The sequence below is a fragment of the Streptomyces sp. R35 genome, from assembly GCF_041053035.1.
GTDB classification, from domain to species: domain Bacteria; phylum Actinomycetota; class Actinomycetes; order Streptomycetales; family Streptomycetaceae; genus Streptomyces; species Streptomyces lutosisoli.
Genome location: NZ_CP163440.1, coordinates 7,071,138 through 7,186,480, shown reverse-complemented (window position 1 = coordinate 7,186,480; position 115,343 = coordinate 7,071,138). Strand labels below are relative to the sequence as shown.

At 70.2% G+C, this 115,343-nt stretch carries 96 protein-coding genes and 2 pseudogenes (1 of these 98 only partly in view); 47 read left to right on the top strand and 51 right to left on the bottom strand.

Going from position 1 to position 115,343, the window contains the following annotated elements:
* On the top strand, positions 1-640 hold the final stretch of the coding sequence (locus tag AB5J50_RS32675; protein WP_369261833.1) for a prolyl oligopeptidase family serine peptidase. It extends 1,490 nt beyond the left edge of the window; only the last 640 of its 2,130 coding nucleotides appear in the window; the start codon falls outside the window, past its left edge; its stop codon occupies positions 638-640.
* 153 nt (positions 641-793) lie between these two features.
* On the opposite strand, the gene AB5J50_RS32670 is transcribed toward AB5J50_RS32675, so the two are convergent.
* The 5 genes from AB5J50_RS32670 to AB5J50_RS32650 form a co-directional block, all read right to left on the bottom strand.
* Positions 794-1,855, bottom strand: coding sequence for a dipeptide ABC transporter ATP-binding protein (locus tag AB5J50_RS32670; RefSeq protein WP_327431505.1), 1,062 nt, complete (start codon positions 1,853-1,855; stop codon positions 794-796).
* A complete protein-coding gene (locus AB5J50_RS32665; RefSeq protein WP_369261831.1) occupies positions 1,848-2,888 on the bottom strand; it encodes an ABC transporter ATP-binding protein in 1,041 nt (346 codons plus the stop codon). The genes AB5J50_RS32670 and AB5J50_RS32665 overlap by 8 nt, the downstream gene beginning before the upstream one ends.
* Before the next feature lie 5 nt (positions 2,889-2,893).
* Positions 2,894-3,814, bottom strand: coding sequence for an ABC transporter permease (locus tag AB5J50_RS32660; RefSeq protein ID WP_369265578.1), 921 nt, complete (start codon positions 3,812-3,814; stop codon positions 2,894-2,896).
* Between the two features lie 136 nt (positions 3,815-3,950).
* A complete protein-coding gene (locus tag AB5J50_RS32655; protein WP_327431503.1) occupies positions 3,951-4,874 on the bottom strand; it encodes an ABC transporter permease in 924 nt (307 codons plus the stop codon).
* A gap of 75 nt (positions 4,875-4,949) precedes the next feature.
* Complete coding sequence (locus AB5J50_RS32650; protein WP_369261829.1) at positions 4,950-6,587, bottom strand: ABC transporter substrate-binding protein; 1,638 nt, start codon at positions 6,585-6,587, stop codon at positions 4,950-4,952.
* A 448-nt stretch (positions 6,588-7,035) separates the two neighbouring features.
* Between AB5J50_RS32650 and AB5J50_RS32645 the strand changes: the two genes are divergently transcribed.
* From AB5J50_RS32645 to AB5J50_RS32625, 5 genes are all read left to right on the top strand, one after another.
* Positions 7,036-8,064, top strand: coding sequence for an ABC transporter permease (locus AB5J50_RS32645; RefSeq protein ID WP_327431501.1), 1,029 nt, complete (start codon positions 7,036-7,038; stop codon positions 8,062-8,064).
* Positions 8,065-8,145: 81 nt separating this feature from the next.
* The gene (locus tag AB5J50_RS32640; protein ID WP_369261827.1) at positions 8,146-9,903 is read left to right on the top strand and encodes an ABC transporter substrate-binding protein; all 1,758 of its coding nucleotides are present in this window, start codon (positions 8,146-8,148) and stop codon (positions 9,901-9,903) included.
* 103 nt (positions 9,904-10,006) lie between these two features.
* Complete coding sequence (locus tag AB5J50_RS32635; RefSeq protein WP_327431499.1) at positions 10,007-10,987, top strand: ABC transporter permease; 981 nt, start codon at positions 10,007-10,009, stop codon at positions 10,985-10,987.
* A 59-nt stretch (positions 10,988-11,046) separates the two neighbouring features.
* The gene (locus tag AB5J50_RS32630; protein WP_369261825.1) at positions 11,047-12,084 is read left to right on the top strand and encodes an ABC transporter ATP-binding protein; all 1,038 of its coding nucleotides are present in this window, start codon (positions 11,047-11,049) and stop codon (positions 12,082-12,084) included.
* A gap of 26 nt (positions 12,085-12,110) precedes the next feature.
* A complete protein-coding gene (locus AB5J50_RS32625) occupies positions 12,111-13,145 on the top strand; it encodes an ABC transporter ATP-binding protein (RefSeq protein WP_369261823.1) in 1,035 nt (344 codons plus the stop codon).
* A 165-nt stretch (positions 13,146-13,310) separates the two neighbouring features.
* Here the strand turns inward: AB5J50_RS32625 and AB5J50_RS32620 are convergent, their stop codons facing one another.
* The 5 genes from AB5J50_RS32620 to AB5J50_RS32600 all read right to left on the bottom strand — a co-directional run bounded on the left by AB5J50_RS32620 (position 13,311) and on the right by AB5J50_RS32600 (position 16,400).
* Positions 13,311-14,015 (bottom strand): hypothetical protein, encoded by a 705-nt coding sequence (locus AB5J50_RS32620; RefSeq protein ID WP_369261821.1) that lies wholly within the window; start codon positions 14,013-14,015, stop codon positions 13,311-13,313.
* A complete protein-coding gene (locus AB5J50_RS32615; protein ID WP_369261819.1) occupies positions 14,008-14,526 on the bottom strand; it encodes a SigE family RNA polymerase sigma factor in 519 nt (172 codons plus the stop codon). Before AB5J50_RS32615 ends, AB5J50_RS32620 begins: the two co-directional genes overlap by 8 nt.
* 495 nt (positions 14,527-15,021) lie before the next feature.
* Entirely contained in the window at positions 15,022-15,501 is a 480-nt protein-coding gene (locus tag AB5J50_RS32610; RefSeq protein ID WP_369261817.1) for a GNAT family N-acetyltransferase, read from the bottom strand.
* A complete protein-coding gene (locus AB5J50_RS32605; RefSeq protein WP_369261815.1) occupies positions 15,501-15,875 on the bottom strand; it encodes a VOC family protein in 375 nt (124 codons plus the stop codon). Before AB5J50_RS32605 ends, AB5J50_RS32610 begins: the two co-directional genes overlap by 1 nt.
* Before the next feature lie 21 nt (positions 15,876-15,896).
* Positions 15,897-16,400 carry a DinB family protein gene (locus AB5J50_RS32600; protein WP_369261813.1) on the bottom strand — a complete coding sequence of 168 codons (504 nt, stop codon included), beginning with the start codon at positions 16,398-16,400 and terminating at the stop codon, positions 15,897-15,899.
* 104 nt (positions 16,401-16,504) lie between these two features.
* On the opposite strand from AB5J50_RS32600, the gene AB5J50_RS32595 reads away from it, so the two are divergent.
* Positions 16,505-17,542, top strand: coding sequence for an amidohydrolase family protein (locus AB5J50_RS32595; protein ID WP_369261811.1), 1,038 nt, complete (start codon positions 16,505-16,507; stop codon positions 17,540-17,542).
* A gap of 7 nt (positions 17,543-17,549) precedes the next feature.
* On the opposite strand, the gene AB5J50_RS32590 is transcribed toward AB5J50_RS32595, so the two are convergent.
* A complete protein-coding gene (locus AB5J50_RS32590; protein ID WP_369261809.1) occupies positions 17,550-17,936 on the bottom strand; it encodes a VOC family protein in 387 nt (128 codons plus the stop codon).
* A 212-nt stretch (positions 17,937-18,148) separates the two neighbouring features.
* Positions 18,149-18,811 carry an HAD family hydrolase gene (locus AB5J50_RS32585; RefSeq protein ID WP_369261807.1) on the bottom strand — a complete coding sequence of 221 codons (663 nt, stop codon included), beginning with the start codon at positions 18,809-18,811 and terminating at the stop codon, positions 18,149-18,151.
* Positions 18,812-18,900: 89 nt separating this feature from the next.
* Here AB5J50_RS32585 and AB5J50_RS32580 point away from each other — a divergent pair, with 89 nt between their 5' ends.
* Positions 18,901-19,647: a class I SAM-dependent methyltransferase gene (locus AB5J50_RS32580; RefSeq protein WP_369261805.1), complete on the top strand. Its 747-nt coding sequence runs from the start codon at positions 18,901-18,903 to the stop codon at positions 19,645-19,647.
* Here the strand turns inward: AB5J50_RS32580 and AB5J50_RS32575 are convergent.
* The 10 genes from AB5J50_RS32575 to AB5J50_RS32530 all read right to left on the bottom strand — a co-directional run bounded on the left by AB5J50_RS32575 (position 19,637) and on the right by AB5J50_RS32530 (position 35,205).
* Positions 19,637-20,878 (bottom strand): VWA-like domain-containing protein, encoded by a 1,242-nt coding sequence (locus AB5J50_RS32575; RefSeq protein WP_369261803.1) that lies wholly within the window; start codon positions 20,876-20,878, stop codon positions 19,637-19,639. The genes AB5J50_RS32580 and AB5J50_RS32575 overlap by 11 nt on opposite strands.
* A gap of 104 nt (positions 20,879-20,982) precedes the next feature.
* Positions 20,983-22,260, bottom strand: coding sequence for an AAA family ATPase (locus tag AB5J50_RS32570; protein ID WP_369261801.1), 1,278 nt, complete (start codon positions 22,258-22,260; stop codon positions 20,983-20,985).
* Positions 22,261-22,382: 122 nt separating this feature from the next.
* Positions 22,383-23,849 carry a hypothetical protein gene (locus AB5J50_RS32565; protein ID WP_369261799.1) on the bottom strand — a complete coding sequence of 489 codons (1,467 nt, stop codon included), beginning with the start codon at positions 23,847-23,849 and terminating at the stop codon, positions 22,383-22,385.
* Positions 23,850-24,050: 201 nt separating this feature from the next.
* Positions 24,051-25,136 (bottom strand): ABC transporter ATP-binding protein, encoded by a 1,086-nt coding sequence (locus AB5J50_RS32560; RefSeq protein ID WP_369265577.1) that lies wholly within the window; start codon positions 25,134-25,136, stop codon positions 24,051-24,053.
* A gap of 56 nt (positions 25,137-25,192) precedes the next feature.
* Complete coding sequence (locus AB5J50_RS32555; protein WP_327431483.1) at positions 25,193-26,257, bottom strand: ABC transporter ATP-binding protein; 1,065 nt, start codon at positions 26,255-26,257, stop codon at positions 25,193-25,195.
* Between the two features lie 19 nt (positions 26,258-26,276).
* Positions 26,277-27,254: an ABC transporter permease gene (locus tag AB5J50_RS32550; RefSeq protein ID WP_327431482.1), complete on the bottom strand. Its 978-nt coding sequence runs from the start codon at positions 27,252-27,254 to the stop codon at positions 26,277-26,279.
* An 81-nt stretch (positions 27,255-27,335) separates the two neighbouring features.
* The gene (locus AB5J50_RS32545) at positions 27,336-29,132 is read right to left on the bottom strand and encodes an ABC transporter substrate-binding protein (protein ID WP_369261797.1); all 1,797 of its coding nucleotides are present in this window, start codon (positions 29,130-29,132) and stop codon (positions 27,336-27,338) included.
* Between the two features lie 115 nt (positions 29,133-29,247).
* The gene (locus tag AB5J50_RS32540; RefSeq protein WP_369261795.1) at positions 29,248-30,276 is read right to left on the bottom strand and encodes an ABC transporter permease; all 1,029 of its coding nucleotides are present in this window, start codon (positions 30,274-30,276) and stop codon (positions 29,248-29,250) included.
* A 572-nt stretch (positions 30,277-30,848) separates the two neighbouring features.
* Positions 30,849-32,756 (bottom strand): translational GTPase TypA, encoded by a 1,908-nt coding sequence (gene typA, locus AB5J50_RS32535; RefSeq protein ID WP_369261794.1) that lies wholly within the window; start codon positions 32,754-32,756, stop codon positions 30,849-30,851.
* Between the two features lie 205 nt (positions 32,757-32,961).
* Positions 32,962-35,205, bottom strand: coding sequence for an ABC transporter family substrate-binding protein (locus AB5J50_RS32530; RefSeq protein ID WP_369261793.1), 2,244 nt, complete (start codon positions 35,203-35,205; stop codon positions 32,962-32,964).
* A gap of 395 nt (positions 35,206-35,600) precedes the next feature.
* Here AB5J50_RS32530 and AB5J50_RS32525 point away from each other — a divergent pair, with 395 nt between their 5' ends.
* The 4 genes from AB5J50_RS32525 to AB5J50_RS32510 are packed head-to-tail and all read left to right on the top strand — an operon-like array spanning position 35,601 to position 39,470.
* On the top strand, positions 35,601-35,891 hold the full coding sequence (locus AB5J50_RS32525; protein WP_369261792.1) for a hypothetical protein: 291 nt from the start codon (positions 35,601-35,603) through the stop codon (positions 35,889-35,891).
* A gap of 23 nt (positions 35,892-35,914) precedes the next feature.
* Positions 35,915-36,736 (top strand): hypothetical protein, encoded by an 822-nt coding sequence (locus AB5J50_RS32520; RefSeq protein WP_369261790.1) that lies wholly within the window; start codon positions 35,915-35,917, stop codon positions 36,734-36,736.
* A gap of 17 nt (positions 36,737-36,753) precedes the next feature.
* Positions 36,754-38,697, top strand: a complete 1,944-nt coding sequence (locus AB5J50_RS32515; RefSeq protein ID WP_327431475.1) for a fumarate reductase/succinate dehydrogenase flavoprotein subunit — start codon at positions 36,754-36,756, stop codon at positions 38,695-38,697.
* A complete protein-coding gene (locus AB5J50_RS32510; RefSeq protein WP_369261788.1) occupies positions 38,694-39,470 on the top strand; it encodes a succinate dehydrogenase/fumarate reductase iron-sulfur subunit in 777 nt (258 codons plus the stop codon). Before AB5J50_RS32515 ends, AB5J50_RS32510 begins: the two co-directional genes overlap by 4 nt.
* On the opposite strand, the gene AB5J50_RS32505 is transcribed toward AB5J50_RS32510, so the two are convergent.
* The 3 genes from AB5J50_RS32505 to AB5J50_RS32495 all read right to left on the bottom strand — a co-directional run bounded on the left by AB5J50_RS32505 (position 39,445) and on the right by AB5J50_RS32495 (position 41,255).
* Entirely contained in the window at positions 39,445-39,783 is a 339-nt protein-coding gene (locus tag AB5J50_RS32505) for a hypothetical protein (RefSeq protein WP_369261786.1), read from the bottom strand. The genes AB5J50_RS32510 and AB5J50_RS32505 overlap by 26 nt on opposite strands.
* Entirely contained in the window at positions 39,780-40,091 is a 312-nt protein-coding gene (locus tag AB5J50_RS32500; RefSeq protein WP_369261784.1) for a hypothetical protein, read from the bottom strand. The genes AB5J50_RS32505 and AB5J50_RS32500 overlap by 4 nt, the downstream gene beginning before the upstream one ends.
* Positions 40,092-40,220: 129 nt before the next feature.
* On the bottom strand, positions 40,221-41,255 hold the full coding sequence (locus AB5J50_RS32495; RefSeq protein ID WP_369265576.1) for a hypothetical protein: 1,035 nt from the start codon (positions 41,253-41,255) through the stop codon (positions 40,221-40,223).
* Positions 41,256-41,832: 577 nt separating this feature from the next.
* On the opposite strand from AB5J50_RS32495, the gene AB5J50_RS32490 reads away from it, so the two are divergent.
* A complete protein-coding gene (locus AB5J50_RS32490) occupies positions 41,833-43,755 on the top strand; it encodes a hypothetical protein (protein ID WP_369261782.1) in 1,923 nt (640 codons plus the stop codon).
* Here the strand turns inward: AB5J50_RS32490 and AB5J50_RS32485 are convergent.
* The 6 genes from AB5J50_RS32485 to AB5J50_RS32460 all read right to left on the bottom strand — a co-directional run bounded on the left by AB5J50_RS32485 (position 43,651) and on the right by AB5J50_RS32460 (position 50,381).
* Positions 43,651-46,269 (bottom strand): SpoIIE family protein phosphatase, encoded by a 2,619-nt coding sequence (locus AB5J50_RS32485; protein WP_369261780.1) that lies wholly within the window; start codon positions 46,267-46,269, stop codon positions 43,651-43,653. The two genes, AB5J50_RS32490 and AB5J50_RS32485, sit on opposite strands and share 105 nt — an antisense overlap.
* 243 nt (positions 46,270-46,512) lie before the next feature.
* Positions 46,513-46,920, bottom strand: coding sequence for an ATP-binding protein (locus tag AB5J50_RS32480; protein ID WP_369261778.1), 408 nt, complete (start codon positions 46,918-46,920; stop codon positions 46,513-46,515).
* Positions 46,921-47,262: 342 nt separating this feature from the next.
* A complete protein-coding gene (locus AB5J50_RS32475; protein WP_369261777.1) occupies positions 47,263-47,670 on the bottom strand; it encodes a (deoxy)nucleoside triphosphate pyrophosphohydrolase in 408 nt (135 codons plus the stop codon).
* A 36-nt stretch (positions 47,671-47,706) separates the two neighbouring features.
* Complete coding sequence (locus AB5J50_RS32470; protein ID WP_369261776.1) at positions 47,707-47,907, bottom strand: SPOR domain-containing protein; 201 nt, start codon at positions 47,905-47,907, stop codon at positions 47,707-47,709.
* 307 nt (positions 47,908-48,214) lie between these two features.
* Entirely contained in the window at positions 48,215-48,967 is a 753-nt protein-coding gene (locus AB5J50_RS32465; RefSeq protein WP_327431465.1) for a GntR family transcriptional regulator, read from the bottom strand.
* 148 nt (positions 48,968-49,115) lie between these two features.
* Positions 49,116-50,381, bottom strand: a complete 1,266-nt coding sequence (locus tag AB5J50_RS32460; RefSeq protein WP_369261775.1) for a DUF4190 domain-containing protein — start codon at positions 50,379-50,381, stop codon at positions 49,116-49,118.
* Between the two features lie 425 nt (positions 50,382-50,806).
* Between AB5J50_RS32460 and AB5J50_RS32455 the strand changes: the two genes are divergently transcribed.
* Entirely contained in the window at positions 50,807-51,913 is a 1,107-nt protein-coding gene (locus tag AB5J50_RS32455; RefSeq protein WP_369261773.1) for a threonine synthase, read from the top strand.
* Between the two features lie 18 nt (positions 51,914-51,931).
* On the opposite strand, the gene AB5J50_RS32450 is transcribed toward AB5J50_RS32455, so the two are convergent.
* Positions 51,932-52,372 (bottom strand): MarR family winged helix-turn-helix transcriptional regulator, encoded by a 441-nt coding sequence (locus tag AB5J50_RS32450; protein ID WP_369261771.1) that lies wholly within the window; start codon positions 52,370-52,372, stop codon positions 51,932-51,934.
* A 153-nt stretch (positions 52,373-52,525) separates the two neighbouring features.
* Between AB5J50_RS32450 and AB5J50_RS32445 the strand changes: the two genes are divergently transcribed.
* Positions 52,526-53,521 (top strand): SMP-30/gluconolactonase/LRE family protein, encoded by a 996-nt coding sequence (locus AB5J50_RS32445; protein ID WP_369261769.1) that lies wholly within the window; start codon positions 52,526-52,528, stop codon positions 53,519-53,521.
* Between the two features lie 7 nt (positions 53,522-53,528).
* Here the strand turns inward: AB5J50_RS32445 and AB5J50_RS32440 are convergent, their stop codons facing one another.
* A complete protein-coding gene (locus AB5J50_RS32440; protein ID WP_369261768.1) occupies positions 53,529-55,817 on the bottom strand; it encodes a DEAD/DEAH box helicase in 2,289 nt (762 codons plus the stop codon).
* A gap of 115 nt (positions 55,818-55,932) precedes the next feature.
* Between AB5J50_RS32440 and AB5J50_RS32435 the strand changes: the two genes are divergently transcribed.
* The 15 genes from AB5J50_RS32435 to AB5J50_RS32365 all read left to right on the top strand — a co-directional run bounded on the left by AB5J50_RS32435 (position 55,933) and on the right by AB5J50_RS32365 (position 75,090).
* On the top strand, positions 55,933-56,382 hold the full coding sequence (locus AB5J50_RS32435; RefSeq protein ID WP_369261766.1) for an SRPBCC family protein: 450 nt from the start codon (positions 55,933-55,935) through the stop codon (positions 56,380-56,382).
* Positions 56,383-56,507: 125 nt separating this feature from the next.
* Entirely contained in the window at positions 56,508-57,155 is a 648-nt protein-coding gene (locus AB5J50_RS32430; RefSeq protein ID WP_369261764.1) for a sensor histidine kinase, read from the top strand.
* Entirely contained in the window at positions 57,152-57,844 is a 693-nt protein-coding gene (locus tag AB5J50_RS32425) for a response regulator (protein WP_369261762.1), read from the top strand. The genes AB5J50_RS32430 and AB5J50_RS32425 overlap by 4 nt, the downstream gene beginning before the upstream one ends.
* 267 nt (positions 57,845-58,111) lie before the next feature.
* Positions 58,112-59,326 (top strand): MFS transporter, encoded by a 1,215-nt coding sequence (locus AB5J50_RS32420; RefSeq protein ID WP_369261760.1) that lies wholly within the window; start codon positions 58,112-58,114, stop codon positions 59,324-59,326.
* 70 nt (positions 59,327-59,396) lie between these two features.
* Positions 59,397-61,052, top strand: coding sequence for an amino acid adenylation domain-containing protein (locus tag AB5J50_RS32415; RefSeq protein WP_369261758.1), 1,656 nt, complete (start codon positions 59,397-59,399; stop codon positions 61,050-61,052).
* 65 nt (positions 61,053-61,117) lie between these two features.
* Entirely contained in the window at positions 61,118-62,548 is a 1,431-nt protein-coding gene (locus AB5J50_RS32410; RefSeq protein ID WP_369261756.1) for a citrate/2-methylcitrate synthase, read from the top strand.
* Entirely contained in the window at positions 62,545-63,735 is a 1,191-nt protein-coding gene (locus AB5J50_RS32405) for an ATP-grasp domain-containing protein (RefSeq protein WP_369261754.1), read from the top strand. The genes AB5J50_RS32410 and AB5J50_RS32405 overlap by 4 nt, the downstream gene beginning before the upstream one ends.
* A 30-nt stretch (positions 63,736-63,765) precedes the next feature.
* Complete coding sequence (gene acnA, locus AB5J50_RS32400) at positions 63,766-66,468, top strand: aconitate hydratase AcnA (RefSeq protein ID WP_369261752.1); 2,703 nt, start codon at positions 63,766-63,768, stop codon at positions 66,466-66,468.
* A complete protein-coding gene (locus tag AB5J50_RS32395; RefSeq protein WP_369261751.1) occupies positions 66,465-67,886 on the top strand; it encodes a DUF6025 family protein in 1,422 nt (473 codons plus the stop codon). The genes acnA and AB5J50_RS32395 overlap by 4 nt, the downstream gene beginning before the upstream one ends.
* Entirely contained in the window at positions 67,883-68,923 is a 1,041-nt protein-coding gene (locus tag AB5J50_RS32390) for a mandelate racemase/muconate lactonizing enzyme family protein (RefSeq protein WP_369261749.1), read from the top strand. The genes AB5J50_RS32395 and AB5J50_RS32390 overlap by 4 nt, the downstream gene beginning before the upstream one ends.
* Before the next feature lie 11 nt (positions 68,924-68,934).
* Positions 68,935-69,894, top strand: coding sequence for a D-2-hydroxyacid dehydrogenase family protein (locus tag AB5J50_RS32385; RefSeq protein WP_369261747.1), 960 nt, complete (start codon positions 68,935-68,937; stop codon positions 69,892-69,894).
* A gap of 79 nt (positions 69,895-69,973) precedes the next feature.
* Positions 69,974-71,335 (top strand): LLM class flavin-dependent oxidoreductase, encoded by a 1,362-nt coding sequence (locus tag AB5J50_RS32380; protein ID WP_369261746.1) that lies wholly within the window; start codon positions 69,974-69,976, stop codon positions 71,333-71,335.
* Positions 71,332-71,832, top strand: coding sequence for a flavin reductase family protein (locus AB5J50_RS32375; protein WP_369261744.1), 501 nt, complete (start codon positions 71,332-71,334; stop codon positions 71,830-71,832). Before AB5J50_RS32380 ends, AB5J50_RS32375 begins: the two co-directional genes overlap by 4 nt.
* Before the next feature lie 59 nt (positions 71,833-71,891).
* Positions 71,892-73,124 (top strand): acetyl-CoA carboxylase biotin carboxylase subunit family protein, encoded by a 1,233-nt coding sequence (locus tag AB5J50_RS32370; RefSeq protein ID WP_369261743.1) that lies wholly within the window; start codon positions 71,892-71,894, stop codon positions 73,122-73,124.
* Positions 73,125-73,401: 277 nt separating this feature from the next.
* Positions 73,402-75,090, top strand: coding sequence for a cellulase family glycosylhydrolase (locus AB5J50_RS32365; protein WP_369261742.1), 1,689 nt, complete (start codon positions 73,402-73,404; stop codon positions 75,088-75,090).
* 101 nt (positions 75,091-75,191) lie between these two features.
* On the opposite strand, the gene AB5J50_RS32360 is transcribed toward AB5J50_RS32365, so the two are convergent.
* The 4 genes and pseudogenes from AB5J50_RS32360 to ychF form a co-directional block, all read right to left on the bottom strand.
* Positions 75,192-76,898 (bottom strand): nitrate/nitrite transporter, encoded by a 1,707-nt coding sequence (locus tag AB5J50_RS32360; protein ID WP_369261741.1) that lies wholly within the window; start codon positions 76,896-76,898, stop codon positions 75,192-75,194.
* A gap of 166 nt (positions 76,899-77,064) precedes the next feature.
* Positions 77,065-77,175: pseudogene (locus AB5J50_RS32355) on the bottom strand (Txe/YoeB family addiction module toxin); the annotation flags it as partial.
* 5 nt (positions 77,176-77,180) lie between these two features.
* A pseudogene (locus tag AB5J50_RS32350) lies at positions 77,181-77,276 on the bottom strand (type II toxin-antitoxin system prevent-host-death family antitoxin); the annotation flags it as partial.
* Between the two features lie 124 nt (positions 77,277-77,400).
* A complete protein-coding gene (gene ychF / locus AB5J50_RS32345; protein WP_330307056.1) occupies positions 77,401-78,489 on the bottom strand; it encodes a redox-regulated ATPase YchF in 1,089 nt (362 codons plus the stop codon).
* 241 nt (positions 78,490-78,730) lie between these two features.
* Between ychF and AB5J50_RS32340 the strand changes: the two genes are divergently transcribed.
* Positions 78,731-79,330, top strand: a complete 600-nt coding sequence (locus AB5J50_RS32340; protein ID WP_369261740.1) for a DUF6542 domain-containing protein — start codon at positions 78,731-78,733, stop codon at positions 79,328-79,330.
* A 117-nt stretch (positions 79,331-79,447) separates the two neighbouring features.
* Here AB5J50_RS32340 and ppgK read toward each other — a convergent pair whose 3' ends face one another.
* Complete coding sequence (gene ppgK, locus AB5J50_RS32335; protein WP_369261739.1) at positions 79,448-80,197, bottom strand: polyphosphate--glucose phosphotransferase; 750 nt, start codon at positions 80,195-80,197, stop codon at positions 79,448-79,450.
* Between the two features lie 68 nt (positions 80,198-80,265).
* Entirely contained in the window at positions 80,266-81,270 is a 1,005-nt protein-coding gene (locus AB5J50_RS32330) for a 4-hydroxy-3-methylbut-2-enyl diphosphate reductase (RefSeq protein WP_369261737.1), read from the bottom strand.
* Positions 81,271-81,377: 107 nt separating this feature from the next.
* Here AB5J50_RS32330 and AB5J50_RS32325 point away from each other — a divergent pair, with 107 nt between their 5' ends.
* The 4 genes from AB5J50_RS32325 to AB5J50_RS32310 all read left to right on the top strand — a co-directional run bounded on the left by AB5J50_RS32325 (position 81,378) and on the right by AB5J50_RS32310 (position 85,414).
* Positions 81,378-82,760, top strand: coding sequence for an APC family permease (locus AB5J50_RS32325; protein ID WP_369261736.1), 1,383 nt, complete (start codon positions 81,378-81,380; stop codon positions 82,758-82,760).
* Positions 82,761-83,207: 447 nt separating this feature from the next.
* Positions 83,208-84,416 (top strand): exodeoxyribonuclease VII large subunit, encoded by a 1,209-nt coding sequence (gene xseA, locus AB5J50_RS32320; protein WP_369261735.1) that lies wholly within the window; start codon positions 83,208-83,210, stop codon positions 84,414-84,416.
* Positions 84,417-84,425: 9 nt separating this feature from the next.
* Positions 84,426-84,674, top strand: a complete 249-nt coding sequence (locus tag AB5J50_RS32315; protein WP_369261733.1) for an exodeoxyribonuclease VII small subunit — start codon at positions 84,426-84,428, stop codon at positions 84,672-84,674.
* A gap of 149 nt (positions 84,675-84,823) precedes the next feature.
* Complete coding sequence (locus AB5J50_RS32310) at positions 84,824-85,414, top strand: malonic semialdehyde reductase (protein ID WP_369261731.1); 591 nt, start codon at positions 84,824-84,826, stop codon at positions 85,412-85,414.
* Between the two features lie 109 nt (positions 85,415-85,523).
* Here the strand turns inward: AB5J50_RS32310 and AB5J50_RS32305 are convergent, their stop codons facing one another.
* Positions 85,524-86,042 carry a DUF4245 domain-containing protein gene (locus AB5J50_RS32305; protein WP_369261730.1) on the bottom strand — a complete coding sequence of 173 codons (519 nt, stop codon included), beginning with the start codon at positions 86,040-86,042 and terminating at the stop codon, positions 85,524-85,526.
* Positions 86,043-86,169: 127 nt separating this feature from the next.
* Between AB5J50_RS32305 and glpX the strand changes: the two genes are divergently transcribed.
* Positions 86,170-87,204, top strand: coding sequence for a class II fructose-bisphosphatase (gene glpX / locus AB5J50_RS32300; protein ID WP_369261728.1), 1,035 nt, complete (start codon positions 86,170-86,172; stop codon positions 87,202-87,204).
* Positions 87,205-87,396: 192 nt separating this feature from the next.
* Here glpX and AB5J50_RS32295 read toward each other — a convergent pair whose 3' ends face one another.
* The 4 genes from AB5J50_RS32295 to AB5J50_RS32280 all read right to left on the bottom strand — a co-directional run bounded on the left by AB5J50_RS32295 (position 87,397) and on the right by AB5J50_RS32280 (position 92,132).
* Entirely contained in the window at positions 87,397-87,768 is a 372-nt protein-coding gene (locus AB5J50_RS32295; RefSeq protein WP_327431372.1) for a WhiB family transcriptional regulator, read from the bottom strand.
* A gap of 200 nt (positions 87,769-87,968) precedes the next feature.
* Positions 87,969-88,697, bottom strand: coding sequence for a DUF1707 domain-containing protein (locus AB5J50_RS32290; RefSeq protein WP_369261726.1), 729 nt, complete (start codon positions 88,695-88,697; stop codon positions 87,969-87,971).
* A gap of 52 nt (positions 88,698-88,749) precedes the next feature.
* Positions 88,750-90,402: a hypothetical protein gene (locus tag AB5J50_RS32285; RefSeq protein WP_369261725.1), complete on the bottom strand. Its 1,653-nt coding sequence runs from the start codon at positions 90,400-90,402 to the stop codon at positions 88,750-88,752.
* Between the two features lie 62 nt (positions 90,403-90,464).
* The gene (locus AB5J50_RS32280; RefSeq protein WP_369261724.1) at positions 90,465-92,132 is read right to left on the bottom strand and encodes a hypothetical protein; all 1,668 of its coding nucleotides are present in this window, start codon (positions 92,130-92,132) and stop codon (positions 90,465-90,467) included.
* A gap of 281 nt (positions 92,133-92,413) precedes the next feature.
* Between AB5J50_RS32280 and AB5J50_RS32275 the strand changes: the two genes are divergently transcribed.
* The 6 genes from AB5J50_RS32275 (at position 92,414) to AB5J50_RS32250 (ending at position 100,991) form a co-directional block, all read left to right on the top strand.
* Complete coding sequence (locus tag AB5J50_RS32275; protein ID WP_369261723.1) at positions 92,414-94,081, top strand: fumarate hydratase; 1,668 nt, start codon at positions 92,414-92,416, stop codon at positions 94,079-94,081.
* 464 nt (positions 94,082-94,545) lie between these two features.
* Positions 94,546-95,097 carry an SH3 domain-containing protein gene (locus AB5J50_RS32270; RefSeq protein ID WP_369261721.1) on the top strand — a complete coding sequence of 184 codons (552 nt, stop codon included), beginning with the start codon at positions 94,546-94,548 and terminating at the stop codon, positions 95,095-95,097.
* A 248-nt stretch (positions 95,098-95,345) separates the two neighbouring features.
* Complete coding sequence (locus tag AB5J50_RS32265; protein ID WP_369261720.1) at positions 95,346-96,176, top strand: DUF2690 domain-containing protein; 831 nt, start codon at positions 95,346-95,348, stop codon at positions 96,174-96,176.
* Positions 96,177-96,279: 103 nt separating this feature from the next.
* Positions 96,280-97,683, top strand: a complete 1,404-nt coding sequence (locus tag AB5J50_RS32260; RefSeq protein ID WP_327431367.1) for a class II fumarate hydratase — start codon at positions 96,280-96,282, stop codon at positions 97,681-97,683.
* Positions 97,684-97,798: 115 nt separating this feature from the next.
* Positions 97,799-98,491, top strand: a complete 693-nt coding sequence (locus tag AB5J50_RS32255; protein WP_327431366.1) for a DUF402 domain-containing protein — start codon at positions 97,799-97,801, stop codon at positions 98,489-98,491.
* Between the two features lie 343 nt (positions 98,492-98,834).
* Positions 98,835-100,991 (top strand): SpoIIE family protein phosphatase, encoded by a 2,157-nt coding sequence (locus AB5J50_RS32250; RefSeq protein WP_369261718.1) that lies wholly within the window; start codon positions 98,835-98,837, stop codon positions 100,989-100,991.
* A gap of 112 nt (positions 100,992-101,103) precedes the next feature.
* Here AB5J50_RS32250 and AB5J50_RS32245 read toward each other — a convergent pair whose 3' ends face one another.
* Complete coding sequence (locus tag AB5J50_RS32245) at positions 101,104-103,434, bottom strand: transglycosylase domain-containing protein (protein ID WP_369261717.1); 2,331 nt, start codon at positions 103,432-103,434, stop codon at positions 101,104-101,106.
* 693 nt (positions 103,435-104,127) lie between these two features.
* Here AB5J50_RS32245 and AB5J50_RS32240 point away from each other — a divergent pair.
* The 3 genes from AB5J50_RS32240 to AB5J50_RS32230 are packed head-to-tail and all read left to right on the top strand — an operon-like array spanning position 104,128 to position 107,683.
* Complete coding sequence (locus tag AB5J50_RS32240) at positions 104,128-104,655, top strand: PadR family transcriptional regulator (RefSeq protein WP_327431362.1); 528 nt, start codon at positions 104,128-104,130, stop codon at positions 104,653-104,655.
* A 5-nt stretch (positions 104,656-104,660) separates the two neighbouring features.
* On the top strand, positions 104,661-105,350 hold the full coding sequence (locus tag AB5J50_RS32235) for an ABC transporter ATP-binding protein (protein ID WP_327431361.1): 690 nt from the start codon (positions 104,661-104,663) through the stop codon (positions 105,348-105,350).
* The gene (locus AB5J50_RS32230) at positions 105,347-107,683 is read left to right on the top strand and encodes an ABC transporter permease (RefSeq protein WP_369261715.1); all 2,337 of its coding nucleotides are present in this window, start codon (positions 105,347-105,349) and stop codon (positions 107,681-107,683) included. The genes AB5J50_RS32235 and AB5J50_RS32230 overlap by 4 nt, the downstream gene beginning before the upstream one ends.
* 92 nt (positions 107,684-107,775) lie before the next feature.
* Here the strand turns inward: AB5J50_RS32230 and AB5J50_RS32225 are convergent, their stop codons facing one another.
* The 4 genes from AB5J50_RS32225 to AB5J50_RS32210 form a co-directional block, all read right to left on the bottom strand.
* Positions 107,776-108,204 (bottom strand): hypothetical protein, encoded by a 429-nt coding sequence (locus AB5J50_RS32225; protein WP_369261713.1) that lies wholly within the window; start codon positions 108,202-108,204, stop codon positions 107,776-107,778.
* A gap of 4 nt (positions 108,205-108,208) precedes the next feature.
* Positions 108,209-108,589, bottom strand: a complete 381-nt coding sequence (locus AB5J50_RS32220) for a roadblock/LC7 domain-containing protein (RefSeq protein WP_369261711.1) — start codon at positions 108,587-108,589, stop codon at positions 108,209-108,211.
* An 83-nt stretch (positions 108,590-108,672) separates the two neighbouring features.
* Positions 108,673-109,977, bottom strand: coding sequence for a hypothetical protein (locus tag AB5J50_RS32215; RefSeq protein WP_369261709.1), 1,305 nt, complete (start codon positions 109,975-109,977; stop codon positions 108,673-108,675).
* A gap of 186 nt (positions 109,978-110,163) precedes the next feature.
* Positions 110,164-111,138: a LysR substrate-binding domain-containing protein gene (locus AB5J50_RS32210; RefSeq protein ID WP_369261707.1), complete on the bottom strand. Its 975-nt coding sequence runs from the start codon at positions 111,136-111,138 to the stop codon at positions 110,164-110,166.
* 158 nt (positions 111,139-111,296) lie between these two features.
* Between AB5J50_RS32210 and AB5J50_RS32205 the strand changes: the two genes are divergently transcribed.
* Positions 111,297-111,851, top strand: coding sequence for a peroxiredoxin (locus AB5J50_RS32205; RefSeq protein WP_327431356.1), 555 nt, complete (start codon positions 111,297-111,299; stop codon positions 111,849-111,851).
* Positions 111,852-111,857: 6 nt separating this feature from the next.
* Complete coding sequence (locus AB5J50_RS32200; protein WP_369261705.1) at positions 111,858-112,391, top strand: alkyl hydroperoxide reductase; 534 nt, start codon at positions 111,858-111,860, stop codon at positions 112,389-112,391.
* Positions 112,392-112,715: 324 nt separating this feature from the next.
* On the opposite strand, the gene AB5J50_RS32195 is transcribed toward AB5J50_RS32200, so the two are convergent.
* Together AB5J50_RS32195 and AB5J50_RS32190 are read right to left on the bottom strand one after the other, a co-directional pair.
* On the bottom strand, positions 112,716-114,197 hold the full coding sequence (locus tag AB5J50_RS32195) for an AI-2E family transporter (protein ID WP_369261703.1): 1,482 nt from the start codon (positions 114,195-114,197) through the stop codon (positions 112,716-112,718).
* 136 nt (positions 114,198-114,333) lie between these two features.
* A complete protein-coding gene (locus AB5J50_RS32190; protein ID WP_369261702.1) occupies positions 114,334-115,029 on the bottom strand; it encodes a transglycosylase SLT domain-containing protein in 696 nt (231 codons plus the stop codon).
* Between the last annotated feature and the right edge of the window lie 314 nt (positions 115,030-115,343).

Here is a 115,343-nt window from a genome sequence, read left to right as displayed (position 1 = left end):
GCTGGCCGCGCACAACGCGCACCTCACCTCGCAGTGGTTCGCCGACCAGGGCTTCGCGGTGATCGTCGCCGACGGACGGGGCACCCCCGGCCGCTCCCCCGCCTGGGAGAAGGCGGTCCGCGACGACTTCACGCTCTCCCTCGACGACCAGGTCGACGCGCTGCACGGCCTCGCCGGGACCTTCCCGCTGGACCTCTCCCGGGTGGCGATCCGCGGCTGGTCCTACGGCGGCTGGCTCGCGGGGCTCGCCGTGCTGCGCCGCCCCGACGTCTTCCACGCGGGCATCGCGGGCGCCCCGGTCGCGGACTGGCGGCTGTACGACACCCACTACACGGAGCGGTACCTCGGTGACCCGGCGGCGGCCCCGGCGACGTACGCCAGGAGTTCACTGATCACCGACGACGGGCTCTCCGCGCCCGCCGAGCCGCACCGGCCGCTGATGATCGTGCACGGCCTCGCCGACGACAACGTGGTGGTGGCGCACGCCCTGCGGCTCTCCTCGGCGCTGCTGGCCGCGGGCCGCCCGCACGAGGTGCTGCCGCTGTCCGGTGTCACGCACATGACCCCGCAGGAGCAGGTCGCCGAGAACCTGCTGCTGCTCCAGGTGGACTTCCTGAAGCGGTCGCTGGGCCTGGCGTAGCCGGAACGGCAACGGACCGGGGCGACATGGCGCGCCCCGGTCCGTTTACGGCACCCGCACGGCCGTACGTTGTTCAGATTGACGCGTCCGTATATCGAGATCGGGTCGGCTAAGTTGCCTGCGTGTTAACGCAGTTGGTGCACATATGTACGGCTATTTCACCCCGTCAACATGATCGTCTGGTGGCTCCTCCGGCGGCACCACCTGCTTCTCCTCCGCGAAGTGACAGGCCGAGTCGTGCGCGGCCGGGCCCTCGCTGAGCCGGAATTCCGCGGGCACCGCGAGCAGCGGCACCTCCAGCGTGCACCGCTCCTGCGCCTTCCAGCAGCGGGTGCGGAAGCGGCATCCGGAGGGGATGTTCGCCGGAGAGGGCACATCGCCGGTGAGGATGATCCGCTCCCGGTGCTCCCTGGCCTCCGGGTCGGGCACGGGCACGGCGGAGAGCAGCGCCTGGGTGTAGGGGTGCGTCGGGTGGTCGTAGATCTCGGCGTCCTTGCCGGTCTCCACGATCCGCCCGAGGTACATCACGCCGACCCGGTCGGAGATGTGCCGCACGATCGACAGGTCGTGCGCGATGAAGACGAAACTCAGGTCGAACTCGTCCTGGAGCCGGTCCAGCAGGTTGATCACCTGGGCCTGCACGGAGACGTCGAGCGCGGAGACCGGTTCGTCGGCGACGATGATCTCGGGGCGCAGCGCCAGCCCGCGCGCGATGCCGATGCGCTGGCGCTGGCCGCCGGAGAACTGGTGCGGGTAGCGGTTGATGTACTCCGGGTTGAGCCCGACCACGTCGAGCAGGTCCTGGACCTTCCGCCGGCGGTCGCCCTTGGGCGCGACCTCGGAATGGATCTCGTACGGCTCCCCGATGATGTCGCCGACGGTCATGCGCGGGTTGAGCGAGGTGTACGGGTCCTGGAAGACCATCTGGATGTTGCGGCGTACCGCCTTGAGGGCCTTGGCGGACAGCCGGGTGATGTCCTCGCCCTTGTACTTGATCGTCCCGGCGGTCGGCTTCTCCAGGTTGACCAGCATCTTGGCGACCGTGGACTTGCCGCAGCCGGACTCGCCGACGATGCCGAGGGTCTCACCGCGGTCGAGGTGGAAGTCGACGCCGTCGACGGCCTTGACCGCGCCGATCTGCTTCTTGAAGAGGATGCCCTGGGTGAGGGGGTAGTACTTGAACAGGCCACTGACCTCGAGAATCGTCTCAGGCATCGGACTCTCCCCCCGCGTTCGCGCCCCCGTCACCGGCGCCCCGGTCGCTCGCGGCATCGAGCGTCTCCCTCCAGAAGAAGCAGGCGCTCCTGCGGACCCCTTCCGGACCGTCCACCTCCGCGAGCGGCGGCACCTCGCTCCGGCAGATGTCCTGGGCCATCGGGCAGCGCGGGTTGAAGGCGCAGCCCGGCGGGATGTGCATCAGGTTCGGTGGCAGGCCCTTGATCGCGTAGAGCTCCTTGCCCTTCTGATCGAGCCGCGGGATCGACTCCAGGAGCCCCTTGGTATAGGGGTGCGCCGGGGCCTTGTAGATGTCGTGGACCGGCGCCGACTCGATGATCCTGCCCGCGTACATCACCGCGATGTGGTCGGCGACGTCCGCGACCACGCCGAGGTCGTGGGTGATGAGGATGAGCCCCATGTGGAGCTCGCGCTGCAACTCGGCGAGGAGGTCCATGACCTGGGCCTGGACGGTGACGTCGAGCGCGGTGGTCGGTTCGTCGGCGATGATCAGCGCGGGTTCGAGCGCCAGCGCCATGGCGATCATGATGCGCTGGCGCATCCCGCCGGAGAACTGGTGCGGATAGTCGCGCACCCGGTCGGCGGCGGCCGGGATCCGTACCCGGTCCATCAGCTCGATCGCCTTGGCCCGGGCGTCCTTCCTCGACATCCCGCGGTGCGCGGTGAACATCTCGCCGAGCTGGTCGCCGACGCTGAGCACGGGGTTCAGGGAGGACAGCGCGTCCTGGAAGATCATCGCCATCTCGGCGCCGCGCACCTTGCGCCGCTCGTCCTCCTTGAGCTTCAGCAGGTCCTTGCCCTGGAAGAGGATCTCGCCGCCGGTGATCCTGCCGGGCGGCATGTCGAGGATGCCCATCACGGCCTGCGCGGTCACCGACTTGCCGGAACCGGACTCGCCGAGCACGGCGAGCGTCTCGCCCTCGTCCACGCTGTAGTTGACGCCGTTGACGGCCTTGGCGACCCCGTCCCGGGTCCGGAACTCCACGTGCAGATCGCGCACTTCGAGCAGCACCGCGGTCACCTCAGCTTCGGGTCGAGGGCGTCGCGCACCGCGTCGCCGAGCATGATGAACGCCAGGACGGTGATCGCGAGGGCGCCGGCGGGCCACAGCAGCATGTGCGGGGCGTTGCGGATGTAGGCGGAGGCCGAGGAGATGTCGATGCCCCAGCTGACCGTCGGGGGCTTCAGGCCGACGCCGAGGTAGGAGAGCGTCGCCTCCAGCGAGATGTACGTGCCGAGCGCGATGGTGGCGACGACGATGACCGGCGCGACGGCGTTGGGCGTGATGTGCCGCAGCATCAGCCGGGAGTTGGAGGCGCCGAGGGCGCGGGCGGCCTGGACGTAGTCGTTCTGCTTGGTGGTGATGACGGAGCCGCGCGCGATGCGGGAGATCTGCGGCCAGCCGAGCAGCACCATGAACCCGATGACCGGCCAGATCGTATTGCTGGTCACCACGGAGAGGAGGACCAGACCGCCGAGGACCACGGGGATCGCGAAGAAGATGTCGGTGATGCGGGACAGGAACGAGTCCCCCAGCCCGCCGAAGAACCCGGCGAGCATGCCGAGCACCGAGCCGAGGATCGCGACACCGAGGGTGGCGCAGACGCCGACGCTGATCGAGACGCGGGTTCCGTACACCGTCCGCGTGTAGACGTCGCAGCCCTGGCCGTCGAAGCCGAAGGGGTGTCCGGGCTGCGAGCCCTCCTGGGCCTTGGCGAGGTCGCACTGGAGCGGGTTCCCGGAGGCGATCAGGGAGGGCCAGAGGGAGATGACGACCAGGAAGAGAATGACGAGCCCGGAGAGGATGAAGACGGGGTTGCGGCGCAGGTCGCGCCAGGCGTCGGACCAGAGCGATCGCGGCTTCTCCTGCGGACCCGTGCCTTCCGGTCCGCCGGGGGTCTTCTCCAGGGTCTCGGCCTCGCTGGTGCCGAGGTCCATGGTGCCCCCAAAGCCGGTCGGCGCGATGGCGAGGTCGTCCGGGGGAGGCCCCACCGGCCTCTCAGGCACCCCAGGACCACGGGATCCCCCAGGCCCCCCAGGCCCCCCAGGCCCGTCCGGCTCGTACGGCGGCTGCTCAGGCATAGCGGATCCTCGGGTCGAGTACGGCGTAGAGGAGGTCGACGAGCAGGTTGGCGACCAGGAAGACGAGGACGAGGATGGTCACGAAGCCGACCACGGTCTGGGTGTTCTGCCGGAGGATCCCCTGGTAGAGCTGGAAGCCGACGCCGTGGATGTTGAAGATCCGCTCGGTGACGATCGCGCCGCCCATCAGCGCGCCGATGTCGGTGCCGATGAAGGTGACCACGGGGATCAGCGAGTTGCGCAGCAGATGCTTGGTGATCACCCGGCGCCGGGGCAGGCCCTTGGCGATGGCGGTACGGACGTAGTCGGACCGCTTGTTCTCCGCGATGGAGGTCCGGGTCAGCCGGGTCACGTAGGCGAGGGAGACCGAGGCCAGCACCAGGCCCGGCACGATCAGTTCGCCGAACGTGGCATCCCCGGAGACCGAGGGGTCGATCCAGTGCCATTTGACGCCGAGCACCAGCTGGAGCAGCAGACCGGTGACGAAGATCGGCACCGAGATGACGACCAGGGTGAGCAGCAGCACGCCCGTGTCGACCGGCCGGCCGCGGCGCAGGCCGGTGATGACGCCGAGCGTGATGCCGATGACGATCTCGAAGAGGATCGCGACGATCGTCAGCCGGATGGTGACCGGGAAGGCGGAGGCCATCAGCTCGGTGACCGGCTGCCCGTTGAAGGCGGTGCCGAAGTCGCCGGTGAAGATGTGGCCCAGGTAGGTGAGGTACTGCTGCCACACGGGCTTGTCGAGGCCGAACTCCTTGCGCAGCTGGGCGGCCGTCGCGGGGTCGCACTGCTTGTCGCCGCACAGGCCCGCGATGGGGTCGCCCATCACGTTCACCATCAGGAAGATCAGCAGTGTGGCGCCGATGAAGACCGGGATCATCTGCAGCAGACGCCGGATTACGTACCGTCCCATGAGGGGGCTCCGGAGGTAGTACGGGGCGAGCGCCGGGGTTCGTCTCGAAAGAAGCGCGCTCGCCCCGTGGACGGTTCAGCTGACCTTGATCTCGTTGTAGACGGGGACGCTGAACTGGTTGAGCGCCACGTTGGAGATGTTCTCCGAGTAGCCGGCGCTGCCGTTCTGGTACCAGAGCGGGATGGCGGCCATGTTGTCCCGGACGACCCCTTCGGCCTGCTGGAAGAGCTTGATGGCCTTGGCCGTGTCGGTCTCCGCGTTCGCCTGGTCGACGAGGTTGTCGAAGTCCTTGTTGGACCACTTGCCGTCGTTGGAGGAGGCGTTCGTGTAGTAGAGCGGCTGCAGGAAGTTCTGGATCAGCGGGTAGTCCATCTGCCAGCCGGCCCGGAACGGGCCGGGCATCTTGTGCTGGCCGATCTGGTTGCGGAAGTCGGCGAAGGTGCCGATCGGGTTGCCGACGCAGGCCTTGTCGTTGCCGAGCGCGTTGTTGATGGAGTTGCAGACGGCGTCGATCCACTCCTTGTGGGAGCCGGTGTCCGCGTTGTACGAGATCTTGATCTGTCCGCCGGGCAGACCGCCGCCCTCCTCGATCAGCTTCTTGGCCTGGGTCGGGTTGTACTCGCAGGAGTCGCCGCACAGCCCGTCCTGGAAGCCGCCGTCCGTACCGAGCACCGGTGAGGTCCAGTCGGTGGCCGGGGTGCGGGTCTTCTGGAAGATCGTGTCGGTGATCTGCGCGCGGTTGATCGCCATGGACAGGCCCTGGCGGACCTTCACCGCCCCGCTGGTGTCCCACTTCTCGTCATAGAACGGGAAAGCCAGCGTCTGGATGATCCCGGCCGGTGTATTGATGTAGCGACCGCCGAGGTCGCTCTTCACGTTCTTCAGCTGAGAGGCGGGCACGTCGTCGACGAGGTCGAGGTTGCCGGCCAGCAGGTCGGTGTAGGCGGTGTTGTTGTCGGTGTAGACCTTGAGGGTCACGCCGCCGTTCTGGGCCTTGTCGTCGCCGGGGTAGCCGTCCCACTTCTTGAGGGACATCCCCGAGCCCTTGGTGTAGGTGTCGATGGTGTACGGGCCGTTGCCGACGGGCTTCTTGACCCAGGCCGCGTGGTCGTCGAAGAACGCGGCGGGCAGCGGCGCGTAGGCCACGTAGCCGAGGGTGTCGGGGAACGTCGAGAACTTCTGGTTGAGCTTGACGGTGAAGGTGTTCGTGCCGGTCACCGCGAGCCCGGAGAGGGTGTCGGCGGTCTGCTGGCTGCCGTCCTCCGGGTGGACCTTGTCGTAGCCCTCGATGTACCCGAAGAAGTACGCGTTCTTCTGGTTGTTCTTGAGGCTGGCCCCGTAGTTCCACGCGTCGACGAAGGACTTCGCGGTGACGGCCTCGCCGTTGCTGAACTTCCAGCCGTCCTTGACGGTGATGGTGAAGTTCTGCGAGTCCGAGGTGTCGATCTTGTCGGCCAGCATGTTCTCGGCCGCGCCGGTCTTGGCGTCGTACCGCTTCAGACCGCGGAAGATCATGTCGAGGACCTTGCCGCCCTGCACCTCATTGGTGTTGGCCGGCTCCAGCGGGTTCTGCGGGTCGCCCCAGGAGGAAGTGAGCACCCCGGAGCCGTTGCCACCACCACCGCCGCCGCCCCCTCCGCCCCCGCAGGCGGTTGCCGCGAGGGCTACTGCCGCCGCGCATGCGGCCCATCTGGCGTGCGTGGCTCCACGCATGGAGTGCCTCCTCAAGATTGCGCTGTGCCTTTAGCGCCCAATATCGGCGCATACAGGGCGCATCGCACATTCACCCCACCCTTCCGGGTGACGGCACCACTCGGATGCATCCGGACGCGGCCACTCCGGATGATCAGCGCAATGGATCTTCGTCGTTCGATGCGGAACCGTTGGATTTCGTGCACCAGATGTACGCATTCCGAGACTCCGGCGTCCGCTTATCGAACTCCTTGCCCGTTTAGCGCAGTTGGCCCGATTCTGGACACGGAACGGCCACAGTGCGCTACACGCGTAGTTACGCTAAGGTCAAGTCCAGGCAAAGAAGGTAAAGAGAAACCCAAGGGGGTCGAGAATTTATTGACCTTGAATGAATTGCGTTGAAAAAGTCCGGCGTAGCCCGTAGGGAGCGCCCTGCGGAGCCCTTGACGTCCTTCGGGCCTGGAGCACCATGACCCCCCCTACTCCTTCCGCGGCCGCCCCGCTTGAGGTGACCGACGAGACCGAGAAAACCTCGGCTCCGTCTTCCACCCCCAAGGGCTCGGAGAGTCGCTCCCCTGGACGACTCGCCTGGAAGCGGTTCAAACGCGACCGCACGGGCGTCATATCGGCCTATATCGTGATCTTCTTCTTCGCGATCGCGATCTGCGCCCCGCTGATATCGAAGCTGTACGGCAAGGACCCGTACACCACGTACGCGAGCCAGCGGCCGGAACTCCTCGACGCCTTCTCCTACCCCTCGGGTCCGAACGGCGGGATGAGCTCGGAGTTCTGGTTCGGCATCGAGCCGCAGCTGGGCCGGGACGTCTTCACGTACCTGCTGTACGGCATCCGGACCTCACTGGGCCTCGCCGTGGCCGCCACCCTGCTGACCACCGTCGTCGGCGTGATCATCGGCATCACCGCGGGCTACCTGGGCGGCAAGACCGACTATTTCGTCGGCCGGATCATCGACATCGTCCTGTCGTTCCCGTCCACGCTGTTCTTCATCGCCTTCATGCCGGTGGTGTACGGGCTGTTCGTCGCCCCTGACGACAACATCCCCACTTCTCTGCGGGCCGTCTCCCTGATCCTCGTCCTCTCCGCCTTCGGCTGGGCCTCCATCGCCCGACTGCTGCGCGGCCAGGTACTCGGTCTGCGTGAGCGGGAGTACATCGAGGCGGCCAAGGTCACCGGCGCCTCCCCGCGGCGCATCGTGTTCAAGGAACTGCTGCCCAACCTGTGGACACCGATCATCATCCAGTCCACTCTCATGCTGCCGGCCTACGTGACCGCGGAAGCGGGTCTGTCCTTCCTCGGCGTCGGCATCATCGACCCGACCCCGGACTGGGGCGTCATGATCCAGCGCGGCGCGCAGTTCTACACCGAGGACCTCACCTTCATGCTCTTCCCGGGCCTCTCGATGGTGATCTTCGTCCTCGCCTTCAACCTGCTCGGCGACTCGGTGCGCGACGCGCTCGACCCGAAGTCCAAGCGGTAGCCACCCCGTTCCACCCGGCCAGTTCAATGTCGTCCGGCCGGCTTCATCCGTCCCGATCGTCCATATAAGGCAGGCTTATCCATGTCTTTCTCCCGTAGAAACTTCCTGATCGCGACCGGCGTGGTCGCGGCCTCGTCGTCCCTCCTGACCGCCTGTGGCGGCGGCAGCGACAACAAGTCGACCCGCAAGGTCCCCAAGGTCAGCGGCTCCAAGACCCAGGAGATCCCGGTCGGCACCAAGGCCGACTCGACCGGCCCGGCGCCGGAGGTCACGGGAGCGGTCAAGGGCGGGACGATCTACTCGCTCGACCAGTTCGACATGGACCACCTGGACCCGGCGCAGATCTACGTCTCCACCGAGGGCGCCATCACCGTCCCGATCCTGCGTGGCCTCACCGGCTACAAGATCGACGACAAGGGCGGCGCCACCCTGGTCGGCGACGCGGCCACGGACGCGGGCACGATGAAGGACGGCGGCAAGACCTGGACCTTCACCCTGAAGGACGGTCTGAAGTGGGAGGACGGCACGGACATCTCCGAGGCCGACCTGCGCCACACCTTCGAGCGCCTCTTCGCCACCTTCGTCACCGAGGGTCCCCGCTACGTCCAGCAGTGGCTGGTCGGCGGCGACAAGTACAAGGGCCCTTACGACGGCAAGTCCCTGGACTCCATCGCGGTCGACGGCAAGACCATCACGTTCAGCCTCACCGAGGCGCGCACCGACTTCAACTTCACGCTGGCCATGCGTGCTTACTCCCTGGTGAACAAGAAGCACGACACCAAGGAGAAGTACGACAAGAAGCCCTTCTCCTGCGGCCCGTACAAGATCGGCGCCCGCAGCATCGGCAAGTCGCTCACCTACGTGCGCAACGAGCACTGGGACCCGAAGACCGACTCGATCCGCAACAACTACCCGGACAAGTACGTCTTCCAGTTCGGCTTCGAGCCGCTGGCCTCGACCGACCGCTACGTCGCGGACTCGGGCAACGACCAGTACGCGATGTCGATCTTCAACGAGGTCGCCCCGGAGCGCATCGCCTCGGTCCTGACCAACGCCAAGCTCAAGAAGCGCGTGCTCACCGAGGTCGACACGGTCACCTACTACTGGCCGATCAACACGACCCGCATCACGGACGTCAAGGTCCGTCAGGCCATCAACTGGGCCTGGCCGCACCAGCAGCTGCAGACGATCCGCGGCGGCGCCTCCACCAGCGAGCTGGCCTCCACCATCCTCTCGCCGGTGACCCCGGGCTACCAGAAGTTCGACCTGTACGGCGTGACCACGAAGCCCGGCGGCGACGCGGCCAAGGCCAAGGCCCTGCTGAAGGAAGCCGGCAAGGAGGGCCAGAAGCTGGTCATCGCCTACCAGGCCTCGGACAACGCGCAGAAGCAGGCCGTCGCGATCAAGAACGCTCTGGAGGCGGCCGGCTTCACGGTCGTCAACAAGCAGGTCGACAAGTCGACCTTCTACACCCAGATCGGCAAGATCGACAACGACTACGACCTGTTCGCCGCCGGCTGGAGCCCGGACTGGCCGAACGGTTACTCGGTCTTCTTCCCGTGCTGGAGCGGCAAGAACATCGGCGACGGCCGCAGCAACTACGCCCAGCTGAACGACCCGACGATCAACAAGGCGATCGACGCGGCCGCCAAGATCACGGACGTCGCCGCGGCCAACAAGGCCTGGGGCAACATCGACCGCCAGATCATGGAGACCGCCGCCGTGGTCCCGGACTACCACTCCATCCGCAACTGGATGTACGGATCCAAGGTCGGAAACGTCATCTACGACAGCGGCAACACCTGCGTCGCGCTCTGCAAGCTCTACGCGATGAGCTAAGCCGTACGACCCTGGGGGCGGCCGTTCGCCCGGCCGCCCCCTCCGGCTCCTCCTCCTTTCACGCCCCCGGCGACGGCGCCCCGTCCGGAAAGTCACGCCCCCCATGTCCCGCTTCCTCATTCGCCGAGTCCTCGGCGCACTGGTCATCCTGCTGATCATCAGCGCCATCACCTTCTGGCTCTTCTACGCCATCCCGCGTGACCCGGCGATGATGTCCTGCGGCAAGAACTGCACGCCCGACATGCTCGCGCAGATCCGGCACAACCTGGGCATCGACCACCCGATCCCGGTGCAGTACTGGGACTGGCTCAAGGGTGTCTTCGTCGGACGCGACTACGGGAGCTTCGGGAACTGCAACGCCCCCTGCCTCGGCTACTCCTTCGCCAACCGCGAGCCCGTTCTCGGCACGATCCTGGACCGCCTGCCGACGACCCTCTCGCTCGCCCTCGGCGCGGCCGTCGTCTTCCTGATCTTCGGCGTCGGCGCGGGCATGCTGGCCGCCCTCAAGCAGGGCAAGTTCCTGGACAAGTTCGCCAGCTCGGCCTCGCTGTTCGGCTCCTCGCTGCAGATCTACTTCGTCGGCTACATCGCGATGTTCTTCTTCGTCTCGAAGCTGGGCCTGTTCGCGCAGCCGTCGTACACGCCGCTCACCGAGGACCCGGTCGCCTGGTTCTCCGGGCTGCTGCTGCCCTGGCTGACCCTGGCGATCATCTTCACCGCCAACTACACCCGTATGACGCGCTCCCAGCTGGTCGAGCAGCTCAGCGAGGACTACGTCCGCACCGCCCGCGCCAAGGGCCTGTCCCGTGCGAACGTCTTCTTCCGGTTCGCCTGGCGCGGTGCGATGGGCCCGATCGTCACGGTCTTCGGCATCGACCTGGGCACCCTGGTCGGCGGCGCGATCATCACCGAGTCGACCTTCAGCATGCAGGGCGTCGGCCGCCTCGCGGTGGACTCCGTGGTCAAGAGCGACCTGCCCATGCTGCTCGGCGTCACCGTCCTGTCGGCCGGCGCGATCGTGCTCGCCAACATCGCCGTCGACGCCGTCTACGCCCTCATCGACCCGCGGATCCGGCTCGCCTGACCCCGGGCACCCCGCCCCCGACAGCTACCCCCGGCATCACCCCCCTCAGGAGCGTCCCCGTGACGAGCACCGATCAGCAGCCCTTCCTGTCCGTCAGGGATCTGAAGGTCCACTTCTCCACCGAAGACGGCGTCGTCAAGGCCGTCGACGGTCTCACCTTCGACCTGGCCAAGGGCAAGACGCTCGGCATCGTGGGCGAGTCGGGCTCGGGCAAGTCCGTCACGAACCTGACGATCCTCGGCCTGCACGACCGCGACCGCACCGCCATCGACGGCGAGATCCTGCTCGACGGCAAGGAGCTGCTGACCGCCTCCGAGCGGGAGCTGGAGCAGCTGCGCGGCAACAAGATGTCGATGATCTTCCAGGACGCGCTGGCCTCGCTGTCGCCGTACCACACCATCGGCAAGCAGATCGGTGAGACGTACCGCAAGCACACCGGCGCCTCCAAGAAGGAGGCCCGGGAGCGGGCGATCGAGATGCTCAAGCGCGTCGGCATCCCGCAGCCGGACGTCCGTGTGGACGACTACCCGCACCAGTTCTCCGGCGGTATGCGCCAGCGCGCGATGATCGCGATGGCGCTGGTCTGCGACCCGGAGCTGCTGATCGCGGACGAGCCGACGACGGCGCTCGACGTGACGGTGCAGGCCCAGATCATGGACCTGCTGAAGGACCTCCAGCAGGAGTTCGGCACGGCGATCATCTTCATCACCCACGACCTGGGTGTCATCGCCGACATCGCGGACGACGTGCTGGTGATGTACGGCGGCCGGTGCGTGGAGCGCGGCACCAAGAAGGAGGTGCTGCGCGAGCCGCAGCACCCGTACACCTGGGGTCTGCTGGGCTCGATGCCGAGCCTGGACGGTCCGGTGGACGTACCGCTGAACCCGATCCCCGGTTCTCCTCCGTCGCTGCTGAACCCGCCGACCGGCTGCCGCTTCCACCCGCGGTGCACCTTCACGGAGAAGATCGAGGGCGGTCTCTGCTCCACCGAGCAGCCGCTGCTGACGATCACGGACGGGCGCGGTGCCGCCTGTCACCTCACGGCGGACCAGCGCCACGAGTTCTTCGCCGACTACGCCGCGACCCGGTCGCACTGACGTAACTGAGACGGGATTTCACGATCATGAGCAACACGAACCCCCTCCTGGACGTCACCGGACTGACCAAGCACTTCCCGGTGATGGGAGGCTTCCCCTTCAAGCGGAAGATCGGTGCGGTCCAGGCCGTGGACGGCCTCGACTTCCAGGTCGCCGAGGGCGAGAGCCTGGGTCTGGTCGGCGAGTCCGGCTGCGGCAAGTCGACGACGGGCCGGCTGATCACGCGCCTCCTGGAGCCCACCGGCGGCAAGATCAGCTACCGCGGCCAGGACATCACGCACGCGGGCCGCAAGCAGCTGGCGCCGATCCGCTCCGAGATCCAGATGATCTTCCAGGACCCGTACGCGTCGCTGAACCCGCGTCAGACGGTCGGCAAGATCATCTCGGGCCCGATGGAGATCAACGGGATCAACCCGCCCGGCGGCCAGGAGAACCGCGTACGCGAACTCCTGGAGACGGTCGGCCTCAACCCCGAGCACTACAACCGCTTCCCGCACGAGTTCTCCGGCGGTCAGCGCCAGCGCATCGGCGTGGCAAGGGCGTTGGCGCTCTCGCCGAAGCTGATCGTGGCGGACGAGCCGGTCTCGGCGCTGGACGTCTCGATCCAGGCCCAGGTCGTGAACCTCCTCCAGGACCTCCAGCGGGACCTGGGCATCGCGTTCGTCTTCATCGCCCACGACCTCGCCATCGTCCGCCACTTCTCGCAGCGCGTGGCGGTCATGTACCTCGGCAAGATCGTGGAGATCGCCGACCGCGAGGACCTGTACGAGAACCCGCGCCACCCCTACACGCGCGCGCTGCTGTCCGCCGTCCCCGAGGCCACGGCGGACGACGTTCCGGCCCGCGAGCGCATCCTCCTCACCGGCGACGTGCCCTCCCCGCTCAACCCGCCGTCGGGCTGCCGCTTCCGCACCCGCTGCTGGAAGGCGACGGAGAAGTGCGCGACGGAGGCTCCGCCGCTGGTCCAGGTCGAGGGCAACAAGGACGGCCATCTGACGGCCTGCCACTACCCGGAGACCACGGCGGACCTGGCGGTACCTGCGGCCCGCAAGTCTCTGTAGGACCCCCGGCGACGCCCTGACACACCCCAATTCGTCGGGGCGCCGCCGCACGGGACCGGAAACGTCGGCCCATTGACCCGAGCCATATGACGATCCCGGCTCCCGGGGAAGGAAGGCCCGTGCACCCTTCGGGACGCACGGGCCTTCGTCTGTCCACGGCCGGCATCAGGCGCGCGGCGCGCCGCCGTACTCCTCGACCACCGAGAGCCAGCGGGGGCCGTGTTCGACGACGATCCGCAGTTGGCGGTTGTTCTCGCCGGTGCCCGTGTAGGTGTCGACGGTCCGGCCCCCGGCGCCCGTGGTCGTCACGTGCGAGGTCGCGCCGCAACCGGAGGCGGCCTCGCGCAGGCTGGAGAGGGCGGTGGCGAGTGCGGCGGTGCCGTCCTGCCCGGCGTCGTACTCGGTGTAGTCGTGGCCCGCCCTGGCCCCGCGGTCCCCGTGGTAGGCGGTGCTGTAGCGCCAGGGTCCGCTCGACGTCTTGAGGACCTGCTCCACCGCCGCGCAGTCGCCCAGCGAGCCCATGGACAGGGCATCGTCCGACTCGTCGTCCCGCTGCCAGTGCCATTGCCCGTACAGCGGCAGCTTCTTGGCGGCCAGCAGGTCCACCACGCCGTTCTTCTTGTACGGCGTGTCGCCCAGCTCGGACGACGGTGAGGCGGTCGCTGTGGGCGCCTTCGCCGGCCGGGTCTCCTCCGCCGGACCGTTGCCCGGCAGCACCGCCCAGGTCACCGCGCCCGCCACCGCGACGACCGCCGCGGCCACGGCGGTCGCCCGCCGCCGGGCGAGCCGCCGGTCGCCCCTGGCACGCAGCTGGGCCCCGGAGGGCATCCGTACCGTGATCTCATCCAGCAGTTCCTCGACCTCAGCCATGGCTGGCCACCCCCTCGCCGGTGAATGTGGGATCGACCTCGGCGAGCCGTTCGCCGAGGATCCTGCGGGCCCGGCTGAGCCGGGTGCGGACGGCGCCGTTGGAGGCGCCGGTCTCCCGGGCGACCTGCTCCACCGGCAGATCGAGGAGATGGTGGAGCACGACCGCCTGCCGCTGGTCGGGGGTCAGCTCCCGCAGGGCGGCCACCAACGCCACCCGGTCGCCGGAGAGTTCCGGCACGTCCGTCTGCGGGCCGTGCCGGAAGTGCGCGCGCAGCCGTCCCCGGGTGCGCCGCCAGGTGCTGATCGCGAGCCGCATCGCCACCGTGCGGACCCACGGCAGCGGGTCCCCCTCACGCGTGAGGCGGTCCCAGCGCTGCCATGCGCGTACATACGCCTCCTGCACCGCGTCCTCCGCCTCGCCCAGGTCTCCGGTCATCGCGTAGACCAGGGCGACCAGGCGTTTGGCGGTGGCGGCGTAGAACACGTCGAATTCCTCCGGCTGCGCCGGCATCCCCGTTCCCCCGTCCGTCAGGCACGTTCCCGTGCTGCCCACTTGCTGCTGCCTAGGACACGCTCGGGCCGGCCGCGATGTTACGAGAGATCCCCAACCTGTTTCCCGCCCTGCCGCAGCGGCCCGGATCAGCGATGGGCGGATCCGTGCCGGATCCGAGGGGCTGTGAGCGGGCATGATCGGGGCCGCTGGTGGCACATGTCTGCCGATCGCTCATGGCAAGGCCTCCGCCTTGGCAACAGAGAGCGGGCGCTCGTCTCGCTACCCTCAAGGTATGGACGGCAACGCCGTGCTGTTCGGCCCGTGGACGGTGGAGACCGGCGACTTCCGTCGTTACGGAAAGGCAGGGAACGAACGGCGCGTCTGAAGGCCCGACGCCCCCGCCAATCAACTGCCTTACGGCGCCCCACCCTTCGCGACGGTCGACCTCGACTACGCGGCGGCCGATCGAAGCCGCCTCACGGGTGGGCGAGGACTACGAGGCCCCTTTCATCTTCAGGCCCGGTCCAAGTCCAGCTCCCCCACCACCTGATCCCCGCTCATCTCCCCCGTACGCCGGAACCCGAGCCGCAGATAGAACTCCTCGGGTCCGCCCTCGCCCTCGCCCCAGGTCACGGTGACCCGGGACTGGCTGCCGCGCCTGCGGATCTCCTCGCAGACGGCCTCGACGGCGAACCGGCCGTAGCCGCACCCCTGCCGGCCGTCGGCGATGTTGAGTCGCCAGAGGCCGGAGCGGGGGCGGTCGTCGGGGTTGTCGGGGTCGAAGCGGATGTCGAAGAAGGCCATCACGAACCCGACGAGTTCCTCGCCGTCGAAGATCAGGCGGGGCCAGGCGGTCTCGGGGTGCACATAGGCCTCGGCCAGTGACTTCACCACCGGGGACACGAACCGTTCCTGCTCCGGCCGCACCTTCAGCGCGATGGCCGCGTCGACGTTGTCCGGCGTCACCCTCTCCAGGCGCAGACCGGCCGCCACTAACCCAACTCCCCGCGCTCCACGCAGAATTCATTGCCTTCCGGGTCCGCCAGGACGACCCACCCGCCACCGTCCGGACGCGTGTGGTCCGCGATCTGCCGGGCCCCGAGCCCGAGCGCCCGCTCGACCTCGGCCGCGCGGGTGCGTCCGTGCGGCTGGAGGTCGAGGTGGACGCGGTTCTTGGCCGCCTTCTCCTCCGGGACGTGCACGAAGAGGAGGGTCGGCCCGCCGGACGGGTCCACGATCACCGCTTCCGGGTCACCGGGCTTGTCGTCGTCGGCGAGCGGCCGGCCGAGCAACTCGCTCCAGAACAGCCCGAGATCGTACGGGTCGCCGGTGCAGTCGAAGGTGAGGGTGCGGATGGTGGGGTTCAACGGCCCTTGTTCTCCCATGTTCTAGGCCCCGGTCCGGCCGTCGGCCAGTTCGCGCAGGATGTCGAGGTGGCCGTTGTGGCGGGCCGTCTCCTCGATGAGGTGGAGCAGGATCCAGCGCAGGTCGACATGGCGGCCGTCGCGGATGGGGCGCTCGGCCTTGTCGTCCAGGGAGTGCTCAGCGACCAACTCGCGGTAGCGGGCGGCCTGTTCCTCGTACTCGGACAGGAGGTCGGCCAGCGGGATGTCGACGGCGATACGCATCTCGCGGTCGGGGTCCTCGTCCGTCCAGGGCCCCTCGTCCTTCTCACCGAGGAACACCACCTGGAACCACGAGTATTCGACCCAGCGGAGGTGGCTGATCAGTCCGCAGAGGGTCATCAGCGGGGAGCCCGGCAGCGGGGCCTTGCGGGCATCCTCCGGGGAGACGCCCTCGCACTTGGCGCGCGCCGTGGCGCGGGCGTAGTCGAGGAAGGTGGTCAGCTGGGTGCGTTCGTCCCAGGCGGAAGGCGTGTCGGTTCGAGTCATCGGGGTGAAGCATCCCCGGCCGTCCGTTCGATGTCGAGCGATTAAGAACCCGCCTTCCGTACGGGGTTGTCGACGCCCGCGCGGGAGAGTCAGACTCTCCCTCCATGGCCCTCCACCTGCGCGGCACCGTCCTGCCCGACGGCGTCGTACGCGACCTCTGGACACTCGGCGACCGGATCACCTTCCAGCGCCCCGCCGCCCCCGCCGCCACCGTCGCCGACGGCGGTTTCCTACTCCCGGGCCTGGTCGACGTACACACGCACCCGGGGGCCGCCGGCGACTCCCTCGTCTTCGACCCGGACGTCTTCGCCGAGCAGATCGCCGCCCACCGCGACGCGGGGACCACGGCCCTGCGCTTCCCCGGGCTGCTGGGCGAGGTACCCGCAGCGCTGCGGGACGCGCCGGACTCTCCGCGCATGATCACGGCGGGGCGCTGGCTGGCCTGGGCGGGGCTCTCGAAGAGCGCCGGGTTCCACACGGTGACCGATGACCTCGTCGCCCTGGCGGTGGCGGAGGCGAAGGCCCACGACGGGTGGTGCAAGCTCCTGGGCGACTGGGACTTCGAGGCGGCGCCGGTGCCCTGCGAGCTGCTGCGCGCGGTCGTCGACGGCGTGCACGCGGCGGGTGGGCGGGTCGCCGCGCACTGCCAGTCGGCGGAGGGTGTGCTGGGCGCGGCGCGCGCCGGCGTCGACTCGATCGAGCACGGGATGGGCATGCCGGAGGAGAGCGTGGGGCTGATGGCCGCGCACGGGACGTCGTACGTTCCCACCCTCACCGCCTTCGCCCGCAGCGCACCCCGCATCAAAGACAACGCCCGGGGCCGGCTCTGGCACGAGGGCCACCGCACGATGATCCGCCGCGTCCGCGAGGCGTACGACGCCGGTGTCACCGTCCTCGCCGGCACGGACTCCGCGCCGTTCGGCAATGTCGCCACCGAGGTCGAACACCTCATCGCGGCCGGGCTCCCGCCCGAGACCGCGGTCGGCGCCGCCAGCTGGACCGCCCGCACCTTCCTGGGCCTGCCCACCCTGACGGAGGGCGCCCTCGCCGACATCACGGTCTACGACGCCGACCCCCGCCTGGAGCCCGGCACCCTGCGCCACCCCCGGCGCATCGTGCTGCGCGGCCGGATCGTCCGCTGACCTCGCGTCACTCGTCCCTCGCCACCAGCTCCACCTCGAACCCGTCCGCGTTCTCCAGATACGCGGCGCAGTGCTCGGTCCCGCCCGCGTACGGATGCCGGTCCGGGAACAGCAGCGTCCAGCCGTACGCCGGCGCCTCCTCGACCAGCGCGTCGAGTTCCGTGCGGCTCGCGATGTGGAAGGCGAGATGATTGAGCCCGGGCCGCAGCCGGTCATGACGCTCTCCCACCAGCGCAGGCGACTGCTCGACCACCAGGTACGTCTCCCCCAGACGCCAGCTCCGGCCGTCCGGCCAGTCCTGGTACGGGGCGTACCCGAGCTCCTCCAGCAACCAGCCCCACGCCTCCACCGCCCGTCCCAAGTCGGGTACCCACAGCTCGATGTGGTGCAGCATTTCCTCGCGGCCTCCGTGAGTTCCCGTTCCTGGGGGCTGCGCCCCCAGACCCCCTGAAGACGGGGGTGGTTCATTTGCCAGCGGACCGGTGGGGGCTGGTCGCGCAGTTCCCCGCGCCCCTGAAAGGCAGGCGGCACCGATGCTTTCAGGGGCGCGGGGAACTGCGCGAGCAACCCCCACCCACCCGCACCCGACACAGAACCGAACGGGGTCTAGGTCGGAGCCCAAGACCGGTGCGCGGGGGTCAGTTCACGGGCCGCCTCGCTCAGCGAGGGGAAACAGACGTGGGCGCGGGCGAGTTCGGCGGGGCTGTGCGTGGAGGCCACGGCGTACACGGTGCAGCCGGCCGCGAGGCCCGCCTCGATGCCCGCGGGCGAGTCCTCGACCACCACGCACCGGGCCGGGTCGACGGCGAGCCGCGCGGCAGCCGTGAGATACCCCTCCGGCGAGGGCTTGCCCTCGGAGACGTCCTCGGCGCACACCCTCACCTCAGGCACGGGCAGTCCCGTACGGGCGAGGCGGGCCGCCGTGGGGGTCGCGCGGCTGGAGGTGACGACGGCCCACAAGTGCGGTGGCAGGGCGTGCAGCAGGGAGGCCGCGCCGTCGAAGGCGCGGAAGCCGGGCTCCTCGGCGGCCATCAACCGGTCCAGCACCCGGTGTTCCTCGACGGGGTCGAGATCCGGGGCGACCCGGCGCAGTGTGTCCGTCCGGCGCCTGCCCTGTGTGGCCCGCCAGACGGCATCGGGGTCCAGGCCGTGCAGCCGCGCCCAGGCCCGCCAGACCCGGCCGTGCGCGTCCGCGGTGTCGATCAGTACGCCGTCCACGTCGAAGAGCACCGGCGTCACCGTCCCGACATCGAGGTTGTCGCTCCTCAACTCCCCATCCCTTCACCTTGGTTGTTTCCTTCCCGAATTCCTTCCCGATCATGGGTTCGAGCGGGCCCCCGGACTGAGAGACTGCTGCGATGGCTGACCGTTCGTTCAGTGATGTCCCGCTCGCCGCCCTGTACGACGCCCTCAATCCATGGGGACCGAGCGACGACTTCTACCTGGACCTGGTGATGTCCGCGCGTTCCGTGCTCGATGTCGGGTGCGGTACGGGGCGGCTGTTGGGGCGGGCCCGGGAGGCCGGGCACCAGGGGCGGCTGTGCGGGCTGGATCCCGCCGCGGCCATGCTGGTGCGGGCGCGGCGCCGGGAAGCCGGCGTCGAGTGGGTGCTCGGGGATCTCGGCTGTGCCCGCTGGCAGCGGGAGTTCGACCTCGTCGTGATGACCGGGCACGCTTTTCAAGTGCTCGTCGGGAACGAGGAGTTGCGCATGGCTCTCGCCTCCGTGCGGGACGCCCTCAGCGACGAAGGGCGGTTCGTCTTCGAGACGCGGAACCCCGCCGCCCGCGCCTGGGAGTCCTGGACCCCGGAGCGCGTGCGCGAAGTGACCGACGCGCACGGCGATGTCGTACGCGTCTGGCACGAGGTCGAGTCGCCCGTGCTCGGAGACCGCGTGACGTTCACCGAGACCTTCGACCACCCGGCGTGGCAGCGACCGCGGGTCAGTCGCAGCACGCTGCGATTCCTGGGCGCGGATGCCCTGTCCGGGTTCCTCGGCGAGGCCGGGCTCGTCGTGCGGGAGCAGTTCGGGGACTGGGGGCGGGGGCCGCTCACCCCCTCCGCCCCCGAAATCGTCACCGTCGCCCAGCGGCAGCTCACCCGATGACCACCACGCGTGCCCACGGGGGCGGCGTGTCCGGTTCGTAGTCGGGGTCGTCCTCGCCGTCCGACGGGTCTTCCCGCCGCCGGGGGAACAGACCCACCACCGTCCGGCACGGTGGCCGCGTCTCCGGCCAGGGTGTCTGGCCGTCGGTCAGGACCACGATGACGTCGGGGCGGGGCCGCGCCCGAAGGGCTTTGGCGAAGCCCGTGCGGAGATCCGTACCCCCGCCGCCCAGCAGGGGGATGCCCTCGGCACGGCACAGCGGGTGCGCGATGCGGGCCGCCGCGTCGCACGGCACCACGGTGATCAGGTCGCGACGGCCGCCCACGGCACGGGAGATCGCGGAGACCTCCAGGAGCGCGCTGCCCAGTTCCGTGTCACTTACCGACCCGGAGGTGTCGATGACGACAGAGACCCGGGGCGGCCTGCGGCGGAGGCTCGGCAGGACGACACCGGGTACGCCGGCCGAGCGCCGCGACGGGCGGCCGTAGATGTAGTCCTCGCCAGCGCCGGGGCCTGAGGCCGCCGAGCGGACCGCCGCTCCCAGCAACTCCCGCCACGGCTGCGGCGGGTGGAACGCGTCCTCCGCCCACCGCTGCCACGCCTTCGGGGTGCTCCCCGGACGGGCGGTGATGCCCTGGGCCACCCGGAACCGCACGGCGTCCCGCTCCTGCGCGCTGAGGCCGTGCGCGCCGTCCGGTCCGAGGTCCCACTCCCGTTCCAGTCCGTCGGCGCCGCTGCCGCAGTCCAGCCAGGCGAGGCTCTGCGTATGCGGCCCGAGCCGGAACTGGCGCAGGTAGTCCTCCATGAGCTCCCCCGCGGGCAGCCCCAAGGACCCCGGCTGGACCGCGCCTTCGGGCCGGACCAGCCCGTCGCCGAACACGTCGTCGTTGATCTCGCAATCCGCGGCGATGTTCATCCGCAGCCGTTCCGCCGGACCGGTCAGCCCGTGCTGCCGCGCGAACCGGTCGCTGCGCCCGTGGTGGTCGCGCAGCAGGTGCGACACCTCGTGCACCCATACGCCGGCGAGTTCCTCCACCGGCGTCCGGTCCACGAACCCCGGCGAGACATAACAACGCCAATGCCGGTCGACGGCCATCGTCGGCACCCGCCGCGACTCCACGGTGTGCAGGGCGAACAGCGCCGTCGCCAAGTAGGGCCGGGCACGGGCGGCCTGAAGCCGGGCGGCGAAGAGTTTGCCGAGGTCCAGTGGTCGGGATGCGTCCGGAGTCATCGGTGCGTGCGGGCTCATCGGTACGTGAGGGGTCTCCGGTGCGTGCGGGGTCATCGGTGTCCCTGTGGCCATCGGTGCATCCGCGGCCATCGGCACGTCCGCGGTCATCGGCCGGCCTTCGCGGCGACGGCGGCGGCGCGGGCCGCCACTCGGTCTGCCGCCTGGTCCGCCCGCCGGGACACGGACACCGCTCCGGCGAGCCGCTCGATCGATGCCGGAACGTCCCAGTCCTCCTGCCGCAGCGAGGCGAGTGTGGTCGCGGGGACGACCACCAGGTCCGGGGCTCCGGTCTCCACCGCCCGGACCAGGAGTGCCCAGGCCGCGTCCCAGCGGGACTTCTCCGGGCGCCGCCGGACCGCGGCCACCACCCCGTCGAGCACGGCCTGGCGCAGATCCCCCCGCTCGGGCAGGGCGGCACCGGCCGGGTCGGCGAGCAGTGTCTCCGGGTCCGGGAGGTCCATCCGGTCGAGGCTTGCCAGCAGTTCCAGCCCCGGACCGTCCCCCACAGTGCCCCTGACCAGCAGGGAAAGCACTTCCCGGGAGGAGCCGGCCGCGGTCGCGAAGGCGATCAGGCTCAGGGTCATCTCCCAGCTTCGGGGTGACGGCCAGGGGCCGCCCCGGCGCGTCTCACTGCTGGGCAGTTGGTGCACCAGCTTGGGGCGGCCGGTGAGGAGCCCGCACACGGCACGACGGGCGAAGTCCACGGCCTCCGGCAGCCTCGCCGGGTCGAGTCGCGGCAGTGTGGCCCGGGGCCAGGTCCCGCCGAGGCCGCGTACGACGACGTCGTGGTCGTGGGTCCACTGGAGGTGGACGAACCGGTTGGCCAGCGGCGGGCTCAGCTCCCAGCCGTCGGCCGCCGAGGACCGCGGATTGGCGGCGGCCACGATCCGGACGCCCGGCGGCAGTCGCAGGGCGCCGATCCGCCGCTCCAGCACGAGGCGGAGCAGCGCGGCTTGAACCGCCGGTGGCGCGGTGGACAGCTCGTCCAGGAACAGCAGCCCCCGGCCGGCCCGCACCAGTCGTACGGCCCAGTCCGGCGGGGCCATCGGGACGCCCTGTTCCGCGGGGTCGTCGCCGACGATGGGCAGCCCGGAGAAGTCGGACGGCTCGTGCACACTGGCGATCACCGTGGTCAGCGGAAGGTCCAGCGCCGCGGCGAGCTGTGTCAGGGCCGCGGTCTTGCCGATCCCCGGCTCACCCCACAGAAGCACGGGCAGGTCGGCGGCCACGGCCAGAGTCAGGGCCTCCAGCTGGATGTCGGGGCGCGGTTCGGTGGTGGCATCGCGCAGCAGGGTCAACAACTCGGCGGCGACGTCGAGTTGTGAGGCGTGAACCTGGTCGGAGGGGGTGTCGGCAGTGGCGTACGGGGTGCAAGCGGGCATGTTTCATCACCTTTGGTTTCGTAGTGGGCCAAGTCGGCCCAGGGGATGGCCAAGTGGGTGCGGGACAGACGTCCCCCGTCAGCGAGAGCGCGGTCGGCGAGAGCCGGGTCAGCGAGAGCCGGTCAGCGAGGGGACATATGGCGCGGGTGTGTGCGGTGGCCGGGAGGACGGCTCGGGCCCGGGGTGAGACGGCCGGATCGAGGTCCGGGTCCGACCAGGCCCGCCCTGAACAGTCCGTAGGTGATCCGCCGCAGCGCGGCGGCCTCCAGTTCGTCCCGCAGAGCGCCGCCGCGCAGCACCGCGTCGGGGCCCAGCAGGCCTTCGACGACGGCCAGCGCACCGGCGATGTCGCCGTGGTGCAGGCGTTCACGGACACCGGTGAGGCAGTCCGGACGGCGGTGCGCCTCGTCGATGGCCCGCAGGCACGGCAGCGGAGTACCGGTCAGTGCGACCAGCAGTTCCTCCCGGCGGATCTCGTCCGGGTCGTGGTCCAGTGGCGCCAGTACCCCGTCGACCAGGGCGATCCGGTGCTGGGCTCCCCGGCACTCCACGATGCGCGGTTGTCCCGCCCGGTCCGGCCGGTCCGGAGTCCAGGAGGAACCGGCCGGCGAACGATCCGGTACGAGCGCCGAGGCGACCAGCGGGTGCAGCTGACCGGCCTCGATCGCACCGGTGCGGATCAGTTCCAGGTCGGGCAGCACCCAGGTCGCGGCGTCGGGCAGCACCGGCAGCGCGGAGAAGGTGCCGTCCGTGGGCGCTGCCGCAATCCGCAGGGCGGGCGGCCCGAGGCCGTCCCCGTCCCCGGCGAGGTCCAGCAGCAGCCGGTGCCGGCCCCCGAACCGCACGGCCACGGCACCGGTCGTCCGCCCCTCGGCGCGGAGCAGGATCCCCGCCTCGGCCGCCCACCGGTCGACGGCACAGCTGCGCCCCCGCGGCACCAACCCCAGCGGGTCCGGTTCCGCGGAATGTCCGTCGGCGGGCGGCCGGTCGGCCCCGGAGCGAACCCGCAGCTCCCCGGCCCTGCGCGCGTCCCACAAGTGGCGGTGCAGGTCGAGGCGGAACCGCGGGCTGGGATGGGGATGAGGATGCGGATGCCGGTCGATGCCTGCCCCGAAGGCGGATCCGTCGAGGGATCCGTCCCACAGCGCGAGGCTGATCCGCTGCCCGCCGTCCGCCCAGGCCGGCGGAGTCCGGACCACAAGGTGCACCGGGCGCGCACCGTCGCGCCCCGCGGCGTCGTGCTCGTACTCGTACTCGTACCGAGCCAGAGCGATGGTCAGACCGGGCCGCAGCAGCCCGTCAGGAGCGATCCTCGGCATGTGCCAGCGCAGCAGGTCGGGAGCCAAGTGGCGCAGATCGGCCCGGACTTGGGCTACGAGGTCGTGGCCATGAGTGCGCGCCACGGAACGCAGGTTGAAGTCGACGTCGATGCCTGCGGCGGCGCACGCCCCTGCCCAGTCCCCGGCAGAGCGGCGGGCGGTCGCAGTCTCGATCATGGACGGCGGCACGGCGAACTCTCGCACGCGCGGCCAGAAGGAAAGGCGCCAGCAGGAAAGGGAGGAGTCCCCGTACGCGGTCTGAGTGAGCATCAGCACTCACCTTGCGTGGACGGGGCCCCCAATCTCTGAACAGAGGGAGTCATCATCGCGGGGAGCATAGCCTCCCTGACCGCGATCTGTCAGGTGCCTTCGTTCCGTCAGGCGCCTTCCTTCTGCCAGGCGCCGTCGTTTGACGTGCCACCCAGGACCCGGCTTCGGCGGGACACTGATGCCGGGTCCAGAGAGGTGGTCCTAGTCGTCGTTGCCCTCCAGCGCCGCCAGCGCCGGGTCCAGCACGATGTCCTCGGCCCGCGCCTCGATCGTCGGGTCCTCGGGGAAGTGACAGGCCGTCAAATGCCCCTCGGCGTTGCCCGACAGCCGGATCAGTGGCGGTTCCTCCTGTGCGCACTTGTCCTGCGCCTTCCAGCAGCGCGTACGGAAGCGGCAGCCGGAGGGCGGCGAGATCGGGGACGGCACATCGCCCTGGAGGCGGATGCGTTCCTTCTTCTCGGCGTCGATGTCCGCGTCGGGAACGGCCGACATCAGCGCGTGGGTGTAGGGGTGGCGCGGTCCGGTGTACAGCGACGTACGGTCGGCGATCTCCACGATCTTGCCGAGGTACATGACCGCCACGCGCTGCGAGAAGTGGCGGACGATCGCGAGGTCGTGGGCGATGAAGACGAACGCGATGCCCATCTCCCGCTGGACCTCCTGGAGCAGGTTGACCACCTGCGCCTGGATGGAGACGTCGAGCGCGGAGACCGGTTCGTCCGCCACGATCAGCTTCGGCGAGAGCGCCAACGCCCTGGCCACGCCGATGCGTTGACGCTGACCGCCGGAGAACTCGTGCGGGAAGCGGTTGTAGTGCTCGGGGTTGAGGCCGACGGTCTCCAGGAGTTCGCGTACGCGGGCCTCGCGGCCGCCGGGCGGATTGACGCCGTTGATCTCCATCGGCGAGGAGATGATGGTGCCGACCGTCTGGCGGGGGTTCAGTGAGGCGTACGGGTCCTGGAAGATCATCTGGATCTCGGAGCGGATCGGGGCCAGCTGGCGCCGGGTGGAGCGGCTGATGTCCTTGCCCTGGTACGAGATCGTGCCCTGCGTGGGCTCCAGGAGACGGGTCAGCAGCCGTCCCGTCGTGGACTTGCCGCAGCCCGACTCGCCGACCAGGCCCAGGCTTTCACCGGCGAAGACGTCGAAGGAGACGCCGTCCACGGCCTGCACGTCGCCGATCGTGCGGCGGATCGGGAAGCCGCCCTTCACCGGGAAGTACTTCTTCAGGTCGCGCACCCGCATCAGCGGTTCGGCCGGGTCCGCGTCCCGCTGCCCGGGGATCACGTCGGCCGCGACCGCGGTCTTCTCGTCGCTCACAGCGTCGCTCACAGTCAGTCCCCTCAGCCCAGCCTGGGCCGAATCGTTTCGGTGAAGATGCGGCTCTTCTGGTCCGGCGTGAGGTGGCAGGCGGCGCCGCGCCCCACCGGCAGTTCGGGCCGGATGTCCACACACCGGTCGGAGCCCTCGACCTCGCTCCGGAAGGCGCACCGCGGATGGAACGGGCATCCCGAGGGAGGGTTCAGCAGCGACGGGGGTGTGCCCGGAATGGGGGTCAGCGGCTCGTCCACGTCCGCCGACAGGCGCGGCATGGAGGCCAGCAGGCCCCAGGTGTACGGGTGTTGCGGACTCTTGAGCACCTCGCGGACCGTGCCGCGCTCCACCGCCCGCCCCGCGTACATCACGAGCAGGTCGTCCGCCATGTTGGCAACCACACCGAGGTCATGGGTGATCATGATGATCGCGGAGCCGAACTCCTGCTGGAGGTCCTTCAGCAGGTCCAGGATCTGCGCCTGGACGGTGACGTCGAGGGCCGTCGTCGGCTCGTCGGCGATCAAGAGGTCCGGGTTGCAGACCAGGGACATCGCGATCATCGCGCGCTGGCGCATACCGCCGGAGAACTGGTGCGGATAGTCGTCCACGCGCTGTTGGGGGTGCGGGATGCCGACCTTCCCCAGCATCTCGATGGCCCGGTCCCGCGCCTCCTTCTTGGACGCCCCGGTGTGCTTGCGGAACGGCTCGCCGATCTGCCGGCCCACGGTGTGGTACGGCGACAGCGCGGTCAGCGCGTCCTGGAAGATCATCGCCATCTTGTTGCCGCGCAGCCGCTCCAGCTCGGTCTCGGTGGCGGTGATGAGTTCCTTGCCGTCGAGGACGATCTCGCCCTCGATCGTGGTGTTCAGCGGGGAGTGCAGGCCCAGAATGGTCAGGTTGGTGACGGACTTCCCGGACCCGGACTCGCCGACGATGCCGAGTGTCGTACCGCGTTCCAGGTCGAAGGAGAGCCCGTCGACCGCCTTGACGACGCCGTCCTCCGTGGAGAACCGCACCTGGAGGTCACGGACCGAGAGGAACGCGTCGGAGCCGGCCGGCGCCGCGCCGTCCTCGGGCTTGGTGAGTGTGGTCACTGAGAGGTCTCCTCAAGCACTAGGACAGCCGCACACGCGGGTCGATCACGGCGTACAGGGCATCCACGATCACGTTGAGCAGGAGAATGAAGGCGGCACTGAAGAGCATCACGCCCATGAGTTTCGGCAGGTCCTTGCCGACGACCGAGTCCACGGCGAGCCGGCCGATGCCCGCGAGACCGAAGGTGAACTCGGTGACGACGGCGCCGCCGAGCAGCGCGGAGAGGTCCATGCCGAGGATGGTGAGGATCGGGATGAGCGAGCCGCGCCAGGCGTACCGGAAGAAGACGTATCTGCCGGTCATGCCCTTCGCGCGGGCCGCGCGCACATGTTCCTCCTGGAGCTGCTCGATCATCGTCGAGCGGGCCATGCGCGTGTAGTTGGCGGTGAAGATCACGGACATGACGACCCAGGGGATCAGCAGTCCCATGAACCACTGCGCCGGATTCTCCGTGAACGGCACGTACTTGGGCTTGTCCAGCCAGCCGGTGCTGTACACGAAGATGCCGAGCATGATCGGGCCGAGGAAGTAGATCTGGAACGAGCTCAGCACCAGCGAGATGGAGCTGAAGACCTTGTCGAGCCAGGTTCCCCGGTAGCGGGCGGCGATCATGCCGGTGCCGAGGCCGACGATGAGGAAGACGATCAGGCCGCCGATCGTGAGGGACAGCGTCAGCGGGAAGCGGTCCATGATCGTGGCCCAGACCATCTGCTGGTCACGGAAGGAGACACCGAAGCAGGGGGCCGGGCAGTGGCCCACGGCGAAGTCCCGTCCGACGAAGATGCCGGAGAGGAACTTCCAGTACTGCACCGGGATCGACTCGTCGAGCCCCAGGTTCTTGTGGATGATCGCCAGCGCGTCCGGTGTGCAGTTCTTGCCGCACGCGAGGGTGGCCGGGTCCTGGGGGATCGCGTAGTACATGAAGAACGTGAAGGCGCTGATCAGCAGGAGGATGAGCATCGCGCCGAACGTCCGGCGAAGGATGAATCGAAGCATGGCGGAACGCTGCTCTCAGGACGGCGGCCAGGGACAGGAGCGCCCGGGGCGCACTCGCTGGAGTGCGCCCCGGGAGGGTGGTCAGCTCTTGAGGAAGACCCGGGTCGGGTCGGTGTAGCTCGTCACCGTGGAGTAGCGCAGGCCGCCCACGTTGGTGCCGGCGATCTGGAACACCTTGGTGTAGTAGATCGGCGACGCCGGGTTGACCTTCTCGCTGATGTACTGGTTGAGCGCGGTCCAGGCCTTGGTGGCCTCGGCGGTGTCCGTGATCTTCTGGATGCGGACGATCTCCGAGTTCACGTGGTCGTCGTTGATGTGCGAGTAGTTCGACGCGCCGTCCTGGATCTGCGTGCCGTCGTACAGCGGCGGGAAGACGGTGGAGGCGGAGGACCAGTCCTGGCCCCAGCCGGTCATGTAGATGTCGAAGCCGTTGTCGACCTTGCCGATCTGCTCGTACCAGGTGGCGGCGTCGACTTCCTTCTTCTGGACGTCGAGGCCGATCTTGGTGAGGGCGTTCTCGACGAGCACGGCCTGCTGCTGGCGGACCGGGATGTTGGCGTAGGCGTAGACGATCTTCTTGCCCTTGGCGCCGGCTTCCTCGATCAGCTTCTTCGCCTTGGCGATGTCACCGTTGGGGTGCTTGGCCCGGTCGAAGGGGTCGTAGTCCTTCTGGTAGCCCGGAGTGGTGGGCGACATCAGGCTGTTGGCGACCTCACCGCCGTACGCGCCACCATCCGCCTTGTACACCGCGGTGGACGGCATGGCGTAGGTGATCGCGTCGCGGATCTTCTTGTCCTTGAGGCGGTCCATGTTGAAGTTCATCTGCCACACGTACGGGGCGTAGCCCTGGATCGTGCGCTTCATCGCCGCCGGGTCGGAGACCACCTTCTGCACCTGGGTGGTGGCGACCTGACCGGTCATCATGATGGCGTTCTTGGCGTCACCGCGGTCGGCGAGGATCGTCTTGGTCTGGTCCTCGTCGTCGTGGTTGATGTCGATGTTGAAGCCGTCGACGTACTGGTGGCGCATGGCGTCCGTCTTCGCGTCCCAGTTGGTGTTCTTGACCAGCTTGACGCTCTTGCCGGCCTTGAACTCCGCGACCTTGTACGGGCCGACGGCGACGGGCTTGGTGTCGTACTTGGCCTTGGTGTCCGTCTTCTCGGGGACGACGGAGTAGCCGGCCATCGCCAGCGCCTGCGGCAGGTCGGGCTGCGCGGCCGAGAAGTGGAAGACGACGGTCTTGTCGTCCGGGGTCGCGAGGACGGTGTCCGGCAGGTGCTTGCCCTTGAACGGACCCGCGTAGGCCTTGCGGTACGTGGTGCCGGCACCGGACAGCCACTGCTGGATGTAGGACGGACCGTCGGTGATGAACGGGTCGTAGAGCCGCTCGAAGGTGTGCCGGATGTCGTTCGAGTCGATCACATGACCGGTCTCGTCCTTGACGCCGTCCTTCAGCGTGTACGTCCACGTCTTGCCGCCGTCCGACATCTTGCCGGCGTCGGTCGCGAGGTCACCGATCACGGTGAGGCCGCCCTTGGCGTCCTCCTTGTACGTGGTCAGGCCGCGGAAGATGAGCTTGGAGAGCAGGCCGGCGTCGCTGACGTAGATCTGGCCCGGGTCGAGGTGCGAGAAGTCGTCCTCCTCGTACACCTGTACCGTGCCGCCGGGCTTGGCGCCCGTGACCTCTTCGGCAGGCCCCGTCGAGTCCGCCGCGGTGCCGATCTTGACCGCCGCGGACTGGGCCGCGGCCTCCTTCTTGTCCTTGCTCTTGTTCGTGGAGTTGCCGTTGTCACTGCTGCTGCAGCCTGCCAGCGCGAGGGCGCCGGCCGCGACCGCGACGACGGCGGTCCGCGCTCTGCGGGAACTGAGGATGCTCATGGAGTCGAGTCCACCTGCCTGTGAGTTGTGATCAGTGATCCACTGGTGCTGCTTGGCAGTGCACGGCCGGTCGTCGCCGGCTCCCGGGTGGCAGCGACACCCCCCGTACTCGGAGTCAGCGGCCCGTCTTGGGATCGAAGGCATCCCGGACCGAGTCACCGAGGAGGTTGAACGCCACGACGAAGACGACCATGGCGACACCCGGGAAGAACATGTAGACCGGGTCCTGTTCGTAGATGTCCGACCCGATGGCGAACATCCGGCCCCAGTCGGGGGTCGGTTCGGTGTAGCCGACACCGACGAAGGAGAGAAACGCGACCGACAGAATGGTGCTGGGCAGCATGTACGTGCCCTGCACCAGGATCGGTGTGACGAGGTTGGGCAGCAGTTCCTTGCGGATGATCCGCCACGGCGAGGCGCCCGCGACCTTCGCGGCCTCCACGAACTCCCGCTCGCGCAGCGAGAGCGTGACCGCCCGGATGAGCCGGGCGAGGCCCATCCAGCCGAGGAACCACAGGACTCCGATGATCGCGAGCGCGTGGATGTAGGTGGGCGTCTCCTCGTCAGGAGCGACGAACGCCACGGTGATCACCGGCATCGCCGCGATCATGAACAGCTGCTGCGGGAAGGCGAGCAGGAAGTCCGTGAGCCGGCCGAGCCAGTAGTCGACCTTGCCGCCGAAGTAGCCGCCGACCAGACCGATCAGCACCCCCATGAACACCATCGCGATCGTCGCCGCGAGCGCCGTGTACAGCGAGGTGCGCATGCCGTACAGGAGCTGCATGAACACATCGCGCCCCAGGGTGGGTTCGATCCCGAACCAGTACTCCGAGGTGATGCCGCCGTTGGGACCCGACGGCATGTTGAAGTCGTTCAGGAGCAGCGGGTTGTCCTGCCCGTAGAGCGTGTACGGGTTCTTGCCGTACAGCTTCGAGATCAGCGGAGCGAGGGCGGCGATCAGGAAGAAGAAGATCACGATGTACGCGGAGACGACACCGCTGCGATCGCGCTTGAACCGGCGCCACATCAGCTGGCCGGGCGATCGGCCCTCCAGCAGCTCCGGCTCGGCGGAACGCTTCTGCTTCGTCTGCTCGTCGACCTCGGTGGAGGCTTCCGCGCCCTCGATCTCGATCGGACTCGTCATGGTTCGTCCATTTCATGGGTACGCCGATTCCGCAGCCGCCACAGGGTGTGGGCGGCCACGTTCGGACCATGCGGATCAGGAGAGACGTATGCCTAGCGGTCGCTGTGCGCAAGGGCGCGGCGTGCGACAACTCGCAGGTGAACACGCGTAGTTGGCATCTGGTGCCTCCTCATGACTCAACCGGTGCACGGACAGGAGGGGCCTCTGATTGACCTCCGACACCCCTGACGGAGGGTCAAACACCCCACTGTGCTCGTGAGTCGGCGCTGTCCCCACAGCGCATGACCCATTGACCCGAGCGTTACGCGGCTAACTATCTGACATGAGCCAGATACCGACCACTGCCTTTAGGTCTCGGTTCCATCACAGCTCACGCGTACATCTTCCAAAATCTGGACAAAATGATCTGAGGGAGAAGCCCGCGAAACGGACGTGTTACATGCGTATCGGGCGGGAGGTTCCGCATTTCGGACACGAGGTGCGTAAAACGGGTTGAAAAAAGCCCGGGTGCCCCCATCAATGGGGGCACCCGGGCTCAGTCGGCCGATCGCTCAGCCGGACTGCACAGTCGATCAGCCGTGCTTGGCGCGGCTGGCGGAGCGACCGCGCTCCTTCTGGTCGAGGACGACCTTGCGGATGCGAACGGCCTCCGGGGTCACCTCGACGCACTCGTCGTCGCGGCAGAACTCAAGCGACTGCTCCAGGGAGAGCTTGCGCGGCGGGACGATCGCCTCGAACGAGTCGGCGGCGGCGGAGCGCATGTTAGTGAGCTTCTTCTCCTTGGTGATGTTCACGTCCATGTCGTCGGCGCGGGAGTTCTCGCCGACGATCATGCCCTCGTACACCTCGGTGCCGGGGTCGGTGAACAGCACACCGCGCTCCTGGAGGTTCGTCATCGCGAACGCGGTGACGGCGCCCGCGCGGTCGGCGACCAGCGAACCGTTGTTACGGGTCGTCAGCGTGCCGAACCACGGCTCGTGGCCCTCGTGGATGGAGTGGGCGATGCCCGTGCCGCGCGTCCCGGTCAGGAACTCGGTCCGGAAGCCGATGAGGCCACGGGAGGGAACGACGAACTCCAGGCGGACCCAGCCCGAGCCGTGGTTGGACATGTTGTCCATGCGGCCCTTGCGGACGCCCATGAGCTGCGTGACCGCGCCCATGTGCTCCTCGGGCACGTCGATCGTCATGCGCTCGACCGGCTCGTGGGTCTTGCCGTCGATCTGCTGCGTGACGACCTGCGGCTTGCCGATCGTCAGCTCGAAGCCCTCGCGGCGCATCTGCTCGACCAGGATGGCGAGCGCGAGCTCACCACGGCCCTGGACCTCCCAGGCGTCCGGGCGCTCGGTGTCGAGCACACGCAGGGAGACGTTACCGACCAGCTCGCGGTCGAGGCGGTCCTTGACCTGGCGGGCGGTGACCTTGCGGTCCTTGACCGCGGCCTTGTTCTCCGCGCCCTTGCCGGTGCCACCGCGGCCGACCAGCGGCGAGGTGTTCGTACCGATGGTCATGGAGATCGCGGGCTCGTCGACCGTGATCAGCGGCAGCGCGATCGGGTTCTCGGGGTCGGCGAGGGTCTCGCCGATCATGATCTCCGGGATACCGGCGACGGCACAGATGTCACCGGGGCCGGCCTTCTCGGCGGGCTTGCGGGTGAGCGCCTCGGTCATCAGCAGCTCGGTGATGCGTACGTTGCTGATGGTGCCGTCACGCTTGATCCACGCGACCGTCTGGCCCTTGCGCAGCTCGCCCTGCTCGACGCGGAGCAGCGCGATACGGCCGAGGAAGTTGTCGGCGTCCAGGTTGGTGACGTGCGCCTGGAGCGGGGCCTCCTCGTCGTACGACGGGGCCGGGACGTGCGCGAGGATCGTGGAGAAGAACGGCTCCAGGCTGTCGCTGTCGGCCGGGACGGTGCCGTCTTCCGGCTTGGTCAGCGAGGCGACGCCGTCACGCGCACACGCGTAGACGATCGGGAACTCGATCTGCTCCTCGTCGGCGTCGAGGTCGAGGAAGAGGTCGTACGCCTCGTTCACGACCTCGTCGATGCGCGAGTCGGGGCGGTCCGTCTTGTTGATGCACAGGATGACGGGCAGGCGGGCCTGCAGCGCCTTGCGCAGCACGAAGCGGGTCTGGGGCAGCGGGCCCTCGGAGGCGTCGACGAGGAGGACGACCGCGTCCACCATCGACAGACCGCGCTCGACCTCGCCGCCGAAGTCGGCGTGGCCGGGGGTGTCGATGATGTTGATCGTGATGACGTCGCCGCCATCCTTGGGGTGGTACTTCACGGCCGTGTTCTTGGCCAGGATCGTGATGCCCTTCTCACGCTCCAGGTCATTGCTGTCCATCATGCGGTCGTCGAGCGACTCGGCGGCGTGCGCGGCGAAGGCACCGGCCTGCTTGAGCATGGCATCGACCAGGGTGGTCTTGCCATGGTCGACGTGGGCGACGATGGCGACGTTGCGGATGTCGTGGCGCGTGGCCATATTGAGGCGCTTCTCCCGGAGTGAGTGGACGGCCTCCGCGGAGGCCCTGCCGGGCTAAACACGCCTCGGCCTTACCCCATGGTACGTGGCCCCGGCGGAGGGGGCCTCCGCAGGACCTCCGGGGGGCCGGTTCTCACAGCGCGGGCCGGTGGGGGCTTGTCGCGCCCACGCGGCGGAGCCGCACAGTGCCACAGCCCCGCGCCCCTTACGGGGCGCTGGGGCTCGCCGAGACCTTCGCGCCCTTCTTCAGGAAGCCCATGTCCTCGTAGATGGGGGTCTGGAAGCCGAAGGCGCCGGTGTTGGCGAGGTTGGCGCGGGCGGCGGTGAGCTGGGGGCGCTGGTAGAGGGGGATCGAGCCGGCGGCGGCCCAGATCCGGGCGTCGGCCTTGCGGACGAGGTCGCGCTCCTCGTCCTCGTCGAGCGTGGAAATGGCCTGGGCGAAGAGCTGGTCGACCTGGTCGGTGCCGACGCGGGTGTAGTTCTGCTCGACGCTCAGGGAGCCGTCGGCGGCCGGCACCGGCTTGGCGAAGATCGGGCGGGCGTCGGTGGCCGGGAAGGCGGAGGCGGGCCACGAGTACAGCGCCAGGTCGTACTGGCCCGAGGCGATGTGGTCCTTGAAGTAGCTGTCGTCCGAGACCTTGTTCATCTCCGTACGGATGCCGATGCGCTGGAGCATCTGTGCGATGCGGTCGGCGACGGCGCGCAGGGGCTCCGCGCCGGGGCCGGAGGGCAGGACGAAGCGGAGCGTCAGCGGCTTGCCGTCCTTGGCGAGCGCGCCCGCCGCGGCGCCCGCCGGGGCGGCCGTGCCCTTGGGCGCGTACGCCCCCGGTGCCCCGCCCTGGCGGGAGTACTGCTTCCCGTCGAGGTGCTCGCCGGCCTGCTCGTCCGCGTGCTGCCCGGAGTGCTTCTTGTGGTGCTGCCCGGTGTGGTCCTTGGGGTCCTTCTTCTTCTCCCGGTCGGCCTCGCCGGGCTTGTTGTCCTCACCGACGATGTACTGCCCGTCGTCGCCGGAGCCGTCCCCGGAGTGCGCCTTGCTGCCCGGGGAGCCGGCCGCCTTGCCCCGGGACCCGGCCGCGTCGCCCTTCTTCTGCTCCGTGACCGGCCCGCCGGGCACCCACCCGGCGTCGGCGAGCAGCGCCTGGGCCTCGGCGGTGTCCTGGCCACCGAGGGCGCCGCTGTTGTCGGCGTACGCCTGCTGGCCGGAGAGGGCGAGGTGGCTGCCGACCGGCACCGCGGGCAGGCCCAGCGGCTTGAGGACCACCTGGGCGAGCTCCTGGCGGTCGAGGGCGCGGGCCACGGCGCGGCGGACGCGTTCGTCGGCGAGCGGGCCGCCGGAGCCGTTGAGGGCGAGCTGGGTGTAGACGGGTTCGAGGGACTTGCGGACCACGAAACCGCTCAGGGCCGACTGCTGGCCCGCGTACTTCGCGATCGCCTTGCGCCGCTTCTTGCGGGCCTGGGACTCCTCGTCGGCGGCGTTCTCGTCGGAGCCGTACGCGCGGGCCCAGGAGCGCAGCGCCTTTGCGGGTGTGATCGTGGCGCCGGGGCCCTGGAGAGGGGTGCTGCCCTTGTCCTGGCCGGCGAGCGTGATCCGCTCGGCCTCGGAGGGGGCGATCTCGGCCAGGTCCAGTTTGCCGGCGGCGAGCGCGGTGGCCCGCTGGTCGCGCGGGACGGCGACCAGATCGATCTGGGCGAGCTTGGTGGGGCGGCCCCACCAGCGCGGGTTGCGGGTGAGGCTGACCTCGCCGTCCTTGCGGTTCACCTTCTCCAGCGCGAAGGGTCCCGCGGTGACCTTCAGTTTCCTTCTCGCCCCGTCGTTGAAGTTGTCCGGGGTGCCCATGACGTCCTTCGGGTACAGCGGCGAGAACAGCGACTTCCAGTCGGCGTAGGGCCGGCTGAAGGTGACGCGGACCTCCAGGTTGTTCTTCCCGCGCTCGATCTTCTCGATGCGGTCGTAGCCGGCGTTGCGGGCCGTCCAGTACGCGCTGTCCTTGCCGGACAGGGCGCGCCACTGGGCGGCGAAGTCGGCGGCGCCGATCTCGCGGCCGTCGCTCCAGACCGCCTGCTGGTTGAGCTTGTACAGCACGACCTGCCTGGGCTCGGTCTCGATGACCTTCGCGGACTCCAGGTAGTCGGGGTTGATCTGCGGGCGCCCGTTCCGGTCGAGCCGGTACATCGACGGCAGTACGGCGCCGACAACCCGCGAGGTCGCGGCGTCGGCGTCGGCCTGGAACGTGTTCAGGGTCTCCGGTACGGCGTCCACGGCCCAGCGCAGGGTGCCGCCGTCGGCGACCAGGTCGCGGGACGCGGGCGCGATGTCCTGCCCGGCGACGGGCTTGCTCACCGCGTCCTCCGAGCTGCACGCGGTGAGGGCGGGTACCGCGAGCGCGCCAGCGGTGAGGAACGCGACCGAGCGCATCACCGCGCGCAGTCCGACGCCGTCGTGGGACATCACTGCAACCTCCGGGACGAGCCGCTCCGCGGGTGAACAGGGGTTCTGATCACATTTGGCGGTATATTTGCGGATATATGGAGCTGATCAGATCTACGGACCCACTGAAGAGGAAAGGGTTCGCCTGTCAGTGGCGACACGCGAGGAGTGAGGGCAAGCCCACCCGTGCGGCGCAACGCCGGCCGGCTCGGATCGGCCCGTCCGACGTGTAAGGACGAGGCCGTTCAGGCCGAAGCAGGGGTCCGGGGGCGCAATCCCCAGAGGCCGGCGCCCCCAGCGCACGCCCGCCAATCGGTGCACGTCCCTTCACACCGGCAGGTGTGACGCGCAACACTCGCAGGCGCATGAACGTTGCCACCCAGGGGCCCGACGGCCCGCGGAAGTGAGGTCACGTCATGTCCGTGCAAGACGACCTGATGTCAGTGCAGCGCTGCCTCGACGACCTGAACCGGTCAGTGGGCCGCCTGGAACAGGAGATCGGCAGCGGCGGACTCGAGATGCGCCGCGTCCGTGCCGACGCCGACCATCTGCGCGAGAGCGTCGCGCTGCTGCGTGAGACGGCCCCCGGTGCCACCTCGCCAAAGCCCCCCGACCTCGTGCGCATCCCCGACACCCCGTACAACGACGCCCTGTGGACGGACTCGGACGACGAGGGCCTCGGCGCCCGCGACCGGCACGCCCCCTGACCCGAACCGACCGGAGCTCTCCCTTGGCCACTGGTACGGAACCCCATCTGAACAGCGGCGGTGTACACACCGGTACGCGCGCCGCGATCGCCGCCCCGCATCTGCGGACCGACCGGTGGTGGCTGGCCCCCGCCGCCACCGCCGCCGGTCTGCTGGCGTTCGTCGTCTATTCGACGTGGCGGGCGTTCGCCGACGCGCACTACTACGCCGCGCCGTACGTCTCGCCGTTCTACTCGCCCTGTCTGGCGGAGCGGTGCGGGACGATGCACGCCGGCCCCAACGCGGACCTCTTCGGCAGCTGGTGGGCCATCTCCCCGGCGGTCATCATCCTGATCTTCCCGCTCGGCTTCCGCCTGACCTGCTACTACTACCGCAAGGCCTACTACCGCGGCTTCTGGATGTCGCCCCCGGCCTGCGCGGTGCCTGAGCCGCACAAGAAGTACACCGGCGAGACCCGCTTCCCGCTGATCCTGCAGAACATCCACCGGTACTTCTTCTACGCGGCCATCGTCGTCGCGGGGATCCTCACGTACGACACGGTGCTCTCCTTCCGCGACGAGCACTACCGCTGGGGCCACATGGGCCTGGGCACCGTGGTGTTCCTGGTCAACATCACGCTGATCTGGGCGTACACCCTCTCCTGCCACTCCTGCCGGCACATCGTCGGCGGGAAGCTGAAGCACTTCTCCAAGCATCCGGTGCGCTACCGGATGTGGCAGTGGGTCGGCAAGCTGAACGCCCATCACATGCTGCTCGCCTGGGCGTCGTTGGTGAGTGTGGCACTCGCCGACTTCTACGTGTATCTGGTCGCGTCCGGCGCCTTCGACGATCCGCGCTTCTTCTAGATGAGTGGGGCCTTGTGATGTCCGTGGTCGACCGGCAGGAGTGGGACGTCGTCGTGGTCGGTGCCGGGGGCGCCGGACTGCGCGCCGCCATCGAGGCGCGCGAACGGGGCGCCCGTACGGCCGTGATCTGCAAGTCACTGTTCGGCAAGGCGCACACGGTGATGGCCGAGGGCGGCATCGCCGCGGCGATGGCCAACGTCAACTCCCACGACAACTGGCAGGTCCACTTCCGCGACACCATGCGCGGCGGGAAGTTCCTCAACCAGTGGCGGATGGCCGAACTGCACGCCCAGGAAGCCCCCGACCGCGTATGGGAGCTGGAGACCTGGGGCGCCCTCTTCGACCGTACGAAGGACGGGCGGATCTCGCAGCGCAACTTCGGCGGACATGAGTATCCGCGGCTCGCGCACGTCGGCGACCGGACCGGGCTCGAACTGATCCGGACCCTCCAGCAGAAGATCGTGTCGCTCCAGCAGGAGGACATGAAGGAGACCGGTGACTACGAGAGCCGGCTCAAGGTGTTTCAGGAGTGCACCGTCACCCGGGTCCTGAAGGACGGTGATCGCGTCTCCGGGGTCTTCTGCTACGAGCGCGAGTCCGGCCGTTTCTTCACCCTCGAAGCGCCCTCCGTCGTGATCGCCACGGGCGGTATCGGCAAGTCCTTCAAGGTGACGTCGAACTCGTGGGAGTACACGGGCGACGGGCACGCCCTCGCGATACTGGCCGGAGCGCCGCTGCTGAACATGGAGTTCGTGCAGTTCCACCCGACGGGCATGGTCTGGCCGCCGTCGGTGAAGGGCATCCTCGTCACCGAGTCGGTGCGCGGCGACGGCGGAGTGCTCAGGAACTCCGACGGCAAGCGGTTCATGTTCGACTACATCCCGGACGTCTTCAAGGAGAAGTACGCGCAGTCCGAGGAGGAGGGCGACCGCTGGTACGAAGACCCGGACCACAACCGCCGCCCCCCTGAACTGCTGCCCCGCGACGAGGTCGCGCGCGCCATCAACTCCGAGGTGAAGGCGGGCCGTGGCTCGCCCCACGGCGGGGTCTTCCTCGACGTGTCGACGCGGATGCCCGCGGAGGTGATCCGGCGCCGGCTGCCGTCCATGTACCACCAGTTCAAGGAGCTGGCGGACGTCGACATCACGGCGGAGGCGATGGAGGTGGGCCCCACCTGCCACTACGTCATGGGCGGTATCGCGGTCGAGTCGGACACGGCGGCGGCACGCGGCGTCCCCGGGCTCTTCGCGGCCGGCGAGGTCGCGGGCGGTATGCACGGCTCCAACCGGCTCGGCGGCAATTCCCTCTCCGACCTGCTGGTCTTCGGGCGGCGGGCCGGGCTGCACGCGGCGGAGTACGCGGCCGGGCTCGACGGGGCCCGCCCCGCCGTGGACGACATCCAGGTCGACACGGCCGCCGCGGAGGCGCTGCGGCCCTTCTCGGCGGAGGGACCCGAGGCGGGCCAGGAGAACGGGCGCCCGCCCGAGAATCCGTACACCCTGCACCAGGAACTCCAGCAGGCGATGAACGACCTGGTCGGCATCATCCGCCGCGAGGCGGAGATGGAGCAGGCGCTGGAGAAGCTCGCGGACCTGCGGCTCCGGGCGCGCCGGGCGGGCGTGGAGGGCCACCGGCAGTTCAACCCCGGCTGGCATCTCGCCCTCGACCTGCGGAACATGCTGCTGGTCAGCGAGTGCGTGGCGCGGGCGGCCCTGGAGCGTACGGAGTCCCGGGGCGGCCACACCCGCGAGGACCACCCGGCGATGGAGCGGTCCTGGCGCCGGATCAACCTGCTGTGCCAACTGACCGACCCGACGGGCGGGCTGGCGGCCACCGACCCCGTGGCGGGCCAGATCGATCTCGTACGCGAGACCACCGAACCCATTCGCCCCGACCTGCTCGCCCTCTTCGAGAAGGAGGAGCTGGTCAAGTACCTCGCCGAAGAGGAGCTGTACGAGTGAGCAGCTATGAGGCCCGCTTCAAGGTGTGGCGCGGGGACATCAAGGGCGGCGGCCTGAAGGACTTCGCGGTCGAGGTGAACGACGGTGAGGTGGTGCTGGACATCATCCACCGGCTCCAGGCGACCCAGGCCCCCGACCTCGCCGTGCGCTGGAACTGCAAGGCGGGCAAGTGCGGTTCGTGTTCGGCGGAGATCAACGGGCGGCCGCGGCTGATGTGCATGACGCGGATGTCGGTGTTCACGCGGGAGGAGACGATCACCGTCACACCGCTGCGTGCCTTCCCCGTCGTACGTGATCTCGTCACGGACGTGGGCTTCAACTACGCCAAGGCGAGGGAGGTACCCGCCTTCGTCCCTCCTGCCGAGCTGGGCCCCGGCGAGTACCGGATGCGGCAGGAGGACGTGGACCGCTCGCAGGAGTTCCGCAAGTGCATCGAGTGCTTCCTGTGCCAGGACACCTGCCATGTCGTCCGCGACCACGACGAGAACAAACCGGCGTTCGCGGGCCCGCGCTTCCTGATGCGGGTGGCGGAACTGGACATGCATCCGCTGGACGCGGCGGCGGAGTCGGGCCTGGACCGCAAGCGCACCGCCCAGGACGAACACGGCCTCGGCTACTGCAACATCACCAAGTGCTGCACGGAGGTCTGCCCCGAGGGCATCAAGATCACCGACAATGCCCTGATTCCCTTGAAGGAAAGGGCGGTTGACCGCAAGTACGACCCGCTGGTGTGGCTGGGGTCGAAGATCAGGCGGCGCGACCGGGAGTCGTAGCGGGGCCGGAGCGTCGGCGGTCGCGCATCGCGCGCTGCCGCATGACGACGCTGGTGATGATCCCGACGCCGCACACGAGGGAGGCGGCGAACTGGACGGGGCCGGGGCCGAACAGGGCCAGGGCCAGCGGCTGAAGCCCGAGGGACGCCGTCACCACCAGCGTCGCCCGGCCCCACAGCCGCGCCCTGACGACACGGCCGCGCGCCCGCCTCGGCAGCCAGCCGGTGCGCACGGCGGCGATCCCGACGGCGGCGCCCAGCCCCAGGAGCACGCCCGCGACGAGGCCCAGCGCCAGGTGCCAGTCCGGGTTCATTGGCTTGCGGGACTTGCGGGACGGCCGGGGCGCTGCCCGGCCACCTGAAGCACGGTGCCCGCGAGGAAAAGGGCCAACCCGGTCATCACGAAGGGCGTCATCTCGGCGTCGGGCCCGCGGAACGGCCCGAGGAACATGAACAGGGACATGCCGGCGGCCGACAGCACCGAGCCGTAGCCCCACACCTTGGGCCGCAGCACACGGCGGCGCGCCCACAACGGCAACCAGCCGGTCGTGATCGCGGCGATCCCGAACCCCGCGAGGCCGGTCACGGCCAGCACGGCGAACGCCACCAGATACCAGTGCATCAGTCCCCCAATTTCCGGTGCGCGCCGAGTACGGTGCGTGCCCAGATCATGGCACGCGCGAACTCGGGTTCTCCAGACACATGACCGTCTGTTGAAGGTTGTACTCGTAGTGGTCCTGGAAGCGCAGCGTCATCGGACCCATCCTTCGCGGTACGCCGTCCAGTCGGACTCCGTCGCGGCGAAGTCGACGTACAGGGCCACGCCGAAGTGTTCGCGGCGGCGGTCCGTGCGGGAGAGGCCGAGGCGGGTGCCGCGTACGGCTGCCGCGACCGTCTCGGCGGACCCGTGGTGACTCATGTCGTCCTCGTGGAAGAAGGGCAGGCCCATCAGCAAGTCGGTTGATTTCGGGGTGACTTCGAGGGCGAGGGAGGTCTGCTGGGCGACGTAGCCGCCGTACAGGCTCTCCAGTGGCATGGCCGTGTCGTACGACATGACCGCGATCTGGTCGACACGGCGGGCGACCTGGCCGAAGTAGGACTGGGACCACCACTTGGGGTGTCCGGTGAGGGCGCCGCGGACGGAGTTGGCCGCCGGGAGCGGGTCGATCTGGTGGGCGGCGACGGAGAGGGGGACACCGCGGGCCTTGGTGACCCGGTGCAGGTCGTCGAGGAGGGAGAGGTAGTCGCGGTTGCCCGAGTGGAGGGGTTCCAGGTCGAAGTGGACGCCGTCGAAGCCGGCCGCGAGGATCTGGCGGGTGGAGCGCACGACGGCGGCCCGGGTCGCGTCCCGCTCCAGCCGCAGCCCGACCGGCCCCTCGCTCGCCAGCTCGTCACCGAGCCAGGCCTGGACGCGCACGCCGTCCAGCTGACGGTGCACGGCCGCGATCAGCCAGCCGGCCGACGGGTACGCCGTCACGGGCAGCGTCCCGTCGTGCTCCAGCGGGCCCGCGTGCACATACAGATCCCGGATCCCGGTACTCCGCAGCCGCGCCGCCAGCGCCTTGACGTCCGCGTCCCCCTTCCGCCCGTCCACCCAGGCATGCCCCAGCCAGATCGCGTCACGGTTCCTGGTCTGCGTACCGGGCGCCAGGTCCCCGGCGTAGTTCACCCGGAGGGCGATCCCGGCGGCGAGGGTCGGGAGGAGAAGGACGAGGAGGAGCGTCACGGCGACGCGTTTGGGCCACCGGAGGTAGGGGTGACGCCAGGCCCGGGCGAGGCGCCGGATCCAGGCGGGGGTGGCACGGCGCGGGGGCGTCTCGGCGGCGTTCGGGGACGGTGCGGGGGCATCTGCCGACGCTTCGGGGCGGCCTGACAGCTCCGCGGGGTTGCCGGTCGGCGCTTCGGGGCGACCGGCTGACTGCGCGCCCTCGCCTGCCGGCACTCCGGGGCGACCGGCTGACTGCGCGCCCTCGCCTGTCAGCACTCCGGGGCGACCGGCTGACTGCGGGACCTCGCCTGTCAGCACTCCGGGGGCACCTGCCGGTGGTGCGGGGTCGCCCGTCCGGTCCGCTCCGGCCGGGCCGGCGACCTCTGGGGCGGGCCGGTGTACTTCGGCCGTGCCGTGCTCGCCCGTGCTCTCGGGCCGCGCTGTTCCCGCGTCGGCCGCCGCTTCGGCCTGGGCCGCGTGGGACTCCGTTCCCGGTCCCGGGCTTCCCGCGCCGTCCTCCGCCTCGGATTCCGTCCGTCCCGTATCCATCCCCCGCGCCCCTCCCGTACGCCCCCGTATCCCCCCGTACCTTAGGCGTCCCCGCCTCGGCGTACCCCGGTCGCGTCGGCGTGCAAGGGGCCATACGCTCCCAAATGTGACGTTGCCCCAGACCCGAAACCGGTCGCGCCGAGCCACGTCCCACATAGCCGTGCGGGTGGCGCATGCCGTGCTCGGGGGGCTGGTGGCGGTGGGGTGGTTGGTGCTGCCCCTGGCAAGGGCGGGGGGCGGGGATCCGGCGACCCTCGCGCGGAACGTGCGGGTCACCGATGAGGCGGGGGCGCAGGAGGCGGCGGGCGGCCCGGGTCAGGACGGGACGGCCACCGGAGATCTCGTACTGCCCCTCGTCGCGGTGGGCGCGGCGGCGGCACTGGCGGCGTACGGGTACGGGCGGCGCAAGCGGCGGGCGAGGACGCGTACGACCCCGGGCGGCGGCTTCGCGCACGCCATGCCCGTACCGGTCCATGAACTCGACGGGAATGCCCGGAAGTTACTGGTCGCCACCGACGACTGGGTCCGGACCAGTGCCGAGGAACTCGGCTGTGCCACCGCCCAGTTCGGAGACGAAGCCGTCAAGCCGTACGCGCAGGCGCTGGCGTACGCGAAGTCCGAGCTGGCGGAGGCCTTCCGGCTGCGGCAGCGGCTCGACGAAGCGGCCCCGGCGGACAGCCGGGGCATGCTGGAGGAGATCGTCCTTCGCTGCACGGAGGCAGGGCGGCGGCTGGACTCGGAGGCGGCCGGGTTCGACCAACTGCGCGCCCTGGAGCGGAATGCGGCGACCGCGCTGGAGTACGCGGAGTCCCGCTTCCGTGAGCTCGCCGCACGCACCCCGGCCACGGAGACGACGCTCGGCGACCTCCACAAGCGGTACGCCCCTTCCGCGTCCCTCCCGGTCACGGGCCACGTCGAACAGGCCAAGGACCGGCTCGTGTTCGCCACGATCCATCTCAACCAGGCGCGGCAGTCCCTCGACCGGGGCGACGTCGGCAAGGCCATCGCGTATCTGCGCGCGGCGGAGGGGGCCGTGGACCAGGCGGGCCTCCTCGTGAACGGTGTCGACCGGCTGGCGGGCGAACTGGCCTCGGCCGCCGGGCAGTTGCCCGCCGCGCTCACCGCAGTGGAGGCCGGTCTCGCGGAGGCCCGCCGCCGGCTGCTGACCGCGGGTGTCGGTGCGCTGCCCGGGCATGTCGCGCACGCCGAGGCGCTCCTCGCCGACGTACGCCGGTTGACGGCGGCCGGGCCGTACGACCCTGTGGACGTCCTGCGGCTCGTTGCCGAGGCGGGCACGGCGCTCGCCTCGACGTCCGACGGCGTCCCTTCCTCCGAGGGCGCCGGCGGCCTCCTCGACCACGCGCTGCTGCCCGCCCGCGGTGCGGTCGCCGTCGCGGGGGGATTCATCACGACGCATCGGGGGGCGGTGGGGTGCGAGGCGCGTACGCGGTTGGCGGAAGCGGAACGTCATGTCGCCCTGGCTCCGCTTCTCCTCGAAGTCCAGCGGGCCGATGTTCTTGCCCGTCAGGCTCGGGAGCTTGCCGAGCGGGATGTGCGGGCCTTCGGCAATCAGTTCGGGGGGCATGAGGGGGCCGGGGTGGGGGTGCCGTGCTGGGCGGGATCCTCCTCGGTGTCGGAGGCGGCCCCGCAAGCTTCGGCGGCCCCCGAACACGATCCGCCCGGGCGACGTCCCCCACCTGACCCGACGACGAGTTCTCGCCCCCGCCGCCCCTGCCCGTCCCATCCCTGGGGGCTGCGCCCCCAGACCCCCCTAAAGATTGCGCAGTTCCCCGCCCCTGAAAGGGCGCGGGGAACTGCGCAATCTTTTGGACCAGCCCCCACCCACCCGCAGCCAAAGAACCGGCCCCCGGGGTCTGGGGCGGAGCCCCAGGGATGGGACGGGCAGGGGCGGCGGGGGCGAAAATCAGAACAGGCTCAGCAACGCCTCCGCCGGATCCACCAACCCCGTCTCCCCGTCCGGCAACGGGAGTTCGAACCACACCGTCTTGCCCCGCGGGGTCCGTCGTGAGCCCCACGCCGCGGACAACAGGCCCACGAGCTGCAACCCCCGCCCCCCTTCGTCGGTGTCACGCGCCCGCCGCCGCCGCGGCTGAACAAGCCCCGCGTCCCAGACCTCGCAGACGAGCGTCCGGTCGAGAAGGAGCCGAAGCCTGATCTCGCCCTCGCCGTAGCGCAGCGCGTTGGTCACCAGCTCGCTGACCAGGAGCTCCGCCGTGTCGACGAGGGGCTCCAGGCCCCAGGACACCAGCTGCGTACGGGCGTATTCACGGGCGCGCCCGACGCTGCGCGGCTCGCGCGGCAGGGTCCAGTCGCCGACGGAATCGGCGGGCAGCCCCTGGACACGTGCCATCAGCAGAGCGATGTCGTCCTCGCCGTGGTGGGTGTCGAGGGTGTTGAGGACGTGGTCGCAGACGTCCTCCAGGGGGCTGGAGGGATCGGTGAGGGCACCTACGAAGGCTTGCAGGCCTTCGTCGAGGGGATGGTCGCGGGATTCGACCAGTCCATCCGTGTAGAGCGCCAACAGTGAGCCTTCGGGTAGTTCGACCTCAACCTCCTCGAAGGGCTCGCCGCCCACCCCGAGCGGCATCCCCGGCGGCACGTCGAGCATCAGCGCGCTCTCGCCGGGCTCCACCAGCACCGGCGGCAGATGGCCCGCGTTGGCGAAGGTGCAGCGTCTGGTCACCGCGTCGTAGACCGCGTACACACAGGTCGCGAGGTACACCTCCGACAGATCCGCGTCGCGCGGCTGCCGGGCCGCGCGAGTGGCCTGCTGGACCCCGCCGGGGGTGCCAAGACCGCGCGCGATCTCGTCCAGCGCGGAGAGCACTTCGGCGGGTTCGAGGTCGAGCAGGGCCAGCGTCCGTACGGCCGTACGGAGTTCACCCATCGCCACCGCGGCGCGCAGACCGCGGCCCATCACGTCGCCCACCACCAACGCCGTGCGGTGGCCGGGCAGTTCGATGACGTCGAACCAGTCGCCGCCCACCTCCGTCGCCGCATTGCCCGGCAGGTAGCGGCAGGCGATGTCCAGGCCGGAGGCCTCCGGGTCGCCCGGTGGGAGGAGGGACCTCTGCAGGATCAGCGCGCGTTCGTGCTCGCGGCGGTACAGACGCGCGTTGTCGATGCAGACGGCGGCTCGCGCGGCCAGTTCCACCGCGAGCGCGCGGTCGCGTTCCCCGAACGGCTCGCTGCCCTTCGTACGGGAGAACTGGGCGAGCCCGACGACGGTGTCGTGGGCGACCATCGGGACCGCGAGGGTGGACTGGATGAGGCCGACCTCTTCGGCGGGGATGTGCTGGGGCCGTGCGGTGCGCAGGGCGTCCGCGCAGGGCGAGTTGAACGGGTAGTGGTGGACCGCGCCCACGGCCACCGGTGCCGGTCCGCCGGCGAGGGGCGCGTCGGAGACGGCACTCGCGAAGGCGACCCTGCGGAGTTCGGCGCTGCCGTCGGCCAGCCCCGGCGGGGTCTCGTCGCCGGCCAGCAGTCCCTGGTAGAGGTCCACCGTGGCCAGGTCGCAGAAGCCGGGGACCACCACGTCGAGCAGTTCGCGTGCGGTGGTCTCCAGGTCGAGGGAGTTGCCTATGCGGGCACCAGCCTCGTTCAGAAGGGCGAGATTGCGCCGGGCCGCGGCCGCCTCACGGGCTGCGGCGCGGCGGGAGGTGATGTCGGTTCCGAGCCAGGCGATACCGATGGGGCGGCCGCTTCCGCTGTGCACACGGTAGAGGTTGATGGACCAGTGGCGGCGTTCGTCGGAGCCGGGCAGATAGCCGGTGACGTGCATGTCCGTGATGGAGTCGCCGGTCTCCAGGACGCGGCGCAGGGTGGCGGAGACACGCTCGGCCTCCGAGCGCGGCAGATAGTCGTGAACGCCCTTGCCACGGTGGTCGTCGACGCCGCCGCCGAAAATCGAGGCGAACCGCTGGTTGGCGCGCCGGACCCGCAGATCCGTGTCGATCAGCAGGAAGCCGAACGGAGATTGACCGAAAATCGACTGCGAGGCGGCGAGGTCCGTCTCGATCCGGCGCAGTGTGCGGACATCCACGACGATGCATACGGCGGCCCGCTCGCCGTCCTCCGTAGTGGTGGGCATCACATAGACCTCGGCGAGCCCCTCGGCGCCCTCGCCGCCGCCCTCGGGGGCCGGCATCCGGAAGGGGACCACACCGGTCCACTCGCGCCCGTCCAGGATCTCCGCCATCTTGCGCTGCCCGAACTCACGCCGGTCGGGGGCGACGAACGCCTCGATCGGGTCCATGCCGACAGCCCGCTCGGGGGAGATGCCGAAGAGCTGCTCGGCTCGCAGACTCCACTGGTCGACGAGCCCGTCGGCGCCGATGGAGAACGAGGCGACCTTGATGTAGTCGTAGATCGAACCGGGCGGACTGCTCTGCCACATCGCGTCGCCCGTGGCCCCACCCGTATCCTCGCCGGGCACCGTGCGCGCGGAATCGCCCGCCGCCTCAGCCCTCGCGCGGTCCGACGGGTCCTCGGACTCCGTGGCCTTCGCTGGTATCTCGCTCACGCGAACCGTCCCCTCCAGCTCACCGCGTCCGGCACCGGTCACCGGGGGCGGCTGCCCGCAGTATCCAGCACTACGGCGCCGCACAACACGGTGTTCACGATCACAGCACGGTCCCGATGGTTTTTGGACCGGCCGCGACATACTCCCAGTCTTCTAACCAGGTGGCGCCCCGTCGAATCAAAGAGTTCCGTCGGCGCCAGTGGCCTGAACCAGTCGGCCGCGCGCCCCCCGGCCGACGAGCCGTCAACCAGGCACCGCCAGCTCGAACCAGACCGTCTTTCCGTCGCCCCCGGGACGGGTGCCCCAGCGCCGGGACGAGCTGGCCACGAGCTGGAGTCCGCGGCCGCTCTCGTCGTCGGCGGTGGCGGTCCGTTCGCGCGGCGGATCCGGCAGCGGGTCGGAGACCTCCACCAGCAGGGCGTCCGGCACCCCGGCGGGAAGCACCAGCCGTACGCCGATGGGGCCCGCGGCATGCCGCAGGGAGTTCGTCACCAGCTCGCTCACCAGCAACGCGGCGATGTCACCGAGGGAATCCAGCTCCCAGGTGCGCAGCTGGCCCCTGACGACGGCACGAGCGGTGCGGACGGCACCCGGCTCCGCGGGAAAGGTCCACTCGGCGCAGTCGCCTTCGGTGTCGATCACGCCGATCACTTCCCAGGCCAGGAACCCATGTCCGGTTTCGTGGGGTTAATGGGCACATACCCGATATCCGGGATGCCTTACCGCACGCGAAGGCGCACTGTGGCACGAACGGCGTACGCAACCTTCAACCCGCCCCACCCCTACGCCCCACCAGACCTCCGTGCGCCCCACGGGCTCTCCCCGTCATCGAGCGAGTCTGGAGGATCGCGGGGCGCAGCCCCGTGCTTTTGCTTTTAGGGGCGCGGGGCTGTGACATCTGCGGCTCCGCCGCGGGGCGCGACCAGCCCCCACCGGCCGGCAGCCAACAAACAACCCCCACGCCGCCCGCAGGGCGACCCAACGCCTGGCCGGCTACTCCCCCGCGTCCAGCCTCAGCAGCGCACCCTTCACCGCCGGTACGTCCTGGTCCAGCCAGTCCACGTCCCAGATCTCGTCGGGGGTGAGCCACCGCAGTTCGTCGTGGTCCTCCAGGGCCCGGGGTTCGCCGGAGCCGGAGCGCAGCCGTGCGGTCCACACCCGCAGGACATACCCCGGCTTCAGCGGCCACTCACCGGGGACCCGCTCCAGGGGCTCCGCCTCGACGCCGAGTTCCTCGCGCAGCTCCCGTACGAGGGCATGCTCGGGGGCCTCCCCCGGCTCGACCTTGCCGCCCGGCAGTTCCCAGCGTCCGGCCAGCTCGGGAGGCGCGCTGCGACGGGCGGCAAGCAGGCGTCCGCCGCTCAGCAGGGCGGCTCCGACCACCACGATCCGTTCGGTCATGCGGCGGAGCCTACGGGAGCCCCGCGGGCCTGTGGCTCACTTGCTTCCGTTCTGCACGTTCTGGCCGTTCTGGCCGATCCGCTCGACCCAGTACAGCTGCTTGTGCCCGCGATGGTCGAGGCTGTCCGCGATCTTCTGGGCCTCGGCGCGGGTCGCATACCTGCCCACGCGATAGCGATTGCCGTTGTCGTCCTGCCGTATGACGAGCCAGGGAAGAGTGATCGTGCCGTCGTTCATCGCGCCCCTCCACTTCCCGCCCCGGGCCCCCGCCCTACCCCGCCCTCTAAGGAAACCGCAATCCGCATATGCCCGAGCCTACGCCTAACCTTTACGCAGCGAATACGACTTTTCACAAAGAGGTACGCAACCAGCCAGGAGCGGAGGCTTCGCACGCCATCGAACGCGCTGTCGACCGCTCCCCGTGCGCCCCACGAGCAGCGCGAAGTCCGGCGCGGGCCGGGCACTTGAGAAAGGCCAGATTCCAACCGGGTTCACGCGCGGTCCACTTGGGCGCCGCCGGCGCCGCCGCCCCGGCTGCCGGCGGTTACTTCACCGGCAGGTGATACGCGATCCGGTACCGGTCCGCCGGTACGACGACGTCGGCCGTCTCGACCGGGCGCCCCGACGCGTAGAAGGTCCGCTGGATGACGACGACGACATGCCCGGGTACGCCGCCCAGTGCGAGGAGTTCCTCGGCGAGGCCTGGGCGCGCTCCCACTTCCTCCGTGACGTTGTCCACGATCACGTCGATGGCCGCCATGCGCTCGACGACGCCCATGCCGCCGAGCGGGCCCTCCTCGGGGAGCATCACCGGCGTACGGCCGGTGACGGCGAGGGGTTCCCAGGACGTGGAGAGCATCATGGCCTCGCCCCCGTCCCGGTAGACGTAGTTCGTGCACATCACGCGGTCGCCGGGCTGGAGGGACAGGCGCTCGGCGATCGCGCCGCTCGCCTCGACCTGCCGGCTGCGCGACTCCCAGGTGCCGCGCGCGGAGATGTCCGCCTGCTCCTGACGGAACGGGGTCGCACCGCTGTCCGGCCGGTACCCGGAGCGGGCCACCCGGCGCGGCACCGGCCGCTCCCGCACATAGGTGCCCGACCCGGAGCGGCCCTCGACCAGCCCCTCGGCCATCAGCACCTTGCGCGCCTCCAGGGCGACCGTGTCCGAGACGCCGTACTCCTCGCGGATCCTGGCCTGGGACGGAAGGCGGGTGTGCGGTGGCAGCGAACCGTCGACGATCTTCTTGCGGAGATCGCCCGCGACGCGCAGGTACGCCGGCTGCTCACCGAAAGTCACTTAGCCGCTCCCATCAGGTTGTACAGACAGCAACAGCGTGGCAACCGTGGGTTGTGCCATGCAAGCAAAGGCCAGAGAATCACTCGATGTGATGACTTGTGGCCCCCGAGGGCTTTACGCAGGCACTTTCTCCCCGCTATAGCCGCCGTCACACCTCCGCGCCGGTGCCGCCTTCGCCGCCACTGTCGCCGCCGCCGAACTCGTCGTACGCGGGCGGCGTCGTGGCGAGCCCCAGAGCCTTGCGTGTGGTGACCGTCTTCTTGGGGTCGATGAGCTTCATGCCCTTCTCGTAGTGGGCGTAGAAGGTGTCCGCGTCCTGCGCCTTCGCCGCCTGCGCCCACTCCTTCTGGGACAGCTCCATGTCCTTGACCAGGACCGCGACCCGCTTCCCGGCGGCGGGAGCGAACGTGTGCCGGCGCAGCGCGCCTGCCTGCTCCGTGAGCGCGTCCGACATCTTGGCCGCCCACTTCTTGTGCCCCGGCAGATCGTCCTCGACGTACTCCTCGTCGGGCGCCGCGTCCATCGCCGCGTTGATGCCGTGCGCGGCTTCCAGATACGCGAGCTGGTCCACGTCGAGGGTCGTGCCGTCGTTGCGCAACGAGCCGCTCAGGCTGCCCTTCGCGTCCGTGTTCCCGAACAGACAGGTGACCTCGCGGTCACCGAGGCGCCAACTCTGCGAGGTCGGCGTGAAGTAGTACACGTCGACGTTCTCCGGGACGGCCCAGGCGTCCATCGCGTACGTGTCCGCCAGCGCGTAGCACTTCTTGTCGGCGTCGTCGGTGACCGCGCTGTCGCCCGGGTAACTGTCGCCGCCGCTCATCTTGAAGTCGGCGAACACCTCGGCGTCGTGCTTGCCCGCGCACGGCACCTTGTCGACGTCGTACGCCACGCCCTCCAGCGAGCCGCCCGGCGCGTCGAAGCACTCGCCCTTGCTGAGCGAGAAGGCGGAGCCCGAGCTCCCCGAGTCGTTCGCCGCGTCCCGGAAGCCGTCCCAGAAGTCGCCGGCGCCGCCGGTGGCGACCATGACCGCGAGCAGCACGACACCGATCGACGACATGACCATGCCGCCCACCGCCATCCCCTTGCCGCGCTCGCCCCGCTTCTTGATCTGCTTGAGCGCGACGATCCCGAGCACCAGCCCGACGGCGGGCAGGAAGCAGAGGATGCCGAGCACGAGCGCGGAGATCGCGAGACCGTTGACGGGCGCCGGGCTGTTGTACGGGGAGTAGCCCTGGCCCCAGGGCTGGTACGGCGCCGGATAGGGCGCCGGATAGGGCGTCTGCTGCGGGTACGGGTACGCGCCCGGCGGCATCCCCGGAGTGCCCGGCGGCACCCCGGGAGCGGTCGGTGGCATCCCTGGAGGCGGGTACTGACCCTCGGGCTGCTGCGGCCCGGGCGGCGGGGGTGTGGCCACGAGTACCTTGCTCCTAGTCCCAGCGGGGCTGTGCAGAACTGGCATACGACTTCCGTACGACTGCGCGCATCGTAAACGCGACACGGGCAGGAGCGTCATGGGGGTCACGGAGACAACCGTTCGTTCGGGCGGTCAACGGCCTGACGGCTCGGTGAGCGGCGAGCAGGTGTCCGCCGCCGGGGTGGGGCCGTGCGTCGGCGACTGCGGGTGGGCGGGAGTGTGCGCGCCAACTGCGGGGCGTGACGGGTGTGCAGCGACGGAAGCGGCGTACCGCACACGGGAGTTCATGGCCGCACTCGGCGCGATACGGTCGCGGGCACGCGTGGCGCGCTCACCGGCGGTCTCATCGACCGTATGCCGGTCACACTGGTGCCCTGCGCCAGTCGTGACATAACGTCACCAATCGGCGCATCTAACCTGCGCACATGACACCACTGCCGGATTGTTTCTGCCCCACGGACGGCACCCGCGTCCCGGCCGGCTCGCTCGCCTGGTGCTGTCCGGTCTGTCGCGGCCCGCTCGACCTGGACTTCGCGCCGACGCCCGCGTCCCTCAAGTCCCTTGCCGGGCGGGTGAATTCACTCTGGCGGTACGCGGAGTGCCTGCCGCTGGCGTCACCCTCCGTCAGCCTGGGCGAAGGCCGCACCCCGCTGGTCCCCCTCCGGGACGGCATCTCCGCGAAGCTCGACTTCCTCATGCCGACGCTGTCGTTCAAGGACCGCGGGGCGGTGCTGCTGGCCGAACTCGCCCTGCGGCTGAAGCCCCGCCAGGTGCTCGCCGACAGCAGCGGCAACGCGGGCACGGCGATCGCCGCGTACTGTGCGCGGGCCGCGCTGCCGTGCACGGTGTACGTCCCCGAGGGCACCTCGCCGAAGAAGCTGGAGCAGATCGAGGCGCACGGGGCGCGGCTGCGTGTGATCGAGGGCGACCGTGAGGCGACGGCTGCGGCGGCGCGCTCGGCGGCCGACGAGGAGGGCGTGTTCTACGCCTCGCATGTCTTCAACCCGTACTTCCTGCACGGAACGAAGACCTATGTCCACGAACTCTGGGAGGACCTCGGCGGACGCCTCCCCGACGTCATCGTCGTCCCCGTCGGCAACGGCACGCTGCTCCTCGGTGCCGCACTCGCCGTGGCCGAACTGCACTCGGCCGGCCTCATCGACCGGCGGCCCGCCCTCTACGCCGTCCAGTCCGCGGCGGTCGCTCCGCTGGCCCACGCCTGGGCCGAGGGCGCGGACGACCTCGTGGGCGTCACGCCCATGGCGCCCACGTTCGCCGAGGGCATCGCGATTGCCCGGCCGGCACGGGCTCGGCAGATTCTGCGGGCGGTGCGGGAGTCCGGGGGCATGTTCCTGACGGTGACGGAGGACCAGATTCGTCATGCGCAGGCGGATCTGGCGTCCCAGGGGTTGTACGTGGAGTCGACGGGGGTGGCTTGTTGGGCGGCTGTTCGTGAGGGGGTGCTGGGGGCTCGGAGTGCTGTGGTGCCGTTGTGCGGGGCGGGGGTGAAAACGGGGTTGGCTCGGTTGTAGGTGGGGGGGCGCCAGGGCCTAGGGCCGTTCCTTCTCCAGGAGTGCGACGCACCGGCCCAGCAGGCCGACCAGCGCGTCGCGCTCCTCGTCCGTGAACTCGGCGGCCAGGGCGCGTTCCACCCGTACGGCGCGGGCGTCCGCGTCGGCCATGACGGTGCGGCCCTCGTCGGTGAGGCGCGTCTCCAGGACGTTCCTGTGCCATTCGTGCGGGGTGCGCTCGATGAGGCCGCGGTCCTGGAGGTTGTTCAGGACCGTGTTCATGGTCGGGGGCGTGACCGCGCAGAGGCGGGCCAGGGCGGCGGCCGAGATACCGGGGTTCGCGCTGAGATGGAGCAGCGCCGAGTACTGGGGGACGGTCACGCCCGCCGGTTTCAGGACCGCGGTCTTGGTCGCGTTGAGAGCCTGCTCGGCCCGCTTGAGGTGGGAGCCGAGGCGCTCGGACACGGGCATGGACGTCATTTCCGCATGGTAGCGGCGGTCTGCGCGGCGCACTGTATGGGCCATACGATGATGAGCCCTCACTCGCCCATAATTACATTGACGATGATTAGAGCTCTAACTTAAGTTCGTACTCGTCCTTGATGTGCGAGAAGCCGACCGAGAGGCACCGTCGTGTCCCGTTCGATCCAGCGCCGCTCCTTCCTGACCGCCGCCGCACTGACCGTCACGGCGGCCGTCGTGGGCGCACCGCCCGCGACCGCGGCACCCCGTATCTCCACCGCTATCTCCACCGCTTTCGAACTCCCCGGCGACCGCGTCTACCCCGAGGGCATCGCGGCGGACCCGCGTACCGGCGATCTGTACGTGGGTTCGTACGCCACCGGTGCCGTCTACCGGGCCGTGCCCGGCCGCCGTACGGCCGAGGTCTTCCTGCCCGCGGGCGCGGACGGCCGGACCACCGCCAACGGGCTGAAGGCCGACCGGGCCGGCCGCCTCTGGGTGATCGACTCGACGTCCGGGGTCGATGTGTACGACCTGCGCACCCGCACCCTGCTGGCCCGTTTCGACGTTCCCGGTGACGCGCCGCTCCTCGTCAACGACCTGGCGATCACCGCGGACGGCAGCGCGTATCTGACGGACAGCCTGCGGGGCGTCATCTACCGGGTGACACCGGCCGAGCTGGCGCGGGTGGCCGCGCACGGCGGCCGCTCCTCGCTCACCACCGCCTATGACCTCGGCGCCGTCGTGGCCCCGCACCCGTCCGGCGCGTTCACCCTGAACGGCATCGTTGCCGCGGCGCACTGCCTGCTGACCGTCGACATGACGTCGGGCACCCTCTACCGGATCGACCTGACCACCGGCGACGTACGCCAAGTCGCCCTGTCCGGCGGCGACTTGGTGAACGGTGACGGTCTGGAGCTCGTCGGCGGCACGCTGTGGGCCGCTCTCAACAGGACCAATACGATCACCCGTTGGCGGCTGTCGGCGGACGGCACCTCGGCCCGGCTGGAGCGGAGCTTCACCGACACCGCGCTCCAGATCCCGACGACGCTCGTCCGCCGCGACGGCCGTACCCTCGTCGTCCGTTCCCAGTTCGACAAGGGCGGGCCGATGGGGCCGGGGACTCCCGAGACGCCGTTCACGGTGGCGTGGGTGCGCGGGATCTGAGGCGCGCTCAGCCCTGGGCGGCCAGCCGCCGCTGTTCCTCCTCCACGATGCGGCGGGCGAGCTGGCCGTCCGAGACGTCGACCGCGTCCGGGCTCGCCTCCGCCATGTCGCTGCGGCGGGCGTAGGTGTCGAAGAGCCGGTCCTTGTTCCGCAGGATGCGCAGCAGCCGGTCGTCCACGCTGTCCGTGGCGAGGAGGCGGTGCACCTGGACCGTGCGGACCTGGCCCATGCGGTGGGCGCGGGCCACGGCCTGATGCTCCAGGGTCGGCTTGACCTGCGGCTCGCACAGGACGACCACGGACGCCGCCTGCAGATTGAGGCCGACGCCGCCGGCCTCGATCTGGCAGAGCAGCACCGCGTGCCCGTCGGCCGCCGCGAACTCGTCGACGAGACGCTGCCGGTGGGCGGCGGGCACGGCGCCGGATATCGGCCCGAACACGCGCCTCGCCCGGTCCTTGCGGACGGTGGCGCCCAGGGCTTCCTGGACGGTGGCGAGCACATCGCGGAAGTACGAGAACACCACCACCTTCAGTCCGTTCTCGGCCGCCTCGGACACCAGCTCGCGCAGCCGCTGGAGCTTCGCGGACCGCTCCGCGTCGGCGTAGGCGGCCCTGCGCATCGCCATGAAGTTCCCGGCCTCGACCGCCTTCCGGTAGGCCTCCTGGTCGGCCGCGCTGAACTCCTCCCACTCGTCGACCTGGAGCAGCGCGGGGAGTTCGGTGAGGACGTCCCGCTGGTTGCGGCGCAGATAGGCGGGGGCGACGGAGGCGCGGAAGGCGTGCGGGCCGGCGACCGCGGTGCCGTGGTGGATCGTGGGCACGAGGGCGGGCTGGAGGTAGCGGACGAGGGTGCGGAACTCCTCGACGCGGTTCTCCATGGGCGTACCCGTGAGGAAGAGGACCCGGTCACAGCGGTCGGTCCAGGCCGCGACGGCCTTGGAGCGACGGGTGTCCGGGTTCTTCACGTAGTGGGCCTCGTCGACGACCAGCATTCCGGGTGCCGGGTCGCCGGAGGTCCCGGGCTTCGTGCCGTTCGCCTTGGACAGGCCGTTTCCGCTCGCCTTGGACAGGGCGCTTCCGTTCGGCGTGGGCAGGGTGTGCAGTACGTCGTACGTGGTGATCGCGACGCCGCCGCGCTCCCGCCACTCGGCGTACGCGTCCTGCCGGTCGGCGCCGTGCACCGGCAGGGCGCGCAGGGTGCTGCGCGAGCGGATCTCGCGGGTCCAGTTGATCAGCACGCTGGCCGGGCACACCACCAGGAAGTGGCTGTGCCCCTCCCCCGCGAGGTGGGCGAGCACCGCGATGGCCTGCACGGTCTTGCCGAGCCCCATCTCGTCGCCGAGGACGACCCGGCGCTGGGCCAGGGCGAATCGGGCGCCGAAGGACTGGTAGCCGCGCAGTGAGACCCGGCGGTGGGTGTCGTCGAGGGACTGCCCATGGACCCGTTCGGCGACCTCCGACGGGAGGAAGCCCTCGGCGGCCTCGACGTCCGCCCGGTGCTCGGAGATCTCGGCGAGCTGGCTGTAGTACTCCGTGGAGTTCAGCTCGAAGTCGACCCAGGCCTCGATGTCGGAGGCCGGTTCGCGCAGCAGGTCCGTGGAAGCCTGCGCGAGCAGCAGGCGTACGTCACGGGTGGCCGCGTCGGCCGTCAGCTCGCGGATGCCGAGGACCGCCGTGAACGCGCTCTGCCGCCGGTGCCGCCGGGTGAACGCCAGCCGCAGCCAGCCGGCGGTGGGACGGGCCTCGGGCAGCAGCGCGCCGAGCCGCTCGTCGAGCCGCTGGGCGGCGTCCACCGCCCGCCGCAGCTCGGGCCCTGCTTCGACAAGCTTGCGGAGCGCGACGACCAGGGCCGTGGTGCGGGGCTCGGGCCGGTCCACGTCCAGGCGCACGGAGACGGTCTCCTCGACCGCGCGGGCGATCTGGCGCGCGGCGGCGAGCGCCTGGTCGGCGGTCTGGGCACCGACCCCCGGGATCTGCCGCAGTTCGTAGCGGCTCGCCTCGTACACCGCGCGCACCGAGCCGAGCCCGGCCGCCTCGACGGCCCCGAGGCGCAGCCGCCCCTCGGTGACGTCCTTCAGCCGTGCGACGGGGATGGACTCCAGTTCCTGGGCGACGAGTTCGGCCTGGAGCGGCGCCAGTGCCGTACGCACCGCTTCGAGGGCGCGGGCGTGATCGGCGAGCACGGTGCGTGCGGCCTCGTGCAGCCGCGCGCCTTCCGTGAGCAGCTGCCTCGCCTTCCGCCCGACCGGGGGCTGTCCGGCCTGCGGTTGTCCGCCCGCCTCCGCCACACCCGCCATGACACCCCTCATGCGCCGTCCGCACCGCCCCGATGCGCGCATCCTTCCACGCGGCACTGACAGTCGACGGCGGTGGGATCATTGGTGACAGAAGCCGATAAAGGAGGCGGGCATCATGTCCGCTGTCAAGGAAAGCGTCGACATCTCTCGCCGACCCGAGGACATCTACTCCTACGTGATGGACCCCACCCACCTCATGGAGTGGCAGGAGAGCGTCGTATCCGTGCGGCCGCTCGACGAGCTTCCGCTGAGCGTGGGGTCCCGTGTGGTCGTGACCCGGCGCCTGGGCAGCCGGGAGTTCCCGATGACCATGGAGGTCACCGACATCGACCCTCCGCACAGCTGGCACCTGCGGGGCTCCGGCGGCCCCGTGCGAAGCGAGGTCCAGGGCACGATCGAGCCGCTCGGCGACGGCGAACGGTCACGCCTGACGATCGACCTCGATTTCGAGGGCCAGGGCATGGGCAAGCTGCTGGTTCCGCTGGTGGTCAGCCCCAAGGCACGCAAGGAGATCCTGAGGGACGAACTGAAGCTCAAGGAACTGCTGGAGAGCGGCACCGCGTAGGGCCTGAAATGTCCGAAACTCGCGCGCAAAGCTTTACCAGGAGTAGATTGTTCTGCTCATTTTGCCCATGATAGACAGAAAAGGATCTTGATCTACGGGGTATACGACGTACACGGGGGATAGGGTTGAAAACCATCCGAGTTCCCAGCGAAACAGCGCGCGCTCAACATCATGAGTTCGCCAACTGCCTGCATACCATCGCGGGCCTGCTGGAAATGGGAATGTACGAAAGGGCGAGCGAGTTCATCGCGGAAGTGACGCGGGCCCGGACCACCCGCATCACATTGCAGGCCCAGCGGCTGCGCGAACCGCTCCTCAGCGCGCTTCTGGTCGGCAAGAGCGCGGTCGCCGCGGAGCGGGGCGTGGCCCTGCGGATCGGCCCGAACTGCCATCTGCCGCACCGCGCGCTCGTGCCGCACGACCTGATGATGGTGCTGGGCAATCTGATCGACAACGCGCTGGACGCGGTCGCCGCCCACCCCGCCCCTGAGCCGCGCGTCGACGTCGACGTGTGGGCGGAGGGCGACAGCGCGGTGCTGCGGGTCGGCGACAACGGGCCCGGCGTTCCGGCCGGGGCACGCGAGCTGATGTTCCTGGAGGGCTGGTCCACGAAGGAGCCGCGCGGCGGCCGGGGTGCGGGACTCGCCCAGGTGCGACGGATCACCGACCGGTACGAGGGCACCACGAGCGTGACCGAACGCGCGGGCGGCGGCGCCGTGTTCACCGTACGACTGCCCCGGGCCCTCGGCCCCGGGGAGAGGACCGTGCGGTGATCAACGTACTCATCGTGGACGACGACTTCCACGTGGCCGAGATCAACGCCGCGTACGTCTCCCGGGTCCCGGGCTTCCGGGTGGCCGGGCGCGCCCACTCGGCCGGCGAGGCGCTGGCCGCGGTCGAGCGGGGCGGCGTCGACCTGTTACTCCTCGACCAGTACCTGCCCGACGAGACGGGACTGCGCCTGGTGCAGCGGCTGCGGCAGCAGGACCGGCCGATCGACGTGATCATGGTGTCGGCGGCCCGGGACGCCGCGTCCGTGCGCGCGGCGCAGCGTTCGGGAGTCCTGCAGTACCTGGTGAAGCCGTTCGGCTTTCCCGCCCTGCGCCGCAAACTGGAGGGCTATGCCGCCCTGCACGGCATGTTCGACGAAGCGGACGAACTGGAGCAGGAGGGCATGGACAGCGTCTTCGGCGCGCAGGCCGCGTCGGCCGTGCCCGTCTCCGCGTCCACCGGGTTCTCCGGGCCGACCTCCGAGCTGATCCGCCAGATCCTGCGCGAGGCACAGGAGCCGCTCTCGGCGCAGGAGGTGGCCGAGCAGGCCGGGGTGAGCCGCTCCACCGCGCAGCGCTACCTCAAGCACATGGAGAAGCGGGGCAGTGTCCTGCTCACTCTCAAGTACGGGGCCGCGGGCCGCCCCGAACACCACTACGGACTGCGCGTGAGCGTCCCGACCGCACGCTGACCGGGTGGTCCCCGCCGTGCGGCGCCCCGGCATTCGCAAAACAAGCAGAATGGGATTTCCGCACGGAAATCGCAGTGTGCGCGAAAACGCGACGCCCCCGGCGGGCTGGTCTACGGTCTTTCCCGAGCCGCACTTCGTGAGCGGACGGGGGCAGGGAAACTTCAACATGCAACGGAATCCCCGTTGTTAACGAACTTCCCATTCCCTATTCCGCTCACCTTTCCATCAGCAGGGTTCGCTCGGCATTCGAGCTCGGGACGGAGTGGGATGAAACTGACCGCGAGCGGTCGCAGGCTGGCCACGGCCGCGCTCGTGCAGTCGCTCGGCATCGGGCTCTTCATGGCGAGCTCCATGGCGTTCTACACGCGGCAGGTCGGACTCACTCCCAACCAGGTGGCCGCGGGGCTCGCCACCGCGGGCGGAATCGCCCTGGCGGTGTCGTTGTACGGCGGTGTGCTCGCCGACCGCTACGGGGCACGGCGGGTGCTCGCCGGCGTCTACGTGGGCCGCGGGGTCTGCTGCGGGTCGTACGCCTTCGTCACCTCCTTCTGGCAGTTCATGGCAGTGACCCTGTGCGCGGTGGCCTGCGACCGGGCCGGGCCGCCGGTGCTCCAGGCCCTGGTCGCGAGCGCGCTCCCCGAGCAACAGGAGCGCACCAGGCTGCTCGCCGTCGTCAACGTCGTCCGCAACTGCGGGCTCGGCGTCGGCGCGATGGCGGCCGGCGCCGCTCTGACCTTCGACACGGCGACCGCCTACCGGATCACCCTGGGCGTGATCGCCTGCGCGTTCTTCGGCGGAGCGGTCCTGGTGCTGCGGGTGCCGGAGAAGGCGCGGGCGGCCCGGGCGGAGAAGACACGCGGGCGACCGGTGGTCCCGGACTCCCGCTATCTGGCACTGACCGGGCTCAACTTCCTGCTGTCGTTCTTCGACGCGCTGCTGCTGGTCGCCATGCCCGTGTGGGTGCTGGACCACACGGACGCGCCCCGGGCCACGGTGTCGGTGCTGTTCGCCGCGAACACCGTGCTCGTGGTGGTGCTGCAGATCCCGGTCAGCCGGTTCGCCGACGGTCTGCGCCGCACCAGCCGCATGCTGACCTGGACCGGAGCGGTGCTGGCGGTGGGCAGTCTGTGCTTCGCCGCGTCCGGCGCCTCGCCCGGCTGGACCTCGGTGGCCTGGCTGGCCGCGGCGGTGGTCGCGCTGTCCCTCGGCGAGGTCATCGCCAACTCGGCGGTGTGGGACCTGTCGATCGCACTCGCCCCGCCCGAGGAGCGCGGACGCTATCTGTCGGTGTTCAACCTGAGCGTGAACGGCCAGCGGGTCCTCGGGCCCCTCGTCGTCACCGGTCTGCTGCTCGGCTCCGGTACCGCCGGCTGGATCGCCGCGGCCGTGGTCTTCGTGGCAGCCGGCGTCACCGCCGAGCGGGTCGCGCTGACCGCGGGCGCACGCGTGGAAGCCCCGGCCCAGGCACCCGCCGAGACCTGACGGCGGGCGAAGCGCCGGACACGCGACCGAACCGAACCGACCGGACCGACCGGGAACACCGCCCCCGTCCGTGACCCGGCAGCCGCCCTCCACCGACCCGGCGGCAGGCCGGGAGCTCACCCCTGCCCCCGCACACACCACGGAACAGGAACTCATGACCCCCACCGCCTCGAACCGACCTCTCGGTACAGGCTTCCTCCAGCATGCGGCCGCCCGTCCCGACCACGTCGCACTGACCCTCGGCCGCCGCGCGTACACCTATGCCGAGGCCGCGTCCGTCGCCCGGCGCTGGGCGGCACGGCTCGTCGAGGCGTGCGGCGGACGGCCCCGACGCGTCGGCGTCTTCGCGTACCGCAGCGAGGCCGGGTACTTCGGCACGCTCGCGGCACTGTGCGCCGGCGCCGCGTTCGTACCGCTGAACCGGAAGTTCCCGATCGCCCGCACCCGCGCCATGCTGGAGCGTGCCGACCTGGACGCCCTGATCGTCGACGACGCGTCCGCCGCCCAACTCCCCGAACTGCTCTCAGGGCTGAAGCGGCGGCCCGCGCTGCTGCTGCCGGGCGACGGGAGCTGGGACGGCCCGGCGGGCGGCCCGGTCCTGCGCGCCGCCGACCTCGCCGCGGCGCCCGAGCTGCGCGAACTGCCCGAAGCCGCCCCCGACGACCTGGCCTACCTGCTGTTCACCTCGGGCAGCACCGGCACCCCCAAGGGCGTGCCCATCACCCACGCGAACGTCCGGGCGTTCCTGGACACCAACCAGGACCGGTACGGCATCACCCCGGACGACCGGTTCTCCCAGACCTTCGACCAGACCTTCGACCTGTCCGTGTTCGACCTGTTCATGGCGTGGGAGCACGGGGCGCGGGTGTGCGCCATGGAACCGATCGAGCTCCTCGCGCCCTTCAAGTACCTGGAGCGCAACGGCGTCACGGTGTGGTTCTCGGTGCCGTCGGTGGCGGCCGTCATGCGCCGGCGCGGTGTCCTCGCCCCGGGCACGATGCCGTCCCTTCGCTGGAGCCTCTTCTGCGGGGAGGCACTGCCCCGCGCCTCCGCGGAGGCCTGGCAGGCCGCGGCGCCCGGCTCGGTCGTCGAGAACCTGTACGGTCCGACGGAACTCACCATCGCCTGCTCCGTGCACCGCTGGGAGCCGGCGACCAGTCCGGCGGAGTGCGTTCACGACAACGTGCCGATCGGACAGCTCTACCCGGGCCTGCACGGCCTGATCGTGGACCAGGAGCTGGCGCCGGTCGCCCCCGGGGAGACCGGGGAGCTGTGCGTCGCCGGTCCCCAGACCACACCCGGGTACTGGCAGGCCCCGCACCTGACCGCCGAACGGTTCTTCGAGCACGCCGGCCGCACCTACTACCGGACCGGCGACCTGGTGCGCCGCCAGGGAGACGGGCTGGTCTGCCTCGGCCGCAACGACCAGCAGGTGAAGGTCGGCGGACACCGAGTCGAACTGGGCGAGATCGAGGCCGTTCTGCGCCGGCACGGCTGCACGGACGCGGTCTGCCTGATGTGGCCGGACGAGGCCACGATCACCGCGGTCGTCACCGGTGCCGACGACCTGTCGGCCCTGTCCGACGCGGCGGCTGCCGCGCTGCCGGTCTACATGGTGCCGAAGTCCGTGCACACGGTCGACGAGCTGCCGGTCAACGCCAACGGCAAGGTCGACCGCGGCGCGCTGCGCCAATGGCTCGACTCCCGGACCGCCGCCGTCGCCTGACCCCGCCGTCATCCCGCGCCCGTTGCCGGGCGCCCACCACTACCGAGCACAGCCGGAGAGGAAACATGAGCAGCGTCGACCAGCTGATCGCCCGCACGCTGGGGATCGCGCCGGAACGGGTCACCCCCGGCCTGGAATACCAGTCGATCAAGGAGTGGGACTCCCTCGGCCACGTCTCGCTGATGGTCGCCCTGGAAAAGGCCTACGGCGTGCCCGTCGACGACGAACTCACGCTGGAGCTGCGGACCGTGGCCGCCATCCGCGCGTTCGCCGAGGCCGACGGCCACGCAGCGGCCGACGCGGCGGCCCGGCCCGCCCCTTCCGCCGCTACCGCCGCTACCGCCGCTACCGCCGGGGAACACACCACGGTCACGGTCCACCGGGGCCTGGAGGGCGTGGTCTTCGACCGCACCTCCGTCACCCGGATCGACGGTGCGGAGGGCGCCCTCGAATACCGCGGCTACAGCATCCACGACCTGGCCGGCCGGGCCTCCTTCGAGGAGGTCGCCCATCTCCTCGTACGCGGTGACCTCCCGGACGAGTCGGCCCGGGAGGCGTTCGCCAAGGAGCTCCGGGCCCAGCGTGAACTGCCCACGCCCGTGGTCGACCTGGCCCGCTCGCTCGCGCACGCCCATCCGATGGAGGCGCTGCGCACCCTGGTCTCCGCACTCGGCTCGTTCGGCCCGGCGCGCGACACGACGGCCGACGAGACGTACGGCGAGGCACTCGCGGCCGGAACGGCCCTGATCGCCCGTGTGCCGATGCTGGTCGCGGCGCACCACGCCTTCCGCAGCGGGCGGGAGTTCACGGTGCCGGCCGACGAGACCTCGTACGCCGAGGCGTTCCTGACCGCGCTGCTCGGCGAGCGGCCCTCCCCCGCGGCCGTGCGGTTCGTCGACAAGGGGTTCATCGTCCACGCCGACCACAGCGCCAACGCCTCGGCGTTCACCGCGCGCATCGCCGTGGGCTGCCGGTCCGGGATGACGGCCGCGCTCACCGCGGCCGTCGCCGCGTTCGCGGGCTCGGTGCACGGCGGGGCCGCTGAACGGGCGGTGCGCCTGATCGACGAGGTGGGCGAGCCCGGCAACGCGGAGCGCTATGTCGCCGAACTCCAGGGCCGGGGCCGCCCGGTGATGGGCTTCGGCCACCGGGTCTACCGCACGGAGGATCCCCGGGTCCGCCATCTGCGGGCCACCGTAGTGGAGTTGAGCGAGGAGCGCGGGGACCGGCGCGGACTGGACATCCTGGACGCGGTCGCCGCCGCGATGCGCCCCTACGGCCGGCACGGCGTGGCACCCAACGTCGACCTGTACGCGGGGCTCGCCTACCGGCTGCTCGGGCTGCCCGACGACCTGGCGGTGCCCCTGTTCGTGATCGGCCGGACCGCGGGCTGGGTCGCCCAGGCGCTCGAACAGCACGCCAACAACGTACTGATCAGGCCGCTGCTCGACTATGTGGGGCCGCGCGGCCTGGTGTACCCGGGAGCGGCCGGGTGAGCGGTCATCTGCTGCTCGCCGGGGGTGCGGAGCCGCAGCACGCCACGGCACACCGGCTGGGGGCGCGGCTGAGCCTGCTCGCGGACGTGTCCGACGTACGGCGGCTCGGGGACCTGTCGCGCTACGAGCGGATCGTCGCCCTGCCCGGTACCGCCCGCGTCGAGGAGTGGACGGCGGCGGCACGCACGGTACACGCGCACGACCCGGTGGACGCCGTCGGCGGTTTCGGCGAGGAGGCCCAGGAGTACGCGGCCGCCGTCGCGGACGAGCTCGGGCTGCGCTTCCACCCGGCCGACGTCGTACGCCGGAGCCGGCATCGGCCGCTGATGCGTGACCGGTTGCGGGAGGCGGGCCTGGACGGCACCGCGGCGAGCGAGGTGCGGGACGCCGCGGACGTGGCGGCGTTCGCCGCGGTGCACGGGTTCCCGCTCGTGCTCAAACCGGTCGAGGGCACGGGCGGCGCCGGCGTCCGTGTCGTCCGTTCGGCGGCAGGCCTCCCGGACACGCTGCCGCCCGGGAGCCGGATGATGGCCGAGGAGTACCTGGACGGCGCGGAGTTCGGCGTCCAGACGTTCTCCGAGCGGGGGCTGCACCGGATCGTGTCCGTCGCGCAGGCCTTCACCGACCCGGTGACGGGGGTGCGGACCGGGCACTGTCTGCCGGCCTCGATCGACGACGGACTGCGTACGGCGTTCGAGGAGTACGTGCCCCTGGTGCTGGACGCGCTGGGCGTCGAGGACGGTCCCACCCACACGAAGATCGTCGCGACGCCCGCCGGTCCCCGCGTGGTCGGGACGCATCTGCGGCCCGGCGGCGACCGGATCGTCGAACTGGCCGGGCTGGCCCTCGGGCTGGACCTCGACGAGCTCTGGGTGCGCCAGGTGTGCGGCGAGCGGGTGCTGGACGAGGTGCGCCCACGGGCGGTCCGCACGGCCGCCGTCCGGTTCGTCACACCGCGCGCCCCCGGACTGCTGGAGCGCTGCTACGGCGCGGAGGAGGCCGCCGCCCTCGACGGGGTGGAGGCCGTCCACTGGCTGCGGGAGCCCGGCTCGCTCCTCGCCGCCGGGCACACCGCCGACAGCAGCGGCGCCTGTGTCGTCACCACCGGCGACAGCGGCCAGCAGGCGGTGGCCCGAAGCCTGGCGGCGGCGGCACGGCTGCGGTTCGTGGTGGTGTGCGCCGGATGACCGGGACAACGGAACGGAAGCGGTGAGCTGGTGCACGACGACGAGCACGGCAACGAACACGGCAACGGCCACGGCGACGAGAGAGAAAGACTGTTCATGATCAGCAGTGGGCGGCTCGCGGGCCGCGAGGCCACGTGGTACGACCTGCCCGCCTTCGCCGCGGGCGCCGGATTCGCCCTGGCCGACGTGCCGTACAGCGGCCGGGTGCTGCTGGAGTCGCTGCTGCGCGACGGCGAGCCGCAGACGGCCGCGGTGCTGGGCAAGCGGCTGGCCGCCGGTCAGACACCGGACGTGGAGATGGTGTTCCGCCCGGCCCGGATCCTGATGCAGGACTACACCGGCATCCCCCTGCTCGTGGACCTGGCGGCGCTGCGCGACCAGGTGTCCCGGCCCGGACGGGTCAACCCGGCGCTGCCCGTCGACGTGGTGGTCGACCACTCGGTCCAGACGGACTGGGCGGGCCGGCCGGACGCCCTGGCCCTCAACGAGGCGCTGGAGTGGGACCGCAACCGCGAGCGGTACACGTTCCTGAAGTGGGCCGAGTCGGCGTTCGACGGGCTGCGCGTGATCCCGCCGGGCCGCGGCATCGTCCACCAGGTGAACCTGGAGCGGCTGGCGACGGTGGTGGCATCGGGCCCAGACGGCCTGCTCCGCCCCGACACAGTGATCGGCACCGACAGCCACACCACCATGGTCAACGGCCTCGGTGTGCTGGGCTGGGGCGTGGGCGGCCTGGAGGCGGAGACCCTGATGCTCGGCCTGGCCCAGCCGATGCGCGTCCCGCCCCTCGTCGGCGTCCGGCTCACCGGCACCCCGCGGCCGGGGACCTCCCCCACCGACCTCGTCCTCGCCCTCACCCGGCGGCTGCGCGAGGAGAACGTCCGGGGACTGCTGCTGGAGTTCACCGGTCCCGGCGTGGCCGCACTCACCGCCGCCGACCGCTGCACCATCGCCAACATGGCACCCGAGTACGGAGCCATGAGCGCCTTCTTCCCTGTGGACGGCGAAACCCTGCGCTATCTGCGGCAGACCGGGCGCGCCGAGGACGACGTCCGGCTCGTCGCCGAGTACTGCCGCGCGCAAGGGCTGTTCGCGGACGGCACGGACGCCGACGGTACGGACACAGCCGGCACGGGGCCGCGCTTCGGGCGGGTGATCGACTTCGACCTCGGCTCGGTGCGCACCGGTCTCGCCGGCCCGAGCCGCCCGGACCAGCACATCTCCCTGGCCGAACTCCCCGGATCCTTCGCCGATCTCACATCGCGTCCGCCCCGGACCGCGAACGGGCTGAGCGACGGCGACATCGTCATCGCGTCGATCACCTCCTGCACCAGCACCTCCAACCCGAAGGCCATGCTGGCGGCCGGTCTGCTGGCCCGCCGGGCCGTGGAGCGCGGTCTCACCGTGCCCGCCCACGTCCGCACGAGCCTGTCCCCCGGCTCGCGTACCGTCACCCGCTACCTTCGCGCCGCCGGCCTGCTCGCCGACCTGGAGAAGCTGGGGTTCCATGTCGCCGGCTACGGCTGCATGACCTGCAACGGCGGCAGCGGACCGCTGGCCGACGGAGTCGGCGAGACGGTGGAGCACGCGGATCTGACGGTGTGCGCGGTCCTCAGCGGCAACCGCAACTTCGAGGCCCGGGTGCACGCCCAGGCGCGGGCCGGCTATCTGGCCTCCCCCGCGCTCGTGGTCGCCCTGGCCCTGACGGGCCACGTCCGCGCCGATCTGGAGACGGAGCCCCTGGGCACCGACCACGACGGCAAACCCGTGCACCTGCGCGACCTGTGGCCGGATGCCGCCGAACTCGCGGCGCTGGAGGCGGAGTACGTCACCCCGGAGGTGTTCGCGGCCGAGACCGCGAGCGCCGGCGACACGGCGGCCGCGCCCGCCGGAGCACCGGCCGGTGACCAGTGGAGCGCGCTCCCCGCGTCCGGCTCGGACGTCTTCCCCTGGGACCAGGCGTCCACCTACATCCGCCCGCCCGCCTACGTCGGCGCGCGCCCCCGCTCCGGCCCGCTCACCGGCGCCCGGGTGCTGCTCGCCCTCGGCGACGACGTCAGCACCGACCACATCTCCCCCGTGGGCGCCATCCGCGCCGACTCTCCGGCCGGACGGCATCTGCGCGAGCACGGGGTGCGGGACTTCAACTCGTACGGGTCACGCCGCGGCAACCACGAGGTGATGGCGCGCGGCACCTTCGCCAACCCGCGCCTCGTCAACCGGCTGCTCGGCGACGGGGACGGCGGCGGGCAGACCGCGCATCTGCCGAGCGGCGAGCGGCTGCCGGTCTACGACGCTGCCGAGCGGTACGCCGCCGACGGCACCCCCTTGATCGTGCTCGCCGGCCGCAGTTACGGCATGGGCTCGTCGCGCGACTGGGCGGCGAAGGGTCCGTGGCTGCTCGGAGTGCGCGCGGTGCTCGCGGAGAGCTTCGAACGCATCCACCGCGCCAATCTCTGCGCGATGGGCATCCTGCCTCTGCTGCTGCCCGAGGGCGCGTCCTGGCCCTCGCTCGGGCTGACCGGCCGGGAGGAGTTCGACCTCTCCCTGGACCGGGCCCGGCAGAGCGGCCTGGTCGACGTCCGCGCGGAGGGCGTCACGTTCACCGCCCGCGCCGATGTGCACTCCGCGGGCGAGTGGGACGTCCTGCTGGCCGGCGGCACCATGCCCTATCTGCTGGGCCGCCTCACCCCGGCGACCGGGCCGGACGCCGCACCGGAGCAGGCCCGGTGAGCGCCCGTCTGCTGCACGAGCTGGGCCTGTCGCCGGCCGCCGAGGCACTCACCGAGCGGGGCGGTGTGTTCGCTCCGGTTCACCTCGGAACCCGTGACGTGCGCGTGGGTACGCTGCTCGACGCGGTGCACGCCGAACCGGGTCTGCTGCCGCCGCGCAGCGGCCACCTGGGCAACTGGGAGGACATCGCGCTGGGCCGGTCCGGCCCGATGGACTTCAACACCGCCGTCTGCGGCGGCGGCCACGGCTTCCCGCTCATCTACGGCTTCACCCAGACCGAGGCCGAGGAGGCCGGCGGCGACGACGTCTATCTGCCCGGTTCGCTGGTCGAAGGGGGCCGACGCCGGCCGCTGCCGCTGCACACCTGGGACGGCCGGGCCTTCGTCCGCCGGGACCGCTCCCGCCCGCTGTTCTGCCCCCTGGTGCGGGCCGACGTGGACGGCGAGCTGACTCCGCTGGTCGAGGTGCACTGGCGGCGGATGCGCGCGCTCACCGGATACCGCTTCGAACTGGAGGCGACCCGGCTGCTGGCACACGCTCCGCTGGTGACCGACATGCTCTGCGTCCTGCTCGCGGAGGCGGGCCGCAAGGAGAACCCGCGCCGGGCGTTCGCCGAGCTGATCAGCCACGCGGCCCGGCTCGACGGCCGGGTGGGCCGCTGCGAGCTGCGCCCCGACGGCACGGGCTACCTGCTCGACGGCCACCGGTTCGGCTCCGCCCGCGAGCTCGCCGAGGCCGCCCTCCTGCCCCTGCGGGCGCTGACCGAACCCCACTGGTTCTTCGACACGCTGAGCGCGCTCCCGCCGGTCCTTCCGGTGATGTCGCACCTGTTGACGACCGTGCTGTCGGCGCTGTTCGGCGTGGACTATCCCGACGTACGGCAGCGTGCGGACGTACCGGAGCCGGTGACGGTTCTCTCGCGGGCGCCCGGTCTCACGGACGGCGGTTTCCGGGTCCATCTGCACTGGGGGGCCCGGGCGATGGCCGGCTGTCCGCCACGCCGCGGCGGCTACTTCGGCCGCAAGTCCACCGCCCGTGCGATGCGCGGCATCACGGGCCCGCTGGTGCGGGACTTCGCCGAGGCGCACCCGCTGTGCTTCGTGCTGCTGCCCGCCCCCGTCTTCATGCTCTGCCCGCCCGGTACCTCGGCCGGGGACGCGGAGGTGCTGGCGGGCCTGTTCAAGACCACCCTGTCCGCGCCCGGCGACCAGGCCTACGAGACGGCGCTGGGCTGGCTGGCCGGGCACCGGGACACCCTGTCCGCGTATGTGCTCAACCGGTTCCGGGACGGCAGCGGAGTGCCGCACGACGGAGCGAGCCGCGAACCGGCCGTTCCCGTCGAGCCGGACGGCTTCCGCGAACTGACCCTGCGCCAGGCCTCCGCACTGGTCGCGGCCTTCGAGGAGGCACTGGCATGACGGACACGAAACCGCGGAACGTCGCCGGGACACCAATGCACACCGGGCACCGCCAAATCGAGATCACCCTGAGCGAGCCCTTCGCCAGCAACACCGGCGTGACCACGCACGTACGCCAGAGCGTGCTGCGCCTGGACTGGTCGGGGCTGACCGGATACGGGGCCGCGCTCGCCGCCGATCCCGCCGAACTGGACGCCTGCGCACCGCTGCTCGCCGACGCGACGCCGTACGACCTGCGCCGGGTCCTCGACACGCTGCGCGCCGCCGGGGTGCGTCCGGCCGTCGCCGCGGCGGTCGATCTCGCGCTGCACGACCTGCTCGGCAAGGCCGCCGGCCAGCCCCTGCACCGGATGCTGGGGCTCGCCGGACTGCCGCTCGCCCCGAGCGCACTGTCCATCGGCGCCGGAAGCGACGACGAACTTCTCCGCAAGGGAAGGGAGTTCGGCGCCTGGCCGATCCTGAAGCTCAAGCTGACACCGGACGACGACGGCAGCCGCGCCGGAGTGCTCCGCTCGGTCTACGGCGGTCGCATCTGGGTCGACGGCAACGGCTCCTGGAGCCCCGAGCGGGCCGTGGAGGTGGCCCACGAGCTGGCCCGGCACGGGGTCGAGCTGCTCGAACAGCCCGTCGCCCGGGGGAATCCGGCCGGCCTGGGCCATGTGCACCGCAATGCGCCGATACCGGTGGTCGCCGACGAGGACTGCGTGCTGCCCGAGGACGTACTGCCGCTGCGCGGCCGGGCATCGGCCGTGAACATCAAGCTCACCAAGTGCGGCGGACTGCGCGCCGCGCTCGACATGATCACGCTGGCCCGGCAGGCCGGCCTGGGTGTGATGCTGGGCTGCAAGACCGAGAGCGCCCTCGGGGTGACGGCGATGGCCCAACTGGCGCCGCTCGCCGACCATCTGGACCTCGACGGCCATCTCGACCTGTGCGACGACCCGTTCTCCGGCGTGGTGATCGACCGGGGCAGGATCGTGCTGCCGGACGCCCCCGGACTGGGCGCCCAGGCCGTCCACGCCGACGACATTCCGTAAGGAGAACCGACATGCAATTCCGCTGTGCCGTACTCGACGACTTCCAGAACGTCGCCACCGCCTTCGGCGACTGGTCACCGGTGAGCGACCGGGTCGAGGTCGTCACCTTCACGGGGCACTTCGCGACCGAGGACGAACTCGCCGAGGCCATCGCCGACTTCGACTTCGTGGTCACGCTGCGGGAGCGGGTGCCCTTCCCGGCCTCACTGCTGAACCGCCTGCCCCGGCTGAAGCTGCTGATCGCCGCGGGCATGCGCAACTCCGTGATCGACTATGCGGCGGCGCGGGCGAACGGCGTCACCGTGTGCGGCACCCAGAGCTCCTCGACCCCGCCGGTCGAGCTGACCTGGGCCCTGCTCCTGGGCCTCGCCCGCGGCCTCGTCCAGGAGAGCGGGGCCCTGCGCGACGGGGGCCCCTGGCAGTCCACCGTCGGCGCCGATCTGCACGGCCGCCGGCTCGGCCTGCTCGGCCTGGGCCGGATCGGCGGCCTGGTGGCACGGGTCGGACTCGCCTTCGGCATGGAGGTCACCGCCTGGAGCCAGAACCTCACCAAGGAGCGCGCTGAGGAGGTCGGGGTCCACCTGGCCGCTTCCAAGGAGGAGTTGCTCGCGGACAGCGACTTCGTCTCCGTGCACCTGAAGCTCGGCGACCGGACCCGCGGGCTGCTCGGCGCGGCCGAGTTCGCGCTGCTCAAGCCGTCCGCCTACCTCGTCAACACCTCCCGGGCCGCGATCGTCGACCAGGACGCGCTGCTCGCCGCGCTGCACGAGGGCCGGATCGCCGGCGCCGGCATCGACGTCTTCGACGTAGAGCCCCTGCCCGCCGGCCACCCGATGCGCACCGCTCCGCGCCTGCTCGCCACCCCGCACCTCGGCTATGTGTCCCGGGCCAACTACGAGCGCTACTACGGCCAGGCCGTCGAGGACATCCAGGCCTACCTCGCCGGCGAGCCCGTACGGATCCTCGGCTGACGATCCGCCACGGATCCCACCCGGCCACTCACCGAACCACCGCGTCCCACCGCCCTACGTCCGATCGGAGACCACCACCGTGAGCGCGCACCGCCGTCTCATGAAACTCGGCGCCTTCCTCCCCGCGCCCGGCCACCATGTCGCCGCCTGGCGGCACCCCCACGCACGCCCCGACGGGGGCCTGGACTTCGACTACTACCGCTCGTTGGTGCAGACCGCCGAACGAGGCAAGTTCGACATGGTCTTCCTCTCGGACGGCGCCGGGGTACGCACCACCTACCGGGACGCCGAGGAGCTGAGCCGGCAGGGCCGCATGGTCCACTTCGAGCCGCTGACCCTGCTGTCCGCCCTCGCCGTGCACACCACGCACATCGGGCTCACAGCCACCGCCTCCACGACGTACAACGAACCCTTCAACATCGCGCGGAAGTTCGCCTCGCTGGACTTCCTGAGCTCCGGCCGCTCGGGCTGGAACGTGGTCACCTCGGTCACCGACGCCGAGGCCCAGAACTTCAACCTGGACAAGCAGCCGGACCACGCCGCCCGCTACCGCCGGGCCCGTGAGTTCATGGACGTGGTCACCGGGCTGTGGGACAGCTGGGAGGACGACGCGTTCTCGTACGACAAGGAGTCGGGCCGTTTCTTCGACCCGGCCAAGCTGCACATCCTGCACCACAAGGGCGAGCACTTCTCGGTGCGCGGCCCGCTCAACGTCGCCCGCCCGCCGCAGGGTTACCCGGTGATCGTGCAGGCCGGTTCCTCCGCCGACGGCCAGGACTTCGCCGGCCGCTGGGCCGAAGTGGTGTTCACGGCGCAGCAGACGCTGGACCAGGCGCAGACGTTCTACCGGGGCATGAAGAAGCAGGTCGCCGAGCACGGCCGGAACCCGGACGACGTGAAGATCCTGCCCGGCGCGTTCATCGTGGTCGGCCGCACCCGGGCGGAGGCCGAGGACAAGTACGCCGTCCTCCAGGACCTGGTCGACCCGGTGGTCGGGCTCGGGCTGCTGACCGGTCAGCTGGGCGACGTCGACATCTCCGGACACCCGCTGGACGGCCCGCTGCCCGAACTGCCGCCCACGGAGGGCTCCACCAGCAAGCAGCAGCTGATCTACGAGCAGGCCAGGCGGGAGGGGCTGACCATCCGCGAGCTGTATCTGTCGGTGGCGGCCGGGCGCGGCCACCGGTTCCTGCTCGGCACTCCCGAGTCCATCGCGGACGAGCTGGAGGACTGGTTCGTCAACGAGGCCGCCGACGGCTTCAACATCATGCCCGACTATCTGCCGGACGGCCTCGACGCCATCGTCGATCTGCTGGTGCCGGAGCTCCAGCGGCGCGGACTGTTCCGTACCGACTACGAGGGCACCAGCCTGCGCGCCAACCTCGGGCTGCCCCGGCCCGCGTTCGCCTCCGCCCGCCGTGCGGCTGAGGTGCGGGCGTGACCGTCGAGGGAGCGGCCCTGCGCTCGGCGCTGCGCGCGCACGCCTCCGGGGTGGCGGTGCTGACCGCGGCCGGTACCGCGGGGCCGGCCGGGGTGACCATCACGTCCTTCACCTCGGTCAGCGCCGATCCGGCCCTCGTCTCCTTCTGCCTGGCCGAGACCTCGTCCACCTGGGCCAGAATCCGGGACTGCGAGTGGTTCGGGATCCAGGTGCTGAGCGCCGAACAGGCCGACGTCGCCGAGCGGTTCGCCGCCTCCGGCGCCGACCGGTTCGCGGCGCCCACCCGCTGGCACACCGGTCCGCACGGCGTTCCGCTGCTCGACGACTGTCTGGCCTGGCTGGTCTGCTCCCGCCGCGAACGGCTCCGGCTCGGCGACCACCACATGGTGGTCGCCGCCGTCGAGCACGCCCTGGCCGGGGCGCCGGGCGACGCCCTGGTGCACCTGCGCGGTGCCGTACGCCCCGTGGCCGCGCCCCGCGCGTCCCTCGTTCCCTGAAACCCCGACCGCTCCGCCGGCCCCACGGGCCGGAACTCCCGTCCAAGGATGCCCCCGACATGCCCAAGGTCCTTCTGTACTCCCGCCAGCCGTTGGCCAAGCGCCCCCTCCAGGACTGGCTGGACAACGCCGCCGACACCGTCGTCCTGGTCACCACGCACAAGGCGGTGGCCGGTTCGGAGGACGTGCTCGCGGAGCACTTCCCCGAGCACCGGCTGGTGGACGACTACTACGCGTGGTCCACCGAGCTCGTCGCCGAGGAGGCGGCCCGGACGTACGGTGTCGGGCTGGTGGCGAGCACGAGTGAGGACGACGTACTGCGGGCGGCCCGGCTGCGTGATCGCCTGGGCGTCCCGGGACAGGACACCGCCGGCGCCACCGCCTACCGGGACAAGGTGGTCATGAAGCGGCTGCTGCGGGACGCCGGACTGCGCGTGCCGTCCTTCGCCGCGGTCGACGGCCCGCTGGACCTGCTCGACTTCCTCGACGCCGAGGACGGTCCCGTGGTCGTGAAACCGCGGACCGGGGCCGGCGCGGAGGGCGTGAGCATCCTGCGCGACCGGGCGGACCTGGACGCGTTCCTGGCGAGGCAGAGCACCTCCGAGGTGCCCTTCCTGCCGGGCCAGTGGATGGCCGAGGGCTTCGTCCACGGCGACTTCTTCCACGTGGACGGCATCATGCGGGGCGGCCGGATCCTGCACTGCTGGCCGTCCCAGTACAACAGCGGAGTCGCCGAGCATCTGCAGGGCCAGACCCAGCTCAGCAGCGTGCTGCTCGGCGCGGACGACGACCGTACGCCCCTGCTGCGCGGGCTGGCCGCCGAGGTCGTCGCCGCGCTGCCGCCCGCCGCGCAGCCGCTCGCCTTCCACCTGGAGGCATGGCTCGGCGCCGACGGCAGCCCCGTCGTGTGCGAGATCGCCAGCCGGGCGGGCGGCGCTCTGATCGCCGAGGCCTACGAGCGGTCCTTCGGCGTCCACCTGGCCAAGGAGGGGCTGCGCGCCCAGTGCGGCAGTGCGCTCACCCTCACCGACCAGCCCGCCGGGCCCGAATCCCTCACCGGCTGGGTTCTCTTCCCGCCCGGCCACGGCAGCTTCGCCCCGCCCGCCGAACCGTGCCCGGTGCCCGGCGTGGACCTCACCGTGCGCCTGGAACCCGGCACCGAGTGCACGGGCCTGGAGTACGCGACCCACTCGGCGGCCGACGCCCTCGTCACCGCCGACACCCCCCAGGAGGTCCGCAAGCGCCTCGCTCTCCTGACGGAGTGGTGGCACCTGCACACGAACTGGGACTAGACGTCGCAGCGGAACGCTGACGACTGCTCCCAGTTCTGGCGGGTGGACGCCGGTCACACCTACGGGATCTCCGGCACCGGCCTGGACTGGGAGCTCGGCTGGTCGGCGACAACATCTTCGTCGCCGTCACGCCAAATACGCCGCACCCTTCGACGACCCCGGAGCGCACGCGATCCCTTGACGTGCCCCTGGCAAGGTGGGTTCATGGGAGCGCTCCCATGTTTCTTCTGACGCTCAGGTCTCTTGGCGCTCATGGCGCTCACTCTTTGGAGGCGCAGTGAGAACAGCAAGAAGCACGACACGAACGAGCCCCGTCACCGCTCTGCTGACCGGGCTGATCACCCTCCTGGGACTCATCGTCCTCGGCACCGTCGGCCCGACCCCGGCCCAGGCGCAGTCACAGTCACCGCAGCAGTCCCCGTCACCCGGCGCCCTCGCCGCCGGCCTCCACATCAGCGACGGCCGCCTGCTCGAAGGCAACGGCAACGACTTCATCATGCGTGGCGTCAATCACGCCCACACCTGGTACCAGGGCAAGACGACGCAGTCGCTGGCCGACATCAAGGCGCTGGGCGCCAACACGGTCCGTGTCGTCCTCGCCGACGGCCACCGCTGGAGCGCGAACAGCGCGGCGGACGTGGCCAACGTCATCTCACAGTGCAAGGCCAACCGGCTCATCTGCGTGCTGGAGGTGCACGACACCACCGGCTACGGCGAGGACACCGCGGCCGGCACGCTCGACGAGGCGGCCGACTACTGGATCGGCCTGAAGGACGTGCTGGCCGGGCAAGAGAACTACATCGTGATCAACATCGGCAACGAGCCCTGGGGCAACACGAATCCTGAAGGCTGGACCGCCCCCACCATCGCCGCGGTCAAGAAGCTGCGCGACGCCGGGCTCGCGCACACGATCATGGTGGACGCGCCCAACTGGGGCCAGGACTGGCAGGGCGTCATGCGCGCCAACGCCCAGTCCGTGTACGACGCCGACCCCACCGGCAACCTGATCTTCTCGATCCACATGTACAGCGTCTTCGACACGCCCCAGGAGATCACCGACTACCTGAACGCCTTCGTCAACGCCAAACTGCCCATCCTCATCGGCGAGTTCGGAGGCCCTGCCGACCAGTACGGCGACCCGGACGAGGACACCATGATGGCCACGGCCCAGCAGCTCAAGCTCGGCTATCTGGCCTGGTCCTGGAGCGGCAACACCGACCCGATCCTCGACCTGGCGATCAACTTCGATCCCACGCAGCTCAGTTCCTGGGGCCGGCGTGTCTTCAACGGCGCCAACGGCATCGCCCAGACCGCCAAGGAAGCCACCGTCTACTCCGGCGGCAGCTCGGGCGACACCCAGGCCCCGACCACCCCCGGCACCCCGACCGCCTCCTCCGTGACGGCCACCTCCGCCACCCTCACCTGGACCGCCGCCACCGACGACGTCGGCGTCACCGGCTACGACATCGTCCGCGTCAGCGGCAGCTCCGAGACCAAGATCGCCACCTCCACCACCAACGCCGTCACCGTGCCCGGCCTCACCGCCGACACCACGTACACGTTCGCCGCCTACGCCCACGACGCCGCCGGAAACCGCTCGGCCCGCTCGGCCACGGTGAACGTCACCACCGGCAGCACTCCCAGCGGGAGCTGCTCCGTCGGCTACCGCATCGTGGGCGAGTGGCCGGGCGGCTTCCAGGGCGAGATCAGCATCGGCAACACCGGCACCACCGCCATCAGCGGCTGGAAGCTCGCCTTCGCCTTCGCCGACGGCCAGACCGTCACGAACATGTGGGGAGGTACGCCCACACAGAGCGGCGGCACCGTCAGCGTCACCCCCGCCTCCTACACCTCCACCATTCCCGCCGGCGGCTCGGTCACCGTGGGCTTCATCGCCGGCAAGGGCTCCACCAACACCGCCCCGACCACCTTCACCCTCAGCGGTGCCACCTGCGCCACCGCCTGATCCGGCCGACCCGGCTGGTGTTCTCGGCCGACTCGGGCTGATCGACACACACGACCGCGGAGCCGGCCGGCCCGTCCACGGCCGGCCGGCTCCGCGTCCGGTCATTCCTTGGCGGCGGCGAGGGCGGCCAGTTCTCGGTCGACCGCGATCTGGTGCGCCTCGGCGTCCTCACGCGCCCTCTTCGGGCTCCAGCGACCCGCCATCACGAAGACGAAGGGCAGGAAGAGCACCTGGCCGCCGACGCAGATCCACCACCAGTTGCGCCACTCGCCGGGTCCGTCCTTCGACGCCTTCTGGACCTTGGCGCCGTACTCCTGCAGCAGCTTCAGCTGCGGCGCCACCTTCTGCACGACGCCCAGGTTCTCCGCGCCGACCTCCTTGACGGCGCGGGCGCCCAGCGCGGGCGGCACCGTGGTCGGGGTGTACTTGTTCAGCTCGGCGAAGAGCTGAGGGTGCGCGTTGACGATGGCCAGCGCGGGCGCCGCCTGCACCGAGGCGGCCTTGACCTCGGCGCCGTGCTCCACGAGCGGGGTCACTGAGGTGACCAGCACCGGGATGAAGGCCGCGGAGACGGCGACCACGATGCGCACCGTCCAGCCCCACACCGCCAGGCCCGCCGCGGTCGCCGCCGGGTTGTGCTTCTCCACGGTCTCGGTGAAGCTCGCCATCCAGGGTGCGTAGGCGATGCCGCTGAAGACGCCGATGCCGATGAACAGCCAGGCGAAGGTGTAGTAGTCGGTCGTCAGGTGAGTGGCGCGGGTGGCGAAGATCGCGGTCACCACGACGGAGCCGACCGCGCCGACGATCATGAAGGGTTTGCGCACCTTCAGCCGGTCCGAGAGCAGGCCGACCAGGACCAGGGCGATGGCGTTCGCCCCCCAGTACCAGTTGGCCAGCGCGTTGGTGCGCTGCTCGCTGTAGCCGAAGGTGGTCGCGAAGTAGACGACGAAGTTGCCGACCGCCGCGTAGTACAGCAGCAGGAACACGGCGATGGCGAAGGCCGAGCCCAGCACGTCCAGGCGCATCATCTGCCGCCACTCGCCGCGGCGCACCGCCTCGGTGTCCAGCCCCTTGGCGCGCGCCTCGACCAGCGCCCGGTCCCGCAGCGACACCATGGTCTGGTCGCGCAACGCCGGGGACAGCTCGCGCAGCGCGAAGATCGCGACGACGAAGACGACGAACCCGGCGATCGCCGAATAGCGCAGCTCGTCCTGCCAGGTGGCGCTGTCGAGGGTGTTGCTGGTGACGGTGGTGACCACCAGAGAGCCGATGACCGGGCCCATCGTCCAGTACCCCATCGCGGTGGCACGGCCGAGCTGTGGGGAGAAGTCCCTGATCAGCGCGGGGGTGGCGACCAGCACGATGCCCTCGATGAAGCTGACGAGCGCGAAGAGCACCAGATAGGTGGTCTTGTTCGCCGCGTTCGGCAGCCCGAAGAAGACCAGCAGCGCGGCGATCAGCAACCCGTAAACCACCAGATTCGCCCGGCCCCAGCGATCCGCCAGACCGGCCACGAGCGAGGCGAAGGCCCCGATCGCGTTGCCGATCACCGAGACCCAGACGAAGTAGCGGTACGTCATGTCGAAGTGCGTGATGATCGACGTCGCCACCGCGTACTGGATGTACAGCATGTAGTAGAGGACGACGGTGGTGATGACCACGATCGCGAGATACGTCATACGGCGACCGGTGGGCGGGTAGTCCGCCAGATCTCGGCGGTACAGCCAGGTAAGCGGGGTGCGGGCGTCCACGGCGGGCGCATCGGGCGCGGGTCTGTCGGCGTCGAACGCCGTCGGAGTGGCGGACATACGGCTCCTCCTGGGGGATACGCGGAAACCGGGTGTTTGCGTCGGTTCGACGGGGGACAAGGTGCGCCCGGCTCCGAGAGCGTGGCCAGAGGCTAGTACCGACTAGTCGGTATGCCTAGGGGTCTGCACGAGGTCCTTCACCCCGTTCACCACCCGGCCGCCGACGGATCCCGGCGGAGGGGTCACGTTTGACGTCTTCGATGAGCTTGTTGACCCGAGCGAGCATCTTGCGATCGTTCTTGAGCCGGGAGGCCGTGAAGTCCTCCCGGCCCTGATCCCTGAGGCCTTGAGCAGTCGCCGTGCATCTGCAGGCGAGAGCAACAGGTACGAGCCCTCGCGCAGCGCCGCATAGTCCTCGGCCGAGACGAGCACGGTATTGACGGAGGATCAGAAAACCCGGCACACCCCAGCGCGGGAAGCAGCAAGGGGCCGACTCCCGAAAGAGTCGACCCCTTGACACCTGCGAACTCGACGAACGACCTAGCTCAAAGCAACGAACCGGTCACACGTTGAAGCGGAACTCCACCACGTCGCCGTCCTGCATGACGTAGTCCTTGCCCTCCATGCGGGCCTTGCCCTTGGCGCGGGCCTCGGCGACCGAGCCCGTCTCGACGAGGTCCGCGAAGGAGATGACCTCGGCCTTGATGAAGCCCTTCTGGAAGTCGGTGTGGATGACACCGGCGGCCTCGGGGGCGGTCGCGCCCTTCTTGATGGTCCAGGCGCGGGATTCCTTGGGGCCGGCCGTCAGGTACGTCTGGAGGCCGAGGGTGTTGAAGCCGACGCGGGCCAGGGTCGTCATGCCGGGCTCCTCGACGCCGACCGACTCCAGGAGCTCCATGGCTTCCTCCTCGTCGAGCTCGGCGAGGTCCGCCTCCAGCTTGGCGTTGAGGAAGATCGCCTCCGCGGGGGCGACCAGGGCGCTCTGCTCGGCCTTGAAGGCGTCGTCGACCAGCTCGTCCTCGTCCACGTTGAAGACGTACAGGAACGGCTTGGTGGTGAGCAGGTGCAGGTCGTGCAGCAGTTCCTCGTTGCCGGATCCCTGGACGATGCCCGCGGAGAAGAGCGTGTCGCCCCTCTCCAGGATCGCCTGCGCCGCCTCGACCGCCGCGACCTTCGGGCCGATGTCCTTCTTGATGCGCGATTCCCGCTGGAGGCGCGGCAGGACCTTCTCGATCGTCTGGAGGTCCGCGAGGATCAGCTCGGTGTTGATCGTCTCGATGTCGTCCTTGGGCGAGACCTTGCCGTCGACGTGCACGACGTTCTCGTCCTTGAAGGCACGGATGACCTGGCAGATGGCGTCGGACTCGCGGATGTTCGCGAGGAACTTGTTGCCCAGGCCCTCGCCCTCGGACGCGCCCTTCACGATGCCCGCGATGTCGACGAAGTCGACGGTGGCGGGGAGGATCTTCTGCGAGCCGAAGATCTCGGCCAGCTTCGTCAGCCGCGCGTCGGGGACGCCGACCACGCCCACGTTCGGCTCGATCGTGGCGAACGGGTAGTTGGCCGCGAGCACGTCGTTCTTGGTCAGGGCGTTGAACATGGTCGACTTGCCGACATTGGGCAGACCGACGATTCCGATCGTGAGCGACACGTTGCGACTTCCCGTACGTGAGGATGTTGAGGATGTGAGGACTGGGGCTGCGCGGCCCGGGTCCTTCATGGCTGCCATGACCGGTGACCGGCATGGCTGATGCGCGGGCCGATCCACCAGTCTACGGCGTGCCCGGGCCCGCACCGGCGACGTATCGAACGCTTGGCCAAGGTCTGCCTATCGGCGTGTCTCGGCGTGTCTGAAGGGCTATTCGACACATAAACCGACCTAAGTTGGTCCAGTGGAGCAACACAGGACGCGTCCCCCTCAGTACCGACCGCGACGCGGCATGCCCGTTCCGGCACAAGCCGGGCGGGGCTCGGACGGCGATGTGCGGCGGGGCGCCCCTGCGGCTCGGCGGCCCGCGCCGCCGCTGGTCCAGGCGGTGCGGCGGATGCCGAACCCCCGGCTCACCGGGCTGGGCAGCGGGCTGTTCTGCGGTGCGTCGATGTTCGCGCTCGGCTGCCTCGACCAGTTGCTGTTCGGGGCGTCGCCGACGGTGTACGGGGTGCTGTTCCTGCCGGTGTGCGCGCTGACCGCGGTGTGGGTGCGGCGGGGGGACCTGGTGACCGCGCCCGTCGTCGTACCGATCGCCTTCGCCTTCGGGCTGCTGCCGGTCGCCGACGACAGCGGGGGCGGGGTCGGCGGCCACGCGATGGGGCTGGTCACCGCGCTCGCCCTGCAGGCGGGGTGGTTGTACGGGGGGACGCTGGTCGCCGGTCTGATCGTGACCGTCCGCAAGGTACGGCTGATGAGCCGCCGGGCCGCCCAGCGACGCGCCCAGGCCGCCGCCGCGCGGCGGGATCTCCCGCCCGGCCGGCCGTCCCGGCCGGCCGGATAGCCCGACTCCGGGACGACAGCCGGCGAGCTGGGACGGCAGTCGGCGATCCGGGGCAGTCGGTGAGCCGGGGCACCCGGCGGACGGCGACGGCCCGCACTCCACTCCCGAAGCGCAGCCCTACGCCGCCGACTTCGCCGCTCTCATCGCCGCTCCCACGATCCCCGCGTTGTTCTGCAGCTGCGCCGGGACGATCTCCGCCTTGATGTCCTCGATGAGGTGCAGGAATCGGTCGGACTTGCGGCTGACTCCGCCGCCGATGATGAAGAGCTCCGGGGAGAAGAGCATCTCGACGTGGGCGAGGTACTTCTGCACGCGGTGCGCCCAGCGCTCCCAGGTGAGCTCGTGGTCCTCCTTGGCCTTGGTGGAGGCGCGCTTCTCGGCCTCGTGGCCGGCGAGCTCCAGATGGCCCAGCTCCGTGTTCGGGACGAGGACACCGTCGTGGAAGAGGGCGCTGCCGATGCCCGTGCCGAAGGTGAGGAGGATGACCGTGCCCTGACGGTCGCGTCCGGCACCGAATTGCATCTCGGCGACGCCCGCCGCGTCCGCGTCGTTCAGCACGGTCACCGGGAGGCCGCCCAGCCGCTCGCCGAGCAGGGCGCGCGCGTCGGTGTCGATCCAGGCCTTGTCGACATTGGCAGCAGTACGGATGGTGGCGCCGCCGGTGACCACACCGGGGAAGGTGATCCCGACCGGGCCCGTCCAGCCGAAGTGACCGACGACCTCCTTCACGCCGTCGGCCACCGCGTCGGGCGTCGCCGGCTGCGGGGTGAGCACTTTGTAGCGCTCCTCTGCCAAGTCGCCGCGGTCCAGGTCCACGGGAGCACCCTTGATCCCTGAACCGCCGATGTCCACACCGAAGATCTGCATGGCCCTACGTTACGTCGTACGACTGACAGTCACTTCTCGGGCTCGGGTGCCACACGGCCCCCGGGCCCTCACTTCTCGCCGGTGCGCTCCGCGACCAGTGCCGCCGCCTCCGCGCGCAGATCGCGGCGCAGCTCCTTCGGCAGCGAGAAGGTGATGGACTCCTCGGCCGCCTTGACGATCTCGACGTCCTCGAAACCACGCTGCGACAGCCACTCCAGGACCTGCTCGACCAGGACCTCCGGGACGGACGCACCCGAGGTGACGCCGACCGTCGTCACGCCGTCCAGCCACGCCTCCTCGATCTCGTCGGCGAAGTCCACGAGGAACGCGGCGCGCGCGCCCGCGAGCTTGGCGACCTCGACGAGACGTACGGAGTTGGAGGAGTTCTTCGAGCCGACCACGATGACGAGGTCCGCTTCCTCGCCCATCTGCTTCACGGCCAGCTGACGGTTCTGCGTGGCGTAGCAGATGTCGTCGCTCGGCGGGGAGATGAGCTGCGGGAACTTCTCCTTCAGCGCGTCGACCGTCTCCATGGTCTCGTCGACCGACAGCGTGGTCTGGGAGAGCCAGACGACCCTGGAGGGGTCGCGGACCTCGACCTTGGCGACGTCCCCGGGGCCGTCCACGAGGGTGATGTGGTCGGGCGCCTCGCCGGAGGTGCCGATGACCTCCTCGTGGCCCTCGTGCCCGATCAGGAGGATGTCGAAGTCCTCGTTCGCGAACCGGACCGCTTCCTTGTGCACCTTGGTGACCAGCGGGCAGGTCGCGTCGATGGTGGCGAGCTTGCCCGCGGCGGCCTCGTCGTGGACGACCGGGGCGACGCCGTGCGCCGAGAACATGACGATGGACCCCTCGGGGACCTCCGCCGTGCGCTCGACGAAGATCGCGCCCTTCTTCTCCAGGGTCTGCACGACGTACTTGTTGTGAACGATCTCGTGCCGGACATAGATCGGGGCCCCGTACTGCTCAAGGGCCTTCTCGACGGCGATCACGGCACGGTCCACGCCCGCGCAGTAGCCCCGGGGGGCGGCGAGCAGGACACGGCGGCCAGGCGAAGCAGTCATGCACCCCATCGTAAGGCCGCGCCCGGCGGGTCAAAGATCGCCTCCTTGGGAACACTGTGAGGATCCGGGCGGGGAGCTGGGAGGGGTGGGGCCAGGCGCGACCCTCGGGAGGCACGATGTCCGGCACGGAGCCCGCAGTGGACACAGCCCGCACGGCCGACCCGGAACACGGACTGCGGCGCAGCCTCGGCTTCCGGGATCTGGTCGTCTACGGGCTGCTGTTCATCGCCCCCATGGCGCCGGTCGGAGTCTTCGGGACCCTCGACGCCAAGTCGCACGGTGCGGTGGCGCTGGTCTACGTCGTCGCCACGATCGGCATGGCTTTCACCGCTTTCAGCTACGCCCAGATGGTCCGCGTGGTCCCTCAGGCGGGTTCGGTGTTCGCCTACGCGCGCGTGGGTCTTGGACGAGGGGCCGGATTCATCGCCGGGTGGATGGCGATGCTGGACTATCTGCTCATCCCGGCGGTGGCGTACCTCTTCTCGGGGATCGCCATGAACTCCCTGGTGCCGGACGTCTCCCGGTGGGTGTGGACGGTGCTCGCGGTCGTCGTCACGACACTCCTGAACCTCTGGGGCGTACGGGCCGCCGCCCGGGTCGGCTTCCTGGTGCTCGCCATGGAAATCGTGGTCCTTCTTGTCTTCATCGTGTCGGCGACCGTCATGCTCGCGCGCGACGGGGCCCACCGCGACTGGCTGTCCCCGCTGTCCGGCGACGGCACGCAGGGCGCGTTCGCGCTGTCGGCGGTGATCGGCGGCGTCTCGGTCGCCGTGCTGTCATATCTGGGCTTCGACGCGATCGCCACGTTCGCGGAGGAGGTCACGGGAGGCTCGGAGAAGGTGGCCCGGGCGGTGCTGTTCTGTCTGGCGTTGGCGGGTGTGCTGTTCGTCGCCCAGACGTATCTGGTGGCGCTGCTGGAGCCGCTGTCGTCCGCGCAGCTCGCCGCCGATCCCGGCAAGCAGGGGCCGGCTTTCTACGACGCCGTGGACTCCTCGGTCGGTTCGTGGCTGCACAACCTGGTGGCGGTGAGCAAGGCGATCGGTGCGGCGTTCGCGGCGCTCGCCGGGCAGGCCGCGGCGGGGCGTCTCGTCTTCGCGATGGCCCGCGACCGGCGGCTGCCGCGGGCGCTGGCGCGGACGGACTCCGGGGTGCCGCGGGCCGCGCTGCTGTGCGCGGCTGTCATCACGCTGGTCGCCGCGGTGTGGGCTGCGCGGCGCGACGACGGCCTCGACAAGCTGGTGTCGGTCGTCGACATCGGTGCGCTGACCGCGTTCACGTTGCTGCACGCGAGCGTGGTGGGCTGGTTTGCCGTGCGGCGTCGGGGTGGGGTGGTGGTGTGGTGGCGGCATGTTCTGGTGCCCGTCGTCGGCGCGGTGATCACTGTTGCGGTGATGGTCGAGGCGTCCGGGACTGCGCAGGTGGTGGGGGTGATGTGGCTGGTGGTGGGGTTTGGGGTGTTGGTGGGGCAGCGGGGGCGGGGGATCGAGGGGGTTGGCTAGGTGACCGGGGTCAGGCTGGACCGAAGCGGTTTTCGCCCCCGCCGCCCCTACCCGTCCCATCCTTCTGGGGCTCCGCCCCAGACCCCGTTCGGTTGTGTGTCGGGTGCGGGTGCGTGGGGGCTGGTCGCGCCCCGCGGCGGAGCCGCAAATGTCACAGCCCCGCGCCCCTGACGGCTCGGGGCTGCGCCCCGTCGCCCCCGGCCCGCCCCGGGTGCTTTTGTCTTTTAGGGGCGCGGGGAACTGCGCGCCCAGCCCCCACCCACCCGCAGTCGACCGTTTAAGGGGCGCGGGGAACGGCGCAATCTTTTAGGGGGGTCTGGGGGCGCAGCCCCCAGGAACGGGATGGGACGGGTAGGGGCGGCGGGGGCGAAGAAAGCGAGCCCGCTGCACTCAGTCCTCGTCGCAGCAGCGGAGGTGTTGTCAGTCGGGGCCGTTAGTCTCGGACGCATGGCTCTCAACACGTCCGCGGACGCCCCGCTGCCCGTCGGCGAGGTGTCGCGGCTCATCGGGGGATGGATCGACCGGCTCGGCGCGGTTTGGGTCGAGGGGCAGATCACTCAGCTGTCGCGGCGGCCGGGAGCCGGCGTCGTGTTCCTGACGCTGCGGGATCCGTCGTACGACATCTCCGTGAGCGTGACCTGCTATCGGCAGGTGTTCGACGCCGTGGCCGACGTGGTCAGCGAGGGCGCCCGTGTCGTCGTCCACGCGAAGCCAGAGTGGTACGCGCCACGGGGGCAGCTGTCGCTGCGAGCCGCCGAGATCAAGCCGGTGGGAGTCGGGGAACTCCTCGCCCGTCTTGAGCAGTTGAAGAAGTCGCTGGCCAGTGAGGGATTGTTCGCCGCCGAGCGCAAGAAGCAGCTGCCCTTCCTGCCGCAGCTGATCGGGCTGGTGTGCGGCAGGGCATCCGCGGCCGAGCGGGACGTGCTGGAGAACGCGCGCCACCGCTGGCCGGCCGTCCGCTTCGAGGTCCGCAACGTCGCGGTGCAGGGCGTGCACGCGGTGCCGCAGGTCGTGCAGGCTGTGAAGGACCTGGACGCGCGGGACGATGTCGACGTGATCATCGTGGCGCGGGGCGGCGGCAGCGTGGAGGACCTGCTGCCGTTCTCCGACGAGCAGCTCGTACGAGCCGTGGCCGCGTGCCGTACGCCCGTCGTGTCGGCCATCGGGCACGAGCCCGACAACCCGCTGCTCGACCACGTGGCCGACCTGCGCGCGTCCACACCGACCGACGCCGCCAAGAAGGTCGTGCCGGACGTCGGCGAGGAGTACGAACGGGTGCGGTTCCTGCGGGACCGGGCGCGGCGCAGCGTCCAGTCCTTCATCGAGCGGGAGGAGCGCGGCCTCGCGCATGCGCTGGCCCGCCCCTCGATAGAGGATCCGCACCGCATGGTCGACGAGCGGGCGGACCAGGTCGCCGCCCTGCTGGACCGCGGCCGGCGCACCCTCGGGCACCTCCTCGACCGCGCCGACTCGGAGCTGACGCACACCCACGCGCGCGTGGTGGCCCTCTCCCCCGCGGCGACCCTCCAGCGGGGGTACGCGGTACTGCAGAAGGGCGACGGTCACGTGGTCCGGGGGCCGGACGAGGTGGCGGCGGGCGAGGAGTTGCGGGCGCGGGTCGCCGAGGGTGAATTCACGGTACGAGTCGATGCATAGGGTGGGCGCATGACCAGCAAGGTGGACGAAGCGCTCGGGTACGAGCAGGCGCGGGACGAGCTCATCGAGGTCGTACGCCGTCTGGAGGCGGGCGGTACGAGCCTGGAGGAGTCCCTCGCCCTCTGGGAGCGGGGCGAGGAGCTGGCAAAGGTGTGCCGGCGGTGGCTGGAGGGCGCGCGCAAGCGGCTGGACGCGGCACTCGCGGAAGAGGGAGACGAGACCGAGGGCGGCTCGGGCGGCTCGGGCGGCTCCGAGTAGCCAGCCGAGCAGCCGATCCTTGAAAGTTGAAGCACATGTGAAGTGGATCACGTTGCGCCACTTTTGGTTGAAGCTTAAACCTTCCTGTCGTACTGTCGAGACCTCAAGCCGATCCCCCCGGATCCCCGCTCGTCCCGAGAAGGTTTTTCATGTCTCTCGTTCTTGACCCCACCGCCCAGGACCTGCTGTTCCGCGAGGCCCGCACCGCGAACACGTTCACCGACGAGCCGGTGACCGACGAGCAGGTGCAGGCGATCTACGACCTGGTCAAGTACGGCCCGACCGCCTTCAACCAGTCGCCGCTGCGCATCACCCTGGTCCGTTCCGCCGAGGCCCGCGAGCGCCTGGTGAAGCACATGGCCGAGGGCAACCAGCCGAAGACCGCCACCGCCCCGCTGGTCGCGATCCTCTCCGCGGACAACGAGTTCCACGAGGAGCTCCCGACCCTCTTCCCGCACTTCCCGGCCGCCAAGGACCTCTTCTTCTCCGAGCGTCCGGCCCGTGAGGGTGCCGCCTCCCTGAACGCCGCCCTCCAGGCCGCCTACTTCATCATCGGCGTCCGCGCCGCCGGCCTCGCCGCCGGTCCGATGACCGGTCTCGACTTCGCGGGCGTCCAGAAGGAGTTCCTGGACGGCGACCACACCCCGCTGATGGTCGTCAACATCGGCAAGCCGGGCGAGGACGCCTGGTTCCCGCGCTCCCCGCGCCTGGCGTTCGACGAGGTCGTCACCACCGTCTGATCCCGCGCGACCAGCACGTCCAGCACGCACGCGTACGAGAAGGGCCCCCGGCAATGGCGCCGGGGGCCCTTCTCGTACGTACGCACCAAGGCGTACGCCTGCTGCAAGCTCAGGACGTCTTCAGGGCCCCGGCCATCTTCGCCAGCTGGCCGAACGACGCCGTTCCGGTCACCACCGTCGTGGAGCCTTTGCTCTTGAGCACGAGAGCGTCGTAGCGACCCCCCGTGTACCGCTGCCACGTCTGGTCGCCGATGCGCTGGGTGACCTTCGTCTCCTCGGCGCCCTGGCTGGCCGTGTCGATGAACACGGCCGACTTCTGCGTGGACTGCTCGATCGCCACATACTGGCCGTCCGGGGCATGGAAGCCCAGGTGCCAGGTGTCGAACTCCGAGCCGTCGTACCGCACCGACGTCGCCTTCCACGTCTTGGGCAGGCCCTCGGGCGCCGCCACGGGATAACTCGCCGCGCGGCGCGCCGTGAGCAGCTCGACCTGGTAGTCGACGCGCTTGAGGGGAGGCGCTGAGTCGTCGTGCGGGATGAAGATGTAGATGATGCCCGCCATGAGCCCGATAAGGGCCAAGGAGAGGATCATGTCCCGGACCGACTGCTTGCCTTTCGTACCTGCCACGGACCTATCGTCGCAGGTGCCCCGGCCTGCTCATCCGTAGGGTCCCCTGCTCATTTTGTCGGCCTAACGATAGAGTCGGGGCCATCACCCTCATCCGGCCGTCGTCGTATCAGAAAGGTGCGTCTCGATGACCGAGAATCATCAACTGCCGTCCGAACTCGAGGTCCCCTCCGAGGCCCCCGACCGAAATCTCGCCCTGGAACTGGTCCGCGTCACCGAGGCCGCCGCGATGGCCGCGGGCCGCTGGGTCGGCCGCGGCGACAAGAACGGCGCCGACGGCGCCGCCGTGCGGGCCATGCGGACCCTCGTCTCCACCGTCTCGATGAACGGCATCGTCGTCATCGGTGAGGGCGAGAAGGACGAGGCCCCGATGCTCTTCAACGGGGAGCGCGTGGGCGACGGGACCGGTCCCGAGTGCGACATCGCCGTCGACCCGATCGACGGGACCACGCTCACCGCCAAGGGCATGAGCAACGCGATCGCCGTGCTCGCCGCCGCCGACCGCGGCACCATGTTCGACCCGTCCGCGGTCTTCTACATGGACAAGCTGGTCACCGGCCCCGAGGCCGCCGACTTCGTCGACATCAACGCGCCCGTCTCCGTGAACATCCGGCGGGTCGCCAAGGCCAAGCGCTCCACGCCCGAGGACGTCACGGTCGTCATCCTCGACCGGCCGCGTCACGACGGGATCATCAAGGAGATCCGGGAGACCGGCGCGCGCATCAAACTGATCTCCGACGGCGATGTCGCCGGCTCGATCCTGGCCCTGCGCGAGGGCACCGGCATCGACCTGCTGCTCGGCATCGGCGGCACGCCCGAGGGCATCATCTCGGCCTGTGCGGTCAAGTGCCTCGGCGGCACCATCCAGGGCAAGCTGTGGCCCAAGGACGACGAGGAGCGGCAGCGCGCCATCGACGCCGGTCACGATCTGGACCGCGTACTGACCACGAACGACCTGGTCTCCGGCGAGAACGTGTTCTTCGTCGCCACCGGGATCACCGATGGTGAGCTGTTGCGTGGGGTGCGGTATCGGGCGGAGACCGCCACGACTGAGTCGATCGTCATGCGGTCCAAGTCGGGTACGGTGCGGCAGATTACGTCGGAGCACCGGTTGAGCAAGCTGCGGGCTTATAGCGCGATTGACTTCGACCGGGCCAAGTAACTCCGTCGGGTATGCCAGGTAACTGCGGACCGTGGGTAGCTGCGGGTTGGATGTGGCTGGTCGCGCAGTTCCCCGCGCCCCTGAAGGGGCGCCTGAAGGGACGCATGCCTGAAGGAGCTCTTGCCTGACGAGTGTCCACGGAAAGAGGGGCGCCCCCTGTGCGGAGGGGCGCCCCTCTTTTGTGCTTGGCGGTTAGCCGGCTGCCGCTATCGTCCCCCGGGTGGCCTTCTGGAGTTCGAGGTCGCGGCGGCGGCGCCTGGCGAGGACCACTCGGCGTTCGGCGGCGGTGAGGCCGCCCCAGACGCCGTACGGCTCGGGTTGCAGCAGTGCGTGTTCGCGGCACTCGACCATCACCGGGCAACGGGCGCAAACGCGCTTCGCCGCCTCCTCACGGGAGAGCCGGGCCGCGGTGGGTTCCTTGGAAGGGGCGAAGAACAGGCCGGCTTCGTCTCGCCGGCACACCGCCTCCGTGTGCCATGGGGCTTCCTGATCCCTGTCCCGCACTGGCGCCCGCTGGGCCGGAACGGCAGCTACCTGCAGGGACTGATGCGGCGGTTGCAGCACGGTCTACTCCTGACGACGGCTTCGCGAGCGTGCCGGGCACCGCGGAAAGTTCCACAGCGCCCTCCAAGAGACGATGCAGCAAGGCCTACCCGCTGTGCGCGCGCCTATGCACTGAGTTCCGAAGCCCGGTGATTCTCGTACGCGGCAAGGGCTCGTACAACTGGACCAATTCGCTGTCGGCGCCGCCGAATTCACAAGCGTCAACGGTCCAGGTGTTTGCGCAAACCCCGGTCCACCCGGTCGGCCACACGCTCGGTCACACGGTCCGTCACCCGGTCGAGAATGTCCGCGATCAGCTTGCCGCGCTTGGGCGCTGCCTCGACATTTCCGAGTACGGCGAGTCCGTCGACGTAGACGACCGGTGCGTGGGGATCGGCCGAATCCAGCGTGGCCACTTCGAAGTTGCCCAGCACCGCTCCGCCGTTGCCGCGCAGCGAGACGTTCTCCGGGACCCGGATCTCCACGTTGCCGAAGACCGAGATCGCCTTGATCACGACGTGCTGGTACTCGAAGATCGCCTCGCTGAGGTCTATCTCGATATTGCCGAAGACCGAGTAGGCGTGAATACGGCGCCCGGCGCGCCAGCGGCCCTTGCGGGCGGCCGCGCTGAAGACCGCCACCACGTTCTCGTCGGCCTCCACCGGGATCGAGCCCGCGGTGGGACGGTTGGGCGCGGACGTGTACGCGGAGGTCGCGCGGCCCGGGTGGGCGGCGGGCAGGTCGCGTATGAACTGGTCGAGTTCGCCCACCGTCTTCGTGGCCAGCACCCCCTCCACCCGCTCGGCGTGCTCCTCCGGGGTGAGGCGGCCCTCGGCGAGAGCGTCACGCAGGATGTCCGCGATCCGGTCGCGATCGGCGTCGGAGGCACGGAGCTCGGTCGGCATCGCCGAAGTGGGCGCGGTCGGGTTGGAGCGCTTCTGAAGGTCCACGGCAGCAGCGTACCCAAACGCGATAGATCGCGACTAGTCCGCGTTCCAGTCTTCAGCTCACCGTCGTCGCGAGAGTGACGGTGTTGTTGGCCTGGTTCGGGTCAGGTGTACTGCTCGTAGCTGTCACCGTGTTGCCGATCGTGGTTCCCGTCGTGGCCCTGACCGTGACCTTGATGGTGACGGCGGCCTGCGCATTGACGCCGATACGGCCCAGCGCGCAGGTCACGGTGTCGGAGGAGGCGACGGGCGGGACTTTGCCGCAGCTTCCCCTGCTGGGCGTGGCGCTGACGAACCGGCCCTCGCCGGGAAGGCTGTCGTCAAGCACCACGTCGTCAGCGGCAGCCGGCCCATCATTGCGGACCGTGATCGTGTAGGTCAGGTCCTCGTTGTTCGCGACGGGTGCGTCCGAGGTGATCGTGACCCGCAGATCGGCGCGGGGCCGCACGACGGCCAGGGTGTGGAAGAACCCCGCGGCGACGGCGCCGACACCGTCCAGCAGGCGGCTGCACGGCGCGGTCTGCCCGGAGGCGCACACGCGGACCGGTGTGCTCCGGTTCGTCTGGGTGCCATCTCCGAGCCTGCCGCCGTTGGCGCCCCAGGCCCGGGCAGTGCCGTCGGCCTGCCGGGTCACGCTGAAGCGGAAGCCGACGTCGGCGGCGGTCGCTCCGCCGAGGAACGTGGTGCAGCCCGCACTCGTTCCCGTCGCGCAGACCCGCACGGGCGTCGGCCGGTCGGTGGTCGTACCGTCTCCCAGCTGGCCGGAGTCGTTGTGGCCCCACGCGCGGACACCGCCGTTGGACAGCACCGCCAGGCTGTGGTCCTCGCCTCCGGCGACCGAGGCCACACCTGTGAGGTAGGAGGTGCAGCCCGCGGCCGTTCCCACCGCACAGACCCGCACGGGCGTCGGCCTTTCGGTGGTCGTACCGTCTCCCAGGGTGCCGTAGAAGTTGTCGCCCCAGGCGCGGACCGTGCCGTCCGTCATCGCCGCCAGGCTCCAGAAGAGGCCGGCGGCGAGGCTCCGCACTCCGCTGGTCAGCGCGGTGGAGACCGGTACGAGCCGCTGCTGGGTGGTGCCGTCACCGAGCTGGCCGTGGACGTTGCCTCCCCAGCCGCGTACACCGCCTCCCGCGACCACGGCGAGGCTGTGCGTATGGCCTGCGGCAATGGCGGTCACACCGGTGAGGAAGCTGGTGCAGCCCGCCCCGGTGTTCTCGGCGCAGACTTGGACCGGAACGCCGCTGCTGGTGGTGGTGCCGTTGCCCAGCTCGCCGTCGGGGTTGTAGCCCCAGGACCAGACCGTGCCGTCCGAGCGCAGCGCGAGGGTGTGGTTGCTGCCCGAGGCGATGGCGGTCACATTCGTGAGGGACGCGACCCGGACAGGTGCGCTCCGCGAGGTGAAGGTGCCGTCGCCGAGCTGGCCGCTGGTGTTCGCGCCCCAGGCCCAGACGGTGCCGTCCGCACGGAGGGCCACACTGAAGGACTCCCCTCCCTCGACGGCGACCACGTCGTCCAGGGGCTTCGGGCACGGAGCACTGCCGCACACCGTCCCCGGTGTGGTGCCATTGGTCAGGGTGGTGCCGGTGCCCAACTCCCCCGTGCCATTGGACCCCCAGGCCATCACGTTGCCGGGCTCGGCCGCACTGCCCGCCGTGGCCTCCCCCGGGGACGTCCCCGCCCACAGCAGTGCGGCAAGTCCCGCGGCCATGGCCCGCCTCAGGGCGGACCGGCCACGCGCAGTACTTCCCATCGATCGTCCTCTCGTGCGCATCAGCTCACCGGCGTCCGGAGGGTCGCGGTGTTGTTGACCTGCTTGGGGTCGGGAGTGCTGCTGCTCACCGCCGCGGTCTTGGTGATCATGCTCCCGGCCGGGGCGGTGACCGTGACCCTGATGCTCGCGGTGGCCTGCACGTTGGCGCCGACCCGGCCGAGCACGCAGGTCACGGTGCCGGAGGTCCCGGTGGGCGGGCCGGTGCAGCTGCCCCTGCTCGGTGTGGCGCTGACGAACCCGCTCTGGGCGGGCAGTGTGCTGGTGACCGTCACGTTGTCCGCGGCGGTCGGCCCGTCGTTGCGGACCGTGATGGTGTAGGTCAGGTCCTCACCGCTCGCCACGGGTTCGTCCGCGCTGATCGCGACCCGCACGTCGGCGCGCGGCAGAGCGATCGCCAGGCTGAAGTCGGAACCCGCCGCGACGGCGCCCGCACCCTCCAGCAAGCGGCCGCACGGCGTGGTCTGCCCGCTCGCGCAGACCCTGACCGGGGCGGTCCTGGTCGTCGTCGTGCCGTCGCCGAGCTGACCGGAGCCATTCAAGCCCCAGGCGCGGGCGGTGCCGTCGGTCTGCCGGGTCAGGCTGAAGAAGGCGCCCGCGGAGACCTGGTTCACGCCGCCGAGGTACGTGGTGCATCCCGCGGCAGTTCCCGACCCGCAGACCCGGACGGGCGTGGGCCTGTCCGTGGTGGTGCCGTCGCCCAGCTGACCGGAGCCGTTGTATCCCCAACTGCGCACGCTGCCATCGGTCAGGACGGCCAGGGTGTGGGACCCGCCGGCCTCGACGCTGTTCACCCCGCTGAGGAAGGTGGTGCAGCCCGCACTCGTGCCCACGGCGCACACCTGGACCGGCCAGTCGGTGTCGGTGGTGGTGCCGTCGCCCAGCTGGCCCTTGGCGTTGCGTCCCCAGCCGTAGACCGCGCCGCCGTCCAGGCGCACCGCCACGCTGTGATCGGATCCCGCCGCGATGGCCTTCACCGAGCTGGGCACGCCCGCCGCGAGGACCGGGAAGGGGCTCGAGTCGGTCGTGCCGTTGCCCAGCTGACCGAATGTGTTGCTTCCCCAGGCACCTACATAACCCCCCGCGAACAGTGCGAGGCTGTGCTCGGCGCCCGCGGCAATGGCGGTCACACCGGCCAGAACGGGGTCACTGCATCCGGCCTCGGGCGAAAAGAGACAGGCCACCTGGACGGGCGAGTGCCGGTCCGTGGTGCTGTCGTCGCCCAGCTGGCCCGCGTTGTTGCGGCCCCACGCCCAGACGGTGCCGTCCCGCCGGAGCGCGAGGCTGTGGTTGTCGCCCGCGGCGATGGCGGTCACATCCGTGAGAGAACCCACCCGGGCGGGCGTGGTCCGCGGGTCGGTGGTGCCGTCGCCCAGCTGACCGTACTGGTTGGATCCCCAGGTCCAGACCGTGCCGTCGTCGCGCAAGGCCACGCCGTGGCCGGCTCCGGCCTCGACCGCGACCACACCGTCCAAGGGTCCGGCGCAGGAGGCGCCGCCGCAGACGGTGACCGGGGTGGTGCTCACCCCGGAACCGACCCCGCGGCCGAGCCGGCCCGAGTCGTCGTTCCCCCAGGCGACCGCGGTGCCGGGTTCGGGTGCTCGTCCGCCCGCGTGTGCGTGGTCCTGCCATGCCCCCGAGGAGAGTCCCGCCCAGAGCACTGCTGCCACGCCGATCGTTGCGACCCGTCTCGCTACGGACCGGCCGTGGAATCCGAACCTCATGTGATCGTCCTCTCGTGCGCGAGCGCAGGGCACGTACGCACAATCTGGACGAACCATCGGTAGTGACCGCGCTGACACGCTTCGTTCGCACCGCTTGGCCGATGCGGACGTCACCCGCCTGGAACTGAGCCTTACCTCACAGGCCCGGCTCCGGAGGCGCGCTCTACGCTTGAGGACGCGCTGCCAACGGAGGCACGCCGTCGTCTGCCGAGTGAGGAATGGGCTAGATGCCTGAGTTCGCGTACACCGATCTGCTCCCCCAGGGAGAGGACACCACCCCGTACCGGTTGGTGACCTCCGAGGGTGTCTCCACCTTCGAGGCCGACGGGCGCACGTTCCTCAAGGTCGAGCCGGAGGCGCTGCGCCAGCTCGCCGCGGAGGCCATTCATGACATCCAGCACTATCTGCGGCCCGCCCACCTGGCCCAGCTGCGGCGCATCATCGACGACCCCGAGGCGTCGAGCAACGACAAGTTCGTGGCGCTGGACCTCCTGAAGAACGCGAACATCGCGGCCGCGGGCGTCCTCCCCATGTGCCAGGACACCGGCACCGCCATCGTCATGGGCAAGCGCGGGCAGAACGTGCTCACGGAGGGCGGCGACGAGGCGGCCCTGAGCCGTGGCATCTACGACGCCTACAAGAACCTCAACCTGCGCTACTCGCAGATGGCTCCCCTCACCATGTGGGAGGAGAAGAACACCGGCTCGAACCTGCCGGCGCAGATCGAGCTGTACGCGACCGACGGCGGCGCCTACAAGTTCCTCTTCATGGCCAAGGGCGGCGGGTCCGCGAACAAGAGCTTCCTGTACCAGGAGACGAAGGCCGTTCTGAACGAGGCCTCCATGATGAAGTTCCTGGAGGAGAAGATCCGCTCGCTCGGTACGGCCGCCTGCCCGCCGTACCACCTGGCGATCGTCGTCGGCGGTACGTCCGCCGAGTACGCCCTGAAGACCGCGAAGTACGCCTCCGCGCACTACCTGGACGAGATCCCGGCCGAGGGCTCCGAGCTGGGCCACGGCTTCCGGGACAAGGAGCTGGAGGAGAAGGTCTTCGAGCTGACGCAGAAGATCGGGATCGGTGCGCAGTTCGGCGGCAAGTACTTCTGCCACGACGTACGGGTCGTCCGGCTGCCCCGGCACGGCGCCTCCTGCCCTGTCGCGATCGCCGTGTCCTGCTCCGCCGACCGGCAGGCCGTCGCGAAGATCACCGCCGAGGGTGTGTTCCTGGAGCAGCTGGAGACCGACCCCGCGCGCTTCCTCCCCGACACCACGGACGAGCACCTCGACGAGGCGGGGGACGTCGTGCGCATCGACCTCAACCAGCCGATGGACGACATCCTCGCCGAGCTGACCAAGTACCCGGTCAAGACCCGGCTCTCGCTCTCCGGCCCGCTCGTCGTGGCCCGTGACATCGCGCACGCCAAGATCAAGGAGCGGCTGGACGCGGGCGAGGAGATGCCGCAGTACCTGAAGGACCACCCGGTGTACTACGCCGGTCCGGCGAAGACGCCCGAGGGGTACGCGTCCGGGTCCTTCGGGCCGACGACCGCCGGCCGTATGGACTCCTACGTCGAGCAGTTCCAGGCGGCGGGTGGCTCCAAGGTGATGCTGGCGAAGGGGAACCGGTCGGCGCAGGTCACCAACGCGTGTGACGCGCATGGCGGCTTCTACCTCGGCTCCATCGGCGGGCCCGCCGCGCGGCTCGCCCAGGACTGCATCAAGAAGGTCGAGGTCGTCGAGTACGAGGAGCTCGGCATGGAGGCCGTCTGGAAGATCGAGGTCGAGGACTTCCCGGCGTTCATCGTCGTCGACGACAAGGGCAACGACTTCTTCCAGGACCCGGCGCCGGCGCCGACGTTCACGTCGATTCCGGTGCGGGGGCCCGGGCTGGCGTAGCACCTTCGGGGCGCCCGGGGACGGCCCGCGGCGGAGCCGCTGATGGATGCAGCGCCCCCGCCGCCCCTACCCGTCCCATCCCTGGGGGCTGCGCCCCCAGACCCCCGCTAAAAGATTGCGCAGTTCCCCGCGCCCCTAAAAGGGGCGCGGGGAACTGCGCGAGCAACCCCCACCGGCCCGCAGCCGAACGAACCAGGGCGGGCGGGGGATCGCGGGGCGAAGCCCCGCGCCGTCAGGGGCGCGGGGCTGTGACATTTGCGGCTCCGCCGCGGGGCGCGAACGGCCCCCACCGGTCCGCAGCCGACACACCACCCAGCGATGGTGCTGCGTCCCGGGACATCTCCCCGCTGTCCCACTTCGTCCCAGGAACAAGCGGGACGGCATCTTTGTGCGCTTTGCCGGAAAAGCTCCGTGCTGACTGGATCACAGCCTGTGATCCGAAGGTCAACTCGGAGGGAAGTCCCATGATTCGACGCACACTGCGCAACGGCCTCGTGGCCGCCATCGCGGCTGTCGCCATCTTCCCGGCGGCGGCCGTCGCCTCCGCCGGACCGGCTCCGCACGCTCCCGGCTGGAGCACAACGCCCTCGCAGACCTCGACGCCGAGCTGGTACCCGACCGCCCCGCAGTCCGCCGTTCCCGGCCGGCCCGGCACGCGGCACACCAAGCCGAAGACCCACGTCCGGCACCACGCGGCAAGCCACCTGCGCCACCACGCCCGGCACCACGTCACCACGCACGCCCGGCACCACGTCACCACGCACGCCCGGCACCGCGTGCTGACGCACACCTGGGGTCGTGTGGCGACCCACCACCTGCGGCTGAACGTCCGGTCCGGTCCGGGTACCGGCTACCGGGTCATCGGCTCGCAGCCCATCGGCCGCGTCGTGGCCATCTCCTGCAAGAAGCTGGGCTCCAGCGTCCTGGGCAACCAGCGCTGGTTCAAGCTCGCCCACCGCAAGGGCTACGTCTCCGCCCGCTACCTGAGGAACCGCAGCGCCGTTCGCTGGTGCTGAGGAGCGCTCCGCCGCTCATGACACCCGGTACCTCCTGACGGGGCGGGGCAGCCCCCCGTCAGGAGGTACCACCGGTCGCACAACCTGACGTACGACCCGTCGATCAGCCGATCACACCGCCTCCCCGCGGCGAAACAGCAGGTCAACTCCCCTTCATATTCCGGCGATCGTGGTGTGGCCCGGCGTCGCACGCGGGAACACATCAGGGCGGTAACCCGGCACGGCGAGGGAGCAAGATGGAGAGCCACGTGACGGTCAAGAGGCAGCCGCTGCCCGACTCGTCGGACGACGCAGGGCAGCTCCTGGTGGAGCGGCTGCGCACCCTCAAGCAGCGGACGGGGCTGAGTCTGGCCGCGCTGGCCACCGCCACCCCGTTCAGCAAGTCGACCTGGCACCGCTATCTGAACGGCGACCAGTTCCCGCCGCGCCAGGCGGTCGAGGCGCTCGGCCGGCTCGCGGACACCGACCCCGGTCCGCTGGTCTCCCTGTGGGACGCCGCGGTCCGGGCCCAGGCCAGGGCGGCGACCGCGCCGCGGCAGCAGCCGCCGAGCACGGTCGCACCCGTACCGCCGGCACCGGCACCCGCACCCGTCCGCGCCCGGCGGCTGCGCCGTGTCCGGCAGCCGAACCGGGCCGTTGTCGCCCTCGCAGCGGTGGCCGCCACGGTGGCGGTCACCGCCGGCGCGGCGGACATCATCGACCCCGACGAGGCGGCGGCCCCCCGGGCGGCCGCGGCCTGCCGCGGCAGCAGCTGCCAGGGGGAGTTCCCGACCTCCGAGACCTGCGGCCGTGACGCGCGTACGGAGAGCACCGTCGCCAAGGCCGCCCAAGTCGTCCTGCTGCGCTTCTCGCCGTCCTGCGCCACGGTCTGGTCCGAGGTGCGCACCCGGGCCGGCGGCGCGCGGGAGATCTCGATCAGGTCGGGTCAGGACGAACTGTCCGCCACCTACCCGGGCGACAAGTCGGACGGCTACAGCAGCCCGATGCTGGCCGCGTCGAACCCGCGCGGAGCGGAGGCGTGCGCCAAGGTCGGCGGGAAGCCCGCGTGCACCGGCCTGTTCGGCGTTCCGCGGCGCTGACCGCCGGACCCCGCAGGCCGGCGTACGGGACACTCCGTTTCCGTCGCCTGCCGCGGGAACACGGGACCCGTCGGCGATGCTGTCACCAGTGGAGGTGTCGTCCATGGCAGATGGCCAGGCTGAAGTCCCGTTCCGCATCGAGCACGACTCCATGGGTGAGGTCAGGGTGCCCGCGGACGCGAAGTGGCGGGCCCAGACGCAACGGGCCGTGGAGAACTTCCCGATCTCCGGACAGCACCTGGAGCGCGCCCACATCGAGGCCCTCGCCCGCATCAAGGCGGCGGCCGCGAAGGTGAACGGCGAGCTGGGTGTGATCGGCAAGGATGTCGCGGAGGCGATCCAGGAGGCGGCCGCTGAGGTCGCCGAGGGGCGCTGGGACACGCACTTTCCGGTCGACGTCTTCCAGACGGGGTCCGGCACGTCCTCCAACATGAACACCAACGAGGTCATCGCCACGCTCGCGACCGAGCGGCTCGGCAGGGACGTACATCCCAATGACCATGTGAACGCGTCGCAGTCGTCGAACGACGTCTTCCCCTCCTCGATCCACATCGCCGCCACCGCCGCCGTCACCCGCGATCTCGTCCCCGCGCTGGAGCACCTCGCGGCCTCGCTCGCACGCAAGTCCGAGGAGTTCGCCGATGTGGTGAAGTCCGGGCGTACGCATCTCATGGACGCGACGCCGGTGACACTGGGACAGGAGTTCGGGGGGTACGCGGCCCAGGTGCGGTACGGGGTCGAGCGGCTGAACGCCTCGCTGCCCCGGCTCGCCGAACTGCCGCTCGGGGGAACGGCCGTGGGGACCGGGATCAACACCCCGCCCGGGTTCTCCGCCGCCGTCATCGCGGAAGTGGCCCGGGACACCGGGCTGCCGCTCACCGAAGCCCGCGACCACTTCGAGGCGCAGGGGGCGCGCGACGGCATCGTCGAGACCAGCGGGCAACTCAGGACCATCGCCGTCGGGCTGACGAAGATCGCGAACGACCTGCGGTGGATGGCTTCCGGGCCGCGCACCGGACTGGCCGAGATCAGCCTCCCGGATCTTCAGCCGGGGTCCTCGATCATGCCGGGGAAGGTGAATCCGGTCATCCCCGAGGCCGTGCTCATGGTCGCCGCCCAGGTGACCGGGAACGACGCCACCGTCGCCACGGCCGGAGCGGCCGGGAACTTCGAACTCAACGTCATGCTGCCCGTCATCGCGAAGAACGTCCTGGAGTCCGTCCGACTGCTCGCCAATGTCTCGCGGCTGCTCGCCGACCGCACCGTCGACGGGATCGTCGCGCACCGCGAACGGGCCCGCGAGTACGCCGAGTCGTCGCCGTCCGTGGTGACGCCGCTCAACAAGTACATCGGGTACGAGGAGGCCGCCAAGGTCGCCAAGAAGGCGCTGGCGGAGCGGAAGACCATTCGCCAAGTCGTCCTGGAGTCCGGGTACGTGGAGCGGGGCGATCTGACCCTTGAGCAGCTGGACGAGGCGCTGGATGTCCTGCGGATGACGCATCCGTAACACCCTGCGTCTCCCGAGAAACGCCTGATGACGCCCCCGTAACGTCCTGTGCCGGGTGGCGAGAACCGTGACGCGCGCCGCAGCGTCGTATGCCCTGGGCACCTAATATCTGGTCATGGCAGACGGTGGAGCGGTGAGACGAGTGGAAGCGGACGGGTCGACGGCGCGCTGGGCCCCCGGGAGTCAGGTCCTGTGGCGGTACCGGGAGAACGCCGGCGAGCACGTCCACATCTGCCGTCCCGTGACCGTCGTACGGGACGACGAGGAGCTGCTCGCGGTGTGGCTGGCCCCGGGCACGGAGTGTGTGAAGCCGGTCCTCGCCGACGGCACGCCCGTGCACGGGGAGCCGCTGGAGTCGCGCTACACCAAGCCGCGCACGGTGCAGCGCGGCCGCTGGTTCGGCACCGGTGTACTGAAGTTGGCGCGGCCCGGCGATCCCTGGTCGGTGTGGCTGTTCTGGGAGCCGGGCTGGCGTTTCAAGAACTGGTACGTGAACCTTGAGGCGCCGCTGGCCCGTTGGGAGGGCGGAGTGGACTCCGAGGATCACTTCCTGGACATCTCCGTGCACCCGGACCGGACTTGGCGCTGGCTCGACGAGGACGAGTTCGCCATGGCGCAGCGGGCCGGTCTGATGGATGCTCAACTGGCCGCACGGGTAAGGGAAGCGGGATGGTCGGCGGTGGATGCGGTCCGTGCCTGGGGCGCGCCGTTCTCGGACGGCTGGCAGCACTGGCGCCCGGATCCGTCGTGGCCGGTTCCCGCTCTGCCGGATGACTGGGACCGTACGCCCGCGCACGTGTCCTCATGAGACCCTTGATGCGCCCCCGTGGTACAACCGTAGGATCGTCTTCCGCAAGGGCGCACGGCAGCAACAACTCCCGCAGTATGAGCCGGGCTTGACCATACGTCACCGAGGGGCGGCAGGACGTGAGCGAGGGGTACGAGAGCCACGGCGGTACGGCCTGCAGACGGCCGGGCAGGCCGCGCGGGCTCGCCACGGCGTCCGCGCCGGCGACGCCGTCGGCGAAGGCGTTCAGGTCGGCGCGAGCCGTACCCGGCCCTGACGACGCGCAGATTCCGTTCCCGGGGCACACATTCCGGGTATCGGGGCTGCGGGACGAACTGCACGCATGGCGCGCAGCCCCGGACGGATGGATTCGACACGCGTGACGGAGCACCCCACCTCGCACGAGCGCCGGCAGCCCGGCGCCGGCAGGACGCCCGCCCCCGCGGACCCTCGCGGGGCGCTCCTGCGTACCCCGGAGCAGCCGTCCCTCACGCCGGGAACCGCCGCGTTACCCGTTCAGGCACGCAACGGCGACGCCCCGGCCGGACCGGGTACGGCCGTGCCCTGCGCCAAGGGCTCCGCCGACACCGGCGCGGGCTCGCCCTCGCCCTCCGGCACCGGCGCGCCCACACCGCCGCCCGCCTCCCCCGGCCCCGAGCACTCCCAGCCCTCGGCCGCCGAGTCCGATCCGCACCGCCCGCGTCCCACGTCCGAGGCCATCCCGGCCCAGCCCGCCGCCGAGCAGGACCGGCCGACGCGGAGCGGCGGCAAGGAGCGGCGCACCGGGCAGGGGCAGCTGCCGCAGGGCGGTCCGATGCCGATGCGGCGCGACGGCGACCGGCTGCGCTTCGTGGGCGCCGCGACCCGGCGGATCGCCCGGGGCATCGACCTCGACGAGATCGTGATGGGCCTGTGCCGGGCCACCGTGCCGACCTTCTCGGACGCGATCCTCGTCTATCTGCGCGACCCGCTGCCGGTCGGCGACGAGCGGCCCACCGGGCCCCTCGTGCTGCGGCTGCGGCGCACCGACCGGATCCCGGAGGACCGGGACACCGACGGCGGCTTCATGCCCGCGCTGCGGCCCGAGCCCAGCGAACTGCAGTCGATGACGGCCGAGTTGTGCGAGGTGCGCCCCGGTGGCGCCCTCGCCGAGGTACTGCGCGGTGTACGGCCGGTGTTCGCGGACGCGCCCGCCGCCCGGGCCGCGCTGCCCGAGCTGCTCGGCGACGACCTGGTCGTGCCGGGCGGGCAGCGCGCGATCCTGGCGCCGCTGCGCGGCCGCCGCCGGGTGATCGGCGCGGCGCTGTTCCTGCGCCGCCCGGAGCGCCTCGCCTTCGAGGCCGACGATCTGCTGGTCGCCGCCCAGCTCGCCACGCACAGCGCTCTCGGCATCGACAAGGCGGTGCTGTACGGGCGTGAGGCGTACATCGCCGACGAGTTGCAGCGCACGATGCTGCCCGAGACGCTGCCGCGGCCGACGGGTGTACGGCTGGCCAGCCGGTACCTTCCGGCCGCCGAGACCGCGCGCGTCGGCGGCGACTGGTACGACGCGATCCCGCTGCCGGGCAGCCGCGTCGCCCTCGTCGTCGGTGACGTGATGGGTCACTCCATGACGTCGGCGGCCATCATGGGCCAGCTGCGGACGACCGCGCAGACCCTCGCCGGGCTCGATCTGCCGCCGCAGGAGGTGCTGCACCACCTCGACGAGCAGGCGCAGCGGCTCGGCACCGACCGCATGGCGACGTGCCTGTACGCCGTCTACGACCCGGTCTCGCACCGCATCACCATCGCCAACGCGGGCCATCCCCCGCCGGTCCTGCTGCACCTGGGCGGGCGGGCCGAGGTGCTGCGGGTGCCGCCGGGTGCCCCCATCGGTGTGGGCGGCGTCGACTTCGAGGCCGTAGAACTGGACGCACCCGCCGGAGCCACCCTGCTCCTCTACACCGACGGGCTCGTCGAGTCCCGCCTGCGCGACGTGTGGACCGGGATAGAGCAGTTGCGGGAGAAGCTCGCCGCGACCGCCGCACTGACCGGACCCGACCATCCGCCGCCGCTCGAAGCGCTGTGCGACGAGGTGCTCGACATGCTCGGCCCGGGCGACCGGGACGACGACATCGCGCTGCTCGCCGCGCGCTTCGACGGGATCGCGCCGAGCGATGTCGCGTACTGGTTCCTCGAACCGGAGGACGCCGCCCCCGGGCGGGCCCGCCGGCTGGCCCGGCGCGCGCTGTCCCGCTGGGGCCTGGAGGACATGACCGACTCCGTGGAGCTGCTGGTCAGCGAGGTCGTGACGAACGCCGTCCGCTATGCGTCCCGCCCGGTCACACTGCGGCTGCTGCGCACGGACGTACTGCGCTGCGAGGTCGGCGACGACGTACCGCAACTGCCGCGGCTGCGGCAGGCGCGCGCCACGGACGAGGGCGGACGCGGGCTCTATCTGGTGAACAAACTGGCCAGACGGTGGGGCGCGACGCGGCTGAGCACGGGCAAGGTGGTCTGGTTCGAGCTGAACCGGGGCTGAGCGCGGCGCCGTGCGTGCCGTGCGCGCTTGATGGATGAGACGGGTAGGACAGAGACGCCAAGGGCGCCCGGTGGATCACCGGGCGCCCTTGGCGTGCACTACTGACCATGTCCTACTGACTGTTCGGATCCAGTGGGTTGTCCGGGATCCCGTCGGTCGGCGTCGCCGTCGCAGTCGTCGGCTTCGTGGTGGTCGGCTCGGTCGTCGTCGGCTCGTCCGTCGGGGTCGGCGGGCTGGAGGTCGTCGGCGGCTCGGTGGTCGGTTCCTCGGTGGTCGGGGACGACGTCGGGGTGCTGCTCCGCGTCCGCGTGGGCGTGGGCGTCAGGGTGGTGGGCTGCACCGCCGCGCCCGACGTGGTGTTCAGGTCGAACTTGGTGACCTTGCCCATCGCGCCGAAGGTGTACTCGGCCCAGATCTGAGCCGGGAACCCACCACCGTTGACACGGCCGCTCTCCGCCACGAGGCCCGTGGCGCCCTTCATCGACACCTGCTGGCCCGCCTTGCTGGTCCCTACCGCGCCCTCGCCGAACAGACCGACCGACGTGACCAGGTTCGGCGTGTAGCCGGTGAACCAGGCCGACTTGTTGTTGTCGGACGTACCCGTCTTGCCGGCGACCTGCTGGCCGTCGCGGGCGGGGTTGTCCCGCACGGAGACCCGGGCCGTACCGTCGTCGACCACGCCGGTCAGCACCGAGGTGACCGTGTCGGCGGCCTCTTCGCTGATGACCTGGTCGCCGATCGCGTCCGGGATCTTGACCGTACGGTCCTTGTGCTCGACCTTCGCCAGGATGGCAGGGGTGACCTTCTTGCCGTGGTTGTCGAGCGTCGCGTACACGCCGGCCATCTGCAGCGGGCTCGCGCCCATGGAGCCGAGGGTCTGCGCGGGCACCGACTCCAGCTTCTCGGTGTCCATGCCGAGCTTGCCCGCGACCTTGAGGACCTCGTCCATGCCGACGTCGACGCCCATCTGCGCGAAGACGGAGTTGATGGACTTGTTCACCGCGGTCTGGACGGTGACGTTGCCGTAGCTGCGCTCGTCCTCGTTCGGCGGCGCGAAGGCGATGTCACTGCCCACGACGGGACGGCGGTTCGTACCGTCGTAGACCGTGTTCGCCGTGATCGTCTTGCCGCTCTGCGTCTTGGCCTGCTCGTCGAGGGCCGCCGCGAGGATCAGGGGCTTGAAGGTCGACGCGACCTGATAGTCGGGGCGGGTCGCGTTGTTGATGTAGTGGTCGAGGTAGTTCTGACCGCCGTACATCGCCAGGACCTTGCCCGTCTTGGGGTCGACGGAGACGGCACCGGCCTGGATGTCGCCGTCGACCTTGCGCTTCTTCGGGTTCAGCTTGCTGGTCAGCTGCGCCTTGACGGTCTTCTCCAGCAGCGCCTGCTTCTTCTTGTCGATGTTGAGCGTGATGGTCCAGCCGCCCGCGTCGACCATGTTCTGGGCGTCGTCCAGGTTGGTGGCGGTGCCCTGGGCGACGAGCTGCTTCGCCAGCGCGCTGTCGGCCGCCTTCACCAAGTAGCCGGTCTGGCCCTCCATGCCGGGCGCGCCCTTGGGGGCCTTCGGCTCCGGGAACTTCATGTCCGCGCGCTTGGCGGAGTCCAGCCAGCCCTCCTCGACCATGTTGTCGAGGGTGTAGGCCCAGCGGGCCTTGACCAGTCGCTTGCCGGTGTCCGTGGCGACCGCCCAGTCGTACTGGCTCGGGGCCTGAAGCAGCGAGGCGAGGTACGCGCCCTGCTCGACCTTGAGTTCGCTCGCGTCGACGCCGTAGTACGCCTGGGCCGCGGCCTGGATGCCGTACGCGCCCTCGCCGTAGTAGCTGGTGTTGATGTAGCCCGCGAGGATGTCGTCCTTGGACGTCTGGCGGTCCACCTTCAGCGAGATGACCAGTTCCTTCAGCTTGCGCGTGACGGTCTGGTCCTGGTTGAGGTAGTAGTTCTTGACGTACTGCTGGGTGATCGTCGAACCACCCTGCTTGCCCTTGCCGGAGAGGGTGTTGATCAGACCGCGGGCCGTGCCCTTGAGGTCGACGCCCGCGTCCTTGTAGAACGACTTGTTCTCGGCGGCGACGAAGGTCTTCTGGACGTCCTTGGGCACCTTGTCCAGGTCCACGATCTCGCGGTTGACGGTGCCGGTGCGGGCGAGCAGTTTGCCGTCGCTGTACTGGTAGATGTTGCTCTGCTGCCTGGCGGCGGCGTTGCCCTTGGGTATGTCGACGACCATGTAGAGCACGATGAAGGCGCCCATGCCGAGGAGGCAGCAGCCGAGGAACGTCCCGAGGATCGTCTTCCAGTTGACGAACCTGCGTATACCGCTGCGGGGGGCTTTCTTCCCCCCTGCCGTCGCTCCGGACGCCGCTCCGGATGCCGATCCGGACGAGCGCTTGGGCGCCGCGCGGCGGCCCTGCGCCTGCCGCGCTCGTCTCTCTTCCGCTCGTCCCATGGGTCGATCCGCTCCGCTTCACTCTCGTGTGGCACACAGGTTCGTCGCTCAGGTCAGCTCAGAAAGCTAACACCGCGCGCTATGACAAAGGGCCGCCGATCCGGTCTTTTCCGGACGTGAGAATCAGCACGCGCTGCGCAGCTGCCCCAACGAAACCGACGAGCGAGAGGGGTGGAAGGTTGCCGGGATGCGGAAAGTGATCGCACTTGGGTTACCTCGCCCCCGCCGCCCCTACCCGTCCCATCCCCAGGGGCTCTGCCCCTTCGACCCCCGTTCGGTTGTGTGTCGGGTGCGGGTGGGTGGGGGCTGGTCGCGCCCCGCGGCGGAGCCGCAAATGTCACAGCCCCGCGCCCCTGAAGACGCGGGGCTGCGCCCCCCCCGATCCCCGGCCCGCACTGGTTCGTTCAGCTGCGGGCCGGTGGGGGTTGCTCGCGCAGTTCCCCGCGCCCCTGACGGCTCGCCCCCGGCCCGCCCCCGGTCTTTTGTCTTTAGGGGCGCGGGGAACTGCGCAATCTTTTAGGGGGGTCTGGGGGCGCAGCCCCCAGGGGTGGGACGGGTAGGGGCGGCGGGGGCGAGGAAACCGGTGACAGAACCGTGACAATCGGGGTTGACCTGCGGAAGGTCGGCCTCTCTCACTGACCTATGCACGGCGGGTATACACACCATGTATACGCCGTGTGTAGAGTGCTTGGCATGTCCATCGGTCACACGCTCCTAGGGCTCCTGGAGTCCGGGCCCCGTCACGGTTACGACCTGAAGCGGGCCTTCGACGAAAAGTTCGGTCATGATCGGCCGCTGCACTACGGCCAGGTCTACTCGACGATGTCGCGGCTGCTCAAGAACGGGCTCGTCGAGGTCGACGGGATAGAGGCGGGCGGCGGGCCCGAGCGCAAGCGGTACGCGATCACCGAGGCCGGGATCACCGACGTACAGCGCTGGCTCGCGACGCCGGAGAAGCCCGAACCGTATCTGCAGTCGACCCTCTACACGAAGGTCGTCCTCGCACTGCTCACGCACCGCAACGCGAGCGAGATCCTCGACACGCAACGCTCGGAGCATCTCCGCATGATGCGCATCCTGACCGACCGCAAGCGCAAGGGCGACCTCGCCGACCAGTTGATCTGCGACCACGCCCTCTTCCACCTGGAGGCCGATCTGCGCTGGCTGGAGCTCACCGCCGCACGTCTCGACAAGCTCGCCGAGGCGGTGACGGCCCGATGACGTCGATGGCTCCTCCCCCCGGTTCCCTGCTCGCCGCCAGCGAACTGCGCAAGACGTACGGGCCGACGAGCGCCCTGGACGGCGCCGAGTTCTCCATCCACCCCGGCGAGGTCGTCGCCGTGATGGGCCCCTCCGGCTCGGGCAAGTCGACGCTGCTGCACTGCCTCGCCGGGATCGTGACGCCCGACTCGGGCTCGATCACGTACGACGGCCGTGAGATGGCGACCATGAACGACGCGCAGCGCAGTGCGTTGCGGCGCTCCGAGTTCGGGTTCGTCTTCCAGTTCGGGCAGCTCGTTCCCGAGTTGACCTGTGTCGAGAATGTCGCGCTGCCGCTGCGGCTGAACGGGACGGGGCGCAAAGAGGCCGAGCGCACCGCCCTGTCGTGGATGGAGCAGCTGGAGGTCGACGATCTCAAGGGCAAGCGGCCCGGCGAGGTCTCCGGCGGTCAGGGGCAGCGCGTGGCCGTGGCCCGTTCGCTGGTCACCAGCCCGCGCGTGCTGTTCGCGGACGAGCCGACCGGCGCGCTCGACTCGCTCAACGGCGAGCGGGTGATGCAGCTGCTGACCGACGCGGCCCGTTCGACCAACGCCGCCGTCGTGCTCGTCACGCACGAGGCGCGGGTCGCCGCGTACTCGGACCGCGAGATCGTCGTACGGGACGGCAAGTCGCGCGACATGGAGCGGATCGTATGAGTGCACGGCAGTGGGCCCGTGACCTCGGCATGGGTGCCAAGTTCGCGGTGACCGGCGGCCGTGAGGCCTGGGTGCGCGTGCTGCTCACGGCCGTCGGGGTCGGCCTCGGGGTGGCGCTGCTGCTGCTCACCACGGCGATACCCAACGCCTTGGCGAACCGGGGCGACCGCGAACGCTCCCGCAACGACATGACGTACACCTCGGTGGTCCACAAGAAGTCGGACCGTACGCTGCTCGTCGGCACCGCGGACACCACCTTCCATGAACAGGACGTGCGCGGGCGGGTGTTGGAGCCCGAAGGCGCGCAGGCGCCCCTGCCGCCCGGGGTGGAGAAGTTCCCCGCGGTCGGCGAGATGGTGGTCTCGCCCGCCCTCGACCGGCTGCTGAAGTCCTCCGACGGCAAGCTGCTGCGCGAGCGGCTGCCCTACCGCGTCGCCGGGACGATCGCCGACGCCGGCCTCACCGACCCGCACGAACTCGCCTTCTACGCGGGCATCAAGGATCTGAAGGCGACCACAAAGACGACCGGCCGGATCGAGCGCATCGACTCGTTCGGGTCCAGGGACCAGTCCGGGGAGGCGATGGACCCCGTCCTGCTCCTGCTCGTGCTGATCGTCTTCGTGGTGCTGCTGATGCCGGTCGGCGTCTTCATCGCCGCGGCCGTACGCTTCGGCGGCGAGCGGCGCGACCGCAGGCTGGCGGCGCTCCGGCTGGTCGGCGCGGACGGGCGGATGACCCGGCGGATCGCGGCCGGTGAGGCGCTGGCCGGAGCGGTGGTCGGGCTGGTGTTCGGCGCCGGGTTCTTCCTGATCGGGCGTCAAGTCGCCGGGATGATCACCTTGTTCAGGATGAGCGTGTTCCCCAGCGACCTCAATCCGGCGCCGGCGCTGGCGGCCCTGGTCGCCGTGGCCGTACCGGCCGCCGCCGTCGCGGTGACGCTCTTCGCGCTCCGCGGTGTCGTCATCGAGCCGCTCGGGGTGGTCCGCACGGCCCGGCCCTCGCGCCGCCGGCTGTGGTGGCGGCTGCTGCTGCCGCTGGGCGGCCTCGCGATGCTCTACCCGATGATCGGGCAGGGGCGCACCAACGGGAACTTCAACCAGTTCCTGGTCATCGGCGGCGTCATGCTGCTCCTCGTCGGCATCACCGCGCTGCTGCCCTGGGTCGTCGAGGCGGTCGTCAACCGGCTGAACTCCGGCGGAGTGGCCTGGCAACTGGCCATTCGCAGACTCCAGTTGAGCAGCGGCACCGCGGCCCGCATGGTCAACGGCATCGCGGTGGCGGTGGCCGGCGCGATCGCCCTGCAGATGCTGTTCGCCGGGGTCGACGGCGACTACACCAAGGCGAGCAAGAACGACCTGTCGCGTGCGCAGATGTCGGTCACGGTGCCGGACGGCATCCCCATGAACAAGGTCGTCCAGCAGATGTCCGGGACCAAGGGCGTCACGCACACGACGGCGCTGTTCAGGGGTGACGTGGGCGACGGGCGCAACGAACCCGAGCGCCAGGCGGCCATGACCGTCGGCGACTGCGCGGCCCTGCGCGAGGCGGCCAAGCTGCCCTCCTGCAAGGACGGCGACATCTTCGCCGTGGAGAACGCCAGGTGGGACTCGTACACGTCGAACATGGACGAGCCCGGCACCAAGCTCTACATCGACCCGTCCTACGGCACCTCCGAAAAGGGCAAGGAGCTCGCCTGGACGGTGCCGAAGAGCATCAGGACGGCGGACTCGCGCGAGGACCCGTCGGGCGATGAGCGCGGGGGCTTCCTCTTCACCCCCGGCGCGCTGCCCGAGAAGGCCGCGTCGACCCTGACCGGGACCGTCTTCCTCCAGCTCGACGAGTCGGTGCCGGACGTGCGTGAGTACGTACGCAACAGCGCGGCGAGGATCGACCCGCTCGCGGACCCCGACACCTGGACCGCGACCACGCAGTCCGCGCGCTTCACCTCCATCCGCACCGGCCTGTCCGTCGGCGCGACCTGCGTCCTGATCCTCATCGGCGCGAGCCTCCTGGTCTCCCAGCTGGAGCAACTGCGCGAGCGCAAGAAGCTGCTCTCGTCGCTGGTCGCCTTCGGCACCCGGCGCCGCACGCTGAGCCTGTCCGTGCTGTGGCAGACCGCGATCCCGATCGCGCTGGGCCTGCTGCTGGCGTCGGTCGTCGGCCTGACCCTGGGCACGGTCCTGCTGAAGATGACCAGCACCTCGGTGGGCGTGGACTGGGTGAGCGTCCTGTCTATGACGGGCATCGGCGCGGGGGTCGTGGTGCTGGTGACGCTGCTCAGCCTGCCGCCGCTGATCCGCCTGATGCGGCCGGACGGACTGCGTACCGAGTAGCCGGCACCGGCCGGACGCGTGGGGCGGCTCCTTCCCCCAGCGGGGAGGTTCCCCGGGCGGGGAGGGAGCCGCCACGTCACGCCCGGCCCCGCTCAGACCGTGTACTCCCGCACCACCCGCCTGACCTGGGCGAACAGCATGCCCACGTTCACCGACTTGCGACAGACGACCACCGCGACGACATCCTGGTGGTCGTTCATGCGCACGAACAGGTGGGTCAGGTTGTCGCTGTTCACCAGGATCTCCTGGAAGAAGTGCTGATCGCTGCTGACGCCGCGGCGCTCCTTGAAGACGTCCTCGATCATCGCGACCGTACGCCCCTGGAACAGGTCGAGGGTCGCGCCCGCGAGCAGGTCCAGGACCTCGGGCGGGTGGTTGTCCACGGTCTCGTAGGCCAGCAGCATTCCGGTCGCCATGTCGACCGCGCCCGAGGCCACACAGTCCGGTGCGTCAGTGCGCAGCGCCTTGACCAGGCTCAGGACCTGATCCGAGAACCCGGGTGTCATCCGCTTCGTCGCCATTCCGTCAGGCCCCTTCGGACGCGGTGAGGATCGTTCCGATGCGTCCCAGCGCGGGCCGGGTCTCCTCGTGCAGCCGGTCGAGGTCGATGCCCTCGTCGCCCAGGACCACCATCAACGCGGTGTCGCCGACCGCGTAGAAGGCGGCGCAGCCCTGGCTCCCGTAGGTCACCGTCTGCCGGAACGTGCCCCGGCCCGTGGCCTCGGCCGCGCGCCGGGCGATGCCCAGGCCCGCGGCGGCGATCGCGGCGAGCCCCTCCGGGTCGATGGTGTCCGCGGTGTCCGCCGCGATGAGCAGTCCGTCGGCTGCCGCCAGCGCCGTGTCGGTAATTCCGGTCACCTGCTCCCGCAGGCCTCTCATTTCCATCGCCAGTGCCTCATGATCCATGTGCTGAACTCCCTGATGCCTGATCGCACTTGCTCGTTCTCGCGCAGAAGAGCGCTGATCCACTTCGCGGTTCCCCGGAAACTTCAGGTACCGGAATCCGGGGTCCAGATCCGGTTACGCAGACGGAAGAACCCTTTCCAACTCGCCCCGGCTCGTTCCGGGGCGAGAGTTTCGGTGATCCCGCTCGCCCCGGGTTCACGCCGGGGCAGCTCGGAGGGGGTGGGGGGTGGTGGCGTGGTGGGGGCGTCGGACCGGGCGGTGGTGGGGGCCGCGGTCTCGGCCTCGGACCGACGGGTGAGAGTCGCGTCCGCGCCCTTGGCGGCACCGGCCCCCGCGCCCACCGCGGAGGCCAGCGCCGAGATCACTTCGGGAGCCAGGCGGGGGGTCTGTCCTGCGGGCCGGAGGACGGACTCCTCTGATTCGTTGGGCTCCGCGAGTACCTCGATCTCCTCGGGCTCCTCGGGCTCCACCTGTTTCGCGAGGTCCGCGAGTTCCGCGAGTTCCGGGATCTTCGCGAGTTCCTCGGCCTCCGTCACGGAGAGGGACCGCCCCTCCGCGCCGTCCACCTCGGGCGGCTCCCCTGCCGGTCCCGCGCCGCGATCCGCCGGACGGGGCGCGGACGGTGGCCGGCGCTGCAAGGCGCCCGTGGGCGGGAGGCGAACAGTGATCGGGGCGCTCGGATCGGTCTCGTCCGTCGATTCCAGGAGGCCCTCGCCGATCATGCGGGCCATGCCGACCGTCACGGTGTAGACGGCGCGGCCGGTCGCGAAGGCGATGTCGCGGGCGGTGCGCCGGCCGTCGGCGTGCGCCAGTAACTCCCGTTGCGCGGCGGAGAGTCGGATGCTCCGGAGGTCCGCCCCGGCTATGGGCGCGGGCCGTTCACGGTCGGGACGTACGGGGTACGGCAGCGCGGCGACGGCGGCCAGCTTGCGGGCCGCCTCCTGCAGCAGCCGCCCCGGCGCCTCCCCCACGGCGACCGGCGCGAACGGCTGGGACACGGCGAGCCGTTCGCAGTCGTCCACCCGGCCCGCGACGACGGCGAAGGCGGCGTCCTGGAGCGCCATCATGCAGACGACCCTCAGCTGGGCGGCCCCCGCGTAGCCGTGAGCGACCAGTTCGGTCTCCGGCCAGCGCTTGCCCTCGCCCTCCCGGAGCAGTTCCGCCCACTGCTCACCGCCGATCCGGCCGGTGCGCAGCATCCGTGCCTCGGGCCCCGGGGCACCGGGGCTCTCGACGGCGACAACCAGTCCGTCGCGGAAGTGGAAGACTCCCCCGGGCTTCCCGGAGATCCGCAGTCCCCCGGTCACCTTCTCGCGATGGCACTCGTCCAGCGCGCGTGACAGCAGGTCGTATCCGACCCGGCCAAGGGAATCCCGACTGGTCGACATCACTCCCCTTGAGCCTCTGGAGCCTCGTACAGACGCCTGATGCGTCACACTGAGGGGGTATGTGTATCAGTCCGGGCGCATATTTCAGCGAGAGTCGCACTACCTGACGGAAGTTGAATTCTCCCGCCCCTCCAGAGGCTTGATCGGTCGCCCAAATGACCGACTGTGCAAGCCAGTTGAGGTGGTTCAGACCTCGGGTCCCCACACCCGTACGGGCAGCGGACGCAGGGCCTCGCGCAGCGCCGCGGCCAACTCCTCGTACTCCGCCCCGCGCGCCGCACCGGAGCGCATCGCCAGCGCAATGCGCCGCGTGGGCGCCGGATCCGCGAAGTATCCGGTGAGGAGCTGGTTGCTGCGGGTCGTCTCGACCTTGACGGCGGTACGCGGGAGGAGGGTCACGCCGAGGCCGCCGGCGACGAGTTGGACGAGAGTGGAGAGACCGGCGGCGGTGGTGGTGACGGGCGCGTCCGCGCGTCCGGCCTCCCGGCAGATGTCCAGGGCTTGGTCCCGCAGGCAGTGCCCCTCGTCGAGCAGGAGGAGGTTGAGCTCGCGCAGCGCTTCCCGGGGAATTCCCTCCCTGCCCCCGAGCCAGTGGTCCAGCGGCGTGACCAGCACGAAGTCCTCGTCGAACAACGGGAGTTCGACGACGCCGGGCATGCCGAGCGGCACGGCGAGGAGGAGCAGATCGAGGCGGCCGACGGACAGCCCCTCCAGCAGAGTGGCCGTCTGCTCCTCGTGGACCTGGAGGTCGAGGTCCGGGTAGCGGTCGTGGACGAGCTTGAGGACGGTGGGCAGGAGGTAGGGCGCGACGGTGGGGATGACACCGAGGCGCAGGGCCCCGGTGAACGGCGCGCGGACGGTTTCGGCCTCCTCCATGAGCGCGCCGACCGCCGTCAGCACGGCCTTCGCCCGTACGGCGAGACGCTCGCCTGCGGGTGAGAGCAGCACCTTGCGGGTCGTACGCTCCAGCAGGGTCACGCCGAGGGTGTCCTCCAGCGTCGAGACCGCGCCGGACAGCGCGGGCTGGCTCATGCCGATCGCGGCGGCCGCGTCACGGAAGTGCAGATGCTCGGCCACGGCAGCGAAGGCGCGCAGCTGGGCGAGGCTGGGCTGACGCCGGCCGTTCCCCTTGGAGCTCGCCTTGCCGATGGGGCTGGCCATGGCCGCACCTCTTACTCATAGTCACTGATAATCGAGTCCGATCAACAGGACCGAGTGTAGCTATTTCCCTAATCAATGCAGCCTGTGCCACCATCAGCGGCGTCCAACCCCTGGGAAACACCCCCAAAAAGGGTGATCCCTCGCTACAAGGAGAGCGCGTGCTCACTGTTGGTGACCAGTTCCCCCCGTTCGATCTGACTGCCTGTGTCTCGCTGGAGAAGGGCAAGGAGTTCGAGCAGATCAACCACAAGACCTACGAGGGCAAGTGGAAGATCGTCTTTGCGTGGCCCAAGGACTTCACCTTCGTGTGTCCGACCGAGATCGCGGCGTTCGGCAAGCTGAACGACGAGTTCGCCGACCGTGACGCCCAGGTGCTCGGCTTCTCCGGCGACTCCGAGTTCGTGCACCACGCCTGGCGCAAGGACCACGACGACCTGCGTGACCTGCCCTTCCCGATGATGGCCGACTCGAAGCACGAGCTCATGCGGGACCTCGGCATCGAGGGCGAGGACGGCTTCGCCAAGCGTGCCGTGTTCATCGTCGACCAGAACAACGAGATCCAGTTCTCCATGGTGACCGCCGGCTCCGTCGGCCGTAACCCCAAGGAGGTCCTGCGGGTCCTGGACGCCCTGCAGACGGACGAGCTGTGCCCGTGCAACTGGACCAAGGGCGAGACCACCCTCGACCCGGTCGCGCTGCTGGCGGGTGAGTAACCCTCCATGTCCCTCGACGAACTGAAGTCCGCCCTACCGGACTACGCGAAGGACCTGCGCCTCAACCTGGGCTCGGTCATCGGCAACTCCGACCTTCCGCCGCAGCAGCTGTGGGGGACGGTCCTCGCCTGCGCGATCGCTTCGCGTTCTCCGCGGGTGCTGCGCGAGCTGGCGCCTGAGGCGAAGGCTCAGTTGTCGGACGAGGCGTACACGGCCGCCAAGTCGGCCGCCGCGATCATGGCGATGAACAACGTCTTCTACCGGACGCGGCATCTGCTGTCCGACCCGGAGTACGGGACGCTGCGGGCTGGTCTGCGGATGAACGTCATCGGCAACCCGGGTGTGGAGAAGGTCGACTTCGAGCTGTGGTCGCTGGCCGTTTCCGCGGTGAACGGGTGTGGGCAGTGTCTTGACTCCCATGAGCAGGTGCTGCGCAAGGCGGGTGTCGACCGGGAGACGATCCAGGAGGCGTTCAAGATCGCGTCGGTGATCCAGGCGGTCGGGACGACACTGGACGCCGAGGCGATCCTGGCCGAGTAGGGTTTTTCGCCCCCGCCGCCCCTACCCGTCCCATCCCCCAGGGGCTCCGCCCCTTCGACCCCGGGGGTTGTGTTTCGTCTGCGGGCCGGTGGGGGCTGGTCGCGCAGTTCCCCGCGCCCCTGAAGGCTCGGGGCTGAGCCCCCGTACGCCCACCGTCCGCCCAACCCCAGGCTCTGCCCCCGGGTCTTTTGTCTTTTAGGGGCGCGGGGAACTGCGCGACCAGCCCCCACCGGCCCGCAGCCGAAGAACCCACCCCGGGGTCTGGGGCGGAGCCCCAGGAACGGGATGGGACGGGTAGGGGCGGCGGGGGCGAAGAAACCCGGGCTACGGGATGGGTCGGTGGGCCGGGGACGCGTCCAGGGCTGTGGCGCCGCGGGGCTCCGGGGCCTGGCGGAGGCCGGCCTCGCGGGCGTAGGAACGCAGGTAGACGACCACCGTGTTGGTGACGGCGACCAGCGGAACCGCGACCACCGCACCGCCGATGCCGGCGATCATCCCACCCGCGGCGACGGACAGGACCACGGCCAGAGGATGCACCCGCACCGCACGCCCGAGGATGAACGGCTGCAGGATGTGCCCCTCGATCTGCTGCACGGCGAGAACCACGACCAGCGTCATCACCGCCGTGAACACACCCTGCGTGACGAGGGCGACCACCACCGCCAGCGCACCGGAAATCACCGCACCCACCAGTGGAATGAACGCGCCGAGGAAGATGAAGACGGCCAGCGGAACGGCCATGGGGACTTCGAGGAAGTAGATGCCCAGGCCGATGAAGATCGCGTCGATCAGAGCGACTATCACCGTGCCCCGCACATACGCCGTCAGCGTCCGCCACGCCCTCGGCCCCGCCCCCGCGACCCCCTGCCGGGCAGCGGCCGGAACGAGCTTGAGCGTCCACTCCCAGATCCGCTTGCCGTCGTAGAGAAGGAAGAGGGTCGAGAACATCGTGAGAAGGATGCCGGTCAGGGCTTCCACGATGACCGTCACGCCCTCCAGGCCGGCCGACGTGATCTGATCCGTGTTCGCACCGATCGCGGCGCGCAGGTTCTTGGCGATCTCGTTGATCTGCTTGTCCGTCACATGGAACGGGCTGTTGAGGAGCCACTTGCGCAACTCGTCGATGCCGTCCTGGATTTGGTTGGAGAGGTTGTCGATGTTCTCCTGGACCTGCCAGACCACGAACCAGCCGACCAGCCCCATGATGACGAAGCCGAGGATCGCGGTGAGCGCGGTGGCGAGCCCGCGCGGCACCCCGTAACGCGTCAGACGGGCCACCGTCGGCTGCAGCAGCGCGGTGATGAGCAGCGCGGCCACGAAGGCCAGCACCACCAGTTGTACGGCGCTGATGACCCGCATCAACACCCAGACGGTGCCCGCGAGTACGAGCAGCCGCCAGCCGGCCTCGGCCGCGACCCGCACACCCCACGGCACGGCGAGGGCGGGATCGGGACGCTCGGCCGTCAGGACATGGGCGTGCGCGGCGGAAGGGGTGGGCGCGTCCTCGGGCAGACTCCCGGAACGGCTCTCGGAACGGCTCTCGGGACGCCGGTCGGAAATGCTTTCGGGACGACTGTCGGTACGGCTTTCAGCACTGATGTCGGGATGACCGTCAGCCGCAAACGCTGACGCAGCCGCGGAGGCAGACGCAGACACGGACGCCGACGCGGACGGCATCGGTGTCCCATCGGAGTCGAGGGAGCCCTGCGACTCCATCTCCACCTCGGCGCGGCGCTCGTCCAACCGCTCCCCCAGCTCGGTCAGTCCGGCGCCCAGCCGGCCGAGCCACCCTGGCACTCGCGACATGATCCGTCCTTCTCCCCCGTTGCTCCCCACCACTCCCCCCTGGAGTCGTCGGATCCGACCGTACATGGCCGAAGCCCCTCCCCCTAGGACGGGGAGGGGCTTCAGAAGGTTGAGCGGCCGGCGTACGGCGTGGGGCTCAGTACCAGCTGTTGGCCTGCCAGAACGACCAGGCCTCACAGGGGCTGCCGTACCGGCTGTTCATGTAGTTGAGGCCCCACTTGATCTGGGTGGCCGGGTTCGTCTGCCAGTCGGAGCCGACGGACGACATCTTGGAGCCGGGCAGGGCCTGGAAGAGACCGTAGGCGCCGGAGGAGGCGTTGACCGCCTTGTAGTTCCAGCTCGACTCGTGGTTCACGATGTTGCTGAAGCAGGCGAACTGGCCGCTCGGCACCATCTGGCGAGCCATCGCCTGGATCTGCGCGACGGTGTACGAGGACTGCACGGAGAAGCTGGAGGCATCACGCGTCGCGGAGCGGCTGGCCGCTTCCTCGGCCGCCTTGCGCGCCTTGGCTTCCTTCTCGGCCTTCTCCGCGGCCTTCTGCTTTGCGACAGCGTCCTCGGCTGCCTGCTTGCGGGCAGCCTCCTCCGCGTCCTTCTTGGCGCTCGCGTCCGCGGCGATGGCCTGTGCGTCGGCCTGCTGCGTCAGGGACGCGGTCTGCACCTGGGCCTGCTGGCCCGCAGGTATGTCCGCGAGGAGGGTTGCGTCACTTGCCGTCGCCTCAGCGTCGTTCGGCTGGGCAGTGCTGCCCGAGGCAACTCCGACGACACTTCCGACGGCGGTGACCGCGGTGGCCGAGGCCACTGCGAATCCCCGGACCGAAATCCGGCTCACACGGTTTCCTTCCAGCATCGCCCGCTGTAGGTGACCCTCGCGGACGCAATCGTGCCCCTTGGCGCTGGCCTCCCAACTGCGGGGTCACGGGAGGCACGGGCCCGGTGGGCAACTCCCGCGAGGGGAGCGCCGCGTGGTGCTCGGGCGGCATACGACGGCTTTATGGAGTTCTGAGGTTCCTGTGGTGCCATACCGCTGGGGGTACAGATGTGTCGTATGCGGGGCCTGACAGGAGTGAGACTCTGCCGTAACCCGACACCGCAAGGCAATTCTCATGTGCGTGTGAAAGCTCACACCCTGTTTGCCTCAGCTGT

Bases quoted from the DNA above. Each gene is read 5' to 3' on its own strand.
- AB5J50_RS32390 (WP_369261749.1), top strand. From the start codon at position 67,883: ATGACGGACACGAAACCGCGGAACGTCGCCGGGACACCAATGCACACC.
- AB5J50_RS32645 (WP_327431501.1), top strand. From the start codon at position 7,036: ATGACCCCCCCTACTCCTTCCGCGGCCGCCCCGCTTGAGGTGACCGAC.
- glpX (WP_369261728.1), top strand. From the start codon at position 86,170: ATGACCGAGAATCATCAACTGCCGTCCGAACTCGAGGTCCCCTCCGAG.
- AB5J50_RS32235 (WP_327431361.1), top strand. From the start codon at position 104,661: ATGGCTCCTCCCCCCGGTTCCCTGCTCGCCGCCAGCGAACTGCGCAAG.
- AB5J50_RS32475 (WP_369261777.1), bottom strand. From the start codon at position 47,670: ATGACCGAACGGATCGTGGTGGTCGGAGCCGCCCTGCTGAGCGGCGGA.
- AB5J50_RS32670 (WP_327431505.1), bottom strand. From the start codon at position 1,855: ATGCCTGAGACGATTCTCGAGGTCAGTGGCCTGTTCAAGTACTACCCC.
- AB5J50_RS32655 (WP_327431503.1), bottom strand. From the start codon at position 4,874: ATGGGACGGTACGTAATCCGGCGTCTGCTGCAGATGATCCCGGTCTTC.
- AB5J50_RS32470 (WP_369261776.1), bottom strand. From the start codon at position 47,907: ATGAACGACGGCACGATCACTCTTCCCTGGCTCGTCATACGGCAGGAC.
- AB5J50_RS32500 (WP_369261784.1), bottom strand. From the start codon at position 40,091: ATGCACTGGTATCTGGTGGCGTTCGCCGTGCTGGCCGTGACCGGCCTC.
- AB5J50_RS32315 (WP_369261733.1), top strand. From the start codon at position 84,426: ATGACCAGCAAGGTGGACGAAGCGCTCGGGTACGAGCAGGCGCGGGAC.
- xseA (WP_369261735.1), top strand. From the start codon at position 83,208: ATGGCTCTCAACACGTCCGCGGACGCCCCGCTGCCCGTCGGCGAGGTG.
- AB5J50_RS32525 (WP_369261792.1), top strand. From the start codon at position 35,601: ATGTCCGTGCAAGACGACCTGATGTCAGTGCAGCGCTGCCTCGACGAC.
- AB5J50_RS32600 (WP_369261813.1), bottom strand. From the start codon at position 16,400: ATGACTCGAACCGACACGCCTTCCGCCTGGGACGAACGCACCCAGCTG.
- AB5J50_RS32330 (WP_369261737.1), bottom strand. From the start codon at position 81,270: ATGGGGTGCATGACTGCTTCGCCTGGCCGCCGTGTCCTGCTCGCCGCC.
- AB5J50_RS32220 (WP_369261711.1), bottom strand. From the start codon at position 108,589: ATGGATCATGAGGCACTGGCGATGGAAATGAGAGGCCTGCGGGAGCAG.
- AB5J50_RS32615 (WP_369261819.1), bottom strand. From the start codon at position 14,526: ATGCCGGCGCAGCCGGAGGAATTCGACGTGTTCTACGCCGCCACCGCC.
- AB5J50_RS32635 (WP_327431499.1), top strand. From the start codon at position 10,007: ATGTCCCGCTTCCTCATTCGCCGAGTCCTCGGCGCACTGGTCATCCTG.
- AB5J50_RS32225 (WP_369261713.1), bottom strand. From the start codon at position 108,204: ATGGCGACGAAGCGGATGACACCCGGGTTCTCGGATCAGGTCCTGAGC.
- AB5J50_RS32575 (WP_369261803.1), bottom strand. From the start codon at position 20,878: ATGACTCCGGACGCATCCCGACCACTGGACCTCGGCAAACTCTTCGCC.
- AB5J50_RS32570 (WP_369261801.1), bottom strand. From the start codon at position 22,260: ATGCCCGCTTGCACCCCGTACGCCACTGCCGACACCCCCTCCGACCAG.
- AB5J50_RS32310 (WP_369261731.1), top strand. From the start codon at position 84,824: ATGTCTCTCGTTCTTGACCCCACCGCCCAGGACCTGCTGTTCCGCGAG.
- ppgK (WP_369261739.1), bottom strand. From the start codon at position 80,197: ATGCAGATCTTCGGTGTGGACATCGGCGGTTCAGGGATCAAGGGTGCT.
- AB5J50_RS32210 (WP_369261707.1), bottom strand. From the start codon at position 111,138: ATGGCCAGCCCCATCGGCAAGGCGAGCTCCAAGGGGAACGGCCGGCGT.
- AB5J50_RS32385 (WP_369261747.1), top strand. From the start codon at position 68,935: ATGCAATTCCGCTGTGCCGTACTCGACGACTTCCAGAACGTCGCCACC.
- AB5J50_RS32620 (WP_369261821.1), bottom strand. From the start codon at position 14,015: ATGGCTGAGGTCGAGGAACTGCTGGATGAGATCACGGTACGGATGCCC.
- AB5J50_RS32595 (WP_369261811.1), top strand. From the start codon at position 16,505: ATGGCCCTCCACCTGCGCGGCACCGTCCTGCCCGACGGCGTCGTACGC.
- AB5J50_RS32370 (WP_369261743.1), top strand. From the start codon at position 71,892: ATGCCCAAGGTCCTTCTGTACTCCCGCCAGCCGTTGGCCAAGCGCCCC.
- AB5J50_RS32275 (WP_369261723.1), top strand. From the start codon at position 92,414: ATGCCTGAGTTCGCGTACACCGATCTGCTCCCCCAGGGAGAGGACACC.
- AB5J50_RS32640 (WP_369261827.1), top strand. From the start codon at position 8,146: ATGTCTTTCTCCCGTAGAAACTTCCTGATCGCGACCGGCGTGGTCGCG.
- AB5J50_RS32200 (WP_369261705.1), top strand. From the start codon at position 111,858: ATGTCCCTCGACGAACTGAAGTCCGCCCTACCGGACTACGCGAAGGAC.
- AB5J50_RS32435 (WP_369261766.1), top strand. From the start codon at position 55,933: ATGTCCGCTGTCAAGGAAAGCGTCGACATCTCTCGCCGACCCGAGGAC.
- AB5J50_RS32580 (WP_369261805.1), top strand. From the start codon at position 18,901: ATGGCTGACCGTTCGTTCAGTGATGTCCCGCTCGCCGCCCTGTACGAC.
- AB5J50_RS32195 (WP_369261703.1), bottom strand. From the start codon at position 114,197: ATGTCGCGAGTGCCAGGGTGGCTCGGCCGGCTGGGCGCCGGACTGACC.
- AB5J50_RS32530 (WP_369261793.1), bottom strand. From the start codon at position 35,205: ATGTCCCACGACGGCGTCGGACTGCGCGCGGTGATGCGCTCGGTCGCG.
- AB5J50_RS32360 (WP_369261741.1), bottom strand. From the start codon at position 76,898: ATGTCCGCCACTCCGACGGCGTTCGACGCCGACAGACCCGCGCCCGAT.
- AB5J50_RS32240 (WP_327431362.1), top strand. From the start codon at position 104,128: ATGTCCATCGGTCACACGCTCCTAGGGCTCCTGGAGTCCGGGCCCCGT.
- AB5J50_RS32215 (WP_369261709.1), bottom strand. From the start codon at position 109,977: ATGTCGACCAGTCGGGATTCCCTTGGCCGGGTCGGATACGACCTGCTG.
- AB5J50_RS32255 (WP_327431366.1), top strand. From the start codon at position 97,799: ATGGCAGACGGTGGAGCGGTGAGACGAGTGGAAGCGGACGGGTCGACG.
- AB5J50_RS32515 (WP_327431475.1), top strand. From the start codon at position 36,754: ATGTCCGTGGTCGACCGGCAGGAGTGGGACGTCGTCGTGGTCGGTGCC.
- AB5J50_RS32540 (WP_369261795.1), bottom strand. From the start codon at position 30,276: ATGACGAGTCCGATCGAGATCGAGGGCGCGGAAGCCTCCACCGAGGTC.
- AB5J50_RS32285 (WP_369261725.1), bottom strand. From the start codon at position 90,402: ATGGCCGCGGGACTTGCCGCACTGCTGTGGGCGGGGACGTCCCCGGGG.
- AB5J50_RS32270 (WP_369261721.1), top strand. From the start codon at position 94,546: ATGATTCGACGCACACTGCGCAACGGCCTCGTGGCCGCCATCGCGGCT.
- AB5J50_RS32590 (WP_369261809.1), bottom strand. From the start codon at position 17,936: ATGCTGCACCACATCGAGCTGTGGGTACCCGACTTGGGACGGGCGGTG.
- AB5J50_RS32420 (WP_369261760.1), top strand. From the start codon at position 58,112: ATGAAACTGACCGCGAGCGGTCGCAGGCTGGCCACGGCCGCGCTCGTG.
- AB5J50_RS32550 (WP_327431482.1), bottom strand. From the start codon at position 27,254: ATGCTTCGATTCATCCTTCGCCGGACGTTCGGCGCGATGCTCATCCTC.
- AB5J50_RS32260 (WP_327431367.1), top strand. From the start codon at position 96,280: ATGGCAGATGGCCAGGCTGAAGTCCCGTTCCGCATCGAGCACGACTCC.
- AB5J50_RS32450 (WP_369261771.1), bottom strand. From the start codon at position 52,372: ATGACGTCCATGCCCGTGTCCGAGCGCCTCGGCTCCCACCTCAAGCGG.
- typA (WP_369261794.1), bottom strand. From the start codon at position 32,756: ATGGCCACGCGCCACGACATCCGCAACGTCGCCATCGTCGCCCACGTC.
- AB5J50_RS32410 (WP_369261756.1), top strand. From the start codon at position 61,118: ATGAGCAGCGTCGACCAGCTGATCGCCCGCACGCTGGGGATCGCGCCG.
- AB5J50_RS32545 (WP_369261797.1), bottom strand. From the start codon at position 29,132: ATGAGCATCCTCAGTTCCCGCAGAGCGCGGACCGCCGTCGTCGCGGTC.
- AB5J50_RS32565 (WP_369261799.1), bottom strand. From the start codon at position 23,849: ATGCTCACTCAGACCGCGTACGGGGACTCCTCCCTTTCCTGCTGGCGC.
- AB5J50_RS32625 (WP_369261823.1), top strand. From the start codon at position 12,111: ATGAGCAACACGAACCCCCTCCTGGACGTCACCGGACTGACCAAGCAC.
- AB5J50_RS32440 (WP_369261768.1), bottom strand. From the start codon at position 55,817: ATGGCGGGTGTGGCGGAGGCGGGCGGACAACCGCAGGCCGGACAGCCC.
- AB5J50_RS32230 (WP_369261715.1), top strand. From the start codon at position 105,347: ATGAGTGCACGGCAGTGGGCCCGTGACCTCGGCATGGGTGCCAAGTTC.
- AB5J50_RS32455 (WP_369261773.1), top strand. From the start codon at position 50,807: ATGACACCACTGCCGGATTGTTTCTGCCCCACGGACGGCACCCGCGTC.
- AB5J50_RS32650 (WP_369261829.1), bottom strand. From the start codon at position 6,587: ATGCGTGGAGCCACGCACGCCAGATGGGCCGCATGCGCGGCGGCAGTA.
- AB5J50_RS32660 (WP_369265578.1), bottom strand. From the start codon at position 3,814: ATGGACCTCGGCACCAGCGAGGCCGAGACCCTGGAGAAGACCCCCGGC.
- AB5J50_RS32325 (WP_369261736.1), top strand. From the start codon at position 81,378: ATGTCCGGCACGGAGCCCGCAGTGGACACAGCCCGCACGGCCGACCCG.
- AB5J50_RS32250 (WP_369261718.1), top strand. From the start codon at position 98,835: ATGGATTCGACACGCGTGACGGAGCACCCCACCTCGCACGAGCGCCGG.
- AB5J50_RS32245 (WP_369261717.1), bottom strand. From the start codon at position 103,434: ATGGGACGAGCGGAAGAGAGACGAGCGCGGCAGGCGCAGGGCCGCCGC.
- AB5J50_RS32505 (WP_369261786.1), bottom strand. From the start codon at position 39,783: ATGAACCCGGACTGGCACCTGGCGCTGGGCCTCGTCGCGGGCGTGCTC.